Origin of the sequence: Tenacibaculum sp. 1_MG-2023 (assembly GCF_030547425.1) — a bacterium.
In the GTDB taxonomy this organism is placed as follows: Bacteria; Bacteroidota; Bacteroidia; order Flavobacteriales; family Flavobacteriaceae; genus Polaribacter.
Genome location: NZ_JAUORH010000006.1, coordinates 1 through 115343, shown reverse-complemented (window position 1 = coordinate 115343; position 115343 = coordinate 1). Strand labels below are relative to the sequence as shown.

At 31.8% G+C, this 115343-nt stretch carries 109 protein-coding genes and 1 pseudogene (1 of these 110 running past the window's edge); 53 read left to right on the top strand and 57 right to left on the bottom strand.

Annotated elements, in window-relative coordinates; genetic code table 11:
• Window positions 1–352 carry the 5' end (the start) of a LodA/GoxA family CTQ-dependent oxidase gene (locus Q4517_RS06165; protein ID WP_303507451.1) on the bottom strand. It extends 2837 nt beyond the left edge of the window, so 352 of the gene's 3189 nt are visible here — the first part of the coding sequence; it begins with the start codon at window positions 350–352; the stop codon falls past the left edge of the window.
• A 425-nt stretch (window positions 353–777) separates the two neighbouring features.
• Here Q4517_RS06165 and Q4517_RS06160 point away from each other — a divergent pair, with 425 nt between their 5' ends.
• Window positions 778–1026 (top strand): hypothetical protein, encoded by a 249-nt coding sequence (locus Q4517_RS06160; protein WP_303507449.1) that lies wholly within the window; start codon window positions 778–780, stop codon window positions 1024–1026.
• A gap of 234 nt (window positions 1027–1260) precedes the next feature.
• On the opposite strand, the gene Q4517_RS06155 is transcribed toward Q4517_RS06160, so the two are convergent.
• Window positions 1261–2142 (bottom strand): LysR family transcriptional regulator, encoded by an 882-nt coding sequence (locus tag Q4517_RS06155; RefSeq protein WP_303507447.1) that lies wholly within the window; start codon window positions 2140–2142, stop codon window positions 1261–1263.
• A 150-nt stretch (window positions 2143–2292) separates the two neighbouring features.
• Between Q4517_RS06155 and Q4517_RS06150 the strand changes: the two genes are divergently transcribed.
• Complete coding sequence (locus Q4517_RS06150; RefSeq protein WP_303507444.1) at window positions 2293–3021, top strand: SDR family oxidoreductase; 729 nt, start codon at window positions 2293–2295, stop codon at window positions 3019–3021.
• A 105-nt stretch (window positions 3022–3126) separates the two neighbouring features.
• Here Q4517_RS06150 and fumC read toward each other — a convergent pair whose 3' ends face one another.
• On the bottom strand, window positions 3127–4527 hold the full coding sequence (gene fumC / locus Q4517_RS06145) for a class II fumarate hydratase (RefSeq protein ID WP_303507442.1): 1401 nt from the start codon (window positions 4525–4527) through the stop codon (window positions 3127–3129).
• A 145-nt stretch (window positions 4528–4672) separates the two neighbouring features.
• On the opposite strand from fumC, the gene Q4517_RS06140 reads away from it, so the two are divergent.
• Window positions 4673–4849, top strand: a complete 177-nt coding sequence (locus Q4517_RS06140; RefSeq protein ID WP_164505156.1) for a hypothetical protein — start codon at window positions 4673–4675, stop codon at window positions 4847–4849.
• A 72-nt stretch (window positions 4850–4921) separates the two neighbouring features.
• On the opposite strand, the gene Q4517_RS06135 is transcribed toward Q4517_RS06140, so the two are convergent.
• The 5 genes from Q4517_RS06135 to Q4517_RS06115 form a co-directional block, all read right to left on the bottom strand.
• The gene (locus Q4517_RS06135) at window positions 4922–5692 is read right to left on the bottom strand and encodes a pentapeptide repeat-containing protein (protein ID WP_303507429.1); all 771 of its coding nucleotides are present in this window, start codon (window positions 5690–5692) and stop codon (window positions 4922–4924) included.
• Window positions 5693–5812: 120 nt separating this feature from the next.
• Window positions 5813–6085 carry an HU family DNA-binding protein gene (locus Q4517_RS06130; protein WP_115900777.1) on the bottom strand — a complete coding sequence of 91 codons (273 nt, stop codon included), beginning with the start codon at window positions 6083–6085 and terminating at the stop codon, window positions 5813–5815.
• Window positions 6086–6272: 187 nt separating this feature from the next.
• On the bottom strand, window positions 6273–7217 hold the full coding sequence (fmt, locus tag Q4517_RS06125) for a methionyl-tRNA formyltransferase (protein ID WP_303507423.1): 945 nt from the start codon (window positions 7215–7217) through the stop codon (window positions 6273–6275).
• The gene (locus tag Q4517_RS06120; RefSeq protein WP_303507421.1) at window positions 7218–9104 is read right to left on the bottom strand and encodes an ATP-dependent DNA helicase RecQ; all 1887 of its coding nucleotides are present in this window, start codon (window positions 9102–9104) and stop codon (window positions 7218–7220) included.
• The gene (locus Q4517_RS06115; protein WP_303507419.1) at window positions 9097–9639 is read right to left on the bottom strand and encodes an ATP-binding protein; all 543 of its coding nucleotides are present in this window, start codon (window positions 9637–9639) and stop codon (window positions 9097–9099) included. Before Q4517_RS06115 ends, Q4517_RS06120 begins: the two co-directional genes overlap by 8 nt.
• 116 nt (window positions 9640–9755) lie before the next feature.
• Here Q4517_RS06115 and Q4517_RS06110 point away from each other — a divergent pair, with 116 nt between their 5' ends.
• The 6 genes from Q4517_RS06110 to Q4517_RS06085 all read left to right on the top strand — a co-directional run bounded on the left by Q4517_RS06110 (window position 9756) and on the right by Q4517_RS06085 (window position 14601).
• A complete protein-coding gene (locus tag Q4517_RS06110) occupies window positions 9756–10037 on the top strand; it encodes a DUF493 family protein (protein ID WP_303507417.1) in 282 nt (93 codons plus the stop codon).
• A gap of 324 nt (window positions 10038–10361) precedes the next feature.
• The gene (locus Q4517_RS06105; RefSeq protein ID WP_303507415.1) at window positions 10362–11222 is read left to right on the top strand and encodes a hypothetical protein; all 861 of its coding nucleotides are present in this window, start codon (window positions 10362–10364) and stop codon (window positions 11220–11222) included.
• Complete coding sequence (locus Q4517_RS06100) at window positions 11185–12561, top strand: peptidylprolyl isomerase (RefSeq protein ID WP_245939450.1); 1377 nt, start codon at window positions 11185–11187, stop codon at window positions 12559–12561. The genes Q4517_RS06105 and Q4517_RS06100 overlap by 38 nt, the downstream gene beginning before the upstream one ends.
• A gap of 100 nt (window positions 12562–12661) precedes the next feature.
• Window positions 12662–13615 (top strand): MoxR family ATPase, encoded by a 954-nt coding sequence (locus Q4517_RS06095; RefSeq protein ID WP_303507408.1) that lies wholly within the window; start codon window positions 12662–12664, stop codon window positions 13613–13615.
• 1 nt (window position 13616) lies between these two features.
• Window positions 13617–14063: a nuclear transport factor 2 family protein gene (locus Q4517_RS06090; RefSeq protein ID WP_303507405.1), complete on the top strand. Its 447-nt coding sequence runs from the start codon at window positions 13617–13619 to the stop codon at window positions 14061–14063.
• Window positions 14064–14073: 10 nt separating this feature from the next.
• Window positions 14074–14601, top strand: a complete 528-nt coding sequence (locus Q4517_RS06085; protein ID WP_303507403.1) for a YgcG family protein — start codon at window positions 14074–14076, stop codon at window positions 14599–14601.
• A gap of 72 nt (window positions 14602–14673) precedes the next feature.
• Here Q4517_RS06085 and Q4517_RS06080 read toward each other — a convergent pair whose 3' ends face one another.
• Together Q4517_RS06080 and Q4517_RS06075 are read right to left on the bottom strand one after the other, a co-directional pair.
• Window positions 14674–15561, bottom strand: a complete 888-nt coding sequence (locus tag Q4517_RS06080) for a 3-hydroxybutyryl-CoA dehydrogenase (protein ID WP_099216090.1) — start codon at window positions 15559–15561, stop codon at window positions 14674–14676.
• A 152-nt stretch (window positions 15562–15713) separates the two neighbouring features.
• Window positions 15714–16673: a Gfo/Idh/MocA family protein gene (locus tag Q4517_RS06075; protein WP_303507393.1), complete on the bottom strand. Its 960-nt coding sequence runs from the start codon at window positions 16671–16673 to the stop codon at window positions 15714–15716.
• A gap of 219 nt (window positions 16674–16892) precedes the next feature.
• Here Q4517_RS06075 and Q4517_RS06070 point away from each other — a divergent pair, with 219 nt between their 5' ends.
• Window positions 16893–17534 carry a protein-L-isoaspartate(D-aspartate) O-methyltransferase gene (locus Q4517_RS06070; protein WP_303507391.1) on the top strand — a complete coding sequence of 214 codons (642 nt, stop codon included), beginning with the start codon at window positions 16893–16895 and terminating at the stop codon, window positions 17532–17534.
• 274 nt (window positions 17535–17808) lie between these two features.
• Here the strand turns inward: Q4517_RS06070 and Q4517_RS06065 are convergent, their stop codons facing one another.
• The 12 genes from Q4517_RS06065 to Q4517_RS06010 form a co-directional block, all read right to left on the bottom strand.
• Window positions 17809–17979, bottom strand: a complete 171-nt coding sequence (locus Q4517_RS06065; RefSeq protein ID WP_303507388.1) for a hypothetical protein — start codon at window positions 17977–17979, stop codon at window positions 17809–17811.
• 20 nt (window positions 17980–17999) lie between these two features.
• Window positions 18000–18860, bottom strand: coding sequence for a substrate-binding domain-containing protein (locus Q4517_RS06060; RefSeq protein ID WP_303507386.1), 861 nt, complete (start codon window positions 18858–18860; stop codon window positions 18000–18002).
• Window positions 18861–19730 carry a nucleoside phosphorylase gene (locus Q4517_RS06055; protein WP_303507384.1) on the bottom strand — a complete coding sequence of 290 codons (870 nt, stop codon included), beginning with the start codon at window positions 19728–19730 and terminating at the stop codon, window positions 18861–18863.
• The gene (locus Q4517_RS06050; protein WP_303507382.1) at window positions 19731–20675 is read right to left on the bottom strand and encodes a DUF1835 domain-containing protein; all 945 of its coding nucleotides are present in this window, start codon (window positions 20673–20675) and stop codon (window positions 19731–19733) included.
• A 146-nt stretch (window positions 20676–20821) separates the two neighbouring features.
• Window positions 20822–21145, bottom strand: coding sequence for a translation initiation factor (locus tag Q4517_RS06045; RefSeq protein ID WP_303507380.1), 324 nt, complete (start codon window positions 21143–21145; stop codon window positions 20822–20824).
• A gap of 5 nt (window positions 21146–21150) precedes the next feature.
• Window positions 21151–22098, bottom strand: coding sequence for an isopenicillin N synthase family oxygenase (locus Q4517_RS06040; RefSeq protein ID WP_303507377.1), 948 nt, complete (start codon window positions 22096–22098; stop codon window positions 21151–21153).
• Window positions 22099–22158: 60 nt separating this feature from the next.
• On the bottom strand, window positions 22159–22842 hold the full coding sequence (locus Q4517_RS06035; RefSeq protein ID WP_303507375.1) for a DUF6048 family protein: 684 nt from the start codon (window positions 22840–22842) through the stop codon (window positions 22159–22161).
• 22 nt (window positions 22843–22864) lie between these two features.
• The gene (locus tag Q4517_RS06030) at window positions 22865–23341 is read right to left on the bottom strand and encodes a DUF6452 family protein (RefSeq protein WP_303507373.1); all 477 of its coding nucleotides are present in this window, start codon (window positions 23339–23341) and stop codon (window positions 22865–22867) included.
• A 24-nt stretch (window positions 23342–23365) separates the two neighbouring features.
• Complete coding sequence (locus tag Q4517_RS06025; protein ID WP_303507371.1) at window positions 23366–23728, bottom strand: four helix bundle protein; 363 nt, start codon at window positions 23726–23728, stop codon at window positions 23366–23368.
• A gap of 44 nt (window positions 23729–23772) precedes the next feature.
• Window positions 23773–25224: a 23S rRNA (uracil(1939)-C(5))-methyltransferase RlmD gene (gene rlmD, locus Q4517_RS06020; protein WP_303507368.1), complete on the bottom strand. Its 1452-nt coding sequence runs from the start codon at window positions 25222–25224 to the stop codon at window positions 23773–23775.
• Window positions 25225–25337: 113 nt separating this feature from the next.
• Window positions 25338–26033 carry an OmpA family protein gene (locus tag Q4517_RS06015; RefSeq protein WP_303507366.1) on the bottom strand — a complete coding sequence of 232 codons (696 nt, stop codon included), beginning with the start codon at window positions 26031–26033 and terminating at the stop codon, window positions 25338–25340.
• 13 nt (window positions 26034–26046) lie between these two features.
• Window positions 26047–26523, bottom strand: coding sequence for a lipocalin family protein (locus tag Q4517_RS06010; protein ID WP_303507363.1), 477 nt, complete (start codon window positions 26521–26523; stop codon window positions 26047–26049).
• A gap of 249 nt (window positions 26524–26772) precedes the next feature.
• Here Q4517_RS06010 and rocD point away from each other — a divergent pair, with 249 nt between their 5' ends.
• A complete protein-coding gene (gene rocD, locus Q4517_RS06005) occupies window positions 26773–28017 on the top strand; it encodes an ornithine--oxo-acid transaminase (protein ID WP_303507360.1) in 1245 nt (414 codons plus the stop codon).
• A gap of 273 nt (window positions 28018–28290) precedes the next feature.
• Here the strand turns inward: rocD and Q4517_RS06000 are convergent, their stop codons facing one another.
• On the bottom strand, window positions 28291–31266 hold the full coding sequence (locus tag Q4517_RS06000) for an ATP-binding protein (protein WP_303507358.1): 2976 nt from the start codon (window positions 31264–31266) through the stop codon (window positions 28291–28293).
• 294 nt (window positions 31267–31560) lie between these two features.
• Here Q4517_RS06000 and Q4517_RS05995 point away from each other — a divergent pair, with 294 nt between their 5' ends.
• The 9 genes from Q4517_RS05995 (at window position 31561) to Q4517_RS05955 (ending at window position 42623) form a co-directional block, all read left to right on the top strand.
• Window positions 31561–31869: a hypothetical protein gene (locus Q4517_RS05995; RefSeq protein ID WP_303507356.1), complete on the top strand. Its 309-nt coding sequence runs from the start codon at window positions 31561–31563 to the stop codon at window positions 31867–31869.
• Window positions 31870–32597: 728 nt separating this feature from the next.
• Window positions 32598–33080, top strand: coding sequence for a hypothetical protein (locus Q4517_RS05990; RefSeq protein WP_303507353.1), 483 nt, complete (start codon window positions 32598–32600; stop codon window positions 33078–33080).
• 2 nt (window positions 33081–33082) lie between these two features.
• Window positions 33083–33997 carry a hypothetical protein gene (locus tag Q4517_RS05985; RefSeq protein ID WP_303507350.1) on the top strand — a complete coding sequence of 305 codons (915 nt, stop codon included), beginning with the start codon at window positions 33083–33085 and terminating at the stop codon, window positions 33995–33997.
• Window positions 33997–36387 (top strand): TonB-dependent receptor, encoded by a 2391-nt coding sequence (locus Q4517_RS05980; protein WP_303507347.1) that lies wholly within the window; start codon window positions 33997–33999, stop codon window positions 36385–36387. Before Q4517_RS05985 ends, Q4517_RS05980 begins: the two co-directional genes overlap by 1 nt.
• 23 nt (window positions 36388–36410) lie before the next feature.
• Complete coding sequence (locus tag Q4517_RS05975; protein ID WP_303507345.1) at window positions 36411–37631, top strand: DUF4374 domain-containing protein; 1221 nt, start codon at window positions 36411–36413, stop codon at window positions 37629–37631.
• Between the two features lie 8 nt (window positions 37632–37639).
• The gene (locus Q4517_RS05970; RefSeq protein ID WP_303507342.1) at window positions 37640–38341 is read left to right on the top strand and encodes an ABC transporter ATP-binding protein; all 702 of its coding nucleotides are present in this window, start codon (window positions 37640–37642) and stop codon (window positions 38339–38341) included.
• Window positions 38342–38385: 44 nt separating this feature from the next.
• Window positions 38386–39816: a DUF3526 domain-containing protein gene (locus tag Q4517_RS05965; protein ID WP_303507339.1), complete on the top strand. Its 1431-nt coding sequence runs from the start codon at window positions 38386–38388 to the stop codon at window positions 39814–39816.
• The gene (locus tag Q4517_RS05960) at window positions 39813–41234 is read left to right on the top strand and encodes a DUF3526 domain-containing protein (RefSeq protein WP_303507337.1); all 1422 of its coding nucleotides are present in this window, start codon (window positions 39813–39815) and stop codon (window positions 41232–41234) included. Before Q4517_RS05965 ends, Q4517_RS05960 begins: the two co-directional genes overlap by 4 nt.
• A 15-nt stretch (window positions 41235–41249) precedes the next feature.
• A complete protein-coding gene (locus tag Q4517_RS05955) occupies window positions 41250–42623 on the top strand; it encodes an MATE family efflux transporter (protein WP_303507334.1) in 1374 nt (457 codons plus the stop codon).
• A 21-nt stretch (window positions 42624–42644) separates the two neighbouring features.
• Here the strand turns inward: Q4517_RS05955 and Q4517_RS05950 are convergent, their stop codons facing one another.
• Window positions 42645–43253, bottom strand: coding sequence for a methyltransferase domain-containing protein (locus Q4517_RS05950; protein WP_303507332.1), 609 nt, complete (start codon window positions 43251–43253; stop codon window positions 42645–42647).
• Window positions 43254–43459: 206 nt separating this feature from the next.
• On the opposite strand from Q4517_RS05950, the gene Q4517_RS05945 reads away from it, so the two are divergent.
• Both Q4517_RS05945 and Q4517_RS05940 read left to right on the top strand, forming a co-directional pair.
• Window positions 43460–43768, top strand: a complete 309-nt coding sequence (locus Q4517_RS05945; RefSeq protein ID WP_303507330.1) for a hypothetical protein — start codon at window positions 43460–43462, stop codon at window positions 43766–43768.
• 375 nt (window positions 43769–44143) lie between these two features.
• Entirely contained in the window at window positions 44144–46510 is a 2367-nt protein-coding gene (locus tag Q4517_RS05940; protein ID WP_303507327.1) for an outer membrane beta-barrel protein, read from the top strand.
• A gap of 157 nt (window positions 46511–46667) precedes the next feature.
• Here Q4517_RS05940 and Q4517_RS05935 read toward each other — a convergent pair whose 3' ends face one another.
• The gene (locus Q4517_RS05935) at window positions 46668–47384 is read right to left on the bottom strand and encodes an RDD family protein (RefSeq protein WP_303507325.1); all 717 of its coding nucleotides are present in this window, start codon (window positions 47382–47384) and stop codon (window positions 46668–46670) included.
• A 119-nt stretch (window positions 47385–47503) separates the two neighbouring features.
• Here Q4517_RS05935 and Q4517_RS05930 point away from each other — a divergent pair, with 119 nt between their 5' ends.
• From Q4517_RS05930 to Q4517_RS05905, 6 genes are read left to right on the top strand one after another with little or no spacing between them, the layout of a single operon-like run.
• Window positions 47504–48469 carry a stage II sporulation protein M gene (locus tag Q4517_RS05930; protein ID WP_303507323.1) on the top strand — a complete coding sequence of 322 codons (966 nt, stop codon included), beginning with the start codon at window positions 47504–47506 and terminating at the stop codon, window positions 48467–48469.
• Window positions 48462–49313 (top strand): hypothetical protein, encoded by an 852-nt coding sequence (locus tag Q4517_RS05925; protein ID WP_303507321.1) that lies wholly within the window; start codon window positions 48462–48464, stop codon window positions 49311–49313. Before Q4517_RS05930 ends, Q4517_RS05925 begins: the two co-directional genes overlap by 8 nt.
• 4 nt (window positions 49314–49317) lie before the next feature.
• Window positions 49318–50052 carry a DUF4129 domain-containing protein gene (locus tag Q4517_RS05920; protein WP_303507318.1) on the top strand — a complete coding sequence of 245 codons (735 nt, stop codon included), beginning with the start codon at window positions 49318–49320 and terminating at the stop codon, window positions 50050–50052.
• A gap of 1 nt (window position 50053) precedes the next feature.
• On the top strand, window positions 50054–51289 hold the full coding sequence (locus Q4517_RS05915; RefSeq protein ID WP_303507316.1) for a DUF4350 domain-containing protein: 1236 nt from the start codon (window positions 50054–50056) through the stop codon (window positions 51287–51289).
• A 1-nt stretch (window position 51290) separates the two neighbouring features.
• Window positions 51291–52295 carry a MoxR family ATPase gene (locus Q4517_RS05910; protein ID WP_303507313.1) on the top strand — a complete coding sequence of 335 codons (1005 nt, stop codon included), beginning with the start codon at window positions 51291–51293 and terminating at the stop codon, window positions 52293–52295.
• 2 nt (window positions 52296–52297) lie between these two features.
• Window positions 52298–53629 (top strand): DUF58 domain-containing protein, encoded by a 1332-nt coding sequence (locus Q4517_RS05905; RefSeq protein ID WP_303507543.1) that lies wholly within the window; start codon window positions 52298–52300, stop codon window positions 53627–53629.
• A gap of 50 nt (window positions 53630–53679) precedes the next feature.
• Here the strand turns inward: Q4517_RS05905 and Q4517_RS05900 are convergent, their stop codons facing one another.
• The 3 genes from Q4517_RS05900 to Q4517_RS05890 are packed head-to-tail and all read right to left on the bottom strand — an operon-like array spanning window position 53680 to window position 54644.
• Window positions 53680–54006: a CCC motif membrane protein gene (locus Q4517_RS05900; protein ID WP_303507311.1), complete on the bottom strand. Its 327-nt coding sequence runs from the start codon at window positions 54004–54006 to the stop codon at window positions 53680–53682.
• 14 nt (window positions 54007–54020) lie between these two features.
• Window positions 54021–54314, bottom strand: a complete 294-nt coding sequence (locus Q4517_RS05895) for a DUF2752 domain-containing protein (RefSeq protein WP_303507306.1) — start codon at window positions 54312–54314, stop codon at window positions 54021–54023.
• A 6-nt stretch (window positions 54315–54320) separates the two neighbouring features.
• On the bottom strand, window positions 54321–54644 hold the full coding sequence (locus tag Q4517_RS05890; RefSeq protein ID WP_303507304.1) for a YbaB/EbfC family nucleoid-associated protein: 324 nt from the start codon (window positions 54642–54644) through the stop codon (window positions 54321–54323).
• A 141-nt stretch (window positions 54645–54785) separates the two neighbouring features.
• Here Q4517_RS05890 and Q4517_RS05885 point away from each other — a divergent pair, with 141 nt between their 5' ends.
• A complete protein-coding gene (locus tag Q4517_RS05885) occupies window positions 54786–56882 on the top strand; it encodes a S9 family peptidase (RefSeq protein ID WP_303507302.1) in 2097 nt (698 codons plus the stop codon).
• 114 nt (window positions 56883–56996) lie between these two features.
• Window positions 56997–57992, top strand: a complete 996-nt coding sequence (locus tag Q4517_RS05880) for a PLP-dependent cysteine synthase family protein (protein ID WP_303507300.1) — start codon at window positions 56997–56999, stop codon at window positions 57990–57992.
• Window positions 57993–58261: 269 nt separating this feature from the next.
• Here Q4517_RS05880 and Q4517_RS05875 read toward each other — a convergent pair whose 3' ends face one another.
• Window positions 58262–58927, bottom strand: a complete 666-nt coding sequence (locus Q4517_RS05875; RefSeq protein ID WP_303507298.1) for a hypothetical protein — start codon at window positions 58925–58927, stop codon at window positions 58262–58264.
• Window positions 58928–59027: 100 nt separating this feature from the next.
• Window positions 59028–60284 carry a DUF1343 domain-containing protein gene (locus Q4517_RS05870; RefSeq protein WP_303507296.1) on the bottom strand — a complete coding sequence of 419 codons (1257 nt, stop codon included), beginning with the start codon at window positions 60282–60284 and terminating at the stop codon, window positions 59028–59030.
• Between the two features lie 137 nt (window positions 60285–60421).
• Here Q4517_RS05870 and Q4517_RS05865 point away from each other — a divergent pair, with 137 nt between their 5' ends.
• Window positions 60422–61657, top strand: a complete 1236-nt coding sequence (locus Q4517_RS05865) for an FtsX-like permease family protein (RefSeq protein WP_303507293.1) — start codon at window positions 60422–60424, stop codon at window positions 61655–61657.
• Window positions 61658–61679: 22 nt separating this feature from the next.
• The gene (locus tag Q4517_RS05860; protein WP_303507291.1) at window positions 61680–63038 is read left to right on the top strand and encodes a pyridoxal-phosphate dependent enzyme; all 1359 of its coding nucleotides are present in this window, start codon (window positions 61680–61682) and stop codon (window positions 63036–63038) included.
• A gap of 236 nt (window positions 63039–63274) precedes the next feature.
• Here the strand turns inward: Q4517_RS05860 and lipA are convergent, their stop codons facing one another.
• The 4 genes from lipA to Q4517_RS05840 all read right to left on the bottom strand — a co-directional run bounded on the left by lipA (window position 63275) and on the right by Q4517_RS05840 (window position 66537).
• Window positions 63275–64144 (bottom strand): lipoyl synthase, encoded by an 870-nt coding sequence (gene lipA, locus Q4517_RS05855; RefSeq protein WP_115901092.1) that lies wholly within the window; start codon window positions 64142–64144, stop codon window positions 63275–63277.
• Between the two features lie 38 nt (window positions 64145–64182).
• Window positions 64183–65403, bottom strand: a complete 1221-nt coding sequence (locus Q4517_RS05850) for an Nramp family divalent metal transporter (protein ID WP_303507288.1) — start codon at window positions 65401–65403, stop codon at window positions 64183–64185.
• Between the two features lie 107 nt (window positions 65404–65510).
• Window positions 65511–66074, bottom strand: a complete 564-nt coding sequence (locus tag Q4517_RS05845) for an RNA polymerase sigma factor (RefSeq protein WP_115901090.1) — start codon at window positions 66072–66074, stop codon at window positions 65511–65513.
• Between the two features lie 259 nt (window positions 66075–66333).
• Entirely contained in the window at window positions 66334–66537 is a 204-nt protein-coding gene (locus tag Q4517_RS05840) for a membrane or secreted protein (RefSeq protein ID WP_115901089.1), read from the bottom strand.
• Window positions 66538–66670: 133 nt separating this feature from the next.
• Between Q4517_RS05840 and aqpZ the strand changes: the two genes are divergently transcribed.
• Window positions 66671–67357, top strand: coding sequence for an aquaporin Z (aqpZ, locus tag Q4517_RS05835; protein WP_115901088.1), 687 nt, complete (start codon window positions 66671–66673; stop codon window positions 67355–67357).
• Between the two features lie 33 nt (window positions 67358–67390).
• On the opposite strand, the gene Q4517_RS05830 is transcribed toward aqpZ, so the two are convergent.
• Window positions 67391–68053: a hypothetical protein gene (locus tag Q4517_RS05830; protein WP_303507277.1), complete on the bottom strand. Its 663-nt coding sequence runs from the start codon at window positions 68051–68053 to the stop codon at window positions 67391–67393.
• A 508-nt stretch (window positions 68054–68561) separates the two neighbouring features.
• Here Q4517_RS05830 and Q4517_RS05825 point away from each other — a divergent pair.
• The 11 genes from Q4517_RS05825 to Q4517_RS05775 all read left to right on the top strand — a co-directional run bounded on the left by Q4517_RS05825 (window position 68562) and on the right by Q4517_RS05775 (window position 76106).
• Window positions 68562–68735: a hypothetical protein gene (locus Q4517_RS05825; protein WP_303507275.1), complete on the top strand. Its 174-nt coding sequence runs from the start codon at window positions 68562–68564 to the stop codon at window positions 68733–68735.
• Between the two features lie 56 nt (window positions 68736–68791).
• A complete protein-coding gene (locus Q4517_RS05820) occupies window positions 68792–70663 on the top strand; it encodes a hypothetical protein (protein ID WP_303507273.1) in 1872 nt (623 codons plus the stop codon).
• A 2-nt stretch (window positions 70664–70665) separates the two neighbouring features.
• The gene (locus Q4517_RS05815) at window positions 70666–71331 is read left to right on the top strand and encodes a response regulator (RefSeq protein ID WP_303507271.1); all 666 of its coding nucleotides are present in this window, start codon (window positions 70666–70668) and stop codon (window positions 71329–71331) included.
• Between the two features lie 540 nt (window positions 71332–71871).
• Window positions 71872–72360, top strand: a complete 489-nt coding sequence (gene tssD / locus Q4517_RS05810; RefSeq protein WP_303507269.1) for a type VI secretion system tube protein TssD — start codon at window positions 71872–71874, stop codon at window positions 72358–72360.
• A gap of 1 nt (window position 72361) precedes the next feature.
• The gene (locus tag Q4517_RS05805; protein WP_303507267.1) at window positions 72362–73645 is read left to right on the top strand and encodes a hypothetical protein; all 1284 of its coding nucleotides are present in this window, start codon (window positions 72362–72364) and stop codon (window positions 73643–73645) included.
• Window positions 73646–73704: 59 nt separating this feature from the next.
• On the top strand, window positions 73705–73998 hold the full coding sequence (locus Q4517_RS05800) for a hypothetical protein (protein WP_303507264.1): 294 nt from the start codon (window positions 73705–73707) through the stop codon (window positions 73996–73998).
• An 18-nt stretch (window positions 73999–74016) separates the two neighbouring features.
• The gene (locus Q4517_RS05795; protein ID WP_303507262.1) at window positions 74017–74427 is read left to right on the top strand and encodes a hypothetical protein; all 411 of its coding nucleotides are present in this window, start codon (window positions 74017–74019) and stop codon (window positions 74425–74427) included.
• Between the two features lie 34 nt (window positions 74428–74461).
• Entirely contained in the window at window positions 74462–74794 is a 333-nt protein-coding gene (locus Q4517_RS05790) for a carboxypeptidase-like regulatory domain-containing protein (RefSeq protein ID WP_303507260.1), read from the top strand.
• A gap of 1 nt (window position 74795) precedes the next feature.
• Window positions 74796–75179 carry a hypothetical protein gene (locus Q4517_RS05785; protein ID WP_303507258.1) on the top strand — a complete coding sequence of 128 codons (384 nt, stop codon included), beginning with the start codon at window positions 74796–74798 and terminating at the stop codon, window positions 75177–75179.
• A 29-nt stretch (window positions 75180–75208) separates the two neighbouring features.
• Window positions 75209–75556, top strand: coding sequence for a hypothetical protein (locus tag Q4517_RS05780; RefSeq protein ID WP_303507256.1), 348 nt, complete (start codon window positions 75209–75211; stop codon window positions 75554–75556).
• Window positions 75557–75677: 121 nt separating this feature from the next.
• Window positions 75678–76106, top strand: a complete 429-nt coding sequence (locus Q4517_RS05775; RefSeq protein WP_303507254.1) for a hypothetical protein — start codon at window positions 75678–75680, stop codon at window positions 76104–76106.
• A gap of 1031 nt (window positions 76107–77137) precedes the next feature.
• On the opposite strand, the gene Q4517_RS05770 is transcribed toward Q4517_RS05775, so the two are convergent.
• The 3 genes from Q4517_RS05770 to Q4517_RS05760 all read right to left on the bottom strand — a co-directional run bounded on the left by Q4517_RS05770 (window position 77138) and on the right by Q4517_RS05760 (window position 81954).
• Complete coding sequence (locus Q4517_RS05770) at window positions 77138–77959, bottom strand: DNA-binding domain-containing protein (RefSeq protein ID WP_303507252.1); 822 nt, start codon at window positions 77957–77959, stop codon at window positions 77138–77140.
• A gap of 232 nt (window positions 77960–78191) precedes the next feature.
• Window positions 78192–80174, bottom strand: a complete 1983-nt coding sequence (locus Q4517_RS05765; protein ID WP_303507250.1) for a UvrD-helicase domain-containing protein — start codon at window positions 80172–80174, stop codon at window positions 78192–78194.
• Window positions 80158–81954 (bottom strand): ATP-dependent endonuclease, encoded by a 1797-nt coding sequence (locus tag Q4517_RS05760; RefSeq protein ID WP_303507248.1) that lies wholly within the window; start codon window positions 81952–81954, stop codon window positions 80158–80160. The genes Q4517_RS05765 and Q4517_RS05760 overlap by 17 nt, the downstream gene beginning before the upstream one ends.
• A 391-nt stretch (window positions 81955–82345) precedes the next feature.
• Between Q4517_RS05760 and Q4517_RS05755 the strand changes: the two genes are divergently transcribed.
• Window positions 82346–83923, top strand: coding sequence for a hypothetical protein (locus tag Q4517_RS05755; protein WP_303507245.1), 1578 nt, complete (start codon window positions 82346–82348; stop codon window positions 83921–83923).
• Window positions 83924–84726: 803 nt separating this feature from the next.
• On the opposite strand, the gene argH is transcribed toward Q4517_RS05755, so the two are convergent.
• The 9 genes from argH to Q4517_RS05710 all read right to left on the bottom strand — a co-directional run bounded on the left by argH (window position 84727) and on the right by Q4517_RS05710 (window position 94299).
• Entirely contained in the window at window positions 84727–85998 is a 1272-nt protein-coding gene (argH, locus tag Q4517_RS05750) for an argininosuccinate lyase (protein ID WP_303507243.1), read from the bottom strand.
• A gap of 288 nt (window positions 85999–86286) precedes the next feature.
• Window positions 86287–87345, bottom strand: a complete 1059-nt coding sequence (locus tag Q4517_RS05745) for a M20 family metallo-hydrolase (protein WP_303507241.1) — start codon at window positions 87343–87345, stop codon at window positions 86287–86289.
• Window positions 87342–88121 carry an acetylglutamate kinase gene (gene argB, locus Q4517_RS05740; RefSeq protein WP_303507239.1) on the bottom strand — a complete coding sequence of 260 codons (780 nt, stop codon included), beginning with the start codon at window positions 88119–88121 and terminating at the stop codon, window positions 87342–87344. Before argB ends, Q4517_RS05745 begins: the two co-directional genes overlap by 4 nt.
• Window positions 88122–88439: 318 nt before the next feature.
• On the bottom strand, window positions 88440–89378 hold the full coding sequence (locus Q4517_RS05735; protein WP_303507236.1) for an acetylornithine carbamoyltransferase: 939 nt from the start codon (window positions 89376–89378) through the stop codon (window positions 88440–88442).
• Window positions 89375–90502 (bottom strand): aspartate aminotransferase family protein, encoded by a 1128-nt coding sequence (locus Q4517_RS05730; RefSeq protein WP_303507234.1) that lies wholly within the window; start codon window positions 90500–90502, stop codon window positions 89375–89377. Before Q4517_RS05730 ends, Q4517_RS05735 begins: the two co-directional genes overlap by 4 nt.
• Complete coding sequence (gene proC, locus Q4517_RS05725; RefSeq protein ID WP_303507231.1) at window positions 90489–91298, bottom strand: pyrroline-5-carboxylate reductase; 810 nt, start codon at window positions 91296–91298, stop codon at window positions 90489–90491. The genes Q4517_RS05730 and proC overlap by 14 nt, the downstream gene beginning before the upstream one ends.
• 56 nt (window positions 91299–91354) lie before the next feature.
• Entirely contained in the window at window positions 91355–92332 is a 978-nt protein-coding gene (gene argC, locus Q4517_RS05720; protein WP_303507229.1) for an N-acetyl-gamma-glutamyl-phosphate reductase, read from the bottom strand.
• Between the two features lie 180 nt (window positions 92333–92512).
• On the bottom strand, window positions 92513–93691 hold the full coding sequence (argG, locus tag Q4517_RS05715; protein ID WP_303507227.1) for an argininosuccinate synthase: 1179 nt from the start codon (window positions 93689–93691) through the stop codon (window positions 92513–92515).
• Window positions 93688–94299 (bottom strand): GNAT family N-acetyltransferase, encoded by a 612-nt coding sequence (locus Q4517_RS05710; RefSeq protein ID WP_303507225.1) that lies wholly within the window; start codon window positions 94297–94299, stop codon window positions 93688–93690. The genes argG and Q4517_RS05710 overlap by 4 nt, the downstream gene beginning before the upstream one ends.
• A gap of 894 nt (window positions 94300–95193) precedes the next feature.
• Here Q4517_RS05710 and Q4517_RS05705 point away from each other — a divergent pair.
• The 6 genes from Q4517_RS05705 (at window position 95194) to ilvA (ending at window position 102982) form a co-directional block, all read left to right on the top strand.
• On the top strand, window positions 95194–96081 hold the full coding sequence (locus Q4517_RS05705) for a branched-chain amino acid transaminase (protein WP_303507223.1): 888 nt from the start codon (window positions 95194–95196) through the stop codon (window positions 96079–96081).
• A 1-nt stretch (window position 96082) separates the two neighbouring features.
• Window positions 96083–97759: a dihydroxy-acid dehydratase gene (ilvD, locus tag Q4517_RS05700; RefSeq protein WP_303507221.1), complete on the top strand. Its 1677-nt coding sequence runs from the start codon at window positions 96083–96085 to the stop codon at window positions 97757–97759.
• Between the two features lie 165 nt (window positions 97760–97924).
• Window positions 97925–99658, top strand: coding sequence for a biosynthetic-type acetolactate synthase large subunit (ilvB, locus tag Q4517_RS05695; protein ID WP_303507218.1), 1734 nt, complete (start codon window positions 97925–97927; stop codon window positions 99656–99658).
• Window positions 99659–99664: 6 nt separating this feature from the next.
• Entirely contained in the window at window positions 99665–100192 is a 528-nt protein-coding gene (ilvN, locus tag Q4517_RS05690; protein ID WP_303507216.1) for an acetolactate synthase small subunit, read from the top strand.
• Between the two features lie 15 nt (window positions 100193–100207).
• Window positions 100208–101710, top strand: coding sequence for a ketol-acid reductoisomerase (gene ilvC, locus Q4517_RS05685; protein WP_303507214.1), 1503 nt, complete (start codon window positions 100208–100210; stop codon window positions 101708–101710).
• 6 nt (window positions 101711–101716) lie between these two features.
• A complete protein-coding gene (gene ilvA, locus Q4517_RS05680; RefSeq protein ID WP_303507212.1) occupies window positions 101717–102982 on the top strand; it encodes a threonine ammonia-lyase IlvA in 1266 nt (421 codons plus the stop codon).
• 164 nt (window positions 102983–103146) lie between these two features.
• Here ilvA and Q4517_RS05675 read toward each other — a convergent pair whose 3' ends face one another.
• From Q4517_RS05675 to mnmE, 10 genes are all read right to left on the bottom strand, one after another.
• Window positions 103147–103512, bottom strand: coding sequence for a YchJ family protein (locus Q4517_RS05675; RefSeq protein ID WP_303507210.1), 366 nt, complete (start codon window positions 103510–103512; stop codon window positions 103147–103149).
• Window positions 103513–103517: 5 nt separating this feature from the next.
• Window positions 103518–103877: a hypothetical protein gene (locus Q4517_RS05670; protein WP_303507208.1), complete on the bottom strand. Its 360-nt coding sequence runs from the start codon at window positions 103875–103877 to the stop codon at window positions 103518–103520.
• A 54-nt stretch (window positions 103878–103931) separates the two neighbouring features.
• Window positions 103932–106274 (bottom strand): FdhF/YdeP family oxidoreductase, encoded by a 2343-nt coding sequence (locus tag Q4517_RS05665; RefSeq protein ID WP_303507206.1) that lies wholly within the window; start codon window positions 106272–106274, stop codon window positions 103932–103934.
• A 108-nt stretch (window positions 106275–106382) separates the two neighbouring features.
• Complete coding sequence (locus tag Q4517_RS05660; RefSeq protein WP_303507204.1) at window positions 106383–106823, bottom strand: hypothetical protein; 441 nt, start codon at window positions 106821–106823, stop codon at window positions 106383–106385.
• Window positions 106823–107176, bottom strand: coding sequence for a hypothetical protein (locus Q4517_RS05655; RefSeq protein WP_303507201.1), 354 nt, complete (start codon window positions 107174–107176; stop codon window positions 106823–106825). The genes Q4517_RS05660 and Q4517_RS05655 overlap by 1 nt, the downstream gene beginning before the upstream one ends.
• A 260-nt stretch (window positions 107177–107436) precedes the next feature.
• Window positions 107437–108432, bottom strand: a complete 996-nt coding sequence (locus Q4517_RS05650) for a metal-dependent hydrolase (RefSeq protein ID WP_303507199.1) — start codon at window positions 108430–108432, stop codon at window positions 107437–107439.
• A gap of 24 nt (window positions 108433–108456) precedes the next feature.
• Window positions 108457–109254: a hypothetical protein gene (locus Q4517_RS05645; RefSeq protein WP_303507197.1), complete on the bottom strand. Its 798-nt coding sequence runs from the start codon at window positions 109252–109254 to the stop codon at window positions 108457–108459.
• 176 nt (window positions 109255–109430) lie between these two features.
• Window positions 109431–110063 (bottom strand): hypothetical protein, encoded by a 633-nt coding sequence (locus tag Q4517_RS05640; protein WP_303507194.1) that lies wholly within the window; start codon window positions 110061–110063, stop codon window positions 109431–109433.
• 163 nt (window positions 110064–110226) lie between these two features.
• Complete coding sequence (locus tag Q4517_RS05635; RefSeq protein ID WP_303507192.1) at window positions 110227–110610, bottom strand: GreA/GreB family elongation factor; 384 nt, start codon at window positions 110608–110610, stop codon at window positions 110227–110229.
• A 578-nt stretch (window positions 110611–111188) separates the two neighbouring features.
• Complete coding sequence (gene mnmE / locus Q4517_RS05630; protein WP_303507189.1) at window positions 111189–112583, bottom strand: tRNA uridine-5-carboxymethylaminomethyl(34) synthesis GTPase MnmE; 1395 nt, start codon at window positions 112581–112583, stop codon at window positions 111189–111191.
• A 348-nt stretch (window positions 112584–112931) separates the two neighbouring features.
• Between mnmE and Q4517_RS05625 the strand changes: the two genes are divergently transcribed.
• A complete protein-coding gene (locus Q4517_RS05625; protein ID WP_303507187.1) occupies window positions 112932–113408 on the top strand; it encodes a hypothetical protein in 477 nt (158 codons plus the stop codon).
• Window positions 113409–113451: 43 nt separating this feature from the next.
• Window positions 113452–115343 (top strand): annotated as a pseudogene (locus Q4517_RS05620) (hypothetical protein); the annotation flags it as partial.

Here is a 115343-nt window from a genome sequence, read left to right as displayed (position 1 = left end):
ATAGTTTAGGGCCTTCTACACCAAAGAGTTTTAAGCCGACCCCTAAGGTTGAATGTAAATCGGGAGAAGTTGGTCCTGTATCGCTTGAAAAGCGAACGGCACACTCGTAAGCATCACCAGTAAAAATTCCGATTTTGAATTTTTCTTCAATATCTTTGTTTACAACAAAACGACCGTAGGCAATACCGTGTTGTTTTCTAAATACTGCCCTTTCTGCAGGTTGTTGTCCGTTTTCAATACGAGTTTTTTGTCCCATTTCAACAAACATTTCTTTTAAACGTTGTGTAACTTGGGTAATATCTCCATCGCAGTTCCAGCATGATGAAGATTTTTTTTGTGAGGGGTTTGTCATTTTTGGTTAGTTTAAGTTTGATATTATATCCTTAAAAATAAGGAATATAAGCTAGAGTTGACTTTAAGAAATTCTTAAGCGTTTAGTTTTTGGGTATTAATTGGAGGTATTTTGATTTGAGAGGATCCTTATAAAGATTCACTATTATTAGAAACAATAGTAGTTGATAGCTTAATACAACGATGAAGGATAGAAATCTTTTTTATATTATAAGGATATTTTTTTGTAGTGCTATTAGTTATCCGTACCTTCAAACTTTGAAAAAGCAAAAGTAATCCTTACTATATTTCTTTTAATTTTTTGATTGAACTAATATAACTAAGAATACACTACGTGTAAGCGTAATGGTGTATTATCGTGATGTATGTGTTTTTAAAACACAAATAATTGTAAAAAGAAACTATTAAAAATTTAAATAAATTAGTATGATAAAGACAGAAAATAATAAAAAAGGAGTAATAGGTATTACTAAACAAGCAAGTTTAATAGATAAGAATATTGGTTCGTATAAAGAGCATTTTATAAATGAATATTTTGGATATACTGTAAAGTTATCTAACGGGGCAATTCATATACCAAGAAAAACCGCTGAAGATTATGAAGTTCAAAAAGGAATTGTTACTTCTGAAAGAATAAAAAAAATAGCTAAAACATATACATATCAAGAGATATAATTTTTTAAAAAGTTCGTTACATAAAAAACCACAACATTTTGTTGTGGTTTTTTATTTTTTAAGCTTATTTTAATAATTTTTTGTTCGCTAATACTTAGTTAATCATCGACCAACATTAAAAAATAAAGCATCATTTAAAAACTAAAGTATTATATGTATGCTTATACTTTATAATGTAGAAAATTGTTAGTTTATAAATAAAACTTATAGAGAAATGGTTTGAGGGAAAAAGAATTACGGTTTAAAATAATAGCCGAAGTTGTTAAATTTATTTGCCTTAAGTTTGTTTTTTGAAAAATAATTAATGGTTTTTGCTATAGCAGGGTTTTGTAAACTGTGCCTAGAGTAAGCTAAACCCACTTCTCTATAATAACGAGGTCCTTTATACGGCCTAGTTTCAAAACCATACCAACCATCAATAAAATACTCAGGTAAAAAAGTTAAACCTAAGCCCGCCATTAATAAAGTTAAAGTTTCAGTTTTTGTACTACAATTGCCTACAGTATTAATAGTTTTATTAGCAAAATTTAAGATAGAAATACATTGCTTATGAGCTTCACAAGGTGGACAATGAATAAAGTTTTCATCTTTTAAATCTACTACCAAATCAATTTCGTTTTTGGCTAATAATTTATGTCCATTAGGAATACATAATAAATAATCTTCTTGCCATAGAGGTAAAAACAAATCTTCTTCTTTCTTCCATTCTTTAACTAATAAATTAATCTCATTATTTTCATTACAATGATTTACTGTCCAAAATACATTACTATTTAATTCATTAACCTTTTTTATAAATTGTAGTTTGTATTCTTGTGGTAAACTATCTGCAATACCAATTTTAACCTCATTTTTAAATGCACTTTTTGTAAATATGTTAGGTAAATCATTTAATTCATTTAAAATTCTTTTAGCTATGGGGTATAGGTAGTGTGCTTCGTTTGTAGGCTCAACACCTCGTTGATGTCTTTTAAATAAAGTACAATTCATTTTACTCTCAAATAATTTTATTCCATTAGAAATATTAGGTTGAGAAACAAAACATTTATCGGCCGCACGTGTAAGGTTTTTTTCTTCATATACAGCAATAAAAAACTTTAATAAACGCTCTTCCATTATAATTATAAATTATGATTAAGATACAAAAATAGTATTTTGAGTAGTTTTTTTTGAAATGTACCTTTGTAAAAGCTAATAAAATAGTTAGCTAGTAGTAAAGTTGAATTAAAATTAGTATAAAAAATAATTATAACAAAGTAATGATTTATGGAAGATAAAAAATTAGTAGTTATTACTGGAGCTAGTTCTGGTTTTGGATTAGAAATGGCTAAAATGTTTGCAGAAGACGGATACCCTCTTTTATTATTAGCAAGAAGGGTAGAAAAGATGGAGGCTTTAAACTTACCTAATACCTTGTGTAAAAAAGTTGATGTAACTGATAAAACAGGATTAGAAAAAGCAATAAGATCGGCTGAAGCTGTTTATGGAGAAACTGATTTATTAATAAATAATGCAGGGGTTATGTTATTAGGATCCATTGAAACACAAAATGCCAATGAATGGCAAAAAATGTTAGATGTTAATGTAATGGGAGTGATGCATGGTATGCAAACGGTAATACCAAGTATGAAGGCTCGTAAAGGTGGAACTATAATAAATTTGTCATCTATGGCAGGTTATCAAGCTTTTGAAAATCATGCAGCATATTGTGCTAGTAAGTTTGGTGTTCGTGGGTTAACACAAACAGCGAGATTAGAGTTATCTCCCTTTAACGTTCGAGTAATAACAATTGAACCTGGTGCGGTTAAAACAGAATTGCTCGAGCATACTACGGATGATACAATAATTAAAGGATATAACGAGTGGAAAGAGAGTGTAGGAGCTGTTAATATTACTGCTAAAGATGTTGCTAAGACTATAAAGTTTGCATATGAGTTACCACAATCTGTGTTGTTAAGAGAAATTGTTATTTGCGATACTATGCAAGATGCTTAGTCTTTTCTTTTAGGGTAGCATTATTTTAGAATAAGACAATACAATATGTAATAAAAAAACCACAACATTTTGTTGTGGTTTTTTATGTTTATGTGAAAGAAGTAATTACTTTAAACTTCCTGTCATATCTTCTGGTTTTACCCATTCGTCGTATTGTTCAGGAGTTACATACCCTAAACGTACCGCTTCTTCTTTTAAAGTAGTTCCGTTAGCGTGTGCTGTATTAGCAATTTCAGCAGCTTTGTAATATCCAATCTTAGTATTTAAGGCAGTAACTAACATTAATGAGTTGTTTAATAACTCAGTGATTCTTGTTTGATTTGGTTCAATACCAGCAGCGCAGTTTACATCAAACGATACACAAGCATCCCCAATTAATTGAGCCGATTGTAATACGTTAGCTGCCATCATAGGTTTAAAAACGTTTAATTCGTAGTGACCTTGAGTACCACCAACAGTTACCGCAACATCGTTACCCATTACCTGTGCACATACCATGGTAATCGCTTCTGCTTGTGTTGGGTTTACTTTTCCTGGCATAATAGATGACCCTGGTTCATTTGCAGGAATGATGATTTCTCCAATTCCTGAACGTGGCCCTGATGCCATTAAACGAATATCGTTGGCGATTTTATTTAACGAAACAGCTAATTGCTTTAAGGCTCCGTGTGTTTCAACTAAGGCATCGTGTGAAGCCAAAGCTTCAAATTTATTTTCAGCAGTTACAAATGGTAACCCTGTAAACTCAGCGATATATTTAGCAACTAATATATCGTAACCAGCTGGAGTGTTTAATCCAGTACCTACGGCAGTTCCTCCTAAAGCTAATTGTGCTAAATGTGCTAAGGTATTTTTTAAGGCTTTTAATCCGAAGTTTAATTGTGCTACATACCCAGAAAATTCTTGTCCTAAGGTTAGGGGAGTAGCATCCATTAAGTGTGTACGACCGATTTTAACTACATCCTTAAATGCTTCTGATTTAGCTTGTAACGTATCGCGTAATTGTTCAACTCCAGGAATGGTTACTTCTACAATCTTTTTGTACGCAGCAATATGCATTCCTGTAGGAAAAGTATCGTTAGACGATTGCGATTTATTTACATCGTCATTTGGTTGAATGGTTTTATCTCCTTCACCAATTACATTTCCTGCAATTTCGTGTGCACGGTTCGCAATTACCTCATTTACATTCATGTTTGACTGTGTACCAGAACCTGTTTGCCAGATTACTAAGGGGAATTGGTTGTCGTGCTTTCCTGCTAAAATTTCATCACATACTTGTGCGATTAAATCACGTTTTTTAGTAGCTAAAACACCTAACTCTGCGTTAGTATAAGCAGCAGCTTTTTTTAAGTATGCAAATCCGTGTACTACTTCTAAAGGCATAGAGGCAGCAGGACCAATTTTAAAGTTGTTACGAGAACGCTCGGTTTGTGCTCCCCAATATTTATCAGCAGGAACTTCTACTTGTCCCATCGTATCTTTTTCGATTCTGTATTTTGTCATTATAAATGATTTAAAAGGCTAAAAATTATTGATGTTCAAAATTACAAATTCTAATAGTTTTTAATAGTGATTTTTATCAGATTTTATTGGAGGAAAAGAAAAATAGTTATAATTTTGTCGCATAACAATTATTAATAAGAAACAAATGTTAGATTTTTCAGAATTTTCAGGATTGGTATTATTCATGTTTATTTTTACAGCTGGATTTTGGTTGTTAATTTTCTTATTAACATTTGTAGTTCCTTACTGGATTGGTGGAACTATTTGGGAAAATATGAAATTAAAGAGAGAAGCTAAAAAAGCTGCTGAGGAAGGTAAGTAGTTTTTTATATAAGATATATTTTAAAAACCACGCATTTGCGTGGTTTTTTTATGTGTAAAACTTAAACAACTTTTATTTCTTTAATAAATGTTTATTAAAACTTTTTCCGTTTATTTTGGTGTATTTTGAATCAATATCAAAGACTACTTCCATACCAGTAATATCAAATTCACCTGATACTTTGGTGTATTTAATATTTAAATCTTCTTCAAATCTCACATTTCTAAATGACACACCATCTTTAAATTCTGTATATTTGAAAATAGCACTTTCATTAAAAACAGCGTTTTTAAAACTAACAAAACGGTTAAAGTCTGCATATTTAAAGGTAGCAGGTTCTACAAAAGAAGTATTTTCAAAAGTAATATCTCTATTAAACTTCGCATATTTGAAGGTAGAATCTCCTTTGAATTTAGTGTTAGAAAAATTAGAATCTTTTTCAAAATCAGAATACTTGAACATGGCTTTTTGTTCAAAAGTACAGTCTTTAAATACAACTACATCTTCAAAGTTAGCAACAAAAGTATATCCACTTTTTTCATGAGGAATGTAGGCAAGTACATCATCATCAAAAACACAGTTTACAAAAGAAACTTTATTGGTAATTTGTTTTTCAATAGTATTAGACCCTCCATTATTCCACCAACGTTTTCTTTTAGGTAATTTAGGTAAGGCTTCGTTCATAAAAGTAAAGTCTAATACACCTTTAATAGTTGCGTTTGAAATCTCTATTGCTTTTCCGTTTTTAAGGTCTTTCATAATATCTAATGCACTTATAGTTTTTTGCGAAAAAGCAGTTGAAAAGCAAAACAAAAGTCCAATAATAGTAACTATATTTTTCATTTTAAATGGTTTTAAGTTCTATATAATAGACAACCTATATTTGTTTTTTGTGACACTTATATAAAAAAAGGTAGCATTTAATTACCTAAATGCTACCTTTAATATGTTTCGTGGAAAATATTAGTTTACTGAATCGCTTAAACCAGCACCAGCTTTAAACTTAACTACATTTTTAGCAGCAATTTGAATTTCTTTTCCTGTTTGAGGGTTTCTACCAGTTCTAGCAGCTCTCTTAGAAACAGACCAAGTTCCCCATCCAACTAAAGCAACTTTATCACCTTTTTTTAAAGTGTTAGTTACGTTAGCAGTTAAAGAGTCTAATGCAGCTTTTGCAGCAGCTTTTGAAATTCCTGCATCAGCAGCCATCGCATCGATTAAATCTGATTTGTTCATAATTTAAATAGATTTTAAAATTAATTAATGTTTTTTTTGCTTCAATAGCTCAACAAATATAGACGGAATGCGGGATTGTGCAAGATTTGACTCAAAAAAAATACTCTTTTGTTAATAAGTTGCTATGAATTGTTAATAACCACTATCTGGTTTTTGTTAAAAAGGTTAAAACCTTGTAAACAAAGGGCTACAGCACTTTTGCTTCTTTTTTAAACTGATAACCATTCAATAAACTTTGAGTATCCATTAATTTTTTGCCAGAAATTTTAATTTGATGGATATTTAAGTAACCATTTGTAACAGCAATTTTTAACTCTTTTTTAGAGGTAATAACAGTACCAATATCAAAGCTATGTGAAGAAAACTCTTTACTAACTCCATATATTTTGGCTGATATTTCTTCATCTCCATTTAAAATGGTTGTCCAAGCCGCAGGATATGGGTTTAACCCGCGAATATGATTATAAATATCACCTAAAGGTTTAGACCAATCTATTTTACAGTTATGCGGAAATAATTTTGGAGCAGATTTTTCTTCTAGTTCAGGTTGTTTAGTAGTTGTAACATCACCCTTTGTTATTAAGTCTAAGGTTTTAGCAACTAATTTAGCTCCTAAGTACATTAATCTATCGTGTAACTCGCCAACAACTTCATCTTCTTTAATTATTACCTCACTTTGAAGTATAATTTCACCAGTATCAATTTTATCATCAATAAAGAAAGTAGTAACACCTGTTTTGGCTTCGCCATTTATAATTGCCCAGTTAATAGGTGCAGCACCACGATATTCTGGTAATAATGAAGCATGTAAATTAAATGTACCATATTTTGGCATTGCCCAAACTGATTTTGGTAACATTCTAAAAGCTACCACAACCTGTAAGTTGGCATTCCATTTTTTTAAGTCTTCTTGAAACCCCTCGCTTTTTAAATTTTTAGGTTGAAGGATAGGCAAGTTTTGAGATAAAGCATATTTCTTTACTGCAGATTGATTAAGCTTACGACCTCTACCAGCAGGTTTGTCTGCAGCGGTGATAACTCCTACTACATTATAATCATTCTCCACTAAGTGCTGTAAAATAGTAGCAGCAAAATCAGGAGTTCCCATAAAAACGATGCGTAAATCTCTCATTTATTTTAAAAAGTATTTATTGTTTTTTGTGTGTATTTTCTCTTCAGCAAGAAGTTCTCGCAAAAGTATTAAAATGTTCGCTTCTTTTTCATTTAATAGTGAGCAGATTTCAGTAACTGTAAAGCTTTTTTCGTTTCTGAATAATGAAAAAACTTCTTTTAGAGTTACAGTAGGTACTTTCTTTTTATGTAAACATACATCACAAATATCACAATTATTAGTGTGATGCTCACCAAAATAGGAGAGGAGCTGTACACTTCTACAAACTGAATTGTTTTCTATAAACCTAAGTAAATCTCTATTCTTTTGTTTTTTCTGTTTGATATATTGTTGAATGTTTACAGCAATTCGGTTGATAGTTTTATTATCTTCTCTGGGATGTAAAAAGAAAAGCTCTGCATTGTTTGTTGCTTTGGAATAAGTAATCAATTCTTTTTGAGCTAATTTTTCCAAAGTGTCAATTACAAACCAAGAAGTCGTTCCTAGTTTTTTAGCAATATAGAACTCATCAATTTTCACAGGGTTTTCAAATACCCCACCATACATACGCAAAACTTGCTGAATAAAGTTTTTTACTTGAGAGTTTTGATTAGCATGTAATATGACTTGTTTACTTGAAACTAAAAATTGAATAGTAGAGTTTTGTTGAAAATTATGATTTAGCTCTATTATTCCATTATTGTTAAGTATTTGAAGTGTATTAAATGTTTTGTTAGGAATAAAATTGTACTTACTACAAAAGTCTAAAAAATTAAAATCGAAAGCAGTTTCTATAAACTCTCCTTTAACGATTTGAAAGTGTTGATATAGTTTTTGATGAACAATTTTTATTTCTTCAATGGTTGGTAATGATTTTTCGAGTAATTCACTGCTTAAAGAAATATCACTACTATTTGTTAATACTACAGAAAAAGACTTTATTCCGTCACGCCCGCCACGACCCGCTTCTTGGATATAATTCTCTATAGAAGATGGTAAGTTAAGATGAACAACTACCCGAACATTGGGTTTGTCAATTCCCATACCAAAAGCGTTGGTAGCAACAATAATTGGAGTTTTCTCTGACATCCAACTTTCAAAAGCAAGTTTTTTTTCTATAGAAGAAAGACCACCATGATACAAAGAACTTTTAAAACCTTGTGCATTTAAGTAGCTACTAATTTCCTTTGTTTTACTACGAGTATTTACATATACAATAGTAGGAGCTTTTGTTTTGGTGAAAATCTGATTGAGTTTACCAAGTTTATCTTCAGTTTTAAAAATTTGGTAGGCTAAATTCGTTCTAAAAAAAGATTTTTTGAAAACGGAAGGTTCTTCTAATTCAAGAGAAGAAATAATATCTGAAATTACTTTTTGAGTTGCCGTAGCTGTTAAAGCAATTATTGGAACAGTTGGTTGTAACTCTTTTAAAATGGTAATTTTTTGGTAAGATGGACGGAAATCATGTCCCCATTCAGAAATACAGTGTGCTTCATCAATGGCAATTAAGTTTACATTTAATTGCTTTATTTTTTTTTGAATAAAACGAGATTGTAATCGTTCAGGAGAAATATATAAAAACTTAGTGTTTCCAAATCGGATATTATCAAATAATGTAATTATCTCATCTTGTGTACTTCCAGAAGGTATTAAAGTAGCTTTTATACCTTTATTAGTAAGATTAGAAACTTGGTCTTGCATCAAAGCAATTAATGGAGAAACTACAATGCAAACACCTTCTTTAACTAATGCAGGAATTTGAAAGCAGATAGATTTTCCACCGCCTGTAGGAAGTAAAGCAACAATATTATTTCCTGCTAAAACTTCAGTAATTATTTCTTGTTGAGGCTTTCTAAATGAATTATAGCCCCAATAATGTTTTAATATTTCTAACGATTTATCATACATCGTATTTTAACGAATGTAAAATAAAATCACAGCGCTCTTGTACCGAACCAAAAGGAACGTTAATAATATTATAGCCTACTTCTTCATAAGCTTCCTTTAAAAAGGTATCTATTTTTACTGATTGTTCGAAAGTTTCATAACGCTCGTTATCAGATTTATAAATGGCTTCCCAAGGTGAACACATAAATACTTTACTGTATAAATATTTATTACTTTTTTCAATAAAAACCTCTGGGTAGTCAGATCCTAAATAATTCATATACGCATGTACATCAGGAATTCCTCTGTCAAAAAAGATGACTTCTGCATCGCTTTGATGAGCTTCTAAGTACTGTTGTTCTCTCCCTTCTAATAATAGTTGGCTAAATAATAAAGGTTGCTCTAAGAAAAGTTGGTCAACCCCATCTTTTTGAGCTTTTACTGTAACCTCTCTTGAAATCTCTGGCATACATTGATACCCTCGTTTAATAAATTCTCTTAAAATAGAGGATTTACCCGTACCTGGACCACCTATTAAAACTATTTTTTGTTGCATGGGGCAAAAATAAAAGTTTCAAGTTATAAATATAATAAATAGTGTAATTTTGTGCTTCATCATTATATATTCTATATTTTTTGATGAATTTTAATAAAAACAGTAATTTTTGAGTTATGCAAGATAGAGAAGCTTTTTACGCAAAATTAAAATCACAGTTAGAAGATACTACAACCTTTCCAGCTAAGTATTTATATAAATTTATTGTTCCCACTGATGGTAACCAGGTGAAAGAAGTCCAAGATTTATTTAATGATGGAGGAGCAGTTATTAATACAAAAAAATCTAAAACAGGAAAGTATGTAAGTGTATCAATACATATTACCGTAAAAAGTTCAGATGAAGTTATTTCGTACTATAAAAAAGCAGAGGCAATAAAAGGAATTATTTCTTTGTAAATTTATAGTGTAAAGAAAATACTCTTATATTTTCCATTTTTTACGTTGTAACATTTTTGTGTTAAAAAAGAATCAGAATTATTTTGTATAAATGATTCTTAGAAAGTTTACTCAAAAAGACTTTGTATAACTTGTTGAAAAAATATACAGAAATCAAAGACTATGGTTACAACTTTTTTTTAAAACTAAAAATATGGCAAAGAACTTGATAAAATAAGAGAATAAGTAATTATCAAGACTAACTAGAGAAAAAAATGGGTTAAAAAGCTACGAAATAACAGTATGGTTAGAGTAAGAAAAGGGGGCATTAATAAATAGTATAAAGTGAGAAAAAATATTTTTTTAATAACATCATTATTAGTAATAGTTTCATGCGATTTTGTAAGCCTAAAAACAAAAAAGGCTACAAATGAAAGACCAATAGCTACAGTATACAATAAACACTTGTATAAAAAAGATATTGCAGGGTTGTTGCCTAAAAACCTTTCACCTAAAGATAGTTTAGTTATAGTAAAAGGGCTAATTAACTCGTGGGCAAAACAAGAATTATTGTATGTAAAGGCTGAAGAGAATATATCAGAAGTAAATAGTGAAGAGATACAAAGCCTAGTTAATGATTATAAAAAAAGTTTATATATTAACGGCTATAAAGAGCGTTTGATTAAACAACAACTAGATACTGTTGTTACTGAGGAAGAGATAGCCATGTATTATAACGAAAACAAAGATAACTTTAAGGTAAGTGAAGAACTTGTACAGTTTGAGTATGTACATTTTGGTAAAAATTATTTGGATAAAAAAGAGACAATAAAGCAGTTTAAATCAGAAAAAGAAGAAGACAAAGAAGATTTAGAAAGGCACTTGTTAAACTTTAAATCATATCGATTACAAGATTCAACTTGGGTAACTTTTGATTATTTAAAGAAAAAAATTCCGCCTTTTCGTAATGAAACAAAAGAAAACTTGTTAAAAATATCAAAATTCATACAAAAAGAAGATAGTTTAGGAGTATATTTGGTCGCTGTAAAAAATATGTTACCACAAAATGCTACGGCTCCATTAAGCTATGTAAGTCCTAGAATAAAACAAATTATTTTACATAAAAGAAAATTAGAATTAATACGAGATATTGAAAAAACGCTGATAAATGATGCAATTGAAAACAAGAACTTTAAAGAATATTAGTATAGTATTTACGTTGTTTTTAGTAAGCTTAACAACAATTTATGCACAAGGTACAAAAGTAGATGGTGTTGCTGTTGTGGTAGGTAAAAACATTGTTTTAGATTCTGATATAGATAAGTTTAAGCAAGAGGTAGAATTAAGAAGTGAGGGTAAGGTAAAGATTTCTGACTGTGAAATGTTAGAAGAATTAATGCAGCAAAAATTATTAGCTCATCATGCAGTGATTGATAGTGCTACAGTATCACAATCAGAAATAGATAGTAGGGTAGATAGGAGTATTGCTTTCTTTTCACAAGAATATGGAAGTGAGGAAAAAGTAGTTGAAGCTTATGGTTTTAATGATATTGAAGATTTAAAGAAGGAGCTAGGAAGGGTTCAAAAAGAAAATCTATTAATAGAAAAAGAGCAACAAAAAATCACAGAAAATATAGATGTTACTCCAGAAGAGATTCGTATCTATTTTAAAGGTTTAGAAGATAAAAAAGAATTACCTGAAATACCTGCAGAAGTTCAATTACAACAACTAGTAATTAAAGCAGAACCAACTAAAGAAGAGGAAGAGCGTGTTATTAACAAATTAAAAGAAATTAAAAAAGAGGTTGAAAACGGTGCTAGTTTTAAGTTAAAAGCAATTATTAACTCAGAAGATCCAGGAGTAGCTCAGAATGAAGGGAAATATGTGATAACAAAAGATAGCCCATTTATTAAAGAATTTAAAGAAACGGCATTTTCATTAGATGTTGATCAAATTTCAGAGCCAATTAAATCTGCTTTTGGTTATCATATACTTCAATTACATAAAATAAAAGGGAATCAACGTGAAGTATCTCATATTTTAATGCAACCTGAGGTTTCTGATAAAAAATTAAATGAAACTAAAGAGCAAATAGAAAAAATAGTAGCTGATATAAAAGAAGGAAAGATAACTTTTGAAGAAGCTGTAAAAAAGTATTCTGAAGATGAAGAAACAAAAAATAGTGCAGGTATAATTATGAATCCTTATACCCAAGAACCTACTTTTGAGTTAACAAGAATGCCACCAGACTTATTCGCAAGAATTAGCGAATTAAAAAAAGGTGATTTATCTGATATCTACTATGATGAAACTCGTGAAGGCGAAAAGATGTACAAAGTAATCTTATTAAAAGAGAAAACAGATACACACAAAGCAGATTTAGTTCAAGACTATGTAAGAATGCAACAATTTGCTTTAGCTAAGAAAAAAGAAGAAGAAATTACAAAATGGACGAAAGAAAAAATCCAAGAAACTTACTTAAAATTAAGCAACGATTATAAGAAGTGTACTTTTAAGAAAGATTGGAAAAAAGAAAACAAATAAGAAATAATAAATTTAGTATATTGTCATTCCCGCGAGAGCGGGAATTTCATTTTATAAAAGTTTGTAATTAAATTTATTGAATAAAGAAAAACTTTAATTTATGTCTGACGTAACAGCAGTAAACACATTGGTAGAAAAGTACAGCCAACTACAACAAGAAATAGGAAAAGTAATTATAGGACAACAAGAAGCTGTAAACTATACACTACTTTCAGTTTTTTGTGGAGGACATTCGTTGTTAATTGGAGTGCCTGGGTTGGCAAAGACCTTATTAGTAAACACAATTTCTAGTGCATTAGGACTTAACTTTAATAGAATTCAGTTTACTCCAGATTTAATGCCTTCCGATATTTTAGGTAGTGAAATATTAGATGAAACACGTCATTTTAAATTTATAAAAGGACCAATTTTTTCGAATATTATTTTAGCGGATGAAATTAACCGTACACCACCTAAAACACAGGCAGCCTTGTTAGAAGCAATGCAAGAAAAGTCGGTAACTATTGCTGGACACCATTATAAATTAGAATTGCCTTTTTTTGTACTAGCTACGCAAAACCCTATTGAGCAAGAAGGAACATACCCGTTACCAGAAGCTCAGTTAGACCGTTTTATGTTTTCAATAAACTTAGAGTATCCAAGTTTTGAAGAAGAAGTGCAAGTAGTAAAAAATACTACTTCAATAATTAATCAAAAAGTAAATGCTATTTTTTCCTCAGACGAAATTATAGCTATTCAAAAGCTAATTCGTAAAATTCCTGTAGCAGATAACGTAGTTGAATATGCAGTTAAATTGGTAGGTAAAACACGTCCTAATTCAGATAAAGCAACCGAGTTAATCAAAAAATATATCGATTGGGGAGCAGGACCTAGAGCTTCACAAAATTTAATCTTAGCAGCAAAAGCACATGCAGCTGTACACGGAAAATACTCACCAGATATTGAAGATGTTCAAGCAGTAACTATTCCTATTTTATCACATAGAATTGTAAAGAATTATAAAGCAGAAGCTGAAGGAGTTACTGTAAAAGAAATTATAAACTCATTATTTTAAGATGAAGAAGTTATTAACTGTCATTTTTTTACTTATACTATTTGTTTCGTGTAAACAAGAAGCAACTCAAACTGTCTCAGAAGAAACAGAAAAGCAAGAGATTTTATCCGTAATGAAAGCACAAGAAGAAGCTTGGTCTAATCACGATTTAGAAGGTTTTATGCAAGGGTATTGGAAGAGTGATTCATTAAAGTTTTACGGACGTAACGGAATAACTTTTGGTTGGCAAAAAACCTTAGATAACTATAAAAAAGGGTATCCAACAAAAGGACACTCAGGAACGTTAACTTTTAAGATTAATGATATTTCTAAAATTACAGATGGAGCTTATTCGGTTATGGGAGAATATCACTTAAAAAGAAACGCAGGAGACGCTAACGGTGTTTTTATGATTGTCTTCAAGAAGATACAAGGCGAATGGAAAATCATCGCTGATACTTCGTGTTAGATTAAGAAAGATGAAAGAAAAAGTAATTATAGTAATACTGCTTTTAATAATCATAGTGTTTTCATGTAAAAATACAGAGAACCAAAAAGAAGTAGTCTTTTTTAATAAGTCAAAAGAAGTTGTAGAGAGTAAGTTTCCTTTTCCGATAGGTTATGTGAATGATTATGAAGATATGTTTACAAATGATGAAGAGCAAAAATTGGAAAAACTAATTGATGATTATGAAAAAGAATCAACAAATGTTATAGCAGTCGTTACTATCAGCAGTTATAAACCGTATGATAATATAGAAGATTATTCTTTAGCATTGGCTAATGATTGGGGAGTAGGAAGAAAAGATAAAAATAATGGTTTAACAATTGTTATTAATAAATTAGAAAGACAAATACGAATATCTACAGGGTTAGGAACAGAAAAAACGCTTACCGATGAAATTTGCAAAAAGGTAATAGATAGTGTAATTGTTCCTGAGTTTAAAAACGAAAACTACTATAGAGGAATTGAAAAAGGAATTGATAGTTTAATGAAACAATGGTAAAGTATTAATTATAAAAAAAGAGAAGTTTTTCTAATGAAAACCCCTCTTTTTTATAGTTATAATCTATAAAGTTTAAGAAAACATCTTCGCAACTTTCTCTGCTTTTCTACTTTCAGAATAATCATAAAAACCTTCACCAGATTTTACTCCTAATTTTCCTGCTGCAACCATGTTTACTAATAACGGACATGGAGCATACTTAGGGTTTTTAAATCCGTCATACATTACGTTTAAGATAGATAAACAAACATCTAATCCAATAAAATCAGCTAATTGTAATGGTCCCATTGGGTGTGCCATTCCTAATTTCATTACAGTATCAATTTCAGCAACACCAGCAACACCATTGTATAAAGTTTCAATACTTTCGTTAATCATTGGCATTAAAATACGATTGGCAACAAAACCAGGGTAATCATTTACTTCAACAGGAACTTTGTTAATTTTCTTAGTTAAATCAACTGTAAAGTCCATTACTTCATCAGAAGTGTTGTATCCTCTAATAATTTCAACCAACTTCATAATTGGCACAGGATTCATAAAGTGCATTCCAATTACTTTTTCAGGTCTATTGGTAGCTGCTGCAATTTGAGTAATTGAGATTGATGAAGTGTTGGTAGCTAAAATAGTATCTTCAGCACAAGCTTCATCTAAATCTTTAAAAATCTTAAGTTTTAAATCTACATTTTCAGTAGCTGCCTCAACAACTAAACTAGTGTTTTGAACACCTTCTTTAATAGAAGTATGTGTAGTAATGTTATTTAAAGTATTATTTTTATCGTCTTCAGTAATTTTTTCTTTCGCTACCATTCTATCTAAGTTTTTAGTAATGGTTGCTAGCCCTCTATCTAAGGCAGCTTGCGAAATGTCGATAAGTTGAACATTGTATCCAAATTGAGCAAACGTATGCGCAATTCCATTTCCCATTGTTCCAGCTCCAATTACGGCGATATTTTTCATGTTGTTATGTTTTGATATTTATATGGGCGTTCCCCTCTGGGGCGGGCTTTCCGTTACAATCTTTTTTGTTGTATTCTTCGATTCATTCAGAATAACAAAAAAGGATTTTCACTGCAATCCCTAACGCGGTTATTACTTATTTACTTTATACGTTAAAAACAGTCTATAATTTGATGCGCTACACGTAAAGCTTCAGTACCCTGACGTAACGAAACAATAGGAGTAGTGTTATTCTTAATAGCATCAGCAAACGAATCTAATTCATCTAAAATAGCATTGTTGGCAACTACTTCAGGGTTGTCATAATAAATTTGCTTTTTAACTCCCTCAGCATTTTGTAAAATCATAGCAAATTCATCAGGTTTTTCTGGTACATCTTTCATTCTAACAATTTCCGATTGTTTTTCTAAAAAGTTTACTGAGATATACGCATCTTTTTGAAAAAAACGACTTTTACGCATGTTTTTCATCGAAATTCTACTAGCTGTTAGGTTGGCAACACATCCGTTTTCAAATTCAATACGAGCATTGGCAATATCAGGAGTTTCTGAAATTACGGATACTCCACTTGCATGAACACTCTTTACTTTTGAATCTACTACCGATAAAATAATATCAATATCATGAATCATTAAATCTAAAACTACAGGAACATCGGTTCCTCTAGGGTTAAATTCAGCTAAACGGTGTGTTTCAATAAACATAGGAGTGTCAATCAAGTCTTTTACAGCCATAAAAGCAGGATTAAAACGCTCTACATGCCCAACTTGACCACGAACATGGTATTGACTAGCTAAGGTTCTTATAGCTTCAGCCTCTAGCACTGTATTAGTAATAGGCTTTTCAATAAAAATATGCTTCCCTTTTTCAATGGCTTGCTTAGCACAATCAAAGTGAGAAAGAGTAGGAGTAACAATATCAACTACTTCAACAGCATCAATTAATGCTTCTACTGAATCGAATAGTTTATAACCAAGCTCATCAGCTATTTTTTGTGCATTTTCTGTAAAAGGATCGTAAAACCCTACTAATTCGTATTTTTCTGATTGTTGTAACAAACGCAAATGGATTTTTCCTAAGTGACCTGCGCCTAAAACTCCAGCTTTTAACATAAGTGAAAGATTATTAGTTATTTGATTGGTTTGTTGAAAAAGAATTCATTTCTACAAAAAATCAACGCAAACAAAGATACACTTTTATACAGATTTATTACTACTTTTATCCTGCCGAAATTTTATAATTAGTGAGCCCCATAATGGGTATTTTAAATAAGAAATTATAGGTTTTATAGTAATTTAGCTAGTAATACCTATTGGTAGAGTAATGTAAGAATGAAGGACACAACCAAACATCAAGGACTTAGAAATCAATTAGCAAACGTTTTAGAAGCAAAAGGAATTAATGACGAAAAAGTATTAAAAGCTATCAGAAAAATTCCAAGACATTTGTTTATGGATAGTAGTTTTGAAGCGCATGCGTATCAAGACAAAGCATTTCCTATTGCTGCTGAACAAACAATTTCTCAGCCATATACAGTGGCTTTTCAATCACAAGTATTAGAAGTAAAGCCAGAAGAAAAAGTATTAGAAATAGGAACTGGTTCTGGATACCAAACGGCAGTATTATTAGAATTGAATGCAGAGGTGTATTCAATAGAAAGACAACATGAGTTATTTAAAAAAACTTCAATGTTTTTGCCAAGACTTGGATATAAGCCAAAAAGGTTTATTTTTGGTGATGGTTACAAAGGATTACTAGAAGAAGCTCCTTTTGACAAAATTATTGTTACAGCGGGAGCACCGTATGTACCTAAAGCATTGTTAGCACAAATTAAAGTAGGAGGTAGGTTGTTGATTCCTGTGGGGGATCAAGAGCAAGTAATGACACTTTTTATAAGGAAATCACCAAAAGAATTTGAAAAACACGAATTGGGAGATTTTAGGTTTGTGCCAATGTTAAAAAAGAAAAATTAATCATTAAAACTAAATTATATTATGAAAAAAGAGAATAAAACAAAATATTACGTTATTACATGTGTAGGAATCATGTTATTATTAGTAATGGTGTTTGCCTTTGAAAAAGGTGCTCTGTTAGGAGAAATTATAGCAAAGTAAAGAATTAACACGTATAAGATAAGCTCAAATCCTTTTCTATTTTAGAAAAGGATTTTTTGTTATAAGAAAAGTCAAAATAAAAAAATCCGCCTAAAAAAGCGGATTTATTGAATTTGAATAAAGAAACATCAACTTATTCAGCGATTGCTATTTCAGTCGCATCTGCAACTACTACCTCTTGTTGTTGATGTTGTTTTTGTTTGTTTTTATTAGTTTTTGCTAATCCACAAGGACTAGTACTTCCGCAAGAAGAAAAACCTAATAAACTAACAGTACAAATTGCAATAAATACTACTTTTTTCATTATTTTTAGTTTTATAAAAATCAAATATACATATTTCTGATTAAGTCACCAGAATTTTCCTTCTTTTCAATAACGTTGAACTCTACCATTTTATTTTGTATGTCCGTAATTAAATTTTCAGAAATAGCTTCGCCGTCGTTCCATTCAGTAATAGATAACCATTCTTGAATATCTTCTATTTGTTGTTCATATCTGTTGGCAAGAATTTCATCAATATTATCAAAGTCTTTAAAATCTTGTGTACAATTATTAATAATGTTGTGCACTTTTTTTACTTCTTCAAAATGATTTTCTAATATTTCATCACGAACAGCAATAACAAAACAAGGCCATGGAGTAGGACAGTTACCAACTCTTCTAAAAGTACCGTTATCAACCAATGGTTTAGTGGTAAAGTGTTCCCACATAAAATAATCAGCTTCTCCGTTAGTTAAAGCATCAATTCCTCCTTGTAAGTCGTCAACCACTTTAAACTGTAATTTGTTAATGTCCCAACCATTGTTATGAGCATTTACAATTGCCATAAGTTGAGAGCCAGAACCAAAACGACTAATGGCTACTGTAGCGTTCTCTAAATCATCAATTGTTTTAAATTTAGAATTGGCAGCTACATGGATTCCCCAAACAAGAGGGCTTTTTACAAAGGTTTGTGTAATTTTTGACGGATTTCCGTTAATAATATCCTTTATAATTCCTTCAGTAAGTACTAAGGCAATATCAACTTCACCAGAGCGTAAAGCTTTTGTCATAGCTCCAGTACCTCCAGGATAATCTTTCCAGCGTAAGTTGATTCCTTCTTTGGTATATTCTTTATTTTTTAAAGTGATATACCATGGATAATTAAAGTGTTCTGGAACACCACCTATTTTTAATTTCAGCATTTATTCAACTAATTTGTCAAGAGTATATTCAATCAAATCATTTACTACTTTGTATGGATCTTCACTAAATGTTCCGTTGGCTCTATTAGCAATAATAGCATTCATTGAAGCAGCATTGTGACCTAGTAGTTTAGCTAACCCATAAATGGCAGATGTTTCCATTTCTAGGTTGGTAATTCGATTGTTGTTATAGTTAAAACTATCTATTTTTTTATTTAAATCGGGGTCTTGTAAAGGCAAGCGCAAAACACGTCCTTGAGGTCCGTAAAATCCACCAGCAGTAGCAGTAATTCCTTTGTATAACTTATCAGATAATAATTTGTCTTCTAAATATTTTCCGTTAGCTATAATTAATGGATATGATTTTTTTGTACTCCAATTAGTGTGTTTTATAAAAGCTTCTTCAATATCAGGATGTGAAATTTCATCTACTTGATAAGATTGTAACATACCATTTAAATCCAATGCGTGAGAACTTAATAAAAAGCTATCAACAGGAATGTCTGCATGCAAAGAACCTGAAGTTCCAATTCTGGTAATATTTAACGATGTATGTTTTTCTTTAGCTTGACGTGTGTTTAAGTCGATATTAACTAATGCGTCTAACTCGTTTAAAACAATATCAATATTATCAGGACCTATTCCCGTAGAAATTACAGAAATCCTTTTTCCTTTATAGGTACCAGTAGTGGTTTTAAACTCTCTTTTTTGGGTGCTAAACTCTATAGTATCAAAGTGTTTGGTGACTTTGTCGACACGATATTGGTCTCCAACAAAAATGATATTTGTAGCAATGTGTTCAGGTCTTAAGTTCAAGTGGTAAATACTACCATCTGGATTTAAGATGAGTTCAGAATGTTGTATACTCATTTACGATGTAATTTTTAACAGCTTATCAGTAGAGTTTACATAGAGATAGCTGTATTTTTTTGCGCCACCAAGATACGAAAAATCAGAACGAATTTTTGCATAATAGTTAGTTTGGTTTTGCAACACTTTTTTACCTGTTTTACTAAGTTTTACAGGATCAAATGAGGTAAATAACTTTTTAAGACTTTCAAGTTTGTTAATGTATTGAATATCACCAAATCCGTAGTTTTCTTGATAAGTTAAAAGGTTAGTTAAAAGTTCATCTTGGTTAGCAAATGTATGTTCGTTAGCTACTTTTAAAATATTATTTTCAATATGATTTAATCCATTTTCAATAGAAGGAAAACGAAGTAAATGTGCTTTTATAGCGTTTTCGAGATATACAAATGGTGATTCTGGATTAAATTTATGTGCATTTTCAAGAGGTAACGGGCTGTCTGAGCAATATAGTTGCCATATATAGTCAGCATACTCTATGTCATCTTGAGAAAGCTCTATTTTTTTATTAAAATGCTCTATTAATTGGGTGTCAGATAATTCACCTAAACCATATAGTTTTTTAGGGTTATCTATTTTACCACTTGTAATTAAAGATATTTTGTGGTTTTTACGGTATCTTTTTAGCCAGCTTATTACTGCTAACATATTTACTTGACAAAATAAATCGTATTCAAACCATAAAACAATTTCGTCTTGTTGTTTTTGGTTACAAAGGTTGCGGTATTCTTTAAGGGTATAATCTATAAACTTCTTTTTGGTAACTTTATAGGTAGTTTTTAAAAAGTCAAAGCGGGTTTTCCAAAAGTCTTCACTACCTACGTCTACTGATGTTTTTCCTTCACATAACATTTCGCGCCACGTAATAATATCACCTTCAATGTTTAATTTTTGAAGTCTTTGAGTTGTGACGTCTCCATTAGTTATGTGTAATAAAGAATGTTTCATGGTTTTAGGGAATTGGTTGATTTCTTTATTTATATAAAATAAACGGTTTATTTTATACGTTATTATTTATTGGTTGATATTTAATGCTTTACAAAAGATGTAAATATAAAAAAAATGTCGAAGAATAAAATTCTCGACATTTTTACTTATCCACCAACGCGTTTTACGTTGAATCCTTTATCTTTTAAAAGTTGCATTATAGTATCTCTATAATCCCCTTGAATTATGATTTTATCGTCTTTAAAACTACCGCCAACACTCAGTTTAGTTTTAATTTCTTTAGCAAGCTTTTTAAAATCTTGAGTAGCTCCATTATACCCATCTATAATGGTAACTGGCTTCCCTTTTCGTTTTTCATACTTACAAAGAATTGGTTCTTCTTGTAGCCAGACATCAGGTTTTTTCTCTTCAGGTTTTTCTTCAAACTGATGCTCTGGGAATAGGTTTTTTAATTGATCTTGTAAATCCATTAGATTTATTTTTTCAATCCTAATTCGCGTAAACGCTCATCTAAAAACTCACCAGCAGTAATATCTTCAAACTGTTTTGGGTTGTTTTCATCAATACAGTTTTCTAAAACATCTAATTTCATATCAGAAACAGGATGCATGAAAAATGGAATTGAATAACGAGATGTTCCCCATAATTCTTTAGGAGGGTTGGTTACACGGTGAATTGTTGATTTCAACTTGTTGTTACTATGACGCGATAGCATATCACCTACATTAATCATTAATTCATCATCTTCAGCTATAGCATCAATCCATTCACCTTTATGGTTTTGAACTTGTAGCCCTTTTCCTTGAGCTCCCATTAACAAAGTAATTAAATTAATGTCACCATGTGCGGCAGCTCTTACGGCTCCTTTAGGTTCGGTAGTGATAGGAGGGTAGTGAATTGGACGTAAAATACTATTTCCTTTTTTAATGTAATTATCAAAATAAGTTTCTTCTAACCCTAAGTGTAATGCTAACGAGCGTAAAACGTATTTTGCAGTTTTTTCTAACATTTGGTAAGCTTCTTTACCAACTTTGTTAAAGCTAGGAAGTTCTTCAACTTCTACATTTTCAGGATATTCTTTTGCGTATTTTGAGTCAGCATCAACATACTGACCAAAATGCCAAAACTCTTTTAAGTCTCCTTCTTTTTTTCCTTTTGCACTTTCTTTACCAAATGAAACATATCCTCTTTGACCACCAATACCTGGAATTTCATACTTCTCTTTTACATCTGTAGGTAAATCAAAAAACTTTTTGATTTCAGCATATAAGTTGCCTACTAGTTCATCGTCTAAAAAGTGCCCTTTTAATGCTACAAATCCTATATTCTCGTAAGCGTCACCAATTTCATTGATGAATTTTTGTTTTCTTTCAGCATCGTCCGATAAAAAATCTGCTAAGTTTACGCTTGGAATTTTATTCATTGTTAATAAGTTTTATTATTCAGGCAGTAAAGTTAGTGAAATCAAGCGTATGCTGATAATTTATTTATTAACAAAAGGGATTAAGTACGATATTGTATAATTAAATCCGAATCCTGTACTACTTTCAAAAACACGATTAAAACCGGGTGTATAAAGAGTTTTAAAGCCTTCTTGGTCGTCAACACTTAGCATGATTTTATACGAAAAACTAAAACCTATAAACAAGTTTTTAAAAGTTTCGGCTTTTATACCTAGTTGAAATTCAGTCCAATGAGCGGTAAGTCCACTATCAGATATAGGTGTTGTTACAGGGGTTGAAGGAAAGTAAGGAGGAATGTTTTCAGTACCTGAAGATACATTAGGTTGATAGCTGTTTAACGTGTGGTCAAAGATGGCAAAACCGTAACGCATACCAACATAAATTTCGTTATTCATGTCTAACCAATTCTCGTAAGCGTTGTAATTTGCTCCAAGTCTAATATAACTTCCTTTTGAACTAGAAGAAGAAAAGTCTTCATAAGTGGTTTCATCTTCAAAACCTAATTCAGTGGCGATGTACCATTTTTTTGATACTCTATAATCACCTACTAATTCAAGTCCGCTATAACTTTTGTCAATAATAGCAAGACCAGGTTTACTAATGTCTAATCCAATACGTAAGCCATATCCTGTTTTATATGTAACGGTATCTTTTTTTTCTTTGGTTTCTTCTTTAGATGTATTTATTTGTGAGTATCCGTTCACAAATACAAAAACGAAACATAAACTAATGAAATACTTGTACATGAGCGCTAGCTTGATTATCGATTAATGGAATTTCTGTAGTTGATAAACTGTTTATCCAACCTGTATTACTTAAAGTTACATTTTCATAAATAATTCTGAAACCACATGAGCGAGACACAAAGTCTTCCTTAGGATTGTACTCAATAGTAAGTGTAGCCGTTTGGTTATTAGTTACATTGCCATCTACATCATTCATTTTTAGTGTATAGACTGTTTTTTGAGATAGGCTGTTTAAAGGAATAGCAATACTATCATTAGTCATATTTGTAAAAAGACTATCGGTTTTTCCTTCAGCAATGACAGATAAACGTTCAACTTTTTTTAATTCGTTGTTTTCATCTTTGTTATAAAAACGGAGTACTAAGTTAGGTGTTACAGGGTTTTGTGTACAGAAATCATCTTTTTCACAGGCAGTTAAACCTGCTAGGAATATGAATAGAGCAATGTATTTTTTCATATAATTGTTTATCTGTTTAGTTGTTTATGCGTTAAGTTGAGATTTTTTTAATGCGTTTAACATATTGGTTATCTTTTCTAGCTTTTTTCTGACTAAAATATAATCTTTTTCAGAAATATAGTTTAGTTCTCTTGAGATTATGAGTTGATTTAACACTTCCATTGCTGAACTATAAGAAATAGTAATAAAACGTGCTTTATCTTTATTACTTATTCTTGATGTTCCTTCTGCTAAATTGGAAGCAATAGAAACTGTAGCTCTTCTTAGTTGAGAAATTAATCCAAATTGTTCATTCGAAGGAAAGTCATTAGTTAAATTATAAATATCTTTGGTTAAAGAAACACTTTCTCTCCAAACTTCTAATTTTTCAAAAGAATAAATTTTCATAGTAAATAAACCTTTAAACAATTAAACGAATCAACTCAATCATATTACTTCTCAAACAAAACCACCGTTTCTATATGTGATGTATGTGGAAATTGATCAACTAAACTAATCTTTTTTAATTGATATCCGTTTTTCATCAACTCTTCAGTGTCACGAGCTTGTGTAGCTGGGTTACAAGATACATAAACCATTCTATCTGCATTTAAGTTTATGATTTTCTTAAGCGTTTTTGGTGCAATACCCGCACGAGCTGGATCCAAAATAATGGTTCTTATCTTATTTTTATACTGCGGGTGTTCGTTTAAGAACTTTCCTACATCAGCAGCATAAAATTGTAAACCTTCAATATTGTTACGTTCTGCATTTTTCTTAGCATCTTCAACAGCAGAAACTACAATATCTACACCAACAATTTTAGTGTTATTCGATTTTGAAGCGATAATTTGACCAATAGTTCCCGTTCCACAGAATAAATCCATTACCACAGTATTATCTATAGCTTCTTTGTTTTCTAACGCATAATCAACTACTTTGGTATATAGTTTTTCGGCAGATTTAGGATTGGTTTGAAAAAAGCTTTTCATGCTAATTTCAAAATTTAAGCCTAATAACTCTTCAACAATTTTATCTTTTCCATATACTAATTTAATGCTTCCTGAGGTAGCTATGGTTCTATCACCAGTTTCATCGTTAATAGTATGTAATAAACCAGCCACTCTATCACCAAATAACCCTACTAAATAGTTAGCAAACTCTTTTAAATCAAATTTAGGTAAATCGTGAGAAGTGGTTACTAAGTTGAATAACAATTCGTTGGTTTTGTATGATTTTCTTACCACAAAATACCTAAAGAAACCTTCTTTTTTAGGTCCGTGCCAAGGTGCTAAACCAGTTTTTTTACAATACTCTCTAATGTTTTTGATGTTGTCTTCAACTTGTTTGTCAAATAAACCAGAATCTTTTTCAAGGTTATCGCCCATCCACCAAACACCGCGACGTTTAAAACCTAAGGTAAATTCATCTACATCGGTTTTGTTTTCACGGTCGTAACCAATGGCAGAAAAACCATATTCCATTTTATTTCTATAGTGAAATACATTAGGAGAAGCGATAAACTCATCAAATAAATCTTCAATGTTTTCAACTTTACCAATACGCTTAAATAAAGATAACGTGCTTTCTTGTTTGTATTTGTGTTGTAAATCTATAGGTAATTGAATGTAAGGTGCTCCAGGAATATCTTGATAAGGAATAGTTACTTCATCATCAGAATGTTTTAAAACATCAATCAATTTACACTCTGCATACTTCTTTTTAGATTTATCTACACGTGCTTTTACTAATTGTCCTGGTAAGGTGTTAGGAACAAAAATTACAAAAACACCTTCTTCTGAACGTATTCTTCCTATTCCTTTTCCGCCGAAGGCATAATCTTCAATTAAAATTTCAATGATTTGTCCTCTTTTTACAAACTTATTTCGTTCTCTTCTTGGCATTCTATACTATGATTTATGGTGTGCAAAATTAGGAAAAGATATGGTTTGAAGATAAAAAAAAGACCACTCATTGTAGAGTAGTCTTTTTAGGTGTAGTTTGTAAAAGTTATTTTTTATTGACGCGCTTCTTGTTTAGCTTCTTTTATCATTTGCTCGTTTGCAACAATCGCAAACTCTACACGTCTATTTTTACTTCTTCCTTCAGCAGTATCGTTTGTAGCTATAGGGTCTTTAACACCAAGTCCTTTAGTTTCAAAACGACTGTTGTTTACTCCTTTACTAGCTAAGTAGCTTCTTACAGAGTTAGCTCTTTTTTCTGAAAGCGTTTGGTTGTATTCAACTCTACCAGTACTGTCTGTATAACCATAAATTACAATATTGGTATCTCCATAATCTTTAAAAACAGGTACTAATTTATCTAAGTTAGCTTTAGCAGTAGTTGTTAAAGTAGCTTTGTTAGTAGCAAAACGAACGGCGTTTTCACCTAAAGTAAGTTTAATACCTTCTCCAACTCTTTCAACTTCAGCACCCGGTAAAGCTTCTTCAATCTCACGAGCTTGTTTATCCATTTGATTACCAATTACACCACCGGCAACACCACCTACAACACCACCTAAAATAGCTCCAAGTTCTGAGTTGTTTTTACTTCCTACATTGTTACCAATAACGGCTCCAATAACAGCTCCAGCAGCAGTACCAATAGCAGCACCTTTTTGAGTGTTGTTAGCATTTTGTATAGATTTACATGAAGTAAAAATTGTACCAGCTAAAAATAAAATTGATAAACTATAAATTATTGATTTTTTCATAATGTTTTATTAATTATTGTCTTTGAAATGAATAGGTAATGTTTTTTACTTGGCCAGCAACGTTTACTTTGTCTATTAAATCGAAGCTAGTTTCAGTAACATTTTTTATATTTAATATATATCCTTGGTTTACTTCTTTAGCTTTGTGGTTATTAATAATTTTTAAAACAAAATTACCATCTTTATTAACATACCAAGTAATTGGAGAACTAAAGTTTTTACAGTCTGTATTTGGATTGTTTAAACTCATTTCTCCTTTATTGTTGTTAGAAACAAAACTCCAGTTACTACCAATAAAGCAGTTAGAGTCTTCTAAATTAAATGAGTTTACTTTTAAGTAGTTAGAACCTGGGAAATTTACAGCAGTAATGGCCCAATTACCTTTAAGCATTCGTTCAGTTTTGTTGTCAAGTTTAGTGTTAGTTACAGATGTAGATTTACATCCGATTACAACTATTGAAAGCAGTAATAAAAATAAGATTTTTTTCATAAAATGATATTTAGTTAATTTCTTTAAAGATAAAAAAAACTGATTAACTATGGTTTTATTGCAAACCATAAAAAAAGTTATGTTGTTTGTGTTTTTAGACACTTCAAAATCTAAGAAAGTCACTTAAATTTAATAATTTTGTACTTAGGGATGATTTCTTTCCCACGCTGAATTTTCGAAACTTCTTTTTCGAAAGGATAAAGGTAGATAAGGAATGGTTATTTTATAAATTTTAAAAAATTAAGAAAAATGGCTGTTTTAGACCAATTAACTTCGCAACAAGCGATTGACTTAGAAAACAAATACGGAGCACATAACTACCATCCATTACCAGTGGTATTGAGTAAAGGAGAAGGAGTATATGTATGGGATGTTGAAGGGAAAAAATATTATGATTTTTTATCGGCTTATTCTGCAGTAAATCAAGGGCATTGTCACCCAAAAATTGTTGGTGCAATGGTAAATCAAGCGCAAATATTAACATTAACATCACGTGCTTTTTATAACGATATGTTAGGGAAGTACGAAAAATTTGCTACTGAATACTTTGGTTTTGATAAATTATTACCAATGAATACGGGTGCTGAAGCTGTAGAAACTGCTTTAAAAATTTGTAGAAAATGGGCGTATGAAGTAAAAGGAATTGATGAAAACGAAGCACAAATTATTGTTTGTAAGAATAATTTCCACGGAAGAACAACTACAATTATTTCTTTTTCAAACGATCCTGTAGCTCGTAAGAATTTTGGACCGTTTACTGATGGTTTTATCAAAATTGAGTATGATAATTTACAGGCTTTAGAAGAGGCGTTAGAAAACAACGATAATATTGCTGGCTTCATGGCTGAACCTATTCAAGGAGAAGCCGGAGTATATGTGCCTTCTGAAGGATATTTAGCCGCAGCTAAAGCGTTATGTAAAAAGCATAATGTATTATTTATAGCTGATGAAGTACAAACAGGGATTGCACGTACAGGTAAGTTATTAGCGGTAAACCATGAAGATGTTCAACCAGATATTTTAATTTTAGGTAAGGCTTTAAGTGGAGGAGCATATCCGGTATCTGCAGTATTAGCAAACGATGATATTATGAATGTTATTAAACCTGGTAACCACGGTTCTACTTTTGGAGGAAACCCTGTTGCGGCAGCGGTAGCTATGGCAGCTTTAGAGGTAGTTAGAGATGAAAAGTTAGCTGAAAATGCTGAGCGTTTAGGTAAAATTTTTAGAGAAGAGTTGGCTGAGTTTGCTAAAGAAAATGAGTTAGTAAGATTAGTACGTGGTAAGGGGTTATTAAACGCTGTTGTAATTAATGATACTGAAGATAGTTCAACCGCTTGGGATATTTGTATGAAATTACGTGACAACGGATTGTTAGCAAAACCAACTCATGGAAACATTATCCGATTTGCACCACCGTTAGTAATGAACGAAGAGCAATTAAAAGACTGTATTACTATTATTAAGAAAACAATTACTGAGTTTAAAAAATAAGTTTACAGCTTTATATATTAAAAAAAGGAACGATTTAATCGTTCCTTTTTTGTTGCTACTTATTGGTTTTTAATTGCTAAAATATAAAACTAACATTTTTATAAATGTTATTAAAAATGTTTAATAGCAAGTTAAGTGCTTTTTGTACACTTTTTTAATTGCTAACTTTTTTGGTGTACAAGTACTGTACACTTTTTATTTTATCAAATTTTTTAGTGTACAACAGTTGTACACTTTTTTAGTTGTAATTTTTTTTGGTGTACAAGAGCGTAATTAGTTTGCCATTTCATAAATATTCAGGTGTCTTTTTAAAATTCCTGAAGGTGTGTTTTTGGTCTCATCAAATATTCGGGTATCACCAAAAAGAATAAAACTTTCTTTAGCTCTGGATACTGCTACATTAAGCATGTTAGGTTTGTTGTCTCTTTCAAAGAAAAGAGTTCCTTCATCGTCATTAGAATATACAGAACTAAACAAGATAATGTTTCGTTCTGCACCTTGTAATGCGTGTACAGTACCTAGTTTAATGTTACTAACTTTATAACCAGCATCGGTTAAGGCTTTTGATAATTCTCCTTTCTGACTTGCAAAAGGCGTAATAATTCCTAAAACAGGTTCAATAGCGTCTACATTGTAGGCTTCTTGGATAGTTTCTTTATTTTGCTGTAACCAAGAAATAATAGCTTTTACTTCGCTAATGTTTTGACGGCTGTTGTATTTACGCTCACTAACTCCTTCTATATGATATGCCATCATTGATGGAAATGCTTGGTTTTCTTTAGCTTTTCCTTTCATAGGTTTTAAAATACCATCATATGCTAATTCGTTACAAAAACTAATAATTTCATCATTACATCGTCTGTGCTCTAATAAAACCAACCCTTGTTCTTTTTTGGCAGGTAGGGGAGTTTCAAATTCGCAGGCATTTTGAGCCATTTTCATAATACTTCCGCTAGAAGCTAAAAAACCTAATTCGTCTAAATGTGCATCATTTTGATTTTCAATAATATCAAGGCTTGTTAAGTTTCCTTGATCAATTTTTTTAGGAATAGACCAAATAGGTTCAATTTGTTGTAAATCACCTACTACAAAGGCTTTTTGGGTTAATGAAAATATAGGAATACTTACCTCTGGCGTAACTTGACCTGCTTCATCAATAATTAACAAATCTAAAAAGTTGAATAAAGGTAAATATTCAAAAATAGGTTTTCCGTTTTCGTTTTCTCCTTGAAATTGACTGTATAAAAAGTGACTTGGTGCTGTATAAAAAGTAGCTACGAAGCAAGGAGTAAGCATAGCTCTTCGTTTCCATCTTGCTTTTATAGCATATTCACCTGTCCCTTTTTCAGTGTTATCTTCTAACATTTCTCTGGTTTCTAGTAACCAGCGAGCTTCCCAATAATGGGTTGCTAATAAGAATGCTTTATGACGTAAATCAATATCTAACTCATCATAAAAGAAACGCTGAGTTACATCGTTAGATTTGATTTTTTCATATTCATACGCCCACATTTGTTCTTCTGAAACAAAAGGAAACCCTTTGATGTTATTTTCGTACTTCCAATTTTTTAGGCTTAAATGTGATTGCAATAGCAGATTTACATTGTTTGTACATTCTTTTATATATACTGCTGCTTTTTTAGCATCCAATAGTGTTTCAGCGTTAGCCTTAAAAATATGTTCAGTATTTCTTGATTCAAACTGAGCTTCATCAATAAAATAGTGTTTTACTTTATCAATAAAATCAGTGTCTTTTGTAGCTGTTTTTAAATCGTTTAAAACAGTTCTCCATTCTTGTAGTTTGGAGATTTTAAATGTACTTTTTTCGATGAATTCTTCTTCGTGTACGAGTATGCTGTTGATGTAGTTTACAGCATTAATATAGTTTCTAGAGTAATCAACACCATCCGCCAAAATATTTTGAATCTCAATAATTTCTTCTTGTAGATGATTGCAAACATCATCAAGTGAATTTGTTTGGGTATTGAAATACTGACAATAGTTTGTTAAAAAGTAATATTCTGCTTCTGAAATGTATTTTTCATTTTCTAGATCACAAAGTGTTCCTTCATGACCAAATAAATTTCCTTTTAAGTAATTGATATTGGCTAGTTTTTTCTCACTTTTTGAACTGGAAGGGAGATAGGTTGCATATCCGTTAAAATCAGGAATCCAACGATTGGCTAATTCTCCCATAGTACTTTCAGAATTGATAAAACTATCAATGATATTCGTTACTGCTTGGTTGTTGTTTGAGCAGGCTAAAATTATAGGAGCTTCTTCCCCGTTAATAGCAGCTTTTACAAATTCGGTAGCAACCAGGCTTTGCAATAGCGTAGTTTTTCCAGTTCCTGGAGGTCCGTTTACAGCGGTAACTGCATTTTCTTCGGCTACCAAATACGATAACAATGTTTTTCGCTGACTAACCGAAAGTGGGAACTTATTTGACATTTGCCCTAAATGCAAATGATTGTAGACTAAGAATCCGTTATCGGTAATGGCTTCTTGTCGTTTTCTAGTATATGGGTTTATAATTTTAGAGAGTACAGGTAATTCATCTGTATTTTTAAGTAGGTTTTCGTACAGGAATAAAATACTTTTTGCTGTAGAAATTTTAGAACTTAAAGCAAAATAAGTAAGCTCATATTGTGTGGTATAGCGTTCTATTTGATAACGATATAGGTTGCTAAAAGTTATGGCAGAAAATACTTCGTTAATATAGTTCCAGTATTCATCCCAAGGCACGGGGTCTTCGCTATTTTCAAAATCAGGAGAAGCTAACTCTTTTGCTTCTAAAACGGTATCGATAGAAGAAAAGATAAAATCATTCTTAACATCTGCTATAGGAGTTAGATAGTTACGAACAATTAAAGGAAATCCATCTTTTGGAGCTGATAATTGCCCTGAACGATTTACAATAGCACTAATCCAAAATGGGTGAATAGTACGTTGTTTAAATTTTGTATTGTCGGTTTGATATACTAAATGAAAAGGAGCAATTAATATTTTAGTTTCTTCTACTTTATACCACTTAGGGTTGTCTTTTTTAGTAATTCCTTTTAGTCGATTAATTCTTCGTTCTTCAACATCTAACAATTGATTAGCTTGTTTAGAACTAATAAGTGCATTGCTTAAATCGGATGATTTTTGATGAAAAAGGTTTTTTATTTTACTAATGTCAATAGCTAAGTTTTCACTGTCAGATAAGCTATTTTTATAATATTGTAACCAGTTTTTTTCGTCGTTCATAGTTATTCTCGTACCCTTGAAATATGATTTTTTTCTGTAAGAAAGGGTGCGAAAATACTATATTCAACGTATGAAAAAATAGTTTTTATATCCTTTTTATTAACGAAAAAATAAGAGGGAGGGTAGTGGGTTTGTTTTCAGTAAATTAAATTGTTATAGCTACGATGTTGCTTTTATACTAAAAAAAATTTCTATAAATATAGTTCGCTTAACGACAAGAGTTTGTAATAAAATTTTAAGTAGTAAGTAATATTTATGTGTTTTTATAATTTAATTTATTATATTCGTTGCCAAATGGAAAGTAATCGTTTAAAAAATAGCATTGCATATTTATTTCTTGTCCTGTTTCTATCAATGAAAGTAGGCGGGTTGCACGTGCTATCTCATACAGACGATAAAGACCATACATCACATTGTACGATATGTGATCATGCAGTTGCAAGTGATTTAACTCCGTTAGTTACTCCTGATACTTTAGATTTTTCAGTAGAAAACAATGAATATGTTGTTTTAAGAGAAGTAATTAAAGATTATAATTTTATTATTTCAGGAACTATTACTACGGGGCAACTTTTTTCTAGACCACCACCTTCTTTAGTGTAAGAGTTTTATTTACACATTTAATCTTTTTATTAATGTTTTTTATTCAAGTATTTAAGCAATTATAGAATATTGGCTTACATAATTCTTGTGATGAAGAAGATAAACGGAATGTAACTTCTCAGTTTTTTTAAGAGGAAAAATACAAGTTTAAAAACTCTTACCACTACTTTGTTTTTATTTTAATAACCTATTTTCTTTATTGTTTTAAAGGATTGGCTCGTAGTATATTTAGATGCAGGATTATCTTATCTGGAATATATTACAGCAACTTAAATGTCTTTACATGTTTTAAGGGTTTTACAACAGTTATAGACATTAGATAATATAAGAAGTGAGAAAAGTGCCTAAATATACTAGAGCATAGGTTATTACTAAAATTTAAATTTCAAAAGAATCTTTACAGAAATCTTTTAGTTTTTCAAAAGACTAAGTCTCATTTTGAAAAGCCTAGGAATTCTATTGGATTTATGTACCATAATATTAAAGAAGTTGCAACAAAGGGGATGCTGAAAACCTTATAAAAATAGAGTAGGCAAAACTTTAAAATTTTTAATTATGAAAACCAAAGAATCAATGATCTCAGAAATTTTAGCTGATAAGTCTAAGCAAGCAGCTGGAACTACACATTGTAGTAATTGTGGACACTGTGTTAACACTTTATAGTCCCAAATTTTTGGCGGTAGGAATTTATCCTACCGCTTTTTTTAAAAGTAAGAACAGTTAAGTATATGGAAAAAAGAGTTACAGAAGAGCAATTAGATAGGCTTCTAACTTTTAGTGACGAAAATGTAATATCTAGATTTTTAGATATGTATGATGTTACAGAAACTGAAGCTGAAGACATTTTGTTGGAAACTTTAAAGTTTTTGTATATCAGTCAAATTCCGGGAGTTTTCATCCCAGATGATTTATTAATTATAGATGAAATGTGGCATAACCTTATATTGTTTACACCTCTTTATCATAAGTTTAGCAAAGAATATTTGAACACTCCTTATTTTCATCATCTTCCTGCAACGAAAAAAGAAAAAGATGAAAGAAGAGAGGCTATGAGAATAGCACCAGATGAAGCAAAAAAAGAGTATCTCAAGAAATTGGAATTTTTGTTGTCTACAACCTACGATTATTTTGGGGAAGAAACCATTGTAAAATGGTTTAAAGTATATCCTCAAAAATACAGCAAAGAAAATATTAAAAAACTGAAAAAATAAGAATGAGCATTTTTCCCAAAAGAACCATTCAAGGTACCACTGTTACTATACATTGGAATTTTAATACAGCACACTTAAAAGATAAACATTTATGCCCATTGGTAAAAATAGGAGTAAAAGACCCTAATGGTAATGTAACAATGCTTTTTGAAAATCATGTTGTTGCTTTTCCAGAAGAAAATGAAAACAAGGAAGTAGTACCACAAAAATTAAAATATTTAAACAAAAACACCCCGCTTTTAGTGTTGGCTGCGTATTTAGAAGGAGCTTGTAAACGTGAAAAACTTGTAGAAATTCTTACCAACATACAAGCTGGTCGCCATTATTATTTTACATATAACGTTCCTGATAATGCCCCTTTAGGGAAATATACTCTCGTGTCTGAGGTGCATAATAATGGAAATATAAAATATTCTAAAACTCACGTAGATGATCATTTTTGGGTAGAAAAAGTATCGCTAATCAATGTAATAAAAGAAGAAAAAACAGCGATGGTTTACAATCATTCAAATGAGAAAACACCCGTAAAAATAGTGAGGTGTTTTATTAGCTCTGAAGGTTGTATGAAAACGGAAATGGAAGCTTTTGAAATGAGTCCAAATGAAACAAAAGCACTTTCAATTTCAACAGGTAATACTTTTTTACTCTACAATGAAGAACGAGAAATAGTGCCATTGTTAGAAGAGAAACCTACACACCTAATTAAAAATCACGAAGTATTATTAGTTAGTAAATCATCAGAACTTAATTATCTCATGAAAAAAGATACTGATGAAGCTTTTTCTCTTACGTCTGAAGCAAAAGAATTATGGGATAAAGCCGATGGATTACTTACTAAAAACAGCCTGTCAAAAAAAGAACTAGAGATATTTAAAGAAATGGAAGCAGAAGGATTGATAAAGCAAGTAAGGTTATAATGACTAAAAATTATTTTAAATCAGAGATGTTATATCTAGAAAAGTTAGGAAGAATAAAAATTATATACATATTATTTTTTAGCCTATTAACAAGTAGTTTTTTGCATTCGCAAACAGTAAAAGTTTCAGGAGTAGTAACTGACAATTTAGGGATTCCTCTATTTCAATCTCATCTCCAAATAAAAGAACTTAATAAAAATACAGTAACCAATGAAGATGGAGAATTTACATTTAAAAAGATTCCGAAAGGAAAATATAGCTTAAAAATATCTTATGTAGGTTTTAAAACAAATTATCAGACGATAGATGTTTCAGGTAAAAAAACGAATATAAAACTTACTATTCAATTAAAACCTCATCAAAATCAGCTAAACGAGGTAACTCTTGAAGGAAAATCATCAGTTCAAAGACTAAAAGAGAGTACAGCCAACGTGTCAGTTTTACAAATGGAAAAGTTTCGAGAGAGAAACATCAATACAAGTGATATTGTAAAACAAATTTCAGGAGTAAATGTCCGACAAACAGGGGGATTTGGTAGCGATGCAAAAATCTATGTAAATGGGATGACTGGGAAATCGGTGCCCTTTTTTCTAGATGGAATTCCTTTGTCATATTTTGGAACTGGATTAGGGTTAAACGTATTGCCTTCAAATTTAATAGAACAAATTGAAGTTTATAAAGGAGTAGTACCTGTAGATTTAGGAGCAGATGCGCTTGGAGGAGCGGTTAATATAATACCTAGAAAATCATATTCAGACTATTTAGATGTTTCCTATTCAGCAGGATCGTTTAATAGTCATAAAATGAGCGTGAATGCGCAATTAATGAGTCCAGACAATCAATGGATGTTTGGGGTGAATTCATTTTTTAATCACTCTAACAATAGCTATAAAGTTGATGTTGAAATACCAAACGAACAAGGAAACCCAGAACCTGCTAGAGTTAAACGGTTTCACGATAAATATTCTAACCATCTTTTAAACGTTTATGCAGGAGTTTTAGATAAAAAGTATGCAGATCGACTGGTTCTTAGTGTGCGTTATTCAGGACTTGACGATGATATACAACACAATGCTATTATGGCTCAACCTTATGGAGAGGCTACTTATAATGAATCGACTATTGGGACTTCTTTAGAATATGAAAAAAAGAATATTTTAAAGAAAATGAACATGAAATGGTATAGTGCTTATAACCGTACCAGAGGACATTTTATTGATACTACCCTGAATGCCTATACTTGGGATGGTAAAATATATCGTAAACGGACAGATGGTGGAGAAATTTCTGCCTCACGAAATTCTTTAAAATTAACCTCTCAAAATGTTTTAAATCGAGTTAATTTAAACTATCACCCCTGGGAAAAAGGAACGTTTACGTTGAATCTTTTTACAGCTTGGTTTAGAAGAGTAGGGGAAGACCCAATTGCAGCTGAGTTTTATGGAGAAGATTTTTTTAAGAATCCAACCCAGCTTTTTAAAAATGCTCTAGGAATTGCTTATGAACACCGTTTTTCAAAGAGTTTAACGAGTTACACGGCAGCAAAACATTTTTGGTTAGATGCAGATGGGTATGAAATAAAAAACCTTGAGTTTGTTCCTAACCAGCAGGAAACATCAAATTTTGGATTTTCACAATCGCTTCGTTACCATCTTACAAAATCTTTTTTAGTAAAGTCTTCTTACGAGTATGCTACGAGACTTCCTGATGAAGTGGAGCTTTTTGGAGATTTTACCTTAATAAAATCCAATCCATTTTTAGAGCCAGAACAAAGTCATAATCTTAATTTAGGTTTTCAGCTAAAAACAAGAAAGGTTAATTGGGATACGAATCTTTTTTACCGAGGAACAAACAATGTTATTTGGTTACGCACCTCTCAATTTTATTCTCAATATCAAAATTTACTAAAATCACGTACGCTTGGGGTTGATATGGAGCTGCGCTATCGTCCGGTTGATTTTCTTGATATTAAAGCAAATGCTACTTATCAAGATTTACGAAACCGTTCACCGAAAAACATTACGGGAGCTGTGGATAATCGTTATTTTAATGCAAGACTACCTAATATTCCTTATTTTTTTGGTAATGCAGAAGTACGCTACCACAAAGAAAATTTCTTGCACACAAAAAATAATATTTCAGCATGGTGGTCTGCAAACTATGTAAATGAGTTTTATCTATTTTGGGCTGTAGATGGCAATAAAGATTTAAAGAATACTATTCCGTCTCAATTTACTCAAAATTTAGGTATTACTCTTTCTCACCCAGAAAATAGATGGACGGTTACTGCCGAAGCGACCAATATATTTAACGAAAAAGTATTCGATAACTTTAGTGTACAACGTCCTGGAAGAGCATTTTATATAACACTTAGAACATTTATAAATTAAAAATAAACATCAATAAATAAAAAATGAAAACACAATTCTTAAAAAAAATAAGTTTAGTATCACTTTACACATTTATATTATTTTTTACATTCATAGGGTGTAGTAGTGATGATAATTCACCAGTTGACGGAACCGATCTAGTAACTATTAATTTTGGGATTACAACAGTAAGTGGAGCATTTCCTAATCAGACCTCTTATATTCAAGGAAAATCAAACTTAGAGTTTTCAACGATAGGAAATGAAAAGGCGTTAGAATTAACTGGAAATACAAGAACAGTTTCTTATAATAAAGAGCTGTATACATTGCCTTTTGGTGCACCTGCAACCCTAGCAAAATATTCATTTAATGAAGAAGGAAATACAGTTGAAGATCAACGTATTGTTGTTCCTGGAGCAAATACTTTTTCAGCACTTTACTTTGAAAGTAAGGAGGTAGCATATGCTTCAGTAGCAGGGGGGATTTCAAAACTTATTATTTTCAATCCAACTACGATGCGTATTACTGATGAAGTAACTTTAACATTAATAAAAGAAGAATTTCCTGAAGCTACACGTACGTATTACACAGATATGATTGAACGTGATGGAAAGTTGTTTATGGGAGTACACTATGAGAAAAATTTTACTCCATTAAACGATTGGGCGTATGTAGCGGTAATAGATTTAAAGGAGAAAAAGGTAGAAAAAATAATTTCAGATAAAAGAACAGGAATGGTGTTTGGCGGACATGCAGCAAATGCTGGAATGATTAAAACGACTAATGGAGATATTTATGTACAAGGTTTAGGAACTACAATGAGTAGTGGAAGTAGCCCTAGTGGTTTGCTAAAAATACCTAATGGAGAAACTTCTTTTGACCCAGATTATTTTATGAATATGCAAGAAGTAACAGGAAATGTATGTTATGGAATTTATCATACACCTAATGGAAGAAGCTTTACAGCAAGAGTAGAGGAGGTAAGTGATTTTTATGAGTATCAAACTGGTCAACCCCAATTCAAATATTTTGAGATTAATGTTCAAAAAAAATCGAGTTTAGGGGCGATACCAGGACTTCCTACCACTTATGGATCTCGTAGTATGATTATTCTTCCTTATAAAGACCAAAAATTATTATTTACAACAGCAACCAATGATGAAAATGCTGTGTTTAGTTTTGACACCAGTTCAAATACATCTAGTAAAATGTTTACGTCTACAGGAGGTTACATATCAGGTCTTGAAGATTTTAATAACGAATAGAATACGCCATGTTAAAAGCACAAGACCTCACAAAAAAATATGGTGATTTTACCGCCTTGAATAGTTTAAATTTAAATATTAAAGCAGGAGATATTTTTTGCTTGCTCGGTGCTAATGGTGCAGGAAAATCAACAACCATTAATTTGTTTTTAAATTTTATTGAGCCTACATCCGGTAGTGCTTTTGTTAATGGTTTAGATGTAACAAAGAACCCACAAGAAACAAAAAAATGGTTGTCTTATATTCCTGAGAATCTCCAGTTGTATCAATATATGACAGGACTGGAGAATCTTCACTTTTTCTGTGGTCTACAAGGTGTGGATATAGAAAAAGAAGCATTAGAAAACTTATTAGTACAATCAGGTTTACAAAAAGATTTTATTAAGAAAAGAGTTCGTAGTTACTCTAAAGGAATGAGACAAAAAGTAGGGATTGCTCTAGCGAGAGCTAAAGGAGCGAAGGTGTTACTTTTAGATGAGCCTACCTCTGGATTAGACCCTAAAGCAAGTAATGAGTTTTCTGAGCTTCTACTTAACATGAAGCAACAAAAAGTAGCTACTTTAATGGCAACACATGATCTTTTTAGAGCAAAAGATACAGGAACACATATTGGTATTATGAAAGAAGGAGTTTTGGTTGAAAAGATGGAATCAAATCAAGTTTCTTTTCATGATTTAGAACAAAAGTACTTAAAACACATGCACGAATAGTGTGTAATAAGTCATTACATCTAAAAAACTAAAAATGTAAACAGATGATACATCAAGTATTTTTAATAGCTAAAAAAGAACTTACCAATATTGCAAGGCAAAATGCTTTAAAAATTTTGTTTCCTATTATATTGTTCCTCTTAGGGTTTTCTCTTTATGCTGGACATATCGCTTATAAACAGGAAATGGATATGGTGAAAAAGGCTCAAGAAGAAAGAAGAGCTGAGTGGTTAGAACAAGGAAATAAGCATCCGCATATTGCGGCTCATTATGGAACGTATGTTTTTAAGCCTAAAACACTTCTAAGTCTTTTTGATTTTGGGTTGGATACCTATACAGGAACTTCCGTTTATTTAGAAGCACATTATGCACATGAGTTTATGTTTAGACCTGTACAAGGATATGGTAATATGGCTCGTTTTGGAGAATTGAGTGCAGCTTTGGTTCTTCAGCTATTATTACCACTTCTTATTATATTCATCACTTTTCAAACTTTTAGTAAGGAAAAAGAAACAGGAACCTTGAAGCTATTAATAGGGCAAGGAGTTTCAATGAGGTCCATTTATTTAGGTAAAGTTTTGGCTTATTTTTTAATAGTCCTACTTATATTAATATTATTTTTTACAGGACTTTATATTGTAGGAATAATTGAAGATGATAGCTTAGTAATGCAAGATGTAGGTTTACGAGTTTTATTTCTCTTTTTTCTTTATGTTGGGTACTTATTTGTTTTTACAAACTTTTCTGTTTGGGTTTCTTTTAAATCTTCAAATGCACGAAACTCTCTTCTAACATTATTAATGTTTTGGATTACAACTGGTATTATTATTCCAAAAACTTCGGCTAATATAGGAGAGAGTTTATATCCTTTACCATCTCTTAAAGCATATAAAGAAAAAATTAAAAGGGATATAGATAAGGGTTTACCTATGGATGGTTCTAAAGAAGAGAGACTTGTTAAATTAAAGGAACAGTACTTAAAAAAATATGGAGTAGATTCTTTACATCAATTACCACTAAATTTTGAAGCAATACGAATGCAAGAGGGAGAAGAATATGCTTATAAAGTACAAAAGGTTCATGATTCTCTTCTTAACAGAAGGTTTGAATATCAAAATAGAATAGGAAGTATAATAGGGTTTGTTGCACCTTACATTTCAATAAGAAATTTTTCAATGGCTTTTGCTGCAACAGACGGGTACAGTTTTAATGATTTTCAAGAAAAAACAAAAGCATATCGTCTAAAACTAATGAGAAAAATGAATAATGATATGGCTGTAAATTCACGTTATGGCGAGTTTTACGAGTACAAAGCAGGAAGAAATTTATGGGAAACGGTTTCTGGACTGGAATATCGTACACCAAGTGTAATGAAAACCTTTAAAAATTACAGAATAGAATTAATATCATTAATTTTTTGGGTTTTAATAATGTTCTTACTAATACCTTCTTCTCACAAAAATAAATTGATATGAAATTAATTATATTATTATGGAGACGTGAAGGTATTTCAATCGTTAGAAATACGTTTCAAATAATTTTGCTAATCATCGTGTTTTTATTGGGGATTTATGCTGTTTATTATGGACATTCAAAAATAATGGAGCAGCGTAAAATAATTGAGAATATTAGACATATTGAAAAGAAAGAATTCGAACAGTATAAAGAGAGTTTTTATGCCAACCATACCTCGTTAAAAGATAAACAATTATTTGACATAGCTTCTAAACCTGGCTATGCATGGTATCGACATGGATATCATGCAATTTTACCTCCTCATGGTTTAGCACACATGTCTTTAGGACAAAGAGATATAGAACCTTATTACTATAAGTTAACGGGAATGAGCTTATATTATCAATTGTTTGAAAATGAACTGGCAAACCCACTTAAACTCTATGTTGGAAATTTAGATCTATCATTCGTTTTTGTTTATTTGTTTCCGTTACTTATAATAACTTTTACGTATGGATTATATGCGGAGGAAAAGGAAAATGGAATGTTACCTTTATTAAGGTTACAATCTATAGGGCTAAGAAAAATTCTCTTAATAAGAATTGCTTTTTATTATGTTTTAGTTTTAGGACTAGGAGTCCTTTTGTCTATAATAGCCTTTACGGTTGCTGAAAAAGTAAGTGTTTTAAGTACTTGTTTATGGTTGTTAGCAGTTTTGTGTTATTTCAGCTTTTGGTTTGCTTTAATGTTTCTTTTAATTAGTTTTAAAAAGAATTCCTCATTAACAGCCATTACTGCTGCTGGTTTATGGTTACTTTTTTTAATAGTTTTTCCTGCAATATTAAATGTATATGCAAATATTGTACATCCGATAGATAATACTTCATTAGCTGATATAACCAGAAGAAGAAGCCTTGAAAATGAAGAAAATATAGAAGAAGCTAAAGCTGTAGTTGTTGAGTATTTAGATTACCGAGACGACTTAAAAGGAGCAAAATCTTTAATAAACGTAAATACAATGGCAAAAGCTTATGCAGCTTTTACTGCACTTAATGATAATCATCATAGAGAAGAGGTACAGGAGTATTTTAAACAAATTGAGTTAAGGCAAGAATGGGTTTCTAAATTTAGATGGGCAAATCCAGCAGTAAATGCTCAAGGAATTTTTAATGAAATAGTTGAAACGGATTCTGAAATTTTTCAATCCTTTTATCAATCAATTGAACTTTTTCATAGAGATATTACCAATTTTTACTTTAACAAATTGTTTTTGGGTAAACAAATAACACTAAGAGATTATGAAAGGTTACCTAAGTTTAAGTTGAACACTGATTATACTAAAAATGAAAGAATAGGAAAAAGTTTACTAGAAGTTATGCTTATAACCTTTATAATTTTTGGTATATCACTGGTCTTTTTTAAAAAAATAACTTTTTAATAGAGCGATGCAAATATGAGTTCCAAAATAAAGAATAGCACTAAACAAAAGCTTGATTTTATTAATGATAGTCTTTGGAGTCTTATGCTAAAATTATCTGTTCCAAGTATTTTAGGTATGATGGTTATATCTATAAACGGTCTTGTAGATATATTTTACACAAGCTATTTTATAGGAATAAAGGCTTTTACAGGAATATCAATGTTGTTTCCTTTAATGTTAGTTGTTACAAGTATTACTGTTTTTATAGCTGCAGGCTCTGCCTCTGTTCTTAGCAGAGCTATAGGAGCCAAACAAATTGAAGTTCAAAAGAAAATAATTCCAAACATGATAGCCTTATCTCTTATAGGGGCAACTTTAATAACTGTTATTGGAATTATTTTTTCTCATGAAATAGTTTCAGTAATAGGAACTTCAGGAGAACTATTTACCTATGCTTTAGAGTATTTTAAAGTATACGTTTTTGGAGCATTATTTAGTATTTATGGCTTGTCTGCTAATAGTTTAATACGGGCAGAAGGAAAGATAAAAGTGGCAATGCAATTCACAATAGCTTCAGTAGTTTTAAATATTTTATTAACTCCCATATTTATTGGTGTTTTAGATATGGGAGTAGCAGGTGCAGCATGGAGTAGTATTACAGCAATGTTTATTTATAGTTTGTTAACATCTCTATATTTTATCCGTGGAAAAGCAACATTTAAAACAGGGGCTTTTCGAATAAGATTGGAGTATAAAATCCTTAAAAATGTTTTAAGCATTGGTTTTTCAGCATTTACAATGCAACTATCTAATTTGTTTAGGCAGTTTTTACTTTTCAGGTTAGTGGTTTTCTACGGAACAGTAGATGCTATGGCTTTTTTTAATGCTGTTTTTAGATTGTTTACTTTTTTAGCTATTCCGCTTTTAGGACTTTACCAATCTATGCAGCCGATTATAGGAATTAATTATGGAGCTAACAAGCCGTCTAGGTGTTTAAAAGGAGTAAGGATATACAGGTTTGCAGGGGTTGTTCTTGGTGCTGGACTATTAATACCGATACTGATTTTTCCTGAGGCAATGGTTAATGTTATATTACCTAATGTAAAACTTAATGATACAGAAATTTTTAATGTACGAATGCTATTGAGTATTTTATTAGTTATTCCTATATCTTCTAGTAGCATAGTTCTTTTTCAAGCTATAGGAGAAGCAAAATTAGCAACGTTGTTACCCATTGGTAGACAATTATTATTGTTTGTTCCGGTAGTATTGCTTTTAACTAAATACTTTGGAATAGAGGGTATATACTATAGTTTGGCTTTAGAAAATATTTTATATGCTTTGGTTTTATATATTGTATCTAGAAAAACACTTAAACAAATACCCAAGGGAATAATACAGGAGTAAGTATAAAAATGAGCTAGTTTATTATTTTATAAGGTGTTTCTTTTTTGCCACAATATGAAAAACATGCCAAAATTTTTCTTTTCCAGATAATGTTTTTCCTTTTTTAGAAACTTCATTAAAATAAAGAAGCTCAAACTTATCAAATAAGTTTTTTACCTCTTGTATATTGTGAAAAGTCATATCAGAATTAGAACTCCAAGAATCTTTTGGACCAAAAAAATGTCCGCAAAAAATTCCTTCAGGAGGCATACATTTAATGATATTCGACCATAGATTATCAAATTGATTAGGATGACAAAAAGGAAGTGAAAAAGAGGCATTAACCAAATAAGCTAAAGGAAGCTCTTTTATATTCTCAAAAGAAACGTTATTAAATTTTAATAACTTTGAATGTTCAGGAGCTAAATTTTGTTGTAGGTGAAGCAATGAGTTAGGTGTGCTGTCTATGGCAAATACAGAAAAACCATTTTCTAGCAAAGCAAATGTATCTACACCATTACCACAGCCTAAGTCAACAGCTGTTTTTTCTGTTATATTATCTTGGGTGTCTATAAAATCTAAAGCTTTACTAAGTGTATAAGCTGGAGGATGTTTTTCTTCTTTTATTTTACTATAATGCTCTTTCCACATTCTATTTTTTTTTCTGAGATAAACAAATATAATGAAGTATTACACTGTTTAAATTAAAAAATAAAACATTCTATTATATTTTAACTTTTATAGAAGTAAAAGGTTTACTCGCATGTATTTAACTTAATTGAGGTATTTGTTTTTTGGATGAAAGCAAGTGTGAAATTAACACCTTTTTTAAGTTAATTTTAGTAGGTTTGTAAGTAATGAAAAAAGGATGGTTAAAGAATAGTGTAGCCTATTTATTCCTAGTGCTTTTTCTTTCAGTGAAAATGACAGGAATTCATGTGTTGATGCATACAGATGATATGGATCATGCTATACATTGTACCATGTGTGACCATAGCATAACACATGATTTAACTCCTGCACTTACTCCTAATTTCCAAAATTTAATTATTGATAAGTTTGAAATTATAGTTCAAAAATCAATTATTAAAAATTACAAGTTTACTGTTACAAGTAACTTTGCTTTGTATCAACTTTTCTCCAGACCCCCTCCTTGTTTATTATAATTTTTTAGAGAAAACCAAAGTTAAATGTCATCTTGGTTTTTTATAAGTTACTCTAGTTTCTTTTAACAATGGTGTAATCAAAAGTTTAAAACTTTGGATTGAAAATGTATCTAAATATTTAGAGCATATAAAGCTATGTGTTAAGAAAAAACATTTTCAGATTCAATTTTTTGAAAATAATTGCAACTTTTTTAAAAAGGAGTTGAAGAACATTTTATGTAACTAATTGTAATGAAAAACTTCTAGAACTTATAAAACCAAAATAATTCATTCTTAAGTAATATTAATATTTAGGTACCTGTGTAAAAACAGAAATTAAATAAGAGAATGATTACAGATAGATAAATCTATCTAACTAAAAAAATAAATTAAATAATGAAAAATTATATCAAAATACTTGTACGTTACTTTTTAATTCTTTCTCCATGGCTTATTTTTTCACAGGAGGTTGAAGTAAAAGGAATCGTTAGTGATGTTACAAATCAAGCATTACCAGGTACAACAGTTTTTATAAAAGGAAGTAATAAAGGAACAGTTACCAATTTAGATGGAAAATATTCAATAAAAACAACTAAAGGAGCTGTTTTGGTATTTTCTTTTGTAGGAATGGTTACGAGAGAAAAAAAAGTAACTGATGAAAAAAAGATAAATATAACCTTAAAAGAAGATGCTAATGCATTAGAGGAAGTAGTGGTTAATTTTAAAAAACCACTTATTGAGGCTGGTAAAGGTAAATTAACATTTAACCTAAAAAAATCTACTCTTACAACAGGGCAATCTGCTCTTGATATGTTAAAAAAATTACCAGGGGTAAATGTAGCACAAAACGATGCTATTTTATTTAGAGGGGCGTCTGGAGTAAATATTATGATAGATGGTAAAATGACCTATTTGTCTGGAGGACAATTGTCAAATTTATTAAAAGGAATGAGTGCTGAAGACCTTAAAAAGATAGAATTGATAACATCACCAACAGCCGAGTTTGATGCAGCAGGTAATACAGGTATAATTAATATTGTTCTCGAAAAAAAACTTAAAAAAGGTTATGCAGTCAATTTACGAACTACCATTTCAAAGGGAAAATACTGGATGACAAACGAAAATATTTCGGCAAGTTTACGTACAAAAAAAGTAAATTTATACGGTTCTTTTGATTATAATACGCCTCATAGATTTACCAAAAACAAGAGTGGAAATACCATCAATGAGAACGGAGAATCTCTGTGGCTTAGTCGTAAAAACGAAAGTAACTATAAAATAAAATATTATACTTGGCGATTTGGAGCTGAATGGCAGTTTTTACCTAAACATAGTTTAAGTATTAACTATCATGGCTACTTTGATGACTTTAAAAAACAAAATTATTCCGAAGTTAATAAATTCAATAATTTTAAAGACTTACAATCTTACACATTAACAGATAATAAAATAATTGAACCTTATCATTACGATGCGGGGAGTGTGCATTATATGTTTGTTATAGATTCTCTTGGAAAAAAAATAACAGCAGATGCCAATTATACATCCTATCGAAATTATTCAGATGGAATACTGATAACAGATAATTATGATGCAAACCAAAATAAATTAGATACCAACGTACTCAAGTCACACCAACCAGGAAGTGTAGATATTTTTTCAACACAAATTGATGCTAATTTGCCTTTTAAGAAGTATGCTATTAAAACAGGGGTTAAATATGCTAAGGTTAAAAATGATAATCAATACGAATTTGAATCGTTAGAAGAAGATACTTATGTAAAAGTACCAGCATTAAGTAATCACTATAAATATAAGGAGCAGATTGCAGCAGCATATATAACAGGATCAAAAGAAATAAATAAAACAACAATAGATGCTGGACTTCGGGTAGAATATACCAAAGCAGAAGGGTATACGGTAAAAGAAAATGAAACAAATCAATGGCAATACACTAAGCTGTTTCCCTCTTTTTCAATAGGACAAATTTTAGATAAAGACAATAAAATTGATTTTTCGTTAAACAGACGTATTAATCGTCCATCTTACACCGATTTAAATCCAGTACGATGGTATAGGGATCAGTACTTCTATTACTCGGGAAACCCTAATTTAGTACCTGAATTGGCTTGGGTATATTCGTTTACATATAGTCTAAAAAACAAATATATTTTTTCTGCAACGTATAACCAAAGTGATAATTTTATAAATCGAAGGCTTTTAGTAGATGATAATGGTACTACTATAAAAAGTCAAAGTGATAATTTTGGTAATCGAGAACGTTTTGATTTTACAGTATCAACCCCATTTAAATTATATTCGTTTTGGAATTTACTTTTCTTTTCAGACATAAGTTATACTACGTACCCTATTTCACAAGTTTCGGGAGAAAAACAACTATCAAAGTGGGCTACAACATTTACACTACAACAAGATATTTCTTTGCCAAAAGATTATAAAATGAATCTTTCTGCACATTGGTTTTCATCGGAGTTGCTTGGTTTGTACAGTACCAAAGCAACAGGTTATGTAGATTTTGGAATAAAAAAAACATTTCTAAATAAAAAATTAGTGGCGCAATTGACTATAAGTGATATATTTAACACCAATCATTATGAAGCCTATTCTCAAAGTGATATTATAGATTATTACTATAATAATAAACCAGATTCAAGAAGGTTTGGGGTGACCTTACTTTATCACTTAGGAGGAAATTTAGTGAAAGAAAATAGAAAAAAAACAGAAGAACAAAAAAGGTTATGATTTTTTTCAAGAATTAAATTACGAGATAGATTTCCATAAAAAACAAAGAATGACGTCCTTTTAGAACGGCATTCTTTGTTTTAATCAGGTTGTTTTTGAAGTGAGATATTTAAGTAAGCACTGTTTATTTAAATTATTAACTTGTATAAAATAAAAATTACTGTCTTGCATAGTAATGATAATCTTTAATCACAGTATTTATAAATTGAGCAGGCTTTTGCTCGGTGGTAATTCCTGTTAACTCAATAACTTTTGAGTGTAGTTTTAAAATTACTTTATGATTTCTTTTTTTCATAGCATCTTTATATACTCTTGTAATGGTATGAATATCATTATCACTCAATAACGTTACCTGTGAATAGGTAGGTGTGTAGTTATCTACTACATCGCTTGCAATAGTATCTTTTAATGTAATTCTTTTCTTTTCAGATATTACAGTAGTTCCTGCAGCAATATCTCCTAAACGTTGCCCTTTTCCATTCAATAAAATGGTAAGTACAGCAACAGAACCACTAGCTAAAGTGAAATCAACAAAACGTAACAACCATCTAATTAAATAACTTCCAAAAGTGGGTTTAGAACCATCTAATTTAACCACTCTTATTTGATTAAAGTATTTACCAGGCGTTTGCCCGTTCATTAAAATTTCAAATAGCAAGCTATAAAAGAATACAGGAAGTCCTAACAAAACAAATAGGCTCATATATTCCATACTCATAGGAACGTCTAACATTCCTATTATAATGGCAATTATAATGTAATACCCAACAATAAATAACGCATCAATTAAATATGAACCGATACGAGTGGTAACATGAGCTACATTTTGACTAATAGCAATGTTTTGGGCTGTTTCTATTTGAAATTTATCCATTAATTAGTTTTTCGCTTTTTTTTGTTGATATTTATGCAACTTTTTTTAGTTTAGCGAAGATAAAAATAATCTATGATTAGAGAAATTTCTCAACAAATATGCTTTAATTTTTTTAATACATGAGAGAAGCTGCTTTTGTAAATAAGAATAAAGAAAAGTGGCAGCTTTTTGAAGATGCGCTGTATAATAAAACAGTTATTTCACCAGATAAACTATCTGATTTATATGTGGAGTTAACTGATGATTTGAGTTACGCCAAAACCTTTTACCCTAACGGAAATACGGTGATATACTTGAATTCGATAGCATCCGCAGCACATCAAAAAATTTATAAAACAAAAAAAGAAAGCAAAAACAGGTTTGTTAGTTTTTTTAAAACGGAATTTCCTTTAATGTTTTATAATCATCAAAAACAATTACTGATTGCGTTTTTAGTATTTGCTTTTTTTTCAATTTGTGGTGCTTTTTCAGCGGCAACTGATATTGATTTTGTTCGCCTTATTTTAGGAGATGGTTATGTAAATATGACTCTGGAGAATATTGAAAATGGAGATCCAATGGCTGTATATAAGAAAGCTAATGAAGTAGATATGTTTATTGGAATTACTGTAAATAATATAAAAGTAGCCATGTATGCCTTTGTATTAGGAATGCTGTTTTCGGTAGGAACCTTATACATTATGATGCAAAACGGAATAATGTTAGGCTCTTTTTTGTATTTTTTTTATGAAAAAGGATTGTTTTGGGAATCGTCAAGAACTATTTGGATTCACGGAACTATAGAAATATCAGTAATTGTTATTGCTGGATGTGCAGGATTGGTGTTGGGTAATGGGTTATTATTTCCAAAAACCTACTCGCGATTAGAATCGTTTAAAAGAAGCATGAAAGACGGATTAAAAATAATGGTAAGTACCGTTCCTTTTTTTATTGTTGCAGGATTTTTAGAAGGTTTTGTAACCCGTCATACAGAAATGCCCGATTGGTTAGCAATTTTAATTATTGTTACCTCATTAGCATTAATCATATTATATTACGTCATTTACCCAGTTAAAGTTTATAAAAATCAACAAACCCATGCATAAAGAATACGTAGAGTTTAAAAAAGAAAGAGATTTAGGAAGTATTATTTCAGATGCTTTTAAATTTATAAGATTAGAAGGAAAACAGTTTTTTTTAACCATTTTAAAAGTAGCTGCAATACCTATTGTTATAGCAGTAGCTTCTATGATTTATTACATGATGTCAATGTCTTCGTTAATTAGCCAAGAAACAAGTGCAGTTGTTGGAATGATGGGGTCAGTGTTTATTATGATGATAGCTTATTTAGTAGCTATCGTTTACATAAACTTAGCAGGTATGTATTATATTAAATCATACATAGATAATAAGGGAGTAGTTAGGCAAGAAGACGTTGTAATCAACACAAAAGCTAAGTTTTGGTCGTTTACAGGGTTTGGTATTTTAGCAGGGTTACTATTATTTGCCAGTGCAATGTTATGTGTATTACCAATGTTTTATACTTGGCCAGCATTATCTTTAGGTGCTTCAATTTTAGTGTTTGAAAATGAAACAGCTTCTGGAGCAGTAGGGAAATGTTTTAACTTTATAAGTGGATATTTTTGGGAAACTTTTGGGGTGATTTTTGTAGTATCTATTTTAGTAAGTGTTCTAGGGTATGTATTTCAAATACCAGCAACCATATACCAATTAATAAGTATAGGAATAGGTTCAGGAAGTGATGATCCAGCGCAAGTTTTTGGATTTTTTGGAGATCCTATTTACTTGATTTTAAATGTTATTTCAATAGCAGGTCAGCTAATGTTTTATTCAATTACTTTAATAACCAACGTACTTTTATATTTTGATATTAATGAAAGAAAGAACCTTACAGGAACTATTGAAAGAATTGATAGTATAGGACAGTAATCTTTTGAAGCAGTTTCTTTTTTACATAGCGTTTTTTATTTGCTCAATCACTGTTTTTTCTCAGGAAGAAAAAAAAGAGATTCGATATGATGATACTATTATTGAACAAAAAAAGTTTGATGCTCAAAAAATAGAGGAGTACAAGCAAAAAGATGAATTTATATACATCGTAGAAAAAAGAGAACCTACTATTTTAGAAAAAGTATGGGATTGGTTAAAACGAACCGTCGTAAAAATACTCTCTTATATTTTTGATGATATCACCCCAGCAGTGGGATTCTTACGTGTTGTTTTAAAGATTTTACCTTATGTAATTGCAGGCTTAGTATTATTTTTTATTATAAAATTCTTTTTAAAAGTAAATGCGCGTAATATTATTGATGGTAAAAAAGTTAAGCCTATTGTGCATTTATCGGAGGAAGAAGAGTTAATTAAAGACAAAGACTTACCAAAGTTAATACAAGAAGCAATTTCTGTAAGAAATTATCAATTAGCTATACGTTATTACTACTTGCTATTATTGAAAAGTTTGTCAGATAAAGAATTTATTTCTTGGCAACAAGAAAAAACAAACGAAGATTATATAAAAGAACTATCATCTAAAAAACAATTGTATAGCGATTTTAAAAAGCTAACTTATTTATACGATTATGTGTGGTATGGTGAGTTTTCAATAGATGAAGAAAAATTCATACAAGCAGAGAGTAATTTTAAAAATACACTAGCTAAAATTTATTAATTTGGATAAAAAACTTAAAATATACATTGGTTTATTAGTGCTTATAGTGCTCGGTATTTTTTATGTTGAGTCTGTAAAGCCTAAAGAAATCAATTGGTATCCAAGTTATGCTGCAAAACATAAAATTCCGTATGGTACGTATGTATTGCATAAAGAAATGTCGAGTTTATTTCCAAAAAGAGAAGTAAAAAATGTATATCAAAATCCGTATGTATACTTAAAAGATGATAAGAATAACGGAATCTATTTTTTTCTTGATAATAAAGTGAATTTTGATAAAGATGAGTTGAATGAACTTTTAGAGTTTGCAGATAGAGGAAATGATGTGTTTATTGCAACTAATGGAATTTATTTAGATACATTACAAACAGAAACAAGCTATTTAACTACTTCCGCGTTTGAGGAAAAAGCGTATCAAAAAATGAGTAATCCTATTTTTGGAGGAAAAGAGTATCATTTTGATAGAGATTTTTCAAAACTATATTTTTCAGAAGTAGATACACTCAACACAACTATTTTAGGTGAGTTGGTAATACGAAATGAAAAAGATTCTATTATCAGTAAAAAGCCAAATTTTATCAAAGTAAAACACGGAGAAGGTAATTTTTACTTACATACGTTTCCGCAGGCGTTTACGAATTATAACATGCTATTAGATAATAATTATGAGTATGTAGCTAATGTATTGTCGTATCTAAATAGCCCGAGTAAAGAAGAAGAAGGAGTTGGTTCTAACAGTAGCAAGGCCATTTTATGGGATACCTATTATAAGACTGGAAAAAGTAGAATAACCTCACCGATGCATTATATTTTATCAACCCAATCGTTAAAATGGGCATATTACATAGCGTTGATAGGCGTATTGTTTTTTATCATTTTTAAAGGAAAACGTAATCAGCGATTAATTCCTGTAATTACACCATTAAAAAATCAAACATTGGCTTTTACACGTACGATAGCCAATATGTATTACGAAAAATCAGATCATAAAAATATAGCTGAACATAAAATCAACTACTTTTTAGAATATATCAGAATAAAATACCGATTATCAACTTTAAACATAGACGAACGTTTTCATAAAAACCTTGCTAATAGAAGTGGTAATTCAGAAGAAAAAGTAGTTGCTTTATTTAAAAAGATAGAACAAATACAGTCAAAATCAAGTATAACCGAAGAAGATTTAATAGCCTTAAATAAAGCTATTGAAGCTTTTAAAGCATATAAAAGAGAATAGGATGGATACAGAAAACAATCCAATAGAAAATACGAACGAGCTATTTTCAAGTAGAGTAGACTTGTCGAAATTAAAAGAAGCGGTTGTAAAAATAAAAGAGCAACTAGGGAAAGTAATTGTAGGTCAAGAAGAGTTTATGGAGTTACTGTTGGTTTCTTTATTAGCTGACGGCCATGTATTGATTGAAGGTGTTCCTGGAGTTGCTAAAACGGTAACAGCAAAACTATTAGCAAAAACCATTGCTACGGATTTTAGCAGAATTCAATTTACGCCTGATTTAATGCCTTCGGATGTATTAGGAACTTCGGTTTTAAACATGAAAACATCTGATTTCGAGTTTAAAAAAGGACCAATTTTCTCTAACATTGTGTTGATTGATGAAATTAACAGAGCACCAGCAAAAACACAAGCAGCATTGTTTGAGGTGATGGAAGAAAAACAAATTACTATGGATGGAACTCAATATACTATGAACCCTCCATTTATGGTATTAGCAACTCAAAATCCAATAGAACAGGAGGGAACGTATGCTTTACCAGAAGCACAATTAGACCGTTTCTTATTCAAAATAAATGTTGGGTATCCAAATTTAGATGAAGAAATACAAATTATCACAGCTCATAACGAGCGTAAAGGAGCCTTACCACAAACTCAAGTGGAAGCAGTATTAACAGAAACTGAACTATTAGAATATAGAAGCAAGGTTTTTGAGGTGTTGGTAGAAGAAAAGATTATCAAATATATAGCGCAACTCATTTCTAATACGCGTAATAATGCACATTTGTATTTAGGAGGTTCACCAAGAGCAAGTATTGCAGTATTAATGGCGTCTAAAGCATTTGCAGCAATTAACGGACGCGATTTTGTGATTCCTGAAGATGTAAAAAAGAGTATTTATCCAGTATTACGTCATAGAATTATGTTAACTCCTGAACGTGAAATGGAAGGGATGACAGCCGATAAGGTGATTGAAATGATTGTACAATCTGTAGAAGTTCCAAGATAGTGATTCAATTCTTTAAATCGTTATACGTACACAATCGCTTTTTTATCTATATAAGCGCTGTTTCGGCTTTATTCTTACTGTCGTTTTGGATTCCTGCACTTTATGCAGCAACGTGGATGTTGGTGTGGCTATTTTTGATAGCAATGTGTATTGATGTGCTTATTTTATATCGGTTTAAAAACGGATTTTCAGCTAAAAGAATCGTATCAGAAAAATTATCAAATTCTGATGATAATGAAATAGCTATAACCTTAGAAAATAATTATCCGTTTCAAGTTTTTATTTCGTTGATTGATGAATTGCCAGTACAATTTCAAAAAAGAGATTTTGAACATGAAATGTCTTTGAAACCTGGAGAGAAATCGACCTACACTTATAGTGTTAGACCAGTTGAAAGAGGAGAATACAAATTTGGGAAAGTAAATGTGTTTATATCTTCTTTTTTGCAGATGTTTTCTAAACGTTATTCGTTTTCTGCAGAAGAAAGTGTAAAAGTATATCCGTCATATATACAAATGAAAAAGTATGAGTTTCTAGCGATGCACAATAACTTAACGGAGTTTGGTATGAAGAAAATACGACGAATAGGGCATACGATGGAGTTTGAGCAGATAAAAAACTATATTCCTGGTGACGATGTACGTACCATAAACTGGAAAGCAACTGCTAAAAGAGCAGAGTTGATGGTGAATCAATATCAAGATGAAAAATCACAACCCATCTATTCAATTATCGATTTAGGTCGTGTGATGAAAATGCCTTTTGAAGGGTTGAAGTTACTAGACTATGCAATTAATTCAACCTTAGCCTTTTCAAACATAGCTTTATTAAAAAATGATAAAGCAGGTATGCTGACGTTTTCTAAAAAAGTAGAAAAAATAGTAGCAGCCAGTAATAAGAAAACAAATTTATCGGTAATAAACGAAGAGTTGTATAATATTACAACCGATTTTTCAGATGCTAATTTTGCACTGTTATATGCGAATATCAAAAGAAAAATAAATCAACGAGGCTTACTGATTTTATATACCAATTTTGAGCATATATCGGCGTTAAAAAGGCAATTGCCATATTTAAAAGCAATAGCTAAAAAACATTTATTAGTAACCGTTTTCTTTGAAAATACGGAGTTAGATACGTTAATAACTGAAAATGCAGAAGATTTACAAAGTGTGTATCACAAAACCATTGCAGAGAAATATGCTTACGAAAAACGTTTGATGATAAAAGAATTAGAGAAAAATGCGGTACATGCTATTTTAACCAAACCACAACATTTATCGGTTAATGTAATTAACAAATACCTTGAGTTTAAAGCAAAAGGAATGATATAAAAAAAAGCGACCATTTGGTCGCTTTTTTTATATCAATAGGAGTTATACAGTTATTGCATATTTTCTAACTGTTCTCTTAATAATTCAGGGTCTTGTAGTGCATCCCAACCAAAGAATAAAATCATTCCTACCATAGTAATTATATATAATGAACTTAAAATAACACCAATAATAGCCAAAATCTTACCAACTTTAACATTATTGATTCCATCATATTCATCTGGGCTTTCATTATATAAAGCTGTAGCCTTTTTTGCTAAAACTAAAGCAACAACACCAAGAATTAACCCAATAAAGCCATAACAACAGCATCCTAAAATTGAAATGATTCCTAATACTAAAACACCTGTAGAATTTGGTAATTTTTGTTTTTCCATAGTTTTTCTAAAGTTTAAATTAATTGATTCATTTTTATAACATAACTACTCACAATGATAATTACATTAATAACGGCCAATATACTGATTATTTTTTGAGCATATTTTACTTTATAGAATAAGTTAATGCCTACAACAAAAGCTAAAAGCAATAAAGTATATATAGCAGGGTACATTTTAAAAGCTGCTATAAATTCCCCATGAAAAACTAAACTTAAAGCACGTTGTATACCACAACCTAAACAATCAACTCCAAAAAACTGTTTGTTTAAACAGGGTAACATATAATCTTCTAGCTGTAAAAACATAAGATATTATTTAAACATATCCATTCCAGGAATATTAGGCATTCCACTTTTAGCAGCAACAGCTAATTCTTGCTCATTAATTTCACCGGCACGTTTCAATGCTTTATTTAACGCTAAGATTAAATAGTCTTCTAATTCTTCTTTGTCTTCTAATAAAGACTCATCTACTGTAATAGCTTTAACTTCGCGATTAGCAGTAACGGTAACTTTTACATTTCCTCCAGCAATTGCTTCATCAATTAAAACGGTATCTAATCGTTTTTTTGTTTCTTCTACTTTTTGTTGGGCTTCTTGTAGTTTACCCATCATTCCAGAAATATCTCCGAACATTATTGTACAGTTTTTTTATGATTTACTTAACAACAAAAATAGTATTTTCACAAGAAATATAAACTAACTTAAAAAATGAAAAAAATAATGCTACCAGCTTTGTTTTTTAGTCTTATTTTTGGTTCTTGCAAAAAACAAGAAATGAATAAAGATATCAAAGCCCCAGTTGCTGAAAAGCAACCAACTACTTTAGAGAAACACGGAGATATACGTACTGATGATTATTTTTGGATGCGTTTAACTGATGCTCAAAAAAATGCAGAAGTTAAAGACGAGCAAACTCAAAAAGTATACGATTACTTAAATGCAGAGAACGCTTATTATGAAGAAATGACAAAAGAAACTAAAGAGTTTCAAGAAGAGTTATTTCAAGAAATGAAAGGGCGCATAAAAGAAGATGATGAGTCAGTACCATACAAAAAAGATGGGTATTTTTACATAACTCGTTATGAAAAAGGACAGCAATACCCAATTTATAGCCGTAAAAAAGAAACTTTAGAGGCTGAAGAGGAGATCATGTTCAATGTGAATAAGGAAGCAAAAGGATATGATTATTTTCAGCTAGGAGGGTTAAATGTGTCACCAGATAATAAAATGACAGCTTTTGCTACAGACACAGTTAGTCGTCGTCAATATTTTATTAGAATTAAAAACTTAGAAACTGGTAAAATCTATAAAGATATTATTGAGAATACCACCGGAGGTTCTGTATGGGCAAATGATAATAAAACGTTGTTTTATGCTAAAAAAGATCCTGTAACGTTACGTTCTTCAAAGATTTACAAACATACGTTGGGTTCTGATGCATCTTTAGATGAATTAGTGTATGAAGAAAAAGACGATACGTTCGGAGCTTTTGTTACCAAATCAAAATCTAAGGATTATATCATAATAGGTTCGTATAGTACAGTTTCAACAGAATATCATGTATTAGATGCTAATAATCCTGATGGAGAATTACAAATAATTCAACCACGTGAGCGTGATTTAGAATATGAAGTAGCACACTACGGAGATCATTTTTATATTAAAACCAATAAGGACGGAGCAACCAATTTTAAGTTGATGAAAACTCCTATAGATAAGCCTGGGAAAGAAAACTGGGTAGATGTAATTCCACATAGAGAAGATACCTTATTTGAAGATTTTTCAATTTTTAAAGACTACTTAGTTTTAGAAGAAAGAAACGAAGGATTGAATAAAATCCGTATTAAACGATGGGATGGAACTGAAGATTACTACTTACCTTTTGAAGAAGAAACCTATTCAGCAGGAGTATATGGTAATCCTGAGTTTGATACAGAGGTAATCCGCTACTCATATAATTCAATGACAACTCCAAGTTCTGTGATTGATTTCAACATGAAGGATAGATCAAAAGAAATCAAAAAAGAGCAAGAAGTTTTAGGAGGAAAGTTTGATAAAAATAATTATGTAAGCAAGCGTATTTGGGTACCTGCTCGTGATGGTAAAAAAGTAGCGTTATCAATTGTACATCATAAAGATACCAAGCTTGATAAAAACACACCAATTTTACAATATGCGTACGGTTCTTATGGATATACAATTAATGATGGATTTTCAACAACACGTTTAAGTTTATTAGATCGTGGATTTGTATATGCTTTAGCGCATATTAGAGGAAGTCAGTATTTAGGACGTGAGTGGTACGAAGATGGTAAAATGTTGAATAAGAAAAATACATTTACCGATTTTATTGATTGTTCTAAATATTTAATAGATAGCGGTTATACATCACCAGAACATTTATATGCTATGGGAGGCTCAGCAGGAGGTTTATTAATGGGGGCGATTGTAAATATGAATCCTGAGTTATATAACGGAATCATAGCTGCGGTGCCTTTTGTTGATGTAATTTCTACCATGCTAGATGATAGTATTCCTTTAACAACAGGTGAGTATGATGAATGGGGTAATCCGAACGATAAAGAATACTATGATTACATTAAGTCGTATTCTCCATACGATCAAGTAGTAGTAAAATCATACCCAAACATGTTAGTAACCACAGGTTTACACGACAGTCAAGTACAGTATTGGGAGCCTGCAAAATGGGTTGCGAAACTACGCGATGTAAAAACAGATAATAACCTATTATTCTTACATACAAATATGGAAGCAGGTCATGGAGGAGCCTCAGGAAGGTTTGATGCTTTAAAAGAAACTGCAGAAGAATATACGTTCTTTTTAATGTTAGAAGGTAAGTTAAAAAAATAATTATATTTTTGCGCTCGATTGAGTGTAAGTGTCATTGTGAAAGCAACGAACAATCTCAACAGATTTTTCGTGTCTGTTTTTCGTAATGACACTTTTTCTTATTTAAAAACTATAATGGAAAGACATCAAGGTATAACCAATTCAATAATAGATTTAGTAGGTCAAACCCCCATGATTCAACTGCATCGAATTACCCAAGACTTACCGGGTACTTACTATGCAAAAGTTGAAGCATTTAACCCAGGGCACTCTGCTAAAGATAGAATTGCATTGCATATCATAGAAACAGCAGAACAAAAAGGAATCGTAAAAGAAGGAGATATTATTGTTGAAACAACATCTGGTAACACAGGGTTTTCATTGGCAATGATTAGTATTGTAAAAGGATATCGATGTATTTTGGCAGTGAGTGATAAGTCTTCTCAAGACAAAATAGACATGTTAAAGTCTATGGGAGCAGAAGTACATGTTTGTCCTGCAAATGTTACTCCTGACGATCCTTGTTCGTATTACGAAGTAGCTAAAAGATTACATAGAGAAAATCCAGGGTCTATTTATATCAATCAGTATTTTAATGAACTAAATATTGAAGCACATTATAAGAGTACGGGACCAGAAATTTGGGAACAAACCGACGGAAAAGTAACCCACGTAGTTGCAGCAAGCGGGACAGGAGGAACGATTTCTGGAACCGCCCGTTATTTAAAAGAACAAAATCCTGATATTCAAATTTTAGGAGTCGATGCGATGGGCTCAGTGATTAAAAAGTATCATGAAACAGGTGAGTTTGATTCAAATGAAATTAGTCCCTATAAAATAGAAGGTTTAGGTAAAAACTTAATTCCAACTTCTACTGATTTTGATGTGGTAGATGTGTACGAAAAAGTATCCGATAAAGAAGCTGCTTTAAAAGCTAGAGAATTAGTAAAAGCAGAAGGAATTTTCGCAGGGTATACTTCAGGAGCAGCTTTACAGGCTACACAACAATATGCTGATAATGGTTTTTTTGATGAAAGTAGTATAGTAGTCGTAATTTTACCAGACCATGGGTCTCGTTATATGAATAAAATTTATTCAAACGACTGGATGAAAGAGCAGGGGTTTTTATAGAAGGCACTTATTTACTCTAGTAGTCCTTAGGAAGGGTTTCCTTTAATTAACAATTTAGCAAACTGGGGAGTTAAATATAGGTGTTCGGTGTTTATGAGAGGGATATAATATAAAGTAGAAAATAGAATTAGAAACAGATTTTTATTACCTAACATTAAAGAGTAGAACTTCTTATTGATTTATTATTTTCTGATATAACTTTAAATATGTAGTTTCACTTTGGTTTATCAAACTATCTCTACGCTTAACTATAGCTGGTGTTTAGTGTTTTATTCGTCTATGAATTTTTCGAACATTTTTTCCCACTTATTACTATGAATATCAGTAACAAATTTGTTACCTATAATTAAAGTTATTCCTGCGTACGTTAGTGAGAAGAAAGATAAAACCTTTTTCGCATGGTCTATCAGTTCATATGCCATTTTGTATGGTACTGAAGTGTCAATCTCAATATCTTCATTATGAGCAAGCAATTTATCGCGAATAGTTTTTAGTTTTTGAATATTCTCTACCAAAGGGGTATTAATTTCTTCTGCTTCAAAAAAGTAAGTTGAATGTTTTATGAATTTTCTATTTGAGTCACTTTTAAGTAGTTTTATAAACTCTGGATGGAAACCAAATTTGTAAAGATTTAATTCTGATTCTGAGCGAAATTTAGATAGTTCTTCTGATAGATTTTGTTCTTTAGTTATTTTATATAAACTTTTTAAACAACGAGTTGGGTATTTTTTGCTTGGTTCGTCATACAAACGAGATAGAGCTAAAACCATTTCTGTATAAGTTAAATTATAAATAATATAAGCAATATCTTTTTTATTTTGACTTTCTATATTACTATAGGATTTAGAAATTTTTTCATTTAATTTTAATGACCTTTCAGCTATTTGAACCTCTTTAAGAAGTCCTTTGATAATAATGTTTTTTATTTTATTCATTGATATGGCGTCCAACATGATTAATGATATAATTCTGTTTTAATAAATTATATCCATTAAAAATAAAATTAGTATTTAAAGTGTTAAAAATCAAATAGAATTACTCATACAACAAATATTGCTCACGTATCTTTTTAAAGTCGTTTAAACCTTGTTGCCAACTTTCTTTGATTTCCTCTTCAGAAAGTCCTTGTTCAATTTGTTCTTGTAGTTTGGTAGTACCTGCTAGTTTGGTAAAAAAAGCATTGAAAAAGTCATTTTTTGGAGACTGTTTATACGCTTTTACTAACCAACTAAGGTTTAGGTTAACCAAACGTTCAGAAGCGCTTAAATCTTCGCCAAAACACATTTTTTCTTTATGTTTTGGGTGTTTTGCACCTTCATTGGGCTGTGGCGTAAAACTATAGTCAGATTTTTCTAAAAAAGGTGAACCATAAATTTGAAATTGTTTGTCGGTTCCTCTTCCTGCAGATACATTGGTTCCTTCAAAAAAGCATAAACTAGGATATAGGTTTATTGAAACATCGTTAGGTAAATTAGGCGAAGGTTTTATCGGCAAACTATATGTTGATTGATGTGTATAATTTTCTAAAGGAATTACAGTTAAATCACACTGAATACCATTCGCTAACCATTTTTCTCCGTTAATCATTTGTCCGTATTCTCCAATCGTCATTCCATAAACCACAGGTACAGGGTGCATACCTACAAAGCTTTTGTGTTCACGTTCTAACATTGGTCCGTCAATATAATGTCCGTTCGGATTAGGTCTGTCAAGTAATATGACAGGAATATTAGCCTCGGCACAAGCTTCCATTACATAATGCAGTGTAGAAATATAGGTATAAAAACGTGCGCCTACATCTTGAATATCAAAAACTACCACATCAATTCCGTTTAATTGTTCAGGAGAAGGTTTTTTATTTTTTCCGTATAAAGAAATAATAGGAATCCCCGTTTTTACGTCTTTTCCATCCGCTATGGCTTCACCAGCATCCGCTTTTCCTCGAAAACCATGCTCAGGAGCAAAAACTTTTTGTACGTTAATTCCTTCGTAATTATGGAGGTAATCCACTAAATGATGTGTAATTTGCTTAGATCCCATTACATTTGGTGCAACTTCCGCTCTTTGTAAAACTTGTAAAGCTGAAGTTTGATTAGCAACAATGGCTATGTTTTTATTTTTTAACAGTGAAAGGTATTGGTCGGTTCTATCAGCACCCGTTTTAATGGTTTTTGGTTCTTCTTGTTTTATAACTTCTTTAGCGGTAGATTTTTGTTGCTGTTGTGCACAAGAATAAAATTGAAAATTGAATACTAAAAAAATTAAAAAAACGAAATTGAAAGAAAGCTTCATCTATAAAAAATTAAAACATAAAGGTACAGATTTCTATTTTTTAAGAATAATAAAAGTTAAAGAATTAAAACCTAGGTATTCTTCTCTTTCTTTACACAAGAATTAGTTACTTTTGATTTTGTAAAAAATACAACCATTTGAACTTCGAACTATTCATAGCAAAACGAATCATTGCAGGAAAACAGTATAAAAGCAGTATTTCATCACCAATCATTACTATTGCAACCATTGCTATTGCTTTGGGGGTTGCAATTATGTTGATTGCAGTATCAATTACCTCAGGATTTCAGAATAAGGTGCGTGATAAAATGACTGGTTTTAAAGGGCATATTCAGATTGTAAATTATGATAATAACAATTCAGATGTTTCAACAGTTCCGATTGATATAAATCAAGAGTTTTATCCAGAGTTTAAAAATATTGACGGCATAAAAAAAGTACAACCTTTTGCTAATGTGGGGGGAATCATTAGAACTCCAACTGATTTTGAAGGAATTATTTTTAAAGGCGTTTTGGCTGATTATGATTTTACTTTTTTTAATGAGTGTTTAGTTGAAGGTCGTCTACCAGATTTTACTCAGGATAGAAACCGAGAAATTCTAATTTCAGAATCTATAGCAAATCGATTGCATTTTAAGCTCAACGATACAATTCAAACTTGGTTTGGAGCAGAAAATAGTAGTTTAAAGTTCAAATCTAGAAAACCAATTATTGTAGGTATATACAACACAGGTTTTGAACAGTTTGATAAGATTATGTTGTTAGGAGATTTAAGAGAAGTACAAAAAATTAATCGTTGGAAAGATAATGAGGTAGGTGGTTTTGAAGTATTGATTGATGATTATGATAAGCTAAAAGAAAAAGGAGATGAAGTATATACAAGTATTGGTGCAACTTTAAATAGTATTACAATTGTAAGTAATTATCCTGCTATTTTTGAGTGGTTAAAATTACTAGATAATAATGTATGGTTTATCATAGGAATAATGGTGTTAGTTGCAGGAATAAATATGGTAACAGCATTGTTAGTGCTTATTTTAGAACGTGTACAAATGGTCGGAATTTTAAAAGCATTAGGAAGCGTAAATTGGAGTATCCGAAAAATATTTTTATACAATGCTTCTTACTTAATTTTAAAAGGATTGTTCTGGGGAAATCTTATCGGGCTTAGTATACTTTTAATTCAAAAATATACGAAGCTAATAAGTTTAGATCCTGAAACTTATTATGTGTCAACAATGCCTGTAGATATTAATTTATTGGCAATTTTATTGTTGAATTTAGGTACGTTAGCCTTGTGTTTTTTAATGCTAATTGTTCCTTCATATATCATCACAAAAATCCGCCCTTCAAAATCCATTCGATTTGCTTAGTTTTGCATAACATTAATTAGATATGAAGTACGCAAAAAATATATTAGAAACTATTGGTAACACACCTTTAGTTCAACTAAACTCAGTAACAAAAGAAGTAGATGCTTTAGTGTTGGCTAAAGTAGAAACATTTAATCCAGGAAACTCTGTAAAAGACCGCATGGCGTTGAAAATGATTGAAGATGCCGAAGCAGATGGTCGTTTAAAACCAGGAGGTACTATTATTGAAGGGACTTCAGGTAATACAGGAATGGGATTAGCATTAGCGGCTATTGTAAAGGGATACAAGTGTATTTTTGTAATTTCAGATAAACAATCTAAAGAAAAAATGGATATCCTACGTGCAGTAGGAGCAGAGGTAGTTGTTTGTCCCACGAATGTAGAACCAGATGACCCTCGTTCATATTATTCTGTATCTAAACGTTTAGGTGAAGAAACACCAAACTCTTGGTATGTAAATCAATATGACAACCCGTCAAACGCACAAGCGCATTACGAGCAAACAGGACCAGAGATTTGGGAACAAACAGATGGTAAAATCACACACTTTGTAGTTGGAGTAGGAACGGGTGGAACAGTTTCTGGTACTGCGAAGTTTTTAAAAGAAAAAAATCCAAATATTAAAATTTGGGGAGTTGATACGTATGGTTCGGTTTTTAAAAAGTATCATGAGACTGGTGTTTTTGATGAAAATGAAATCTACCCATATATTACAGAAGGAATTGGAGAAGATATTTTACCAAAGAATGTTGATTTCTCTTTAATAGATGGATTTACAAAAGTAACTGATAAAGATGCGGCTATTTATACACGTAAAATAGCGAAAGAAGAAGGTGTTTTTGTTGGAAACTCAGCAGGATCAGCTATTAAAGGATTATTACAGTTAAAAGACGAGTTTAAACCTGATGATGTAGTGGTAGTATTATTTCATGATCATGGAAGTCGTTATGTAGGAAAAATGTTTAATGACGATTGGATGCGTGATAGAGGATTCTTAGATGAAGAAATTACTACAGCTGAAGATTTAATTAAAGATCATATAGATAAACCATTAGTAACTGTTCAAACAGAAGAATTAGTGTCGCATGCTATCGAAAGAATGCGTGCATTTAAAATATCACAAATCCCAGTAAGAGATGTAAATGGTTTTGTAGGTTCTGTAGATGAGTCTACATTATTACATAGTTACTTAGAAGATAAAAATATAGCAGAAAAGCCTATTAAAGATATAATGGGTAAAGGATACCCAATAGTTAAAAAATCAGCTTCTATAGACGAAGTGTCGAAGTTAATTAACAAAGAAAATCAAGCTGTGTTAGTTGATTTAGAAAACGGAAAGCACCATATAATTACTAAGTATGATATTATTAGAGCTATTTAAGTAGTTCTATAATAAATAAAAAAACAGGAAGCCCGCTCAATTGAGCGGGCTTCTTTGTTAATCAACTAATTCAAATAATTTACACAATGAAAACAATGTTACTTGCTTACGGTATTGTTGTTTCCAATATCTGTGCCAAAATTATAAATAAAAAGCTGTACTTTATTTAACTTTTAATTATTTGACATTTTTTTAACGTTAAAGCGTTAAAAAGTTAATAATTCTTTAATTTAATGTTAGCTAGCGTGTTTATGTGCTTTATATGATGAACGTACTAAAGCACCGCTTTCCACGTACATAAAGCCCATTTCTAACCCTAATGTTTCGTATTTCTTGAACTGGTCAGGTGTTATGAATTCCTTAACAGGTAAGTGTTTTTTACTAGGCTGTAAATATTGACCAATGGTTATAACATCTAATCCAACACCGCGTAAGTCTTTCATGGTTTGTATTACTTCGTCTTCTGTTTCACCTAAACCAAGCATAATTCCAGATTTGGTACGCATTCCGCTATCTTTTAGGTATTTTAAAACACCTAAACTGCGATCGTATTTTGCTTGAATACGAACTTCACGAGTTAAACGACGTACAGTTTCCATATTGTGAGAAACTACTTCAGGAGCTACTTCAATAATACGGTCTATCAACTTTTCGTTTCCTTGAAAATCTGGAATTAGAGTTTCTAAAGTCGTATTTGGATTAGCTCTACGGATAGCTTGTACCGTTTCAGACCAAATAATAGAACCTCCATCTTTCAAGTCATCACGGTCAACCGAAGTAATTACCGCATGCTTAATATCCATTATTTTTATTGAGCGAGCTACTTTTTCAGGTTCATCCCATTCTACAGTATCAGGACGTCCAGTCTTAACACCACAAAATCCACAAGAACGTGTACAGGTATTCCCTAAAATCATAAAGGTAGCTGTACCTTCTCCCCAGCATTCTCCCATGTTAGGGCAGCTTCCACTGGTACAAATGGTGTTTAGTTTATATTTATCAACAAGCCCTCTTAGTTCTGTGTATTTCTTTCCTACAGGTAATTTTACACGTAACCATTTTGGTTTTTTCGTTCTTTCTGGTGTTGCTACAGTTTCGTTTGCCATTCCATAAAAATTGAACTGCAAATTTACAAAGAAAAGATTTATAAACTAAGTAAAAACCAAATACTAAATCCAAACAAAAAAACAATACCTACAAGACTTAAAATACGTAAACCTATACCTGGTCTGTGTTTTTGGGGTGTATACTTACCAGTGATTAAAATATAGTTTAGGATTGCATAAAAAGGAGCTGTTAGAAAAGATAATACTGTGGCTATTCGTACAAGAAAAATCATATCACTTAAAAAATAGTACAAAATAACTGAGGTTCCAAGCGTTAGCAGTATTAACCAAAACCAATAACCTAATTTTATTTTTTTAGGGAAAAGTAAAAAAGAAGATTTTTCCATGGCTCTTGGAGAAGCATCTAAAGTTGTAATAGTAGTACTAAACATAGTTGTAAAAGCTGCTACCCCAATAAAAACAGAAGAAAATTCTCCTAAGTTTTTAGTATATAAGTTGATGAGTTGAGAGGCAAAAGTGATTCCTTTACTAGAGAAAGATTCTCCTGATTGATACATAACCAATGCTCCTAACATAACGAAGCATACTCCTAAAAATAAAGCTCCAATATATCCAACGTTAAAATCAAAAATAGCTTGTTTAGGTTTTATTTTTTCAAAAGTAACTTTGTCTTTTTCTACCGACCATAAAGAATGCCAAATAGAAATATCTAACGGTGCAGGCATCCATCCTAAAAAAGCAATTAAAAATGTTACTTGAGCAGTTCCGCTAGGTATTATTTGTTGAAAACTAAAACCTTTATTGGTTTTAAATAAAGCAATGTTTACTGCTACTATAGTACTAATGGTTAAAATAGCAATAATGTACTTCATTAGGTTGTCTAAAAACTTGTATTTTCCTATGCCTAAGAGTACAATACTAACGAACATAATTAGTACAGACCAAGTAACTAAATCAAAGGAAGTACCAAAAAGGTTAGAAGCCAAACTAGCTGTAACAATGGTAACAGCTGCTTGAATGGTAAACATGGTAGCGATATTTAAGATAAAGTAGCTTATTAAAACTCCTTTTCCTAATTTTTTATATCCATCTAACAACGTTTCACCTGTTGCAGCTGCATATCTAGGCCCAAACTGAAAGAATGGGTATTTAATAATATGTACTAAGAGTAATGCCCAAAGTAAGCCAAATCCAAAATCGGCACCAGCTCTGGTTGATTGTACTAAATGAGAAACACCTATGGCAGCTCCAGCAAATAAAATTCCAGGACCCAATAAGTTTAAAAGAGACTTTTTCATTGATTGGAGAGGATTTTAGTTTACTATAAAACCTGTTTAGGTTCTTTTAAGCTGTTAGAAAATAATTTTAAAATCATAAAAACCTGAATTTTAAAGGTTTTTGCAATTTATGATTTCTTTATTATTTCAGCTAATAATTTTTTGGCACGAAGTAATTTTACCTTTACATTATTCATGGGCTCTCCAATTTGTTCAGAGATTTCTTTATAACTTAACTCTTGAAAGTAACGAAGATTGATGACTTCTTGATATTTTGGTTTTAATTTTTTTATGTCCTTTAGAAGCTTTGCTAAATTTTGCTCGGTAATAATTTTGTCTTCTGGAGAAGGAGCATTATCAACAACAGCATATACCTCTTTTTCTTGCTCTTCAGTTGTTTGTGTGTAGATGGTAGATTTTTTCTTTCGAAGAGAATCTATATATACGTTTTTAGAAATTGTAATTAACCAAGTTTTAAATTGATAACTCTCATCAAAAGTCTCAATTCTATCAAAAGCTTTAGAAAAAGTTTGAATGGTAATATCTTCAGCATCGTTATCATTTTTGGTTTTTTTCAGCTGAAAAGCGTATACAGTTCCCCAAAAAGTGTCTAACAAATAATTAAATGATATTTGATTCCCGTTTTTTGCTTGTTGAATGTGATGAAGAACTTTTTCTTGATTTATTTCCAATGCTTAGGTTTCGAAATTTGACTTGATATAAAGATACTAATTTGCAGCAATACTAAACAAATATCAAGGAATGGTAGCAATAAAACAATATTTTTTATGCAGTTTTGATTTTCTAAGAGGGATATCATATCTTGAATAAGATAACAAGTAATCATAAAGGAAAAATACATCACTTACACAGCTGTAACTACTACAAAAGTGTAGAACAGGATAATAAATATCATAAAAAAAGCAAAAGGTTAGTTGAGAAGTGTTATGCCTAATTATGTTCTGGTTCACTACATGTATCGAACTGATCTGGGGTTTTACCACAAAATCCACAAGCTTCACCACTTTCGTTTAACATCGGGTTTTGGCTAGCACAAGTACCAGCAAACTCTCCGTCTTTTTTTGCCCAAATTTTAATGGCAATTCCAGCAAATGCTAACGCTAATAATCCTATGGTAACAAAAATTAATTTCATGATGTATTGTTTTGTAGTGCAAAGATACGAACTTCCTTTTTTTCTATATAAAATAAAAAGAGATTTATAAGATTGTGACTTTTATGTATTTGAGGGTCTTAATTATATAATCAATTAATTTAAAGACATAGATATGAAAAAATATTTTGCTGAGTTTTTCGGGACATTTTGGTTAGTTTTTGGAGGTTGTGGTAGTGCTATTTTTGCAGCAGGTTTTCCAGAGTTAGGAATTGGTTTTGCAGGCGTTGCATTGGCTTTTGGTTTAACAGTGTTAACAATGGCATATGCTGTTGGACATATTTCTGGAGGTCATTTTAATCCTGCCGTTACTATAGGTTTATGGGTAGGAGGAAATCATACAACAAAAGAGGTATTTCCTTACATTATTTCTCAATTAGTTGGTGCTGTTTTAGCAGCTACTTGTTTGTACATAATCGTAACAAATAATAGCGGGTTTGAATCATTAGGTGGTTTTGCCGCGAATGGCTATGGAGAGTTGTCTCCTGGAGGGTATAATTTAACAGCAGCTTTTGTAGCGGAGTTTTTGTTAACCATGTTTTTCTTGCTAATAATTTTAGGAAGTATTCATAAAAATGCACCTAAAGGTTTTGCTCCAATTGCTATTGGTTTAGGATTAACTTTAATTCATTTAATAAGTATTCCTATTACAAACACTTCTGTGAATCCAGCACGTTCTATGAGTCAAGCATTATTTACTGGTGGAGGTTATTTGTCACAAGTATGGTTGTTTTGGGTTGCACCAATTGCAGGAGCAGTTGTAGGAGGCTTAATTTATAAAACTTTATTAGATAAAGAGTAGTGTAAGTGATATAGAAATAAAAACGCCGTTAATTTAATTATTAACGGCGTTTGTACTTTCTATAGAAAAACCTTCTTTCTCAAGAATGTAAGGTGTAATAGGATCTAATTCTTTCAAAGTTTCAGGATGTACGCCTCTAGCTGTAAAAAATTCTCTTTCTCCTTTTGTATTACTTCCATACCAAAAATTCTCCTTACCATCAGTGAAAAACTCCATACCTTTGGTAAGTGTTACTTTTTTAAAGCGGTCAATATCTATATGGTATAAAGTGTTTTTAATAGCTTCTTTATTTGTACATGATGCCTTTTCATAATGATCTTCTTTCCATATAATACAATTACTAGTTTCGTAATTAATATATAAAAATGAAGGAATAGCTAACATAGGAATTAGAGTAAATACGATAGACTTTTTATACTTAGCAATACAAATGAGGCAAATCTTTTTCTTTTTTGTAGAGCCTAAAAAATCTGCATAGTTTTTATATCCGAGATACTCGGCTATTAAATCCTTTAATTCAATTTTAGGCTCTCCAGCATCATTTTCAATATTGTTTACATACTTCTTATAATAATTGGAAAGAGTTCTTCTATTTATTTGATATTTAGGTTTTGAAGCATCATTACCTAAGTATACATTTACAAAATAGGTGAAACAACCATTAGTAGTCTTATTTTCAACAGCTTCGTCTTTCATTAGCCCCTGTAATAACTCAGTAAATAACTCCTTTAGAGGCTCTTTTTTATTTTTTCTAGTAGATAAACACTTAAAGAAATGTTTAAAGCAAAAAATAAAGTCAACGTCGTTTAGTATAGTCTTAAAGTCATTTTCCATGGTAGTTGGTTGGTTTATACAAAGTTATAAAGTTTGGAAAAAGTATGGAAAAGGAAAACCGTAAAATGAGAAAATCTTTTCCAACTTCTTTTCCATCCATTTTCCACAATCTCATTTGAAGTCAGTTCTATGTTTGTACCAGAATCAATCGAGAAATTAAAAAGAAAACAAATTGATTGGTTCTAATTAAAAGATGAACTATCGGTAGAATTTCTTAGGGGGAAGCTACTTAATAATACCGATGTTCATCTCTACTTCCCGCGAAAGAGGCGCGCGACTCTTTTAAAAATTCTACACCCAACATGGTGTAACTGTAGCTAAGCAAAGTGCTTGGACAGGATAAATATTATCAATTTTTAAAAGTAACAAAATGAACAAGGTTTTATTAATTATAACATTTTTAGTAACAAACGGAATCTATACTATAAATACAAACTCAACCACTGTAGTACCACAAACAGACTCTACAGAAACAACGACAAGTGATACAGGGGGAGAGGAAGATCAAGATCCAGATGTACCAGAAGATCCAGATGGAAATTAATAAGTTAAAGATAAAGGAGATGTTTTACATCTCCTTTTTTATATTATTTTTATTGAATGATAAGAAAAATAAAAGGTTTCCATTTAATATTAATAATTAGTCTACTCATTAATTGTAAACTTGAAAAGAAAGTAGATAAAACTCAGAAGGAAAAACTACCTTGTATTGAGAGGTTAGAAAAAAGTTTAAAGGATTATGAACAAGCAAAAAGAGAATCTAGAAAAGAAGATCAAATCTCTTCAGGAAAAAGAATAGTTTACTGTTCCTTTGAATTAAAACAATATAATAGAGTTATAAGCTATGGAAAAGAAATAATAAACTTACTAAAAGGTAGTGGAGATTTAAAGTCTTATTCTTATGTATATTATCATATAGGATTAGGCTATCGTTACTTAAAACAAAATGATAGTACATATTATTATTATACAAAATCTAATGAGATTAATATAAAGTTACAAGATAGTTTAAAAATAATGGAAAGATTTTATAATATCGCTAGTTTAGAATCTGAGGAAGAACTCTATTTAAAAAGTGATTCTACAGCAATCCAAGGGTTAAAATATATAAGCAATAACCATAAATCTAATAACATTATATGTTCTATTTATAATTGCTTAGGAATAAACTCAAGAAACCAAGGAGCCTATGATAAAGCTATAAAATATTACAATTTAGCTACAGAAACAACCAATGATAGTTTAAGGAAAATAAGATACATGGGGAATAAAGCGGTAGTTTATAAGTATGATAAAAAGTATAGAAAAGCCTTAGATATATATGATAAAATAATAAAAAACAGTTTTTTTAATAAAATAGAGTTAAAGCTAAAATTCAAAATATTAGATAATTATACATATACAAAGTATTTATTAGGGGAAAAAGTTCATGTTAATGATTTTTTTAAAGTTCAAAGGTTAAAAGATAGTATAAATAATTATGCAGGTTTAATAACCAATTACTCATACATATCAGATTATTTTTATAATAAAGACTCTGATAAATCTCTATTCTATGCTCAAAAAATGTACGATTTATCAAAGGAAAGAGAAAGACCTAATGATAGAATAGAAGCAATAGATAAGCTCATTAAATTAGTTGAAGGTAAAGCTCTTAAAAAGTATGCGATTGAAAGAAGTTTTCTAAAAGATAGTATAATTGATGCTAGAAGAAAGTCAAGAAATAAATTAGTTAAAACGATATATAACTTTGATCTGTTAAAAGAGCAGAAATTAAAAGCAGAAATTAAAACGGAACAACAAAAATCGCAAAAACAACTCTGGATTTTTGCAGTAATTCTTACCATTCTATCCTCAATAGTATATTTCTTTTATAAAAGAGAAAAAAATAAAAAAGAAAAAGCCATAGAAGTCTACAATACAGAAACCCGTTTGGCAAAAAAAATACACGATGAATTGGCAAACGATGTATATGCGGTAATGAATACACTACAAAATACATCAGTAACAGATGAAAGATTGCTCACGAGAGTAGAGAAAATATATGCACAAACCAGAGATATTTCTCACGAAAATAGCCCTGTGCTCACAGGTGAACACTTTGAGAATTTCTTAAAGCAACTGTTTTTAGACTTTACGAACGATCGTTGTAAAGTAATCCATAAAGGATTGCAAGAAGTAAACATAAACCAGTTCGCTAAAGAAAAACAAATAGTAGTGTATAGAGCCTTACAAGAGCTCTTGGTAAACATGAAAAAGTACAGCGAAGCAACGTTGGTGCTTATCACTTTTTCAGTAGAAAAAAACAAACTATCAGTAGCCTATCAAGACAACGGAAAAGGAGTTGAAAACCTCTCTGTAAAAAATGGTTTGCAAAATATGGAAACCCGTATTAAATCAGTAGGAGGGTTTATTACTTTTGAATCAAAGCAAGAAAAAGGATTTCAAGCAAAGTTTCAATTTAAAAAGTAGTTATGTTCAAAAAAGTATTGATAGCCGAAGATGCTGATTTTATGTCAAGCGGAATAAAAGTAGCCTTAGAAAACATGCAAATTCCAAATGTTGAATATGCACAATATTGCGATGAAGCTTTTTTAAAACTTAAAAAAGCATGGTTAGATAAAGAACCGTTTGATTTATTAGTAAGTGATTTATCCTTTAAAGACAATATACATCCGCAACGACTAGCATCAGGAGAAGCACTTATAGCCGAAGCAAAAAAACTACAACCAACTTTAAAAACAGTTGTGTTTTCTGTAGAAGACAAACCATATAGAATTCAGCAATTATGTAATGAGTTAGAGGTAAATGCGTATGTATGGAAATCTAACCACGGACAAAGAGAGCTAAAAAAAGCAGTACAAAGTGTATTTAATGGTGAGTTTTTTATCACTCCACAATTAGCACATGCGCTACGTGATAAAGAAGCCTTTGAAATTACAGATTACGACGTGTTTTTATTAGAACATTTAGCAGAAGGCTTAGATCAAAAAGAAATTAGCGAAGCATTAAAAAACAAAGGCATAAAACCGAGTAGTGTTAGTTCGGTAGAAAAACGCTTAAAGCTATTAAAAGAAAATTTTAATGCCAATAATCCTACACAGCTTATAGCAATCACCAAAGATTTCGGACTTATTTAAAAATTATGTAAAAAAACAGAATAATCAACGTCATAACGAGGAGTGTTAACGACGTGGTTATCTTATACAAAGGAGTAGCAAATATTCTTAAAATTTAGCTACGCTGAACCTTACAGTTTCTCCCTCTGGTCGAAATGATACAAGCTAATAGCAGGAAGTCATTCCGAACGGTAGTGAGGAATCTCAATCAAAAATGTTACTCTTATTCCTTTATGATAATCACTGTCAGTTCGAGTGATTTTTATTGAGTGATAGCGAAGTGAAAATTGTACTTTGGCCACGTTTAGCAGAGTTAATGAAGGCTATTTGAATAGTTCTAAACTCATTTTAACAGCGAAGTAGTCTTTTGTTTAAGGTCAAACACAAAACAGTATAAGTACTTACTAAATACAAATAAAGTACACGCTCCGTACTTGCTTAGTACAAAGATATTTAATGAAAAATATGCTGGTTTTTTTAACAGAAATATTGTAGGTTTGATACGTTGAAATTGCTAAGTATTACTTCAACAAGAAAAAAATATAACTTAAAAACGATACTATGAAATATAGAACGATACTGTTGTTTAACAACAGAGAGGTAGAAGTACTAACCTATAACTTTGGTTTTAATAGAAACATAAACGTTTCTGACCAACCCACAAGCTCCGCTAACTTTGCAGATTTAGAAGTAGAAATAGAATCAGGTAGTAATACCGATTTTGAAGAATGGGCTTGTAAAGAAACGGCTATAGACCAACTAGAGTTAAAAATATACTATCCATATTTAAAAGGAGGCTCTAAAACAATGACTTTCTTTGATTGCTACCTTAAAAAGTTTGAAACTATTTTTTCGAGTACAAACGATCAGCCTATAAAAGACCGATTAATTATTACGTGCGCAGGGGTAAAAACACCCAACGCTTCGCAAGAATACTCTACGTATTGGAGAAAAACACTTTCAGGAGCCCAAAACGAAGTAACTAATAGCGGAGATACTGCTTCAGGAGGTGGTGATACAAACTTTAGTGTAACCCCAAAATTATCGTAATATGCCAAGTTTTGTCCCCCTAGGAATAGCTGATTATAGCGGAACTAACGAAAGAGGTTTTGTACAATTTACTTACCAAATAGCTGATAATAACGCCAAAGAACTAACGCTACAAATTAGAAATGGAAGCTCGGTGATTTATGAAGAAAAAATAACTGATGCTAACAAACTAAAACAAGGAGAACACATTTGGAAATGGGATGGATTTGATAGCGGTGGAATTTTAGATACAGCTAAACTAACACAATACGAAAATTTAAACCTGTATACTATTGGCGTAGATAACTCAAATAACTACAGTAGAAAAAAGTTAGATTTTAGTATGCGTTACGATGAGGTAAAATGGGTTGATGTAAAGATTGATAAAAACTCTAAAAGAATAGATGTTACATTACGTGTTAACTTAAAAGATGGAGGAGCAAGAGGAATAGAGTGTTATGAAAAGGATATTGACCCTGACCCAAAACTGAGAGTTCCAATGGAAGTATGTCCTTGGGATAAAATACCACAAGAAGCATTAACTTATTATGGTAATTCTCCTATTAAGAATAGAACAAAGAGCTTTGAAGAACTGAAAAAAATGGCTTTAGAAGGGATTAATAAGTATTGGAGTAGGCACAGTAATAACATAGGGAAAGGTGTAAATGTAAATGGAGAATTTTATGAACTTTACGTGAACTCCATAAATGAGACTAACCCAAGGTTAAGTCTTAATGATGTTCCTTTAATTTATAATACAAATAACTCTTGGTCTCGTTCTGGAAATACAGGGGGTAGTTACGATGATAATAATTTTGATGATGAAGTTATGGGTTTATTACCTGATGGTCTTGTACAGAGGGTTTCTTTTAATGTAGGTTATATTCAATATAGTGATTGGAAAGATTTGAATGAGTCTCATTCATTGTATAAATTAAAAGGATGGGAATATTATGATGAAAATAAAGAAGAGCAAGAGTTTATGTATACATCAGCACATGAATTAGGTCATGAAATACTTCAAGCTTTTTCTAATACAATTAATTCTTGGCAACATAAAGGAAGTTCTTATTATTTACCTCAAGATACCAAACCAGTAGGGGAAGAATCCTTTAAAGAAAAGTATATCAATATTGATTATATGAAGGAGTCCAAAGGAGAGAACTATCCATTCGATAAAAATAAAGAAATTGATTTAATGAAATATTATAATAATGATCCTTATAGGTATGATTACAGTAGGATTATGGCAAATGAAAAAGATATTTTAGGATTACTTTGGTTAACAAAACTAGAAATAAAATGAAAAAACTAATTATTCTCTCCAGTCTATTTTTTTTGGTTAGTTGCACTAATCATGTAAATGTGAAGATTAAAGGATATATTACTACAAGTAATGACTATAAAATAAAAAAAATTGAAGTTGGTCAAAAAATAGTACACTCTCCAATGAGTTCTAGTTATTCAAAAATACTAGATTTAAAGTTAACAAAGGATGGTTATTTTGAATTTGAAATTCAAAGAAAGGAAATGAAAGGAGACAGTAATTTTGCTATTATATTTAAAGAGGAAGGATATGAAACGGAATACAAGTTTGTAGATATAAGAAAGGAGAAAGAAATTGATTTAGGTACAGTTCTTCTAAAATTAAAAGAATAACATTAATGTGGTATGAAAATGAGAAGAATAATTTATATATGTATCCTTTTGTTTATAGTATCTTGTTCAAAACATAAATATTATTTATCACCTTTTATTCAAGGAAATATTTATGATGCTAAATCTAAGAAGCCAATAGATAGTGTGAAGCTATCAATAAATTTATTAGAGAAAAATACCTTAAAAGTAGTTTCACAAAGGGAGACTTTATCTAACAACGATGGTTTTTTCTCATTAAACTCAGATCATATACTGTATACAGGAGATGGAAGAGAAGAATCTTCTCTTTTCGATGGGAGGTACACGAGTTTTTTAATACTTGAAAAAAGAGGATGTAAAAAAGACACTATACAAATAGAAAAACACTGGAAACGAAATGACACAATAGTTAAATTGGATTCAATTTTCCTAAAACCAATAGAAAAGTAAGCGTATTCGAGACGTGTTATGTTATGCAGCTAAAATGAAAAACGTATTATTAATAGCACTATTACTTTTAACAGTTTCTTGCAAACAAGAACTATGTGATTGTTATCACGGTTATGTATTTGATGAAAATAAAAATCCAATATATAATGTAAAAGTTTATGAAGAAGCTGCGAAGTCGAACTCTACATACACAGATAAAGAAGGATATTTTAAACTAGATAGAGATTCTTTTATAGCAAATTTAATTTTTAAAAAAGAAGGATTTGAAATAGATACCATAAGCCCTTATATAGAGTTTAGAGGAGGAGATAAAACAATCTTTATAACTAAAAAGTCAGATACTTTATTTATGAAGAGAAAAGAATAAAATGAAAAAAGTAGTATTCATATTTATAATAGTAACATTAACAAGCTGTTTTGTTAAAAGAGTTAGTAGACCTCCTATTATAGGTTATATATATAACTCTGAAACATTACAAAAAATAGATAGTGTTGATGTGGTAACTTGGGATTCAGCAAAAAAAGATTATTCTATTGAAACCAGTAGCGATGTAAACGGAAGTTTCTTTTTAAGAATAAAAACTTACTACGATAAAATGGCTATAGGAGGTGAAGCTCCTATGGGCTTTTTTAAGTTTCGCTTAATAAAAAAAGGATATGAAAAAAGAAGTATTGAGAGAAGAGGTAGGTATGGTTTTACAAAAGACACTATAAGATTCGACTCAATCTTCCTAAAGCCAATTGAAAAGTAAGTATGTCCTATGCATGCCATGTAACTAAAATGAAAAAGAAGATATTATTAGTTGTATTAATTACATTGTTTACTTCTTGTACTGAAGGTACAAAAGAGTATTTTGAAGGGTATGTCTATAACAAAGAAATTCCCCTCAAAGGTGTAGTAATAACTGAGGGACACTCTGAGCCTAATAACGTGTTTTCAACAACAGATAGTTTAGGGTGTTTTAAATTAAAGCGATTTTCACAAACTTATGCAGATAAACTAATATTTAGTAAAAAAGGATTTAAAACAGATACCATTTACCTATTAAGAGGTAGAAACTCTCCACCTCTATATACACTATTTTTACGTGAACAATCAGATACTTTATTTATGAAGAGGAAAGAATAAAATGAGAAAACCTCTATTCATATTTTTCATGGCTTTGGTACTATCCTGTAAAGAAAAAAGGAATACTTCCTGTAGAGGACTAAAGTTAGGGGCTACTTTGACTTATTAAATTAAATATAAGATGGTAAAAATTTTTCTCATACTATTTGCATTAGGTTCTTTAATATTAATTCTAAGTTCTCGATTTAGAAAACAAAAGCTATATTTAAAAGTACTTATGTATCTCTCTTTTACTATTGTATCAGTTTTTACATTCTTTATAACAATTATATATTTATGGAATTCTAGTGAAGATTATCACCAACGAAGGCATTTTATGGGGATTTGGAATATTCAAGTCTTAAATACTACGGAAACCCCTATAAAAAACGTTAAAGTAATTAATTTAAGAGAACCAACAGATACAATTATATCAAGTATTGATGGAACTGTAAATCTATATGAGTTTAGAGAAGACTTGGTAGTACTTCAGGCAGAAGGTTATATTCCAGACACCATAAATGTAACTGAAATGCCAAGTACAAAAGTATATTTAAATAAGTTAAAATAAGTATCTTTTTATCTTCATTATGAGTAGGATACGACGAAGTAATCTGTTTGTTTAGAACTCCAAGCGTAAAGATTACCTCACTTAATTCATAATGACTATATGTTTTATGACCTTCAAGAAAATCTTTGAAAATCAAGACAGCAGCGATGGATGTAAGATAAAAAGCTGTTTGAGCGGTAGCGAGTTCTTTTTATCAGTGGAAGGTGTCGTAGTATTTTCTTACGATTTTATTGTACGTCTTGATTTTTGTTTCTTTTTATCAAGAAAAAGAATATAAAACTCCTTTTTATCCTCATTACAAGGAAGGTATGACGAAGTAATCTGTTTATTTAGAACTCCAAGCGTAAAGATTAGCTCACTTAATTCGTTTTATGACCTTCAAGAAAATCTTTGAAAATCAAGACAGCAGCGATGGATGTAAGATAAAAAGCTGTTTGAGCGATAGCGAGTTCTTTTTATCAGTGGAAGGTGTCGTAGTATTTTCTTACGATTTTATTGTACGTCTTAATTTTTGTTTCTTTTTATCAAGAAAAAGAATATAAAACTCCTTTTTATCGTTATCACTCTCAATGACGCAAACTAATAGCAAACCGTCATTCCGAACGATAGTGAGAAACCGTAAGGTTCAGCGTAGCTAAATCTCACTCAAAAGTAGTACTCTTATTTTTTATTACAATCACTGTCAGTTCGAGTGATTTTTATTGAGTAATAACGAAGTGAAAATTGTACTTTAGCTACGCTCAGCAGAGTTATCGAGAACTATTCGATAAACATAAAGATTGCTTCATACTGTTTGTGATGGCGTCATAACGAGGAGCGATACAACACCCTATAAAACATTGAGAATTTTGTTAGTTTTACTAGCAAACGCCTCATACCCATTAAAAACCATAACAAATACGAAATACAAAAAAGTACGAGCATCTGCTCGTACTTTTTATGGTATGTAGGTTTTGTCTTAACCTTCAGACAGTAGTGTCTGAAGTCATAGGATACTACTGTCTGATATCAACGGACAGTAGTGTCGGGTGTTACAATACAGTAAGGGTAAATGTAGATTCCGATACCTTAAGGTCTTTTAAAAAGCGATTTAACTTAGAAGTTGCCTGTGTTTTAACTCGAACACGATAGTTACCCGCAGCAAGTGCAGGAGCTTGACCAATAATTTTCTTATAGCTGTTTTGTGCTAAATAAGACACTTTGGTTTCGGTACCATCTTCGGCAACAAAATACAAACCAACTTCAGGTAGGTCACCAGCAACCTTTAAACGCAAACCGTTCAACTCAAACAATCCGTTGGCAGATAAGGTGGTATTCGTAGTTGTTGTGGTAATATCTTTTAAATTAGTAATAACCGTGTTGGTAATAGGAGCAGTTACTTTTTGTAGCGGAATATCGTCTTTAATTTCGTTGATTAACTTTCCGCTATTGAGGTTAACGTGTAGTTTATGAGTTTCAGGATTAAAACCATCCTCCTCGGTATCAAAAACTCCAGAAATAGAGTAGCCAATATTTAGTAAGGGTAGGTTAATGTTATCGCCTTCTTCTATCGACTCGATAATCTCTTCATAGTAAGAATTAAGTACCGCTACAATATCGGTTTTACTTACTAGGTTACGTTTGCTCAACATTTTATCAATCAATTCATCTTGATTAATAGTACGCTCTGTTAATACGCGTGCTGAGTAGTTGGTTTCATCGGTTAACTTGTTTTCAATTAAATAGTACTTCATCATATTGATTTTTAAATTATTTACTTTTCCTTTTGAATCCTTTTTTGGGTAGTAACAGCTAGCATACTGGAGCAATAACCAATACATGCAAAACCATTTACTAACCTTGGTGTTATTCATCACCAAACAGTCAGGTACAAGCGTACCTTTATAGCATTAACTTCGTAAAGATGTTGTAAAATTGAATGTGATATAATAGTAATAAGGGATAGCAATTTACTTTTTACAAACAATTTTTATAGCTGATACTAAAGTAGTTGTTTTTCGTTTTAACTCTCTGATTTTATGAGTTTTTTAACGTTTTAGATGGTATGTAAATAGAAAACACGGATGTGAAATCCGCGTCATAAGGTTATTTAGTTTTAACTTCAACGATATTCCAATCTTCATCATTTATATCGGACAGAATCGAATCAAATCTTTCTTTATGAATGGCAATACATAACAAATGTGTTGGACGAGAAAAACCAACATAAGCCATTTTACATGTCTGTCTAATCTTATCTTTTCCTCCTATATTGCTATTAAGAGTATCAGTTATATTGACACCTTTTAACTGATTGCGTAATCGTTCTGATTCGTAGTTACCATAACCTCTATTGTAAAAAGTTTCAAGGTATAAGGTAGCTGTGTGAGTTTGTCCTTTTGCTGAGTGTATAGTTCCAATCTCAATATTTATTCCATCAGAATCGAATTTGTTTACTTTAGGCTCATCTTTATTCGCATCTACATTGATTTCAGATTCTCCATTTATGAAATTTGCTGAAGAAGCAACCTCTTTTTGAAACACAGAAAGAAAAGTTGGAATATACTCTCTAATGGAAGTAATAGTTTCTGAGCTTTTCCCTCTTATACATTCGATAGACCATTTATAAAGATTTAATTTCAATGTTTCATATTCCTTGTTTTCAAGAGTTTTAAAGAAATTAATTAATTTTCTTTTCGTGTAAACTCTATCATTTTCATCCGAGACATTTTCTAAGCGAAGAATCTTTAAAAATGCTTTTAAAATGTTCTTACGAACAGATTCTAAAGTTTTTTTCTCTTTATCAAAGTACATGATATAGTCTTCAAGGACTTTGAAATCTATTTGTTGGCCTGAACTGGCTTTTGCAAAATGAGGCCAGTAATCGCATAGGGCTATTTTGTTGGAATCATCATTTTCTTTTACCCAAGCAACTGCCATAAACTTATTAGTTGGGTTCTCGGGTATTAATCCAGAAACTTGTAATTCTTTTATTTTCTCAGCAAATGAAGGAATTACAAGTTCTATTGTGTCATCCTCATAAACAAAGATTGTTGGCTTAATGTCAATAGAGGAACCGTCAGGATTAAGGTTTCTTCCCACAACTGGATTTGGCGTTAAAGCAAGACTCTGTACCAAAGAAGCAATTCTTTGATTTAACCTATGACTACCATTAATATACATCACATTATCTCGAATGGACCATATGTTTTCAAGAGAGACTGAGCCTCCACTGTAGATGGCTTGGTTTTTATCACCAATTCTTTGAATTATTGACAGGGTAGATTCATCTGGATGAAAAACTACTTCAATTAAATTATGTTGGTGGACATCCATATCTTGCATTTCATCCACAAACACGTATAAAAATCTTTTCTGTAGAATGGATGAGTAATTGCCAATTGACCTTAATTGAAAATCAGCTAGAGAATATGCATCATCAAAATGCAAGTACCCTTTTTTAAAAAGGTTTAGTTTGAATTGAAGTAAAGATTTATATGTGGCTGTTTTAGGATTCTTAAGTTTGAAAGTTTCAGGCGTACCATTTAAGTATGAAATCAATTTACCGTCGGTTGTTATTCGAATAGACTTCAGAAATGCTAATCCATCTATTTGCCTATCAAGATAATTCTTAAGACTAATATTTCTTGTATTTAAATAGAACTGTTCAACTTGTTCGTCATAGATTTCATTATCGATGCGAAACGGCTTTTGTTTAAACTGATTTGTGTAAAATGGAATTGCTAGAAATGTGTCAACGAAACTTTGAATGGTTCCAACAAAATTTGGATATGCAAAAAGTTTGGGACAATGTATACCAATTCGCTCTTTTATCTCATCTACAGCTGCATTAGTATGAGAAATAACCAATACACCACGCCCACTTTTCAATGGCATATACCTTTCCAAGATAATTAGTTTTGCTAGAAGAGCGGTTGTTTTTCCACTTCCAGGTACAGCTTGTAGGTCAAGGGTTTCTAGATTACGGATAAACAATCTTCTTTCTTCGTCAAACTCTTTTCCTTCAGGTAAAAGAACTTTTTCTGCGTATTCAATATCCGCGTCAGTTATATTAATTTCTTGCGGCATATCTTATGGCTTGAATTAGATATTTGATGCTTTCATCATTATTGATATCGATGACTATGGTTCGTTCATCAGGAGCCTTTTGTAAGTCTTCATCTATAGTCGTTGCTAACCTGTAGGCAACTTCTGTTTTTCTTAGTTTCTTGTTCTTATCAATCAATTTAATAGCAAGCGTCTTTTCAAAATCAGTATCCCAATTAGTTCTTGAATGAATAGACTTACACACGCTTTGTAGAGTAGATGTTAGGCTATTTGATTTAAACAAAGAATATTCTAGGGTCCAGTTTGGTGCAGTATAATATTTTATAGATTGTTCAGATTTTACATTGTTGGAATCAATAACTCCCTGTGTTTCAACTCGGACAGTATTTTCAACTCTTTTTACAAAATCATCTCCCTCTTTTTCATATTCTCTAATATCCGAATCTGTGATTACCGCTACCGGAATTTTCATAAATGGCTCTTCTTTCCTGAGGTATATCTTTGAGTAATGGTCGAATCCTGTATTTCCAATATTTACTATTGAGATTCCCTTTTCAGTTAGATTTATCCCTATAGCCTTTGCGATACTTGGAATTAATATTTCTTCTGCCCAACCTTCTACCAGAATAACTCCTTTAGCAAAAAATAGGTTTGCTTTCGTTGTATCTAGAAATTTTTCAAGAAACTTATAGTTATCAGAGTCTAATTTTGTGTATGCTGCTCCCATCGGGAAAGCATTGTTGTCATTACAAATGATTAAATTTTCAAGCTTTAGTTTTGATGCTAGATTAGGGCTATGAGTAGTTAAGATTAATTGAATATTTTCTTCGTTTTGTAGTGCTTCAATGATTTGCATTTGAGCTTGGGGGTGGAGGTGAGCTTCTAGTTCTTCAATTAATCCTAACCTTAAACCACTCCAATTTTTCTTTTGAAGATGGAGTAACTCTGAAGCCATAAACAATCTATTTAGAGTTCCTAAACCAGGGTTTAGTTCATCCTTAATAGATAGCTCGAGTCTCTCTAAGATGTTTTTGAGACTATTACCAAGTACGCCAAAATAGGATTCTTTATCCTTTGAATAAAAGGCTTGAATAAACTTATCTATTTCATTTTTTAGTTCTTTCCCTTTAACATTTTCACCCGTAAGTACTACACCATCCTTGTCTGTACCTTCAAAGTATTTAGCAACGTGATTATTGAAGTCTTGAAATAATCCTACCAACAAGTGGTCTTGGTCTTTTCCTTTGAATGCTTCATGCCCTTGAAGAATTTGAGTCAGCCTAGAGTTTTTACGAGGGATTAATTCAGATTTAGCGTCTCGTAAGGGTTTGAGATAAGTTGTTTTTAAATACTCCCTAGCCTCTGCTGTTAGCTGATATCCCGTTTCATCGACTCCTGCTCTAATCTCAGTTGGATAGATATATTGATTATTTAAATTCCTTGAAGCATCATAAATCAACCTTAAAAAAGGTTTTGCTTCGTCTCCTTCGCCAATCCACCCTAGCCATTCAGTGAAATTTTTGGCTTCATCATCTGAAAGGTTTTCAAACCTCAATTCAATTCGTAACCTATCTGAACCATCATAAAAATCATCCCAATCTAATCTAAACCACTCGTAACTATGAGTTTTTAACGTAAGTTTTATTGAGTCAACAATTGCACTTTTTCCAGAGTCATTTTCACCTATCAATACATTTATTCCTTTTGTGAAATTCAAATCTAAATTCGGGTTCTCTAAATCAATGGAAGAATTACTGCCAAACTTTCTAAAGTTCCATAGTTTAAGGTTTGATAAGTACATATTTTAATTTTGGTATAATTATTATTAAATATAAATGAAAGCCTAAATTTAGTTGTTCAACCTCACTCATTCTTACGGTTTTCCGCAACCTAAATTGCGGATTTCCGCAAAACACCTACTATTACACATATAATTACCATTTAATAATACAACAGTTGTTATTACTAACGATATTTTACTACTTTTAAAACATTAACACACAGTTATACAAAAGTTTAAAACGTGTTGTACTACCAACATAAAAGGAGTATAGCTGCGTATAACAACAACTAACAAACCAAACTAACTAAACATTATGAAAACTCTAAGCACCTGCTTAACACTCTTTTTTTATGTGCTTTGCGTTAACGGACAAACACAAACTATTAATTGTGAATCCGAAATAAAAAAGTTGAGTAGTACCTATGAAAACTACAACAAAACATTAGAAGAAAAGGAAAAAGAAATAGACGAAACTAAAAAGTCGATTACCCAAGAAAGTCTAGATAAGCTTAGTACTTTAATTAAAGACAGAAAAGCGTATATAGATTCACTAAACCTTACCTATGCTAAATTTACCAGTTATAAAAACGTGTGTACCAATATTCATGCTGATTCAATAGCTAGTTGGTTTCCTCATAAAGAACCACCAACACAAGAAACCATAGCAAGAGATACAGCGCAAGAAGAAACGGTAGAAGAACCTGTAACCTATAGCTATTTTAACGAAGATGTAATTATTAGTGAAGATGTTAACGGAGCAGAGAGAACATCTAGAGAGAAAAAGGTATTCAATCAGGTATTAAAACAAGTAAACCAAGAAGCCTATTTTGGAGATATTACCATACCTAAAGAAGGACAAGAGTTTTGTTTTTATAATAATGATAAAGAACGCCAAGACACATTAAAGTATACGTTTAAAAAGATAGATATTGAAATCCGCGATGGTAGCTTAGCAGATATTCAAGTATTGGTAGCATATAAAGGAAGTATGCTGTTGTTTGAAAACTACGTAGGGGTAAGCTTTTTACGATACGGATATTGGGCATCTAAAAACTATCTTTTTTACTCACAAAAACAACCAACAACCAATGTTGATGAAAAAGAGTTTGAAAACCTTCGTATTCGTTTAAGTGATGTACTAATGTATAAGTATAAAATAGGAAACAACTACGTACCACACGACCTAACGTTGGAACTGCCTAAAGAAGATATTGACGGAAACAAAACCAACTTAACAGCCCCAGCAACTTATCAAATAAAACAAGATACTTACTTAGATAAAATAGTAGAACTACGTGCTTATACCGACTTTTTAGCTCTTTTTGGAGAGTCTGACAACGGATTGGTACAGTTAGAAGGAAGTGCAAAGTTTTATGTATTTCCTTTTTCAAGGCAAATCTTTAGTTCTTCAATGCAATACGAATTTTTAAAGTCGATAACACCTTATGTACACTATGCTAAGTTTGAAGAAGACAAAGGCTTAGTTACTGCAACAAGTGGTGTAATAGGAAATACGTTAGATTTGGTAGAAAAACGCTTTTTAACCGTAGGTGGAGAAGTAAACCTTTTAGAAATATATCAAAAAAACTACCCTATGAAAATGAACTTTTTTGGTACGATAGACTATAATCTAACAAGAGTTCAAAACGATACCCAAGGGGTGGAAAACCTAAAAGCCTTGAGTTATGGAGGAGGAGTAAGCTTATCATCAAAACGATTTAACAACTTCGGGTTCAATTACAAATTAGGACTTCACTGGTTTGATTATAAAAGCTATAACGGGTCTAGTGCCATAGATTTAGACTTTAAAGTACCTGTAGTAAAGAACCAAGCAGAGGTGTTTTATCACCCCAACAAAAACCCCAATCAAGCTATTTTTGCAAGGTTAGTAACCTATAATTACAAAGGAAGCGAAAGTGATGAGGCTTTTTACCAATTTCAATTTGGATATAAGTTTTCCATAGGCTCAAGAACAGTAAAGAAATAAAGTAAAAAGAGGTTATTTGTTAAGAATAACCTCTTTTTATATAACAGTTTTATGAGTTCTATTAAAATCTAACAAAATTCTAATTTCATCGTGTCACCTCGAACTTATGTGAGAGGTCTCAAGGTTATCAGTTACTCCTTTTAATAAGATTCCTCCTCAGTTGCTTTGCAACATACTTTCAATCAAAATATATCTTGATTTCAGTAGCGTTCGGAATGACGATTGTTTTTAGAATCAAGACAAAAGACCGATTCGCTGATAGAATATAGACTTTTTATGATTATAATATAACCATGTGGATGTTTCTATTCACCTCGTAATAACACTCTGCTTTATGACCTACAAGAAAATCTTTGAAAATCAAGACAGCAGCGATGGATGTAAGATAAAAAGCTGTTTGAGCGATAGTGAAATCGTCAGATTCGTGAGTTCTTTGATAAAAAATAAAGGTAACACGAACAATTCTTTTTATCAGTGGAAGATGTCGTAGTATTTTCTCACGATTTTATTGTCCGTCTTGATTTTTGTTTCTTTTTATCAAGAAAAAGAATACCAACAATAATCTTAAGCATGTTTGTTACTCATTTTGTTGAGATTCCTCTCTATCGCTCGGAATGACAGTCTTATATTGGCTAACGTCATTTCGACCAGAGGGAGAAATCTTAAGAATATTTGTTACTCATTTTGTTGAGATTTAGCTACGCTGAACCTTACGGTTTCTCTCTATCGTTCGGAATGACGACTTTTTTTAGTATCTACCACTAACCACTAACCACTAACCACTAACCACTAACCACTAACCACTAACCAAGCTTCTCACGTATTTTATCCAAACACAAATTATCAATACTACCCACATGCGTATGTTTTTTAGAAGTATCAGGAGTATATGTACCGTTAACAACTTCGCCACCAATTTTTTGGTAAGCTTCTCTAAAACTCATACCGTTTTCTACCAAAGTATTCATGTTATCTACCGTAAATAAGTATTTATACTTTTCATCCTGTAGGTCAATATCTTTTACAATAATTTGCTGAATAGCATAATTAAAAATATCCAACACATCTTTTAACTCTTCAAAGGCATTGATAATATTTTCTTTTAATAACTGATAATCTCTATGATATCCACTAGGTAGGTTGTTAGTAATTAACAAGGTTTCGGTATACAACGCTTGAATCTTATTACACTTCCCTCTAATCAATTCAAACACATCAGGATTCTTTTTATGCGGCATAATGCTGCTACCAGTGGTTAATTCATCAGGAAAAGAGATAAAATCAAAATTCTGACTCATATACAGGCAGATATCCATCGCAAAACGAGCTAAGGTGTTACTTACACTTCCTAACGCCATGGTAAGTGTACGTTCACTTTTTCCTCTACTCATTTGTGCAGCAACCACATTGTATTTTAAGGTTTCAAAGCCTAGTTCTTTTGTGGTGAATTCTCTATCAATAGGGAATGAGCTACCATATCCAGCTGCTGAACCTAACGGATTTTGATCTACTGTTTTTAGCGCTGCATTAACCATGTACAAATCGTCAATTAACAATTCAGCATACGCAGAAAACCATAATCCGAAAGAAGAAGGCATTGCCACTTGTAAGTGAGTATAACCTGGTAATAGTTTAGTTTTGTGTTGCTCTGCTAACTGTAATAATGTATTAAATAGTGTTTTTGTTTTATCAGAAATCGATTGAAGATTGTCTTTATAATACAATTGCAACGCTATTAAAACTTGATCGTTTCTTGAACGTGCGGTATGAATTTTCTTACCAACTTCACCGCATATGTTGGTTAATTCGAACTCAATTTTAGAATGTACATCTTCAAATTGAGCATCAATTACAAAAGTACCTTCTGCCACTTGCTGTTGTAGTGTAGCAATTCCACTAGTTACTTGCGCTAATTCTTCCGAAGTAATAATACCGATGGATGCTAGCATTTTAGCATGTGCTAACGATGCTTGCAAATCATACGGAACAATGTGTATGTCTATTTCTCTGTCATTTCCAACGGTGAAATGTTCTATTTTTTTATCTATGGATAATCCTTTGTCCCAAAGTTTCATGTTTTTATGTTTTTTAATTAGTACTGAGTATTGAGAAGTTAGTATTGAGTGTTAAACACTATAACAAACAAAATTCTCATTGTTTGTTTGTCACCTCGAACGTATGTGAGAGGTCTCAAACTTATGAGTTACTCTTTTTAATGAGATTTAGCTACGCTGAACCTTACGGTTTCTCTCTATCGTTCGGAATGACGATTGTTTTTTAGAGCCAAGAGAATAGACCGCTTCGCTGTTAGAGCAAAGATTTGTTTATAAGTCTTTGTTCTTGACTCTTTGTTCTATTTTCTTCTACAATACTTTATTCAATAATTTTATATACAACTCAATTCCTTCCTCAATTTCTTGAAGGTAAATAAACTCATCAGCGGTGTGTGAGCGAGTACTATCACCAGGTCCTAATTTTAACGACGGACAACTCAATACAGCTTGGTCAGACAGGGTAGGAGAACCATAGGTTTTTCTTCCTAAAGCAATACCTGCTTGTACCAAAGGGTGTTCTTTTTGTATTGATGATGAATTTAAATTCAAGCTACGTGGTTGTATGTTACAAGGTGCGTGTTCTTGTAAAAAGTCACTGATTTCCTGATTGGTATATTGATCATTTACGCGAACATCTACCACTAATTTTACTTCGGAAGGAACAGCGTTGTGTTGTTTCCCCGCATTAATTTGCGTTACTGTTAACTTAACCTCACCCAAGGTTTCCGAAGTTTTTTCAAACGACACTTCTTTAAACCACTGTAATACTTCAATGGTGTTATAAATAGCATTATCGTGGTTCGGATGTGCTGCATGACTTGGGGTACCTGTAACCTCAGCATCAAAAACGACCAAACCTTTTTCAGCAATAGCTAAATTCATTAAAGTAGGTTCTCCTACGATAGCTACATCAATATTAGGTAAGGTTTTTAGTAATCCGTTTAAACCGTTAGGACCACTGCTTTCTTCCTCGGCAGTTCCTGCAAAAACAAGGTTGTAAGTCAAGTTTTCTTTTTGGTAGAAGTGGGTGTAGGTTGCTAACAGCGAAACCAAACATCCACCAGCATCGTTACTTCCTAATCCGTAGAGTTTACCGTCCTCTACAATGGCTTTAAAAGGATCTTTGGTATAGCCGTTATTAGGTTTTACCGTATCGTGATGCGAGTTGAGTAATAATGTAGGTTTGTTAGCATCAAAATGTTTATTTACTGACCACACGTTGTTCTGAGTTCTAGTGTATGGAATATCAAACTCTTTAAACCAGTTTTCTAGCAGTAGGGCAGTAGCATCTTCTTCCGAAGAAAAAGAAGGGGTTTCTATTAGGTTTTTTAACAAACTGATGGCTTTTGTAGTGAGTCTTTGTATCATGATAGTTGTAATGAGGTGTGTTTGTTTTTTGAGTTAAATACCATAGCTGTATCGCCTATGTGTACTTTTTGAACATTGTTTTTTAGGGCATGAAAGCAATTGTCTAACTTAGGAAGCATTCCTTCAAAAATGACTCCGTCAGTTTTTAGTTGAGTATAGGTTTCTAACGTGATTTGTTCAATAACAGAAGTATCATCAGCAACATCACTTAATACTCCTGGTTTTTCAAAACAGTAGTACAATTCTGTATTAAAATCGGTAGCTAATCCTATAGCTAATTCAGCAGCAATAGTATCAGCATTGGTGTTGAGTAATTGTCCGTTTGCATCGTGCGTAATCGCACAAAATACTGGAGTTACTTCGTTATTAATTAATACCGTTACTACTTGCGGATTTACGGTAACAACGTCGCCTGCAAATCCGTAATCTATAGGTTCAGCAGGACGTTTGGTTGATACGATTGTGTTACCGTCAGCTCCTGTAAATCCCACAGCATTTGCATTGTATCCTTGTAATTGCGCAACAATGTGCTTGTTGATTTTACCTGCATATACCATGGTAATCAAGTCTAAAGTTTGCGTATCGGTTACACGTCTGCCATCAATCATCGTCACAGGAATATTCAATTCTTTAGCCAATTCAGAAGCTAATTTTCCACCACCGTGTATCAATACTTTAGGTCCTTTTAACTGAGCGAAATCAGCTAAGAAGCTATGTAAGGCTGTCTCATCATTAATGATGTTTCCACCTATTTTAACAATCTTTATGGTTTTCATTTTTAGTTTTTAGTTTAATTTATTGTTCATTTTTTCTTGATAAAAAACGAACCAAAAAATCAAGTCTGTAAAGAGGAAATTGCTACGCACCACTCATTTTCAAAGCTTCATGCTTAAAGCTATGCTTAGCACTTCCGATTTTTCACTCGTTATTTCTTTATACAGACAGTTTTCATATTTTAATTCTCTTTTAATTAAATGTCACGTCGAGTGATTTTTAGTACTGAAAGGAAGAAAAATTGTATCGAGACGTTTTCAAGTAGCTCTCGATACATCTTCCTGCGATTGGCACTCGAACTGACAAGTCAAAATTTAAATTCAACTTAAATGAATTAAAATCTCTTTTAGTACTATTTGCGCAGCAAAGGTTCTGTTGTTAGCTTGTTCAATCACAAGAGAATTGTCACCATCTAAAACAGCGTCTTCTGCTACTACATTTCTTCTAATAGGCAAGCAGTGCATAAATTTAGCAGCGCCTATTTTTTCCTGAGTAATCATCCAGTTGGGGTCTTCATTTAGTATGTTACCATACTTAGTAAAAGAACTCCAGTTTTTGGCATAGATAAAATCGGCATTTTCAAAAGCTTTTTCTTGATTGTACTCTACAGGAAACTCTTTTGTAATTTCAGCATCTAACTCGTACCCTTCGGGATGCGTTATAACAAATTCTACATCCATGTTATGCATCAAGTGAACAAAAGCATTGGCAACCGAGTGTGGTAATGCTTTGGGGTGTGGAGCCCAAGACAACACAACTTTAGGTTTGTCAACTTTTTTAGTTTCCGTAATAGTAATCGCATCTGCCAAAGCTTGTAACGGATGGTCAGTAGCGCTTTCCATATTGATAACAGGAACCGTAGCATATTTTACAAAACTGTTGAGTACAATTTCAGAGGTATCTTTTTCTATGTCTTTCAACGTAGGAAAAGCTCTTACCGCAATGATATCAGCATACTGAGAAATTACCATGGCAGCCTCTTTAATATGTTCTGAAGTACTTAAATTCATTACAGTACCGTCTTCAAACTCCATATTCCAAGCGTTGGTAACGTTTAACACACTTACTTCCATACCTAAGTTTTTAGCCGCTTTTTCGGTACTTAATCTTGTACGTAAACTGGCATTGAAAAAAAGCATGACTACGGTTTTATGTTGCCCCAAATGAGCAAACTGATAGGGTTTTTCTTTTAATTGAATAGCCTTTTGAATAGTTTCTGAAAGGTTTTCAATATCGTTTATGCTGGTATATTTTTTCATGACAGTTCCTTTTTTAAAGACTCAAAAAGCATATCGATATGTTGCTTTTGAATGGTTAGTGGCGGAAGAATTCTTAATAAGTTCGGGTTCTTAGCGCTTCCTGTAAAAATGTGATGTTTGAATATTAGGTTCTTTCTTAGCTCAGCAATAGGAAAATCGAATTCTAATCCTAACATGAGACCTCTTCCTTTTACAATTGTTATCTGCGGAATAGAAGCTGCTTGTTCCATAAAATACGTAGCAATTTGCTGTGCATTTTCCATCAATTGCTCTTTTTTTAGGGTTTCAATAACTGCTAAGGAAGCAGCACAGGCTAAGTGATTTCCACCAAACGTAGTTCCTAGTAAACCGTAAGAAGCCTCAATACTTGGATGGATTAAGATTCCCCCAACAGGGAATCCATTCCCCATTCCTTTTGCCATCGAAATGATATGCGGAGTAATGCCGTGTTTTTGAAAAGCAAAGAAATCACCCGTTCTACCAAAACCACACTGAATTTCATCAGCAATAAGTAAGGTGTTGTATTGATTGCATAGTTTTTCTAACCCTTGGTAAAAAGTTGTAGAAGCTTCGTCCAATCCTCCAATACCTTGAATGGTTTCTATTATAATAGCACAAACATCATTGCCTTGTAAAACTTTTTCAACACTTGCTAAATCTTCAAACTCTAAAAAGATAACTTCTTGCTGCGCATTGATGGGCGCTACAATCTTAGGATTGTCGGTTGCAGCTACCGCAGCAGAAGTACGTCCGTGAAATGAATTTTTAAAAGCAATTACCTTTTGTTTACTCGTATGAAAAGAGGCTAGTTTTAAAGCATTTTCATTGGCTTCTGCTCCCGAATTGCATAAAAATAGTTGATAATCGTTACACCCCGATATGTTTTCTAGTAGTGAAGCTAACTCCACTTGTAACGGATTTTGAATAGCGTTGCTATAAAAGCCTAGTTTACTTACCTGTTTGCTAATATTTTTAACATAAGTAGGGTGTGAGTGTCCGATAGAAATTACGGCATGACCTCCGTATAAATCTAAATATTCTGTGCCTTTATTGTCATATACATATACATCGTTGGCGGTTACTGGGGTTATATCAAATAGAGGATATACGTTAAATAAACTCATTATGGTGTTTTTTTATGGTATTAATTTTATTAAAAGAGGCTACTATTCCTTGTATTAATGCTGCACTTAATCCTTTGTGTTCCATTTCATTCAAACCTTCAATGGTACAGCCTTTTGGAGTAGTAACTTTATCGATTTCTTCTTCAGGATGATTTCCTGTAGCTATGAGTAGGTTGGCAGCTCCTTCACTGGTATGCATAGCGAGCTCTTGTGCTTCTTTTGCATCGAAACCTAATTGAATAGCAGCTTGCGTAGTTGCCCGTATTAAGCGCATCCAAAAAGCAATTCCACTAGCACATATTACGGTGGCTGCTTGCATTTGACTTTCGGGAATAATCATAGAAGTTCCTAGTTGATTGAAAATAGTTGTAGCTATTTCTAAATCTTCCTTCTTGTGAGTATTACCACTAAGACAAGTCATCGATTTTCCAACGGCAATAGCAGTGTTAGGCATGGCTCTGATAATAGTAGTACCTGAACCAATAAGCGCTTCCATTTTTTCAATAGAAAAACCAGCAACTGTAGAAATCACTATATGATTATCGGATAATAATGGAATAATTTCTTTTAAAACACTTTCAAAATGTGTTGGTTGTACTGCAAAAATTAGCACATCAGACGCTGTGATTGCTTCCTTGTTATTAGAACTAATGAAAACGTTGGGTACCTCTTTAAATTCATTAAGTTCTTCAATATTTCTTTTGGTTAAGAAAAGTTGAGAAAATGATTTGTTTTGTGTCAATCCTTTAGCGATTGATTTTCCTAAGTTACCTGTTCCTATAATTGCTATTTTCATCTGTAAATCTTTGATTATTTGTGTTGTTGTTTCTTTTATTTATCTCCTTGTGAGGGTTAGAAATAAGTTGCTTTTAACTGTAAACCCATATCTTCTTTAAAACCAAACATCAGGTTCATGTTTTGGACTGCTTGCCCAGAAGCTCCTTTTAATAGATTGTCAATGAGGGTTGTTATCAGTAGTTTATCTCCGTGTTTATGCAAATGAATTAAACACTTGTTGGTGTTTACTACCTGTTTTAAATGTAGTTCACTATCAGCTATGTGCGTAAAAACAGCCTCTTTATAATAATCTGCATATAATTGTTTCGCTTCGTCTAAGTTTCCCTCAAAATGAGTGTACTGCGTAGCGTAAATACCTCTGGAAAAATTTCCTCTGTTTGGTAAAAACAATACTTCAGAATCAAAACTGTTTTGAAGTGTGTGTAAGGTCTGATTGATTTCTCCTAAATGTTGATGTGTAAAAGGTTTGTAGTACGAAAAGTTATTATCTCTCCATGTAAAATGAGTAGTTGATGATAGTGAAGTTCCCGCACCAGTAGCACCAGTAACCGCATTGATATGTACATCGTTTTGTAATAAACTTGCATCTGCTAGTGGAAGCAATCCTAATTGAATAGCCGTAGCAAAACACCCTGGATTTGCTATATATGAAGCACCTTGTATCGCTGTTTTTTGAAGTTCAGGCAAGCCGTATACAAACTCTTTTCCTTGAAAAGTGCTATCAGCTTTTAACCTGAAATCATTTCCTAAATCAATAATTTTAGTATGATTTGAAAAGGTATGTGTTTCTAAAAACCTTTTAGAGTTTCCATGTCCTAAGCATAAGAATAGCACATCTATGCTCTCATTAATTTTATTGGTAAACGTTAGCTCAGTGCTACCTACTAAATCCTGATGCACATTAGCTACTTTATTATCAGCGTTTGAAGTACTGTACACAAAATTGATAGTCGCTTTTGGGTGTTGTAACAAAAGCCTGATTAATTCTCCTGCGGTATATCCTGCACCACCTATAATTCCTACTTGTATCATGTTGTTTGTTTTGTTATTGTTGTTAATGTTCTAATTGTCACCTCGAACGTATGTGAGAGGTCTCACACTGGTTTTATTCACAATGAAGAGATTCCTCCTCGTACCTCGTTCGGAATGACATTATCATGTCTAACAAAATTCTAAGCTTGTATTTTTTGCCAAAAGCTCACTACTTACTGTCTACTGATTAACCTGTTGATATATTTTATTCTGATTTCCTAAAAGCTTGATAAAACCTTTGGCTTCTTCAGGAGTCCAACCTTTGTTAAGCTCTCCATAGCTACCAAATTTGGCATTCATTAAATCATGTGGAGAATCAATCCCGTCTAATGTAAAGTGATACGGTTTAAGTGTAACAAAAACATCTCCAGTAACTTTCGACTGACTGTTTTCTAAAAAAGCTTCCATATCTCTCATTACAGGATCTAAATACTGACCTTCATGTAAATGCATTCCGTAAAAACTAGCTAAATACTCTTTGTGTTGCAATTGCCATTTAGTTAAGGTGTGTTTCTCAAGTAAGTGGTGTGCTTTAATAGTGATTAATGCCGCAGCAGCTTCAAAACCAACTCTTCCTTTAATTCCAACAATAGTATCGCCCACGTGAATGTCTCTACCAATTCCGAATTTAGAAGCTAAGGCATTCAATTGTTCAATATTTTGCAAAGGAGCTTTTTCGTCATCATTAATAGCCACTAACTCACCCTTTACAAACGAAAGTTTTACTTGTTCAGGTACTGTTTTTCTTACTTGAGAAGGGTAGGCGTGTTCAGGTAATGGTTGTTCTGAAGTTAAAGTCTCTTCACCTCCCACACTGGTTCCCCATAAACCTTTGTTGACAGAATATTTAGCTTTTTCCCATGACAAATCAATGCCGTTATTTTTTAAGTACTCAATTTCTTCTTGTCTTGAAAGTTGCAAATCTCTAATAGGAGTTATGATTTCAATTTCAGGAGCAACAGTTTGAAAAATCATATCAAATCGCACCTGGTCGTTTCCTGCACCTGTACTACCATGAGCGATACAGTTAGCACCGATACTTTTGGCATAGTTTACAATCTCAATAGCTTGTACAATTCTTTCGGCACTTACAGAAAGGGGATATGTGTTGTTTTTTAACACGTTACCAAAAACTAAGTACTTAATTACTTTACTGTAATAATCAGTTACTGCATTGATGTTTTTATAGGTAGTAACACCCATTGTGTAGGCATTTTCTTCAATTTGTTTAATTTCTTCGGAAGAAAATCCACCAGTGTTCACACTAACAGCATGAACCTCGTATCCTTGTTTTGATAAACTTACTGCGCAGTATGAAGTATCTAAACCTCCACTGTATGCAATTACTAATTTTTTCATTTTTTGTCTTTTTTTAGGAAGATGCTCTCTTTAATTCTTTTAAGTCTTTGAAAGACTTTTCCTTTTATTTTTATGTTTTGAGATTTTTTGTTAGGATCGTATAACATACCAGTACACAAGCACATTTTTTGTTGTGTACGTTGTAACACATCGTAGTTTTTGCAGGTCTGACAACCATTCCAAAAAGATTGGTCTTCTGTAAGTTCAGAAAAGGTAACAGGTTTATAGCTTAATTCGCTGTTAAGTTTCATAACAGCCAAACCAGTTGTGATACTAAATATTTTGGCATTAGGAAACTTGGTTCTAGAATGTTCAAAAACTACTTTTTTTATTTGTTTGGCTAAACCAATACCTCTATAGTTTGGGTGAACAATCAACCCAGAATTGGCTACAAATTTGCCATGGCTCCAGGCTTCGATATAACAAAAGCCAGCAAATTGATCGCCATCTAAGGCAATAACAGCATTACCATTTTCTAGCTTTGTAATGATATATTCTGGTTTTCTTTTGGCAATTCCTGTGCCTCTAACCAGAGCAGCTTCGTCAATAGTTTGACAAATAATTTCGGCATACTTACTATGCGATTGATCAGCAATAACAACTCTCATTGAAATTGATTTTAGATAAACATTTTGTTAAAAATCGGTGGTTTAAAAAGAAGAACCGGACACACCTAGGTTCCCAAAATGAAGTAGTACCCTTACGGGCGACGTCGGATAAAAATAGGTCGTACAACAGCTACGTTATTGAAAACAATAACAAGAGTTAGTAACGATATAAAAATGTAGATTATAGAAATCAAAAGGATAAAAATAAAATTATACAATACTCAGTTTTGTGCAAGGAAAGACTAGCGTCGGTTGAAAAACCGCACTAAGAAACTGGGTATATTGTTGTATATTTTATTGGTTTGCATAATGGCGCAAATCTATAAAATAAATTTTGATTAATGCTATATGAAAAATAAAAAGTTTTGTAACTAATAGTAAAACAATAAGTTATGAGGTGTGTTTTTAAAGGGGGAATAAAAAATAAAAAAACATTAGGATAACTAAAAAATAATTTCAAATATTTGTGACATCAAATGAAAAAACAAGTTTTAAATATCATTTCTATTATTGTCATTGTGATTATTTCACAAGGATAAGGAAGCGGTATTTAATAGTTTAACATATAAATTATAAGAAGGCTTCCTAAATTTAGGAAGCCTTTTTTGTTGCAAAAAGCATGAATCAATTTTTTAACATCGTGGTAATTATTATTGTCATTATTAGCTCTCCACCGAGTTGATACAGATGGTTATTACCTATAAGAAAGCCTGTATCTAACTCTAGATACAGGCTTTTTTTTATACCGTGAATATCATAATGATTTGGTTTTAAGTATCTGGTTTTAAGGTTTTTGTATGTTTTTGAGAGTCAGTGAAAATCATCAAAGCCTTAAGAAACAAGAAAGTAAAGTAAAAAGCGAAAAATAATTTTGAACAGTAAAAACAACTAAAAATGTACTATAACGAGGAAACAGTAATTTTTTTCAACGGACAGTTTATTAAAGCGAAAGATGCTAGCGCTAATTTGTATAGCCAAAGTTTACACTACGGAAACGGGGTTTTCGAAGGTATCAGAGCTTACAATACAACCGAAGGTGCTAGAGTCTTTAAATCGTATGAACATTACAAAAGGCTTAAGTTCGGAGCAGAAGTAATGAATATTCAGTTGAATTATTCAGAAGAAGAATTAACACAAATTACGTATGAGTTATTAGAACGTAATGGGTTGAAAGATGCATACATCCGTCCGCTAGTCACTACTGGAGTTGATATGAGTTTGCTAACCTCTAAAGAGACAAACCTAGTTATTCAATGCTGGGAATGGGGGAAGTATATGGGAGATAAATTACTACGTGTAAAAACGTCTTCGTTTCAACGTCCGAATCCAAAATCGTGTTTTGTAGAAGCAAAAGTAACAGGACACTACACAAATTCAATATTATCAACTAACGAAGCAAAAAACAATGGGTATGATGAAGCACTATTGTTAGATATGAACGGTAATGTAGCTGAATGTTCGGGAGCCAATGTTTTTATGGAGAAAGACGGAAAACTGTATACACCACCAAGAGGTCATATTATGGCAGGAATTACACGTGCTACAGTTATGGACTTATGCAAAGAAGAAGGAATCTCTGTTGAAGAAAAGCATTTTACGTTAGAAGAATTAAAAAATGCAGACGCTTGCTTTTTTACAGGAACTGCAGCCGAAGTAGTTGGATTACAGTCGCTAGACGATTATCAATTTCCTCTAGCGTGGGAAAAATCACACGGACACAAATTAATGAAATTATACAAAGACGAAGTATTAGGCTTATGTCAAAAACGCAAAGCAAGCTAACATGGAATTAAACAAATTTAGTAAACAAGTAACTCAAGACGACACGCAGCCAGCAGCGCAAGCAATGTTGCATGCTATAGGCTTATCAAAAGCAGATTTAGAAAAACCGTTAGTAGGAATAGCAAGTACAGGATACGAAGGAAACCCATGCAATATGCACCTAAATGATTTAGCAAAATTGGTAAAAGAAGGAACTGAAAAAGCTGATTTAGTTGGGTTGATATTTAATACCATCGGCGTTTCTGATGGAATTTCTATGGGAACCCCAGGAATGCGTTATTCATTGCCGTCTCGTGATGTAATTGCTGATTCTATGGAAACCGTAGTGCAAGCGATGTCTTATGACGGACTAGTAACCGTTGTGGGATGTGACAAAAACATGCCAGGAGCATTAATGGCAATGTTGCGTTTAAACCGTCCTTCAGTTTTAGTGTATGGAGGAACTATCGCTTCTGGATGTCATGAAGGAAAAAAGTTAGATGTAGTATCGGCTTTTGAAGCATGGGGTGAGAAAGTTGCAGAAACGATTACTAAAAAAGAATATCAAAGTGTCATTGAAAAAGCATGTCCAGGAGCAGGCGCTTGTGGAGGAATGTATACTGCAAATACTATGGCATCAGCTATTGAGGCTTTGGGTATGAGTTTACCTTATAATTCATCGAATCCTGCAATTAGTAATGATAAAGAACAAGAATGCGTTAAGACAGGTGAAGCACTACGTGTATTACTAGAAAAAGATATCAAACCTTCAGATATCGTAACAAAAAAATCCTTAGAAAATGCGGTACGGTTAGTAACTGTTATGGGAGGTTCTACGAATGCTGTATTACACTTTTTAGCGATTGCCAAAGCAGCGGATGTACAATTTACGTTAGAAGATTTTCAACGCATTTCTGATGAAACTCCATTTTTAGCCGATTTAAAACCTAGTGGAAAATACTTGATGGAAGATGTGCATAAAGTAGGAGGAACACCAGCAGTTTTAAAATACTTACTAGAAAAAGGATTGTTACATGGTGATTGTTTAACCGTAACAGGAAAAACAGTAGCAGAAAACTTAGAAGTAGTTCCAAGTTTAATGGAAGGACAGGAAGTAATCAAGTCAACCGAAAACCCAATAAAAGCTACAGGGCATTTACGAATGCTCTACGGAAATTTAGCTAAAGAAGGTTCTGTAGCAAAAATAACAGGAAAAGAAGGTTTATATTTTTCAGGAAGAGCAAAAGTTTTTGAAGGAGAATATGCAGCAAATGACGGAATTCGAGATGGAAAAGTAGTAAAAGGTGATGTTGTTGTAATTCGTTATGAAGGTCCAAAAGGAGGCCCTGGAATGCCAGAAATGCTAAAACCCACAGCCGCAATTATGGGAGTAGGGTTAGGTAAAGAGGTTGCTCTAATTACCGATGGTCGTTTTTCAGGAGGTACGCATGGTTTTGTGGTAGGGCATATTACACCAGAAGCACAAGAAGGTGGTGTAATCGCTTTGGTAAAAGATGGAGATACTATAACCATTAACGCAGAAACAAATACAATTAATGTAGAAATTTCTGAAGATGAATTAAGAAAGAGAAAACAAGAATGGAAAGCTCCACCTTTAAAAGTAAAAAGAGGAGTATTATACAAATACGCAAAAACCGTAGCATCTGCTTCTAACGGATGTGTAACCGACGAATTTTAATCGCAGGGCGATAGCCAGAAGATAAATTTCTTGAGGCTTGCTTAAAGGTGTTTAATTTTTAGATAAAGACAGAGAATTAAGATTCAAGACTACACATAGTAGCGTTAAAAATTTAATAAAATAACTAAGCATATAGCTAAAAGCTAAAAGCATAAAGCTGAGTTTATGGAAACAAAAACACAACAACAAAGAGAACAAGAAACAACACAGAAAGTAACCATTACAGGTGCAGAAGCTGTAGTTAAATGTTTATTAGAAGAAGGAGTCGATTTATTGTATGGGTATCCAGGAGGAGCCATCATGCCTGTATATGATGAGTTGTATAAATACCAAGACAAATTACACCATGTATTAACACGCCATGAGCAAGGAGCCACGCATGCAGCACAAGGGTATGCAAGAGCTACAGGTAAGGTTGGAGTGGCAATAGCAACTTCAGGTCCAGGAGCAACCAACTTAATTACTGGTATTGCCGATGCGCAGATAGATTCTACGCCAATGGTATGTATCACTGGACAAGTAGGAGCACATTTATTAGGTTCTGACGCTTTTCAAGAAACGGATATCGTGGGTATTTCAACTCCAGTAACAAAGTGGAATTATCAGATAACCAAAGCAAGTGAAATTCCTGAAGTGATGGCGAAAGCATTTTACATTGCTCGTTCAGGAAGACCAGGTCCTGTTTTGGTCGATATTACCAAAAACGCACAGTTTGAAGAATTTGATTTTTCTTATAAAAAATGCACTTCGGTTCGTAGTTATCGACCTGTTCCAGAGATGGATATAGAAAGTGTAAAAGCAGCTGTAGAGTTAATTAATAAAGCAGAAAAACCATTTGTAATTTGGGGACAAGGAGTAATACTAGGAGAAGCAGAAGAAGAATTTAAAGCTTTTATAGAAAAAGCAGAAATTCCTTCAGCAAGTACTTTGTTAGGCTTATCTGCTTTACCAACCAAACATCCGTTACATGTGGGAATGGTAGGAATGCACGGTAATTACAGTCCGAATAAATTGACTAATGAGTGTGATGTGTTAATAGCTATCGGAATGCGTTTTGACGACCGTGTTACTGGGGATTTAAGCCGTTATGCAAAACAAGCTAAAGTGGTACATTTTGAAATAGACCCTGCGGAAGTTGATAAAAATGTAAAGACAGACGTAGCTGTTTTAGGGAATGTAAAAGAAACTTTGGCAGCATCACTTTCGCTGTTACAAGAAAACTCACACAAAGAGTGGCTACAAGAGTTTAGAAATTTAGATGCGGTAGAGTTTGATAAAGTAATCAAGAACGACCTGTTTCCAACGAAAGAAGGATTAACCATGGGAGAAGTTATCAAACAAATAAATGAAGCTTCAAAAGGAAAAGCCATTGTAGTAACTGATGTAGGACAGCATCAAATGATAGCGAGTCGTTATGCCGAGTTCAATCAATCAAAAAGTAGTATTACTTCAGGTGGGTTAGGAACCATGGGGTTTGCATTACCTGCTGCTATTGGTGCTAAAATGGGTACTCCAGAACGCGAAGTAGTTGCTGTAATTGGCGACGGTGGTTACCAGATGACTATACAAGAACTTGGAACAATTTTACAAACTAAAGCAGCTGTTAAAATTGTAGTACTAAATAATGAATTTTTGGGTATGGTACGTCAGTGGCAACAGTTGTTTTTTGACAAGCGTTATGCTTCTACGGTAATGACCAATCCTGATTTTGTAGCAATTGCCAAAGGCTATCATATGGCTGCGAATAGGGTTACAAAACGTGAAGAGTTAGCCAATGCTGTACAAGAAATGATGCGAAGTAAAGAAGCTTACTTTTTAGAGGTTTGTGTAGAAAAAGAAGGCAATGTATTTCCAATGATTCCAACAGGAGCATCAGTATCAGAAGTTCGATTAAAATAATATAATATGAGCACAAAAAACACTTATACAATCTCAATATATACAGAGAATAATATTGGGTTGTTGAATAGAATATCAGCAATATTTCAACGAAGACATTTGAATATAGAAAGTGTCAACGTGTCTAAATCAGAGATAAAAAGTGTATCCAGATTTACACTTTTGGTAAAAGTTACTGAAGAACAAATCAAAAAAATCATAGGTCAGATAGAAAAACAAGTAGAAGTAATCAAAGCTTTTTATCATACCGACGAAGAAACAGTATATCAAGAATCGTGTTTGTTTAAACTGAGTACAGACTTATTGACTGATAACGACGATATTCAAACGATTATTAACCAAAGTAAATCAAGAGTCATTAATGTAAACAAAAACTTTTTTGTTCTTGAAAAGTCAGGAAGTAAAGAAGAGGTGGAAGAACTCTATCATATTTTAGACAAACATGGTATTAAGCAATTTGTTCGCTCAGGAAGGATAGCGATTACTAAAGAAGAAATGCCAGTATCAAAACTATTACAATTAATAAAAGCATAAACAACACAAATAAAAATGAAAAATTATTTCAACCAATTATCATTAAGAGAACAATTAGAACAATTAGGAAAATGTAGATTTATGAATGCTGATGAGTTTTCAGACGGTATATCAGCATTAGAAGGTAAAAAAGTGGTAATTGTAGGATGTGGAGCACAAGGATTAAACCAAGGATTAAACATGCGCGATTCTGGGTTAGATATTTCATACGCATTGCGAGAAGCAGCGATTAAAGAACAGCGTCAATCGTATAAAAATGCAACTGAACATGGTTTTGTAGTAGGAACTTACGAAGAATTGATTCCAACAGCCGATTTGGTATGTAACTTAACCCCAGATAAACAACATACGCAAGTAGTAAAGGCAGTGATGCCATTAATGAAATCTGGAGCAACCCTATCGTATTCTCACGGATTTAATATTGTTGAAGAGGGCATGCAAGTGCGTAAAGATTTAACTGTAATTATGGTAGCACCTAAGTGCCCTGGAACAGAAGTAAGAGAAGAATATTTAAGAGGTTTTGGAGTACCTACATTAATAGCAGTACACCCTGAAAATGACCCAGAAAACAAAGGGTTGGCTCAAGCAAAAGCTTATGCGTATGCTACAGGAGGTCATAAAGCAGGAGTATTGGAATCGTCGTTTGTTGCTGAGGTAAAATCAGACTTAATGGGGGAGCAAACTATTTTATGTGGTGTGTTACAAACAGGGTCAATCTTATCGTTCAACAAAATGGTAGAAAAAGGTATTGAACCAGCATATGCTTCTAAATTAATTCAATATGGATGGGAAACTATTACCGAAGCTCTGAAGCATGGAGGGATTACCAATATGATGGATCGCTTATCAAACCCAGCAAAACTAAAAGCTTACCAACTTTCCGAAGAATTAAAAGAAGTATTAGCTCCATTGTTTAACAAACATATGGATGATATTATGTCTGGTCATTTTTCAAAAACGATGATGGAAGATTGGGCAAGCGACGATGTGAATTTATTGACATGGCGAGCTGCTACAGGAGAAACTCAGTTTGAAAAAACAGCAGCTACTTCTGAAGAAGTTTCAGAACAGACCTATTTTGATAAAGGAACTTTGTTAGTAGCTTTTGTAAAGGCTGGAGTTGAGTTAGCATTCGAAACAATGGTGAAATCAGGAATTATTTCAGCATCGGCATACTACGAATCGCTACATGAACTACCATTAATTGCAAATACGGTAGCACGTAAAAAGTTATTTGAAATGAACAGAATTATTTCTGATACTGCCGAATATGGATGTTATCTGTTCGATCATGCTGCAAAGCCATTGTTAACTGATTTTATGAAGTCGTTAAGTACAGATGTTATCGGAAAAGAGTACAGTACTTCTAATGAAGTAGATAACCTTGAACTAATTAAAGTAAATAAAGCAATTCGCAACCATCCTATTGAAGAAGTAGGAGCAGAGCTACGTGAGGCAATGACTGCTATGAAAGTAATCAGAACAAGTGTTAGCCAAGAAGAACCTGCTTTAGCGTAATATATTATGGAGGTTCAAAAAGAAACTTATTTTCCTAAATTAGAAGATATACAGCAAGCTGCTACGACTTTACAAGAGGTCGTGGCAGTTACTCCGCTGCAAGAAAATTTTAATTTATCGCAACAGTTTAATGCAACTATTTTTTTAAAAAGAGAAGATTTACAACAAGTTCGTTCGTACAAAATTAGAGGAGCCTATAACAAAATTAATTCTTTAACAGAAGAGGAGTTAGTGAATGGAATTGTGTGTGCTAGCGCAGGAAATCATGCACAAGGCGTTGCGTTAGCGTGTAGAAAAAAAGAAATTTATGGTACTATTTATATGCCAGCACCAACACCAAAACAAAAGATAGAACAAGTAAAAATGTTTGGGGGCGATTTTGTAGAAATTCGATTGATAGGAGATACGTTTGACGATGCCTATAAAGCAGCAAAATTTTTATGTGATAGTTTACAAAAAACATTTGTGCATCCGTTTGACGATGAAAAAATTATTGAAGGACAGGCAACGGTAGGCTTAGAAATTTTAGAGCAATCAGAGCAACCTATAGACTATGTTTTTGTACCTGTTGGTGGTGGTGGGTTAGCCTCTGGTTTATCAAGTGTTTTTAAGTTATTATCTCCGAGCACCAAAATTATTGGAGTAGAGCCTGCTGGAGCACCTTCTATGAAAAGATCTTTAGAAGAAAATAATAATATTAAACTTGATAGTATTGATAAGTTTGTAGATGGTGCAGCTGTTCAGCAAGTAGGAGAGTTAACCTACAAAATTTGTCAGGAAAACTTATCGGATATGCTTACTGCTCCAGAAGGAAAAGTATGTCAGACGATTTTAGAGATGTACAACAAAGAAGCTATTGTAGTGGAGCCCGCAGGGGCATTAACCTTAAGTGCATTAGATTTTTACAAGGAAGATTTAAAAGGTAAAAATGTAGTATGTGTTATAAGTGGAAGTAATAATGATATAACTCGTACTGCTGAAATTAAGGAAAGAGCCTTGTTATATGGTGGATTTAAGCACTATTTTATTGTACGTTTTCCGCAACGTGCTGGAGCTTTAAAAGAATTTGTCGCTGAGGTATTAGGAGAGAATGACGACATCACTTTTTTCGAATATTCTAAAAAGACCAATAGAGAAAATGGATCTGCAGTTGTAGGAATAGAGTTGGAGAAAAAAGAAGATTTACAACCGTTAATTCATAGAATGAAAGAACGAAGTTTTTACGGTGAATACCTGAATGATAAACCTAATTTATTTGAGTTTTTAGTGTAATTATTAATAAGGTAGTTTTAAATTATGTCTTTTCGATTGAAGGGAGAAATCTTTTGAATATTTGTTTCTCATTTATATGAGATTCCTCCTTGATTGCTTCGCAATATACTTTCAATCAAAAAATATTTTGATTTCAGTAGCGTTTGGAATGACGTTTAACTGCCTTATTTTTTATCAAGATACACCCAATGGTCATTTTCTTTGCAAAAAACAGAGTTTTCGTGAATTACATCTATAGTACCATTTTCCATAAAAAAAGCTTTGAACTCAACAGTGGTATCGGTAGTATTTAAAACTTCTAATTTTAACCAATTCACAGCTTTTGTCCATGCTAAAATCTCTTTCTTTTCTCGCTTAGAAGGTCTGGTACTACTGTGGTGACTTTTTTGTAGGTAATCAATATTAGCTATCACAAAAGCGCTATATCTTGAACGCATTAAAGCTTCAGCTGAGGTAACTGAATGAATGTTTTGATGTGCTTTTTGGCAGCAATCACTATAATTTTTATTAGGACTACACGGACATTGCATACTTATTAATTGATTAGTTCGGTTTGATTCTGTACTCTAAAACAACGTTCTTCTCCAAGAAAGAAGGGATTTCCGTGTTTTTCAGACCAAAATCCATCTAAAATATCTTTAGAAAGACAAGAGTATACAGCAACACCTTTGTAAACAGTGTTATAATCACTAGTGTAATTAAAATTAATAATAAGAATATTATTTTTAAAGAAACCTGTTCCAAACTGTTCTTGTTCATTATTAATAAGCCATTTGGCAACAATTCTATTGTTTTTATCAAGAGTTAAAGAAAGAGTTCCTTTATATGTCTTTTCACTTTCATCTTGATTACTACCGATAATATTGTATACTCCTACTAAATCTTTTACTGTCATTTAATCTTCAAATATGGAAGCAAAAATAAGATAGTTTATAATAAGTAACGACTTTTATTGGGCAAGAAGAGCTGGGGTGTGTTTTTTGATTTTAATTTTAATATGCTTTGAAGCAGGCATATTACTTCCTTTTACGGTATTGTGAATTGATACCAACACATTAGTTTCAGGGAAATAGGTAACTGTATTTTTCTCAGGAATGGGATACTCAACAATAATAAATAGCGGAGCGATACGCTCTGTATCATTATCATAATTGTATAAATCTACCTTATCACCAGATGTAAGTCCTGCTTTTTTAATATCTTTTTTGTTCATAAAAATTACACGACGTTCATTATAAACTCCGCGATAGCGATCATCTAATCCATAAATAGTAGTATTGAATTGATCGTGTGTTCTGACAGTAGCCATTAGATATTCATCATCAGCTAGTCTGTTTTCGGGTAATGTTGTTATAGAAAAAGGAACACGGTTTCCAAACTCTTTTGTCTTAAAGTTTCCTTCACGTGCTGCATTAGGTAAGTAAAATCCGCCTTTTTGTTTTACACGAACATTGTAGTTGTCAAAACCAGGAATACATTTTTCAATATCATCTCTCACAGCATCATAACTATTCATATAACGATCCCAATCAACAACACTTTTGTTTCCTAAAGTAGCTTTTGCCATACGACACACAATATGTGTTTCGTTGATAAGTTTGTTAGATATAGGTTTTAATACTCCTTTAGACCACTCTACAATTCCCATTGCATTTTCAGCACTCGTATACTGATGCTCATCGTTAACCTTATCAATTTCACTTTTAGAAATAGTAGGTAAAATTAAAGCCTCTTTTCCGTGAATCAAATGGGTTCGGTTTAACTTAGTAGAAACAGAAACAGACAAATCAAGTTGTCTTATTCCGTTTGCGGTATAGGTGGTATCAGGAGTTGCAGATAAGAAGTTTCCGCCCATGCTAAAGTGTACTTTAACCTTTCCATCATTCATCGCCTTTATGGTATTTACAACATCATAACCATTATTTCTTGGCGGATTAAAGCCGAAAACTTCTTGTAATTTATCAAGCTGCTCTACGGAAGGACTGTGGTTAATAAGCATCGTTCTATTTCCTTGTACATTACTATGTCCACGTACAGGGCAAGAACCTGATCCAGGCTTACCAATACTTCCCTTTAGGAATAATAAGTTTAGGACTTCCTTTAAAATATCAACCCCGTTAGGTTGTTGTGTAAGTCCCATTCCCCAGCAAATAATAATTCGGTTTTTATGGGTTAGCATTTTAGCAGCTTTTTGAATATCTTCTTTTAAAACACCAGATGCACTTGCTAGTTTATCTATGTCATAATTTTCAATTTGCTTAATTAAATTTTCATAACCAACTGTTTTCTTTTTGATAAATTCTTGATCAAAAACTTTACCTGGGGTTTCTTTTTCAAAATGTAATAGTAAGTGTTCGATAGCTTTTAACAATGCTAAATCTCCATTAATTTTAACAGGAAGATGTAAATCGGCAAGTTGGATGCCTTTTCCTAAAATACCACTTATTTTTTGGGGATCTCGGAAACCCATTAAACCAGCTTCGGGAAGAGGGTTAACAGCAATAATTTTAGCTCCATTCTTTTTTCCTTTTTCTAAAGCACTTAACATTCTTGGTGAGTTCGTTCCTGGATTTTGACCAATAATCATAATGATATCGGTATCGTAGAAGTCTTTTAAAGTAGCAGTTCCTTTTCCTATACCTGTAACTGAGGCTAAGGTGAAACCAGAGGTTTCGTGACACATGTTAGAACAATCAGGGAAGTTGTTTGTTCCAAATTCACGTACAAAAAGTTGATATACAAAAGAAGCTTCATTACTTGTTCTTCCAGAAGTGTAAAATGCTGCATTATCTGGAGACTCTAACTGATTTAAGTGTTCGGCAATTTTTGTAAAAGCATTGTCCCAGCTAATAGGTTCATAATGTGTACCATTTTTAGGGAGGTACATAGGCTCAGAAAGTCTACCTAGATGTCCAATTTCATAATCAGTTAATTGAGAAAGCTCATAAATAGAATTTTGTTTAAAAAAATCTGCAGTAATTCTTTTACTGGTAGCCTCTTCAGCTATAGCTTTTGCACCATTTTCACAATATTCAGCAATAGGTGATCGCTCATCATCAGGATCGGGCCAACCACAACTTGGGCAATCAAAACCATCAAATTGATTCATTTTAACCAAAGCTTTTCCTCCTCTAACCAAAGCTTTATCATTTATTAAACTCTTTATAGCGTTTATAACTCCAGGAATTCCTGCAGCCCAATCTTTTGGTTTACCAGTTCTTAAGCTTAATAGTTTGTAAGGAGGCTCAGCAGAAGGTTGCTTATCAGTTTGTTTTTTTGGTTTGTTGTCCATTATTTTTTCTATAATCTTAGAGGTATAAAGTTAAGAAAAAAATAAAGGAGATTGTAGTAGGTTAAATGATTTTGTATTTAATTTGAAGAGTTAAAGCTATAAAAAAGATTAGTTTTTGAGAACAACTTTTTTAAGTAGGTTTTTTTTCTTTTTTGAAGCTTTTGAAAGTCTGATAAGATTATTTACTCCAATAACAACTAAGATAGAAATACAAGCGGCAGTTCCTAATGCTCCCCCATAACCATTGAAGAAAATAGGGCTAACCGTATAAATAAAACCAAAAACAATTCCAGCGAAAATAATTGAAGTATAGTTGCGGGTAAGTTTGCTAGAGGTCATACCAACAAAAGAAGCTCCAAAAAATATCCAAGGGATTTGTTGGGTTAAGTTTTGAGGAAATATTTCAGGAAAAAGATAGAGTAAACCAGAAACTACAAGAGTTAGTAAGGCAGAAGCTCTTACAGGTCCTTGTTTGTACTTTGTGCTGACTATAAAAGTTAAAAAAGCTCCAAATATGCTCGTTAAGTAAATTGGTAAAACAGTAAGCATTAGGAGAGAATTAAAAGTAATAGAGATGATATAACTACACTACCAAAAGCTACAGTACCTAATTTGCCACCAACTCCTAGAAAAAGGTTTTTAGAAAACATATAAAAAATACCCGCTATACTACCTGCAATAATTATAAAGCTATAATCAATTGCAATATGTTTTTGAGACATTCCTACAAAGCAACCACAATACATTGCGTTAGGAATATTTTGTAAAACCTCTGATTTTTTATTTAAGTTAGGTAAGAATGAAGCGAGAGTTCCTATTAAAGCAGCAGCCAAAACAGAACTCAAATTAGTAAAGAGATATAAATAACTAGTAAGTAGTGCACCAATTATAACAAATACCATAACATAAAAAGGTTCAAAGTCAATCTCTTTAACTTTAAAGAATTTTATATAATTATAAACTATAAGTATGGTAAAAAGTGTTGTTAATGATAGTACTATAAAAACGTTTTTATGTTCTAGCAGCAATGCAGTAATAAATGCTAATTGAGTAAAAACTAAAAAAATGATTGAAAAAAAGTGAAAATATTTCTGTCTCAAACCTGAGTAATCCTGCTTTATAATGGAACTACAAATTTACGATATACATAGCGATTACTCAATTAATTTCCTTGAATTCTAATCCAAAGATCTTTTAATAATTGTTTTGCTTCTTCACGATCTCTAGGTACTTCATTTATAACAATTTTATTATGTTTTTCAGCTATTTCAAAACTAAAAGCAAATTGTTGAAAATTAGGAGCTACGCTTAACAATCCGAAGCGAAGGTCATTTAAATAAATTAAATTATTCTTTTCTGAAATTGTATACCAACCTTTGGTAATTTTAATAAGTCGTTTTACTGAAACATTATTTTTATAATCGTTTAGTAAATGATGATTTTTAGGGTAGGAATAAAATTCAATTGGTTTAGTATCAAAAAAAGAATAATAACCTATTAGATAAGCATCATCTGTTTCTACATTTGCTGACCATAAAATGGTGTTAAAAGGCGTTGGTTTGGTTTCTATTTCTTTATAAGAAATCCCTTGTTCTTCTAAAGCATGTGAAAATTTAGTATAAGTGACTCCTTTAATAACAAGAGTTATTGCCATGTAAGAACTACTAATAATTAGTCCTAAATTGTTATACTTTGTTCTTTTTGCTGTCCCTTTACGTTGAAACATTGCCATTAGTAGAAATACTAAGAAAGGCAATGTGTATAAAGGATCAATAACAAATATATTTTTAAAAGCTAACCGTATATCAAGAGGCCAAAAAAGCTGAGTTCCCCAAGTAGTATGTGCATCGAGAATAGGATGTGTTAAAAATCCCCAAAACATAAGTTGCGCCCACTCTTTAGTGGAGGCATTTTTTTCATATAAAGAGATCAGCCAACCAAAAATCCACCCGAAAACAATTGCAAAAAATATAGAGTGTGTAAAACCTCTGTGTATTTCAAGTGCTGTAACTGTATCAAATAATTTACCAATGTACACATCTAAATCAGGTATAGTACCTGCGATAGCTCCATAAAGCATTGCTTTGTTTCCGACTTTTTTACCTAATACAGCTTCTCCAACGGCTGCCCCAAGAACAATTTGTGTGAGTGAATCCATCTAGCAAAAATACTTATAAAACGATTAGTAAACAGCGTTATAATATTCGTCAATCCATTCCGTAGAATATTTATTATATAAATCTTTAAGGAGTAGTTTGTTTGCTTCGGAAGTTTTAAAATCTTTATAAAAACTACCAAGAATCCAGACTGTTTCTCTAGGTAAGTTTTTGTTCTGATATTTAAAAAGAACTTGTTTAGAGGTTTCAGAAGAATCGATTAATAATAAAACCAATGCTCCAGCAGTTTCAAAATTAAACTGATTAAAGAAAGGAGTCATTTTTTGAGCTCTTTTTAAAAGCACAGGGTTTTCCAAGAATTTTATTGCTTTTAACCTTTTACGTAAGCTAGGATAGCTGGTATAAGAGTTAACCTTGGTTGTAAATTTTAAAGCTTCTAAAAACTCGGTATACTTTGTATTGTAGAGATTTTCTATATTATTAGGAGAGCTAACACCAAAAAGTAAAAATACTTTACTAGGTTTTAAAACATTAATATTATATCCTTTTCCAATTGATGATAATGCTTTTTCAACTCCTTTTAAAAAAAGAGGATAGTTGTTTTCTTTTACTTTTATAATAGTACCTAATCTAGATAAGTGAAAACAGGCATCAATTATTTTTTGTTTTTCAATCCCTTTTAAAACTTTTGTTAAGGTAGCATTGATATCATAATGACGAGCTGGATAAAATTTACCTTGAAACTCATGTTGTAAAGCTTCATTTTCACTTTCAACAAAAAGGTCTATAATTTTACTAGCCGTAAGTTTCCCTATAATTTGATATTTTTTTTCTTGTGATTGTATTCTTATATCTCTTCTCATGCATGAGATGTATTTATGACTGTTAAAGATTAGACAAGCAGACTACACCATATGACCTTTTAAGATAAAGACCAATCTTTATTTTTTTCAGAATAAAGATAATTATATTATGTGGGCTTGTAGACTGTTTTTAAAAGATTATTTTTCTAATTATTTCTTAAGTTGTTGAAGTTTTTTTAATGAAAAATAATAGCAGCTTTGTTGCGAATACTATGGTTTGCTACCTCAAATAATTTACACCAAACTAACTTTTCTCTCCAAAAATCATTTTCCTCGTTAATTGATTTATTAACTTCGTTAATATTTACAATTTTACCCTCTTCGTCTAGCTGAATGTTAAGCTTGTTAGCTATATACTTTAATTCATTGAGCAGTGAATAAGAAGATCCAATTATTGTGCCTTGAACAGGAATATCATCTGTAGCAAAAACAATATCAACAAATTTTACAGGAACATAAAATCCATCAGAGTCTGAATGACATAAAAGATGACAGGTTAATAATGATGTATGATCTTCTACAAGTGAATCTTCAGAAGGGTAGGCGTCTGGACTAAATGGAGTAGGAATCCAGTCTTCATATTCTGCACAATAAGCATAGAAACGTCTTAGATGGTGAATATATTCATAAGGAAATCCGCCTACTTCAAGAGGTTTAGATTCTAATTCTTCTGGTTCTTTATAAGGTGTAATACCATCTAACTCAAGTAACTTATTAATGTTTTTGAAAACAGAAGTGTAATGTTCAAAAGCTTCTTCATCTATCTCTTTAAAGCTAGCGAGTGCTCCACTAGTAACGTATAGTCCCATTTTTAGTTATAGTTTATAATTCGTTGTAAAATTATAAACCTATGTAAGTAGATAGAAATCTGTTTTATAAACGTAGTTAATCATTGTAAATTTGAAGCTAAATTGAAGCTGTAATTACAAGGAGTTTAAGTAAACTCCTTGTTTAGGTTATAAAATTTTAAACTTAAAGCTGCTCGAAAGGAGTTACTTTTAAAATTTCAATTTTTTTATTTCCCTTTTTAAAAGGCCAGTCAATAATATCACCTTCTTTATAGCCAACAGTGGCTAAAGCCATATCTGAAAGGATTGAAAACTTTCTTTTTTGAAGCCTAGTCTTGTTTGTAGAAACAAAAATATATTCTTTTTTTTGTTGATTTGAATGATCTAAAATCATAACCCTCCTGTTTACAGTCACTACATCATCAGGAAGTTCTCTTCGTCTTACTTGTTTAGCACCTTTTAGTTCAGATAGTAAGCGGTTTTCTTCTTCAAGGGTTACTTTTTTTCTTCTAACATGGTCTTTTATAAGATCATATATACCTGTGGTTACTATAATGTTTTTTGTCATTATTTTATAATTATTGATGAATAGAAATAAACTAAAGTTGCCCCTACCTTTAAAATGGGTAGGGCTTAAATAATAAACTCTTTAGAATTTTTTAAAAAAATATCATCAAGCAGGTAGCGCAACGAAGCAATTAGCTTTTGCGCAAAGTTTTTTTGAAATGTAAATATTGCAGTCATGTATAATTTACACTTAGTGGATACAAATTTACTGTTTATTTATTAAATTAAAAAGTAATATTCAAACTCACAAACTAGGTCTGGTTTTATTAAAAATTATTCATTGAAGAGAGGTTGTTTTTTAAAAAAAGTATTTAATCTTAAAATAGTGATAAGTAGGAATCTATTAAATTAACTTTATTAGATTTAACTCTGTTATTTTGCTGTAAATCAGCTATAAAAATTTCATAAAATTCATTAAGTATATCTTTACGTTATCTGTTTTTTTTATTGTAAACGTTCAGGCTCAAAACAAAAAGTAGATAACCTTAAAATTGAATTAGAAAATTATAATTCAAAGAAAGAGAGGTAATATTTGTTTTATAAACGTAGTAAACCGTTGTAAATTTGAAAAAAATGAGTTTACTTCCCGATACAGAAATTTCCAAAAATATGCCCCAAAATATCTTTATCTACATCATATTCTCCAGTAATATTTCCTAAATGACGTAAACATTCACGAATGTCAATAGCAAATAAATCAGAAGAAATATCTAATTCTATACCATTTTTAACTGAATTGATACTCTCTAAAGCTAAAGTTAGAGCTTCGAAGTGGCGAGAGTTCGTTACAATGGTTTCATTATTACTCAAAGCACCAGTATTTACTAATGAAATAAGTTCTTGTTTTAATTCATCAACACCAATATTTTGTTTAGCAGAAAGTAAAATTAAGTTTTCAATTTCTGATTGTAAAATAGAGGAGTCATGGCAAGACAGCGTATCAATTTTATTAGCAATAACTAATAAACGTTTGTTTGGGAAACGCTTTTTTATAGTTTCAATTTCCTCTAAAAACAACTCTTTTGAATGTATATATTTATTAGAGTCGATCAAGAAAATAATTAGTTGTGCGTTCTCCGCTTTTTCATAAGCCTTTTTTATACCAATACTTTCAACAACATCTTCAGTTTCTCTAATTCCAGCAGTATCAATAAAACGGAAAACAACACCATCAATAATTAGCTCGTCTTCAATAGCATCTCGAGTTGTACCAGCAATATCAGATACAATAGCCTTTTCTTCGTTAAGTAAAGCATTTAATAGAGTAGATTTTCCAACATTTGGTTCACCAATAATAGCTACAGGTATTCCATTTTTCATAGCGTTCCCAAAGGCAAAAGAATCTATTAAACGTTTTAAAACCGCTGATATTTTGGCTACCAATTCTTTAAACTTGGTTCTATCAGCAAACTCAACATCTTCACCAGAAAAATCGAGCTCTAACTCAATTAATGCAGCAAAGTCCAACAATTGAGCACGTAATTCTTTCAGTTCATTGGTAATTCCTCCACGCATTTGTTGAATTGCCATTTGATGAGAAGCAGCAGAGTTTGAAGCAATAACATCAGCCACAGCTTCGGCTTGTGATAAATCCATTTTACCATTTAAAAAAGCACGCATAGTAAACTCACCATTATCAGCCATTCGACAACCATTTTGTAAAAAAAGTTGAATAATTTCTTGTTGAATAAAACTAGATCCATGGCATGAAATTTCTACCACATTTTCACCGGTGTAAGAGTGTGGGTTTTTAAAAATAGATACTAAAACTTGATCAATGATGACTCCATTATTCACAATATGGCCTAAATGTAAAGTGTGAGATTTTTGATTTAATAATGATTTATTTTTCTTTACAGAAGTGAAAAAAGAATCTACAATTTTTATCGATTCTTCTCCTGAAACTCTAATAACAGCGATAGCTCCAACCCCTGCAGGAGTTGCTAAAGCAATAATTGCATCGTTTTGTACCATATTGCAAAATTACCTAATTTAAAAAGAAGTATTATAAAAATAAAAAGAAGATATTTTTCTTTATAAACGCACAAAAAAAACTTTTTTTAAAAAAAAACTAAAAATAAGTATTACATTTGCATATAATAGCTTTTTAGATTTAAAAGCATTATCCCCCCAAAAAATATACTATTCCCATTTAGTATTATTTTCCTCGAAAAATCTTATTGTGCATTCTTTGTGTGTTATTGCAATACTCTGAAATGCGTACCTCTTAATTACCCCGCCCCATAATTACCCCCACTTTAGATTAGATATACAACCTTTGATTGTTTGTATTAGTAACATAATAATTATAAAACAAATAATATGGAAAAAAATACTATTCAAAAACTATTGTATTTACTCTTTTTATTTAGTGGTTTAAGTCTTTGGTCACAAGGCTTAACCGAGCTATCAGTAATTTCTTATAGTGAAAAACCAGATTATGAAAGGGTACACATGCATAAGTTAAAAATTAGCAATAATAGCGCAGTGGAAAAAGAGTATCGTTTTTCTATAAACAGTATACCCTGTAAAAATCAAGAAAATATAGAAACTGTATTAGAGTATTCATTATTAGATGAAAAAATGAAACCTATTATAAAAGCATTAAAAGTACTACCTAAAAGAAGTAAAATACTTTATTTAAAGATAACTAAACCATACAATATCAAATTAGGAAGTTGGAATTGTATAGAACTCCTAGTAAATGACCTTCAAGAGCAAGTGTCATTACAAAAAATAGCTCCCTCTAGCAAGATTACTATAAAAACATACACACCAAATCAGAGTAATGACAATTAGACTATTTAGATAAGATTGTTATTATAAAAAAAACTTAGAGGACATGAAAAAAATTACTAGTTTTATTTTACTTTTTATAGTGGTTTTTCTCGTTGCTGGGGGAAGATTAGAAGCCCAAATAAAAAAGGGGTTTCAACCAAGATTTTCAGAAGCAGTTAAAGGAAATGTAACATTAATAGCAAATAATGTTTTATCAAGAAATAAAACAACAAGCTATACAGGAAGTGATGGAAACCATGATTTTAGTAATAACGTTTTTGTTGATATAGATAGTGATGCAAGCACATTCAATTCAAGTAGTGCAAATTTATCTAATCCAGAGCCAACAGTTAGTTGTTTAAGTATAAAAAAAGCATATTTATACTGGGCAGCAGCTGATAAAGAGGAAGACGACCCTTTAGATGAACCAAATTGGGATTACAATAAAGTAAAATTGCAATTACCAGGAAATTTAGGTTATACAACTATAACAGCTGATAATGTTATTTATAGAGGAAGAGACGAGGTAGGACACTTTGTTAATGACCCATATATTTGCTTTAAGGATATTACAAATGAAGTAAAAGCTTTAGCAACACCTTATGGAACGTATCAAGTAGCTAATATTAGGGCAAAGGAAGGAAGTTTGACTTCACATGGAGGAGGAAATACAGGAACTTCTGGAGGTTGGCAAATAGTATTTGTATATGAGAGTCCTACTTTACCAGCAAAAAATATATCGCTTTTTGATGGTTATGCTCATGTTACAAGTAGTGTTAATAATTTTGAAATTGGATTTAGTGGTTTTCAAACAGTGCCAACAGGAAATGTAGATGTAGATGTTGTAATAGGTGCTTTAGAAGGAGATAGAGATTTATCAGGAGACAAATTACAAATAAAAAACACCAGTAATAATTGGGTAGATTTATCATATAGCTTAAGGGATGCAAACAATTTTTTTAATAGTAGAATAGCCAAAAACGGAAGTAATTTTATAGATAGAAATCCAGCTAGTACTAATACTTTGGGATTTGATGCAGATGTATTTGCTCTTAGTAATCCAGGAAACAGTATAATAGCTAACAATCAAACTTCTGCGACAATAAGATTAACATCAAACCAAGAAACATACGGACTCTTTTTAATAGGTTTATCTGTTGATGTTTGGAAACCAGATTTAGCGCCATTAATATTATCAAGCTCAACAAATACTAGTAGTGTAGAAGACACTGTTAGTTTTTCAGTCAATATAGAAAACAATGGTAATGACAATGTAAAAGACTTAAAAATAGAAACAACAATACCTCAAGAAGTAGATTTAATAGAACCAATAACAGGGTTACCTTTTGGAGTTACTTATAGTTATAATACGACAACTAGATTATTAATCTTTAATGCTATTGATGGAATTACAGATGTAGGAGATACACCATATAGTTTAAGTTTTCAGGTGAAAGTAAAAGAACAATGTTATTTTCTAGAAGAAATGTGTTCCGATAAATTTCAAATGCAATTAGTAGCAACTTATGCAGGAGAAGAAAATAATAGCACACAAACTACTTTAAGTTCTAAATCAGTTGATTCTTGTGGCATAGGAGATAATTTACCTAATGAGATAAGTATTAACCAACCTGACGAGGCTAATTGGACAATTACAGTTGGTTCATTAGATAGAACAGTGTCTTGTGACGATAGTAATGCCCTAACAGCGGCACAATTACTTACACCAGAGGCTAGTTGTGATTTAACAATAACCAAAATATCAGGAAGCTTTGAGGCTTCAACAACTAATTGTCCTGTTATAGGAACATATACAAATACTTGGACATTTACAGATGCTTGTGGAAGAACAAGTGGGCAATTTACCCAAACTATCACAGTAACCGATACGACTGCACCAATTTTATCAGCAGAACCAGCCGATGTAAGTGTCGATTGTGAAGCCATACCATCAGT

Coding starts and splice junctions, on each gene's coding strand:
- Q4517_RS05940 (WP_303507327.1), top strand. CDS start 44,144: ATGAAAAATTATATCAAAATACTTGTACGTTACTTTTTAATTCTTTCT.
- Q4517_RS06070 (WP_303507391.1), top strand. CDS start 16,893: ATGAAGGACACAACCAAACATCAAGGACTTAGAAATCAATTAGCAAAC.
- Q4517_RS05955 (WP_303507334.1), top strand. CDS start 41,250: ATGAGTTCCAAAATAAAGAATAGCACTAAACAAAAGCTTGATTTTATT.
- Q4517_RS06050 (WP_303507382.1), bottom strand. CDS start 20,675: ATGAAACATTCTTTATTACACATAACTAATGGAGACGTCACAACTCAA.
- Q4517_RS06120 (WP_303507421.1), bottom strand. CDS start 9,104: ATGTATGATAAATCGTTAGAAATATTAAAACATTATTGGGGCTATAAT.
- Q4517_RS06095 (WP_303507408.1), top strand. CDS start 12,662: ATGTCTGACGTAACAGCAGTAAACACATTGGTAGAAAAGTACAGCCAA.
- Q4517_RS05840 (WP_115901089.1), bottom strand. CDS start 66,537: ATGAAATTAATTTTTGTTACCATAGGATTATTAGCGTTAGCATTTGCT.
- Q4517_RS05910 (WP_303507313.1), top strand. CDS start 51,291: ATGGATACAGAAAACAATCCAATAGAAAATACGAACGAGCTATTTTCA.
- Q4517_RS05655 (WP_303507201.1), bottom strand. CDS start 107,176: ATGGTATTTGTTATAATTGGTGCACTACTTACTAGTTATTTATATCTC.
- Q4517_RS06040 (WP_303507377.1), bottom strand. CDS start 22,098: ATGAATAAAATTCCAAGCGTAAACTTAGCAGATTTTTTATCGGACGAT.
- Q4517_RS05995 (WP_303507356.1), top strand. CDS start 31,561: ATGGAAAGTAATCGTTTAAAAAATAGCATTGCATATTTATTTCTTGTC.
- Q4517_RS05895 (WP_303507306.1), bottom strand. CDS start 54,314: ATGTTTTTACAGCTAGAAGATTATATGTTACCCTGTTTAAACAAACAG.
- Q4517_RS06110 (WP_303507417.1), top strand. CDS start 9,756: ATGCAAGATAGAGAAGCTTTTTACGCAAAATTAAAATCACAGTTAGAA.
- Q4517_RS05635 (WP_303507192.1), bottom strand. CDS start 110,610: ATGACAAAAAACATTATAGTAACCACAGGTATATATGATCTTATAAAA.
- Q4517_RS05770 (WP_303507252.1), bottom strand. CDS start 77,959: ATGAATAACACCAAGGTTAGTAAATGGTTTTGCATGTATTGGTTATTG.
- Q4517_RS06080 (WP_099216090.1), bottom strand. CDS start 15,561: ATGAAAAATATCGCCGTAATTGGAGCTGGAACAATGGGAAATGGAATT.
- Q4517_RS06010 (WP_303507363.1), bottom strand. CDS start 26,523: ATGAAAAAAATCTTATTTTTATTACTGCTTTCAATAGTTGTAATCGGA.
- Q4517_RS06140 (WP_164505156.1), top strand. CDS start 4,673: ATGTTAGATTTTTCAGAATTTTCAGGATTGGTATTATTCATGTTTATT.
- Q4517_RS06000 (WP_303507358.1), bottom strand. CDS start 31,266: ATGAACGACGAAAAAAACTGGTTACAATATTATAAAAATAGCTTATCT.
- Q4517_RS06045 (WP_303507380.1), bottom strand. CDS start 21,145: ATGGATTTACAAGATCAATTAAAAAACCTATTCCCAGAGCATCAGTTT.
- Q4517_RS05885 (WP_303507302.1), top strand. CDS start 54,786: ATGAATAAAGATATCAAAGCCCCAGTTGCTGAAAAGCAACCAACTACT.
- Q4517_RS05705 (WP_303507223.1), top strand. CDS start 95,194: ATGTACTATAACGAGGAAACAGTAATTTTTTTCAACGGACAGTTTATT.
- Q4517_RS05890 (WP_303507304.1), bottom strand. CDS start 54,644: ATGTTCGGAGATATTTCTGGAATGATGGGTAAACTACAAGAAGCCCAA.
- Q4517_RS05985 (WP_303507350.1), top strand. CDS start 33,083: ATGAGCATTTTTCCCAAAAGAACCATTCAAGGTACCACTGTTACTATA.
- tssD (WP_303507269.1), top strand. CDS start 71,872: ATGAAATATAGAACGATACTGTTGTTTAACAACAGAGAGGTAGAAGTA.
- ilvN (WP_303507216.1), top strand. CDS start 99,665: ATGAGCACAAAAAACACTTATACAATCTCAATATATACAGAGAATAAT.
- Q4517_RS05965 (WP_303507339.1), top strand. CDS start 38,386: ATGATACATCAAGTATTTTTAATAGCTAAAAAAGAACTTACCAATATT.
- Q4517_RS06065 (WP_303507388.1), bottom strand. CDS start 17,979: ATGAAAAAAGTAGTATTTATTGCAATTTGTACTGTTAGTTTATTAGGT.
- Q4517_RS05830 (WP_303507277.1), bottom strand. CDS start 68,053: ATGAAAGACGAAGCTGTTGAAAATAAGACTACTAATGGTTGTTTCACC.
- mnmE (WP_303507189.1), bottom strand. CDS start 112,583: ATGGTACAAAACGATGCAATTATTGCTTTAGCAACTCCTGCAGGGGTT.
- Q4517_RS05625 (WP_303507187.1), top strand. CDS start 112,932: ATGGAAAAAAATACTATTCAAAAACTATTGTATTTACTCTTTTTATTT.
- Q4517_RS05860 (WP_303507291.1), top strand. CDS start 61,680: ATGAAGTACGCAAAAAATATATTAGAAACTATTGGTAACACACCTTTA.
- Q4517_RS05970 (WP_303507342.1), top strand. CDS start 37,640: ATGTTAAAAGCACAAGACCTCACAAAAAAATATGGTGATTTTACCGCC.
- Q4517_RS06015 (WP_303507366.1), bottom strand. CDS start 26,033: ATGAAAAAATCAATAATTTATAGTTTATCAATTTTATTTTTAGCTGGT.
- argH (WP_303507243.1), bottom strand. CDS start 85,998: ATGAAACTTTGGGACAAAGGATTATCCATAGATAAAAAAATAGAACAT.
- ilvD (WP_303507221.1), top strand. CDS start 96,083: ATGGAATTAAACAAATTTAGTAAACAAGTAACTCAAGACGACACGCAG.
- Q4517_RS05640 (WP_303507194.1), bottom strand. CDS start 110,063: ATGGGACTATACGTTACTAGTGGAGCACTCGCTAGCTTTAAAGAGATA.
- Q4517_RS05935 (WP_303507325.1), bottom strand. CDS start 47,384: ATGGATAAATTTCAAATAGAAACAGCCCAAAACATTGCTATTAGTCAA.
- ilvA (WP_303507212.1), top strand. CDS start 101,717: ATGGAGGTTCAAAAAGAAACTTATTTTCCTAAATTAGAAGATATACAG.
- Q4517_RS05735 (WP_303507236.1), bottom strand. CDS start 89,378: ATGAAAAAATATACCAGCATAAACGATATTGAAAACCTTTCAGAAACT.
- Q4517_RS06055 (WP_303507384.1), bottom strand. CDS start 19,730: ATGAGTATACAACATTCTGAACTCATCTTAAATCCAGATGGTAGTATT.
- Q4517_RS05870 (WP_303507296.1), bottom strand. CDS start 60,284: ATGAAGCTTTCTTTCAATTTCGTTTTTTTAATTTTTTTAGTATTCAAT.
- Q4517_RS05990 (WP_303507353.1), top strand. CDS start 32,598: ATGGAAAAAAGAGTTACAGAAGAGCAATTAGATAGGCTTCTAACTTTT.
- Q4517_RS05660 (WP_303507204.1), bottom strand. CDS start 106,823: ATGCTTACTGTTTTACCAATTTACTTAACGAGCATATTTGGAGCTTTT.
- Q4517_RS05945 (WP_303507330.1), top strand. CDS start 43,460: ATGAAAAAAGGATGGTTAAAGAATAGTGTAGCCTATTTATTCCTAGTG.
- Q4517_RS05950 (WP_303507332.1), bottom strand. CDS start 43,253: ATGTGGAAAGAGCATTATAGTAAAATAAAAGAAGAAAAACATCCTCCA.
- Q4517_RS05820 (WP_303507273.1), top strand. CDS start 68,792: ATGATAAGAAAAATAAAAGGTTTCCATTTAATATTAATAATTAGTCTA.
- Q4517_RS06085 (WP_303507403.1), top strand. CDS start 14,074: ATGAAAGAAAAAGTAATTATAGTAATACTGCTTTTAATAATCATAGTG.
- Q4517_RS06160 (WP_303507449.1), top strand. CDS start 778: ATGATAAAGACAGAAAATAATAAAAAAGGAGTAATAGGTATTACTAAA.
- fmt (WP_303507423.1), bottom strand. CDS start 7,217: ATGAGAGATTTACGCATCGTTTTTATGGGAACTCCTGATTTTGCTGCT.
- Q4517_RS06150 (WP_303507444.1), top strand. CDS start 2,293: ATGGAAGATAAAAAATTAGTAGTTATTACTGGAGCTAGTTCTGGTTTT.
- Q4517_RS05785 (WP_303507258.1), top strand. CDS start 74,796: ATGAAAAAAGTAGTATTCATATTTATAATAGTAACATTAACAAGCTGT.
- Q4517_RS06060 (WP_303507386.1), bottom strand. CDS start 18,860: ATGCTGAAATTAAAAATAGGTGGTGTTCCAGAACACTTTAATTATCCA.
- Q4517_RS05645 (WP_303507197.1), bottom strand. CDS start 109,254: ATGAGAAGAGATATAAGAATACAATCACAAGAAAAAAAATATCAAATT.
- Q4517_RS05730 (WP_303507234.1), bottom strand. CDS start 90,502: ATGAGTTTATTTAACGTATATCCTCTATTTGATATAACCCCAGTAACC.
- Q4517_RS05745 (WP_303507241.1), bottom strand. CDS start 87,345: ATGATACAAAGACTCACTACAAAAGCCATCAGTTTGTTAAAAAACCTA.
- Q4517_RS05665 (WP_303507206.1), bottom strand. CDS start 106,274: ATGGACAACAAACCAAAAAAACAAACTGATAAGCAACCTTCTGCTGAG.
- proC (WP_303507231.1), bottom strand. CDS start 91,298: ATGAAAATAGCAATTATAGGAACAGGTAACTTAGGAAAATCAATCGCT.
- argG (WP_303507227.1), bottom strand. CDS start 93,691: ATGAAAAAATTAGTAATTGCATACAGTGGAGGTTTAGATACTTCATAC.
- aqpZ (WP_115901088.1), top strand. CDS start 66,671: ATGAAAAAATATTTTGCTGAGTTTTTCGGGACATTTTGGTTAGTTTTT.
- Q4517_RS05675 (WP_303507210.1), bottom strand. CDS start 103,512: ATGCAATGTCCGTGTAGTCCTAATAAAAATTATAGTGATTGCTGCCAA.
- Q4517_RS05650 (WP_303507199.1), bottom strand. CDS start 108,432: ATGGATTCACTCACACAAATTGTTCTTGGGGCAGCCGTTGGAGAAGCT.
- Q4517_RS05980 (WP_303507347.1), top strand. CDS start 33,997: ATGACTAAAAATTATTTTAAATCAGAGATGTTATATCTAGAAAAGTTA.
- Q4517_RS06090 (WP_303507405.1), top strand. CDS start 13,617: ATGAAGAAGTTATTAACTGTCATTTTTTTACTTATACTATTTGTTTCG.
- Q4517_RS05875 (WP_303507298.1), bottom strand. CDS start 58,927: ATGAATAAAATAAAAAACATTATTATCAAAGGACTTCTTAAAGAGGTT.
- Q4517_RS05880 (WP_303507300.1), top strand. CDS start 56,997: ATGGAAAGACATCAAGGTATAACCAATTCAATAATAGATTTAGTAGGT.
- ilvB (WP_303507218.1), top strand. CDS start 97,925: ATGGAAACAAAAACACAACAACAAAGAGAACAAGAAACAACACAGAAA.
- argB (WP_303507239.1), bottom strand. CDS start 88,121: ATGAAAACCATAAAGATTGTTAAAATAGGTGGAAACATCATTAATGAT.
- argC (WP_303507229.1), bottom strand. CDS start 92,332: ATGATACAAGTAGGAATTATAGGTGGTGCAGGATATACCGCAGGAGAA.
- Q4517_RS06100 (WP_245939450.1), top strand. CDS start 11,185: ATGATGCAATTGAAAACAAGAACTTTAAAGAATATTAGTATAGTATTT.
- Q4517_RS05670 (WP_303507208.1), bottom strand. CDS start 103,877: ATGACAGTAAAAGATTTAGTAGGAGTATACAATATTATCGGTAGTAAT.
- rocD (WP_303507360.1), top strand. CDS start 26,773: ATGGCTGTTTTAGACCAATTAACTTCGCAACAAGCGATTGACTTAGAA.
- lipA (WP_115901092.1), bottom strand. CDS start 64,144: ATGGCAAACGAAACTGTAGCAACACCAGAAAGAACGAAAAAACCAAAA.
- Q4517_RS05930 (WP_303507323.1), top strand. CDS start 47,504: ATGAGAGAAGCTGCTTTTGTAAATAAGAATAAAGAAAAGTGGCAGCTT.
- Q4517_RS05900 (WP_303507311.1), bottom strand. CDS start 54,006: ATGGAAAAACAAAAATTACCAAATTCTACAGGTGTTTTAGTATTAGGA.
- Q4517_RS05975 (WP_303507345.1), top strand. CDS start 36,411: ATGAAAACACAATTCTTAAAAAAAATAAGTTTAGTATCACTTTACACA.
- Q4517_RS06030 (WP_303507373.1), bottom strand. CDS start 23,341: ATGAAAAAATACATTGCTCTATTCATATTCCTAGCAGGTTTAACTGCC.
- Q4517_RS05825 (WP_303507275.1), top strand. CDS start 68,562: ATGAACAAGGTTTTATTAATTATAACATTTTTAGTAACAAACGGAATC.
- Q4517_RS06075 (WP_303507393.1), bottom strand. CDS start 16,673: ATGTTAAAAGCTGGAGTTTTAGGCGCAGGTCACTTAGGAAAAATCCAT.
- Q4517_RS05710 (WP_303507225.1), bottom strand. CDS start 94,299: ATGAGAGTTGTTATTGCTGATCAATCGCATAGTAAGTATGCCGAAATT.
- Q4517_RS05960 (WP_303507337.1), top strand. CDS start 39,813: ATGAAATTAATTATATTATTATGGAGACGTGAAGGTATTTCAATCGTT.
- fumC (WP_303507442.1), bottom strand. CDS start 4,527: ATGACAAAATACAGAATCGAAAAAGATACGATGGGACAAGTAGAAGTT.
- rlmD (WP_303507368.1), bottom strand. CDS start 25,224: ATGCCAAGAAGAGAACGAAATAAGTTTGTAAAAAGAGGACAAATCATT.
- Q4517_RS05760 (WP_303507248.1), bottom strand. CDS start 81,954: ATGTACTTATCAAACCTTAAACTATGGAACTTTAGAAAGTTTGGCAGT.
- Q4517_RS05815 (WP_303507271.1), top strand. CDS start 70,666: ATGTTCAAAAAAGTATTGATAGCCGAAGATGCTGATTTTATGTCAAGC.
- Q4517_RS06115 (WP_303507419.1), bottom strand. CDS start 9,639: ATGCAACAAAAAATAGTTTTAATAGGTGGTCCAGGTACGGGTAAATCC.
- Q4517_RS05765 (WP_303507250.1), bottom strand. CDS start 80,174: ATGCCGCAAGAAATTAATATAACTGACGCGGATATTGAATACGCAGAA.
- Q4517_RS05775 (WP_303507254.1), top strand. CDS start 75,678: ATGGTAAAAATTTTTCTCATACTATTTGCATTAGGTTCTTTAATATTA.
- Q4517_RS05780 (WP_303507256.1), top strand. CDS start 75,209: ATGAAAAAGAAGATATTATTAGTTGTATTAATTACATTGTTTACTTCT.
- Q4517_RS06025 (WP_303507371.1), bottom strand. CDS start 23,728: ATGAAAATTTATTCTTTTGAAAAATTAGAAGTTTGGAGAGAAAGTGTT.
- Q4517_RS06130 (WP_115900777.1), bottom strand. CDS start 6,085: ATGAACAAATCAGATTTAATCGATGCGATGGCTGCTGATGCAGGAATT.
- Q4517_RS05805 (WP_303507267.1), top strand. CDS start 72,362: ATGCCAAGTTTTGTCCCCCTAGGAATAGCTGATTATAGCGGAACTAAC.
- Q4517_RS05925 (WP_303507321.1), top strand. CDS start 48,462: ATGCATAAAGAATACGTAGAGTTTAAAAAAGAAAGAGATTTAGGAAGT.
- Q4517_RS06155 (WP_303507447.1), bottom strand. CDS start 2,142: ATGGAAGAGCGTTTATTAAAGTTTTTTATTGCTGTATATGAAGAAAAA.
- Q4517_RS05795 (WP_303507262.1), top strand. CDS start 74,017: ATGAGAAGAATAATTTATATATGTATCCTTTTGTTTATAGTATCTTGT.
- Q4517_RS05790 (WP_303507260.1), top strand. CDS start 74,462: ATGAAAAACGTATTATTAATAGCACTATTACTTTTAACAGTTTCTTGC.
- Q4517_RS06135 (WP_303507429.1), bottom strand. CDS start 5,692: ATGAAAAATATAGTTACTATTATTGGACTTTTGTTTTGCTTTTCAACT.
- ilvC (WP_303507214.1), top strand. CDS start 100,208: ATGAAAAATTATTTCAACCAATTATCATTAAGAGAACAATTAGAACAA.
- Q4517_RS05850 (WP_303507288.1), bottom strand. CDS start 65,403: ATGAAAAAGTCTCTTTTAAACTTATTGGGTCCTGGAATTTTATTTGCT.